General features: G+C 28.4%; 112 protein-coding genes (2 of these 112 running past the window's edge). 62 read left to right on the top strand and 50 right to left on the bottom strand.

Annotated elements, in window-relative coordinates; genetic code table 11:
- A protein-coding gene (locus KI686_RS01725) for an NAD(P)H-dependent glycerol-3-phosphate dehydrogenase (RefSeq protein ID WP_237587517.1) crosses the window boundary here: on the bottom strand, window positions 1-648 show its 5' portion. Its footprint begins 348 nt before the window's first position; 648 of the gene's 996 nt are visible here — the first part of the coding sequence; its start codon is at window positions 646-648; its stop codon lies beyond the left edge, outside the window.
- A 98-nt stretch (window positions 649-746) separates the two neighbouring features.
- On the opposite strand from KI686_RS01725, the gene dut reads away from it, so the two are divergent.
- From dut to KI686_RS01710, 3 genes are read left to right on the top strand one after another with little or no spacing between them, the layout of a single operon-like run.
- Entirely contained in the window at window positions 747-1,178 is a 432-nt protein-coding gene (gene dut, locus KI686_RS01720; RefSeq protein WP_237587516.1) for a dUTP diphosphatase, read from the top strand.
- Window positions 1,179-1,183: 5 nt separating this feature from the next.
- Window positions 1,184-1,798, top strand: a complete 615-nt coding sequence (locus KI686_RS01715) for a hypothetical protein (RefSeq protein ID WP_237587515.1) — start codon at window positions 1,184-1,186, stop codon at window positions 1,796-1,798.
- An 18-nt stretch (window positions 1,799-1,816) separates the two neighbouring features.
- Window positions 1,817-1,969, top strand: a complete 153-nt coding sequence (locus KI686_RS01710) for a PspC domain-containing protein (protein WP_237587514.1) — start codon at window positions 1,817-1,819, stop codon at window positions 1,967-1,969.
- Between the two features lie 4 nt (window positions 1,970-1,973).
- Here KI686_RS01710 and KI686_RS01705 read toward each other — a convergent pair whose 3' ends face one another.
- Together KI686_RS01705 and recA are read right to left on the bottom strand one after the other, a co-directional pair.
- Window positions 1,974-2,513 (bottom strand): GNAT family N-acetyltransferase, encoded by a 540-nt coding sequence (locus tag KI686_RS01705; protein ID WP_237587513.1) that lies wholly within the window; start codon window positions 2,511-2,513, stop codon window positions 1,974-1,976.
- Between the two features lie 73 nt (window positions 2,514-2,586).
- The gene (gene recA, locus KI686_RS01700) at window positions 2,587-3,594 is read right to left on the bottom strand and encodes a recombinase RecA (RefSeq protein WP_237587512.1); all 1,008 of its coding nucleotides are present in this window, start codon (window positions 3,592-3,594) and stop codon (window positions 2,587-2,589) included.
- Between the two features lie 114 nt (window positions 3,595-3,708).
- Here recA and KI686_RS01695 point away from each other — a divergent pair, with 114 nt between their 5' ends.
- Both KI686_RS01695 and KI686_RS01690 read left to right on the top strand, forming a co-directional pair.
- Window positions 3,709-4,500 carry an aldose 1-epimerase gene (locus tag KI686_RS01695; protein WP_237587511.1) on the top strand — a complete coding sequence of 264 codons (792 nt, stop codon included), beginning with the start codon at window positions 3,709-3,711 and terminating at the stop codon, window positions 4,498-4,500.
- 25 nt (window positions 4,501-4,525) lie between these two features.
- On the top strand, window positions 4,526-5,071 hold the full coding sequence (locus tag KI686_RS01690; protein ID WP_368735866.1) for a pseudouridine synthase: 546 nt from the start codon (window positions 4,526-4,528) through the stop codon (window positions 5,069-5,071).
- Between the two features lie 155 nt (window positions 5,072-5,226).
- Here the strand turns inward: KI686_RS01690 and KI686_RS01685 are convergent, their stop codons facing one another.
- From KI686_RS01685 to KI686_RS01665, 5 genes are all read right to left on the bottom strand, one after another.
- The gene (locus KI686_RS01685; RefSeq protein ID WP_237587510.1) at window positions 5,227-5,403 is read right to left on the bottom strand and encodes a hypothetical protein; all 177 of its coding nucleotides are present in this window, start codon (window positions 5,401-5,403) and stop codon (window positions 5,227-5,229) included.
- 31 nt (window positions 5,404-5,434) lie between these two features.
- Window positions 5,435-6,457, bottom strand: a complete 1,023-nt coding sequence (locus KI686_RS01680; protein WP_237587509.1) for a zinc-binding metallopeptidase family protein — start codon at window positions 6,455-6,457, stop codon at window positions 5,435-5,437.
- 14 nt (window positions 6,458-6,471) lie between these two features.
- Window positions 6,472-6,912, bottom strand: a complete 441-nt coding sequence (locus KI686_RS01675) for a GNAT family N-acetyltransferase (RefSeq protein WP_237587508.1) — start codon at window positions 6,910-6,912, stop codon at window positions 6,472-6,474.
- Between the two features lie 27 nt (window positions 6,913-6,939).
- Window positions 6,940-7,374, bottom strand: coding sequence for a ribose 5-phosphate isomerase B (gene rpiB / locus KI686_RS01670; RefSeq protein ID WP_237587507.1), 435 nt, complete (start codon window positions 7,372-7,374; stop codon window positions 6,940-6,942).
- Window positions 7,375-7,981: 607 nt separating this feature from the next.
- A complete protein-coding gene (locus KI686_RS01665; protein WP_237587506.1) occupies window positions 7,982-8,155 on the bottom strand; it encodes a hypothetical protein in 174 nt (57 codons plus the stop codon).
- Between the two features lie 478 nt (window positions 8,156-8,633).
- Here KI686_RS01665 and rnr point away from each other — a divergent pair, with 478 nt between their 5' ends.
- The 3 genes from rnr (at window position 8,634) to KI686_RS01650 (ending at window position 11,879) form a co-directional block, all read left to right on the top strand.
- Window positions 8,634-10,853, top strand: a complete 2,220-nt coding sequence (rnr, locus tag KI686_RS01660) for a ribonuclease R (protein WP_237587505.1) — start codon at window positions 8,634-8,636, stop codon at window positions 10,851-10,853.
- A gap of 89 nt (window positions 10,854-10,942) precedes the next feature.
- Window positions 10,943-11,632: a head GIN domain-containing protein gene (locus KI686_RS01655; RefSeq protein WP_237587504.1), complete on the top strand. Its 690-nt coding sequence runs from the start codon at window positions 10,943-10,945 to the stop codon at window positions 11,630-11,632.
- Window positions 11,633-11,693: 61 nt separating this feature from the next.
- The gene (locus KI686_RS01650; protein ID WP_237587503.1) at window positions 11,694-11,879 is read left to right on the top strand and encodes a Sec-independent protein translocase subunit TatA/TatB; all 186 of its coding nucleotides are present in this window, start codon (window positions 11,694-11,696) and stop codon (window positions 11,877-11,879) included.
- 186 nt (window positions 11,880-12,065) lie between these two features.
- Here KI686_RS01650 and KI686_RS01645 read toward each other — a convergent pair whose 3' ends face one another.
- From KI686_RS01645 to KI686_RS01615, 7 genes are all read right to left on the bottom strand, one after another.
- Window positions 12,066-12,947, bottom strand: coding sequence for a LytTR family DNA-binding domain-containing protein (locus tag KI686_RS01645; RefSeq protein ID WP_237587502.1), 882 nt, complete (start codon window positions 12,945-12,947; stop codon window positions 12,066-12,068).
- A gap of 10 nt (window positions 12,948-12,957) precedes the next feature.
- A complete protein-coding gene (locus tag KI686_RS01640) occupies window positions 12,958-13,839 on the bottom strand; it encodes a LytR/AlgR family response regulator transcription factor (RefSeq protein WP_237587501.1) in 882 nt (293 codons plus the stop codon).
- A gap of 26 nt (window positions 13,840-13,865) precedes the next feature.
- Window positions 13,866-14,183: a heavy metal-binding domain-containing protein gene (locus KI686_RS01635; RefSeq protein WP_237587500.1), complete on the bottom strand. Its 318-nt coding sequence runs from the start codon at window positions 14,181-14,183 to the stop codon at window positions 13,866-13,868.
- A 2-nt stretch (window positions 14,184-14,185) separates the two neighbouring features.
- Complete coding sequence (locus KI686_RS01630; protein ID WP_237587499.1) at window positions 14,186-15,109, bottom strand: SPFH domain-containing protein; 924 nt, start codon at window positions 15,107-15,109, stop codon at window positions 14,186-14,188.
- Between the two features lie 137 nt (window positions 15,110-15,246).
- Window positions 15,247-15,792, bottom strand: coding sequence for a hypothetical protein (locus tag KI686_RS01625; protein ID WP_237587498.1), 546 nt, complete (start codon window positions 15,790-15,792; stop codon window positions 15,247-15,249).
- 2 nt (window positions 15,793-15,794) lie between these two features.
- The gene (gene gltX / locus KI686_RS01620) at window positions 15,795-17,315 is read right to left on the bottom strand and encodes a glutamate--tRNA ligase (protein WP_237587497.1); all 1,521 of its coding nucleotides are present in this window, start codon (window positions 17,313-17,315) and stop codon (window positions 15,795-15,797) included.
- Window positions 17,316-17,436: 121 nt separating this feature from the next.
- Window positions 17,437-18,291 carry a hypothetical protein gene (locus tag KI686_RS01615; RefSeq protein WP_237587496.1) on the bottom strand — a complete coding sequence of 285 codons (855 nt, stop codon included), beginning with the start codon at window positions 18,289-18,291 and terminating at the stop codon, window positions 17,437-17,439.
- 113 nt (window positions 18,292-18,404) lie between these two features.
- Between KI686_RS01615 and KI686_RS01610 the strand changes: the two genes are divergently transcribed.
- The 4 genes from KI686_RS01610 (at window position 18,405) to KI686_RS01595 (ending at window position 25,061) form a co-directional block, all read left to right on the top strand.
- Complete coding sequence (locus KI686_RS01610; protein ID WP_237587495.1) at window positions 18,405-21,752, top strand: DUF4175 family protein; 3,348 nt, start codon at window positions 18,405-18,407, stop codon at window positions 21,750-21,752.
- Window positions 21,753-21,754: 2 nt separating this feature from the next.
- A complete protein-coding gene (gene ybeY, locus KI686_RS01605; protein WP_237587494.1) occupies window positions 21,755-22,168 on the top strand; it encodes an rRNA maturation RNase YbeY in 414 nt (137 codons plus the stop codon).
- 45 nt (window positions 22,169-22,213) lie between these two features.
- On the top strand, window positions 22,214-24,091 hold the full coding sequence (mnmG, locus tag KI686_RS01600; RefSeq protein ID WP_237587491.1) for a tRNA uridine-5-carboxymethylaminomethyl(34) synthesis enzyme MnmG: 1,878 nt from the start codon (window positions 22,214-22,216) through the stop codon (window positions 24,089-24,091).
- A gap of 112 nt (window positions 24,092-24,203) precedes the next feature.
- On the top strand, window positions 24,204-25,061 hold the full coding sequence (locus tag KI686_RS01595; RefSeq protein WP_237587489.1) for a class I SAM-dependent methyltransferase: 858 nt from the start codon (window positions 24,204-24,206) through the stop codon (window positions 25,059-25,061).
- Between the two features lie 571 nt (window positions 25,062-25,632).
- Here KI686_RS01595 and KI686_RS01590 read toward each other — a convergent pair.
- The 6 genes from KI686_RS01590 to panB are packed head-to-tail and all read right to left on the bottom strand — an operon-like array spanning window position 25,633 to window position 28,904.
- Window positions 25,633-26,031: a DoxX family protein gene (locus tag KI686_RS01590; RefSeq protein ID WP_237587488.1), complete on the bottom strand. Its 399-nt coding sequence runs from the start codon at window positions 26,029-26,031 to the stop codon at window positions 25,633-25,635.
- Window positions 26,032-26,079: 48 nt separating this feature from the next.
- Complete coding sequence (locus KI686_RS01585) at window positions 26,080-26,226, bottom strand: hypothetical protein (RefSeq protein ID WP_237587487.1); 147 nt, start codon at window positions 26,224-26,226, stop codon at window positions 26,080-26,082.
- 26 nt (window positions 26,227-26,252) lie between these two features.
- The gene (locus KI686_RS01580; protein WP_237587486.1) at window positions 26,253-26,642 is read right to left on the bottom strand and encodes a VOC family protein; all 390 of its coding nucleotides are present in this window, start codon (window positions 26,640-26,642) and stop codon (window positions 26,253-26,255) included.
- A 2-nt stretch (window positions 26,643-26,644) separates the two neighbouring features.
- A complete protein-coding gene (locus tag KI686_RS01575) occupies window positions 26,645-27,103 on the bottom strand; it encodes a DUF1801 domain-containing protein (RefSeq protein WP_237587484.1) in 459 nt (152 codons plus the stop codon).
- Window positions 27,104-27,128: 25 nt separating this feature from the next.
- The gene (locus tag KI686_RS01570) at window positions 27,129-28,085 is read right to left on the bottom strand and encodes a 2-hydroxyacid dehydrogenase (protein ID WP_237587483.1); all 957 of its coding nucleotides are present in this window, start codon (window positions 28,083-28,085) and stop codon (window positions 27,129-27,131) included.
- Window positions 28,086-28,904 carry a 3-methyl-2-oxobutanoate hydroxymethyltransferase gene (gene panB / locus KI686_RS01565; protein ID WP_237587482.1) on the bottom strand — a complete coding sequence of 273 codons (819 nt, stop codon included), beginning with the start codon at window positions 28,902-28,904 and terminating at the stop codon, window positions 28,086-28,088.
- Window positions 28,905-29,159: 255 nt separating this feature from the next.
- Between panB and KI686_RS01560 the strand changes: the two genes are divergently transcribed.
- The 3 genes from KI686_RS01560 (at window position 29,160) to KI686_RS01550 (ending at window position 30,813) form a co-directional block, all read left to right on the top strand.
- Window positions 29,160-29,726, top strand: coding sequence for a sigma-70 family RNA polymerase sigma factor (locus tag KI686_RS01560; RefSeq protein WP_237587479.1), 567 nt, complete (start codon window positions 29,160-29,162; stop codon window positions 29,724-29,726).
- Between the two features lie 3 nt (window positions 29,727-29,729).
- Window positions 29,730-29,993 (top strand): hypothetical protein, encoded by a 264-nt coding sequence (locus KI686_RS01555; protein ID WP_237587477.1) that lies wholly within the window; start codon window positions 29,730-29,732, stop codon window positions 29,991-29,993.
- Window positions 29,994-30,171: 178 nt separating this feature from the next.
- A complete protein-coding gene (locus tag KI686_RS01550; protein WP_237587476.1) occupies window positions 30,172-30,813 on the top strand; it encodes an O-methyltransferase in 642 nt (213 codons plus the stop codon).
- Between the two features lie 2 nt (window positions 30,814-30,815).
- Here KI686_RS01550 and KI686_RS01545 read toward each other — a convergent pair whose 3' ends face one another.
- Window positions 30,816-31,097 carry a Sec-independent protein translocase subunit TatA/TatB gene (locus tag KI686_RS01545; RefSeq protein ID WP_237587474.1) on the bottom strand — a complete coding sequence of 94 codons (282 nt, stop codon included), beginning with the start codon at window positions 31,095-31,097 and terminating at the stop codon, window positions 30,816-30,818.
- A gap of 93 nt (window positions 31,098-31,190) precedes the next feature.
- Here KI686_RS01545 and KI686_RS01540 point away from each other — a divergent pair, with 93 nt between their 5' ends.
- The 3 genes from KI686_RS01540 to KI686_RS01530 all read left to right on the top strand — a co-directional run bounded on the left by KI686_RS01540 (window position 31,191) and on the right by KI686_RS01530 (window position 33,049).
- Complete coding sequence (locus KI686_RS01540; RefSeq protein ID WP_237587473.1) at window positions 31,191-32,456, top strand: D-alanyl-D-alanine carboxypeptidase/D-alanyl-D-alanine-endopeptidase; 1,266 nt, start codon at window positions 31,191-31,193, stop codon at window positions 32,454-32,456.
- Window positions 32,457-32,486: 30 nt separating this feature from the next.
- Entirely contained in the window at window positions 32,487-32,690 is a 204-nt protein-coding gene (locus tag KI686_RS01535; RefSeq protein ID WP_237587470.1) for a hypothetical protein, read from the top strand.
- Window positions 32,691-32,815: 125 nt separating this feature from the next.
- Window positions 32,816-33,049 carry a hypothetical protein gene (locus KI686_RS01530; protein WP_237587469.1) on the top strand — a complete coding sequence of 78 codons (234 nt, stop codon included), beginning with the start codon at window positions 32,816-32,818 and terminating at the stop codon, window positions 33,047-33,049.
- On the opposite strand, the gene KI686_RS01525 is transcribed toward KI686_RS01530, so the two are convergent.
- On the bottom strand, window positions 33,039-33,494 hold the full coding sequence (locus tag KI686_RS01525) for an RNA methyltransferase (protein WP_237587468.1): 456 nt from the start codon (window positions 33,492-33,494) through the stop codon (window positions 33,039-33,041). The two genes, KI686_RS01530 and KI686_RS01525, sit on opposite strands and share 11 nt — an antisense overlap.
- Window positions 33,494-36,067, bottom strand: a complete 2,574-nt coding sequence (mutS, locus tag KI686_RS01520; protein ID WP_438617001.1) for a DNA mismatch repair protein MutS — start codon at window positions 36,065-36,067, stop codon at window positions 33,494-33,496. Before mutS ends, KI686_RS01525 begins: the two co-directional genes overlap by 1 nt.
- A 153-nt stretch (window positions 36,068-36,220) precedes the next feature.
- Here mutS and KI686_RS01515 point away from each other — a divergent pair, with 153 nt between their 5' ends.
- Genes KI686_RS01515 through KI686_RS01505 form a run of 3 tightly spaced genes read left to right on the top strand, consistent with a single transcriptional unit; the run spans window position 36,221 to window position 39,491 of the window.
- Window positions 36,221-36,754, top strand: a complete 534-nt coding sequence (locus KI686_RS01515; RefSeq protein ID WP_237587465.1) for an RNA methyltransferase — start codon at window positions 36,221-36,223, stop codon at window positions 36,752-36,754.
- A gap of 54 nt (window positions 36,755-36,808) precedes the next feature.
- Entirely contained in the window at window positions 36,809-38,824 is a 2,016-nt protein-coding gene (locus KI686_RS01510) for a tetratricopeptide repeat-containing sensor histidine kinase (RefSeq protein ID WP_237587462.1), read from the top strand.
- The gene (locus KI686_RS01505; protein ID WP_237587460.1) at window positions 38,814-39,491 is read left to right on the top strand and encodes a response regulator transcription factor; all 678 of its coding nucleotides are present in this window, start codon (window positions 38,814-38,816) and stop codon (window positions 39,489-39,491) included. Before KI686_RS01510 ends, KI686_RS01505 begins: the two co-directional genes overlap by 11 nt.
- Window positions 39,492-39,884: 393 nt before the next feature.
- Here the strand turns inward: KI686_RS01505 and mgtE are convergent, their stop codons facing one another.
- The 5 genes from mgtE to KI686_RS01480 form a co-directional block, all read right to left on the bottom strand.
- Complete coding sequence (gene mgtE / locus KI686_RS01500) at window positions 39,885-41,237, bottom strand: magnesium transporter (protein ID WP_237587459.1); 1,353 nt, start codon at window positions 41,235-41,237, stop codon at window positions 39,885-39,887.
- Window position 41,238: 1 nt separating this feature from the next.
- Complete coding sequence (gene rsmA / locus KI686_RS01495) at window positions 41,239-42,030, bottom strand: 16S rRNA (adenine(1518)-N(6)/adenine(1519)-N(6))-dimethyltransferase RsmA (RefSeq protein WP_237587458.1); 792 nt, start codon at window positions 42,028-42,030, stop codon at window positions 41,239-41,241.
- A 119-nt stretch (window positions 42,031-42,149) separates the two neighbouring features.
- A complete protein-coding gene (locus KI686_RS01490) occupies window positions 42,150-42,344 on the bottom strand; it encodes a hypothetical protein (protein WP_237587457.1) in 195 nt (64 codons plus the stop codon).
- A 5-nt stretch (window positions 42,345-42,349) separates the two neighbouring features.
- Window positions 42,350-42,679 carry a DUF4286 family protein gene (locus KI686_RS01485; protein WP_237587456.1) on the bottom strand — a complete coding sequence of 110 codons (330 nt, stop codon included), beginning with the start codon at window positions 42,677-42,679 and terminating at the stop codon, window positions 42,350-42,352.
- Window positions 42,680-42,749: 70 nt separating this feature from the next.
- Window positions 42,750-44,525, bottom strand: coding sequence for a tetratricopeptide repeat protein (locus tag KI686_RS01480; RefSeq protein WP_237587455.1), 1,776 nt, complete (start codon window positions 44,523-44,525; stop codon window positions 42,750-42,752).
- 124 nt (window positions 44,526-44,649) lie between these two features.
- Between KI686_RS01480 and KI686_RS01475 the strand changes: the two genes are divergently transcribed.
- On the top strand, window positions 44,650-44,793 hold the full coding sequence (locus KI686_RS01475; RefSeq protein ID WP_237587454.1) for a hypothetical protein: 144 nt from the start codon (window positions 44,650-44,652) through the stop codon (window positions 44,791-44,793).
- Between the two features lie 88 nt (window positions 44,794-44,881).
- Here KI686_RS01475 and serS read toward each other — a convergent pair whose 3' ends face one another.
- Entirely contained in the window at window positions 44,882-46,156 is a 1,275-nt protein-coding gene (gene serS / locus KI686_RS01470) for a serine--tRNA ligase (RefSeq protein ID WP_237587453.1), read from the bottom strand.
- 59 nt (window positions 46,157-46,215) lie between these two features.
- Window positions 46,216-47,148, bottom strand: a complete 933-nt coding sequence (locus KI686_RS01465; RefSeq protein ID WP_237587452.1) for a bifunctional riboflavin kinase/FAD synthetase — start codon at window positions 47,146-47,148, stop codon at window positions 46,216-46,218.
- 194 nt (window positions 47,149-47,342) lie between these two features.
- On the opposite strand from KI686_RS01465, the gene KI686_RS01460 reads away from it, so the two are divergent.
- Together KI686_RS01460 and KI686_RS01455 are read left to right on the top strand one after the other, a co-directional pair.
- Window positions 47,343-50,159, top strand: a complete 2,817-nt coding sequence (locus KI686_RS01460) for a TonB-dependent receptor (RefSeq protein ID WP_237587451.1) — start codon at window positions 47,343-47,345, stop codon at window positions 50,157-50,159.
- A 12-nt stretch (window positions 50,160-50,171) separates the two neighbouring features.
- The gene (locus tag KI686_RS01455) at window positions 50,172-51,812 is read left to right on the top strand and encodes an SGNH/GDSL hydrolase family protein (protein WP_237587450.1); all 1,641 of its coding nucleotides are present in this window, start codon (window positions 50,172-50,174) and stop codon (window positions 51,810-51,812) included.
- Between the two features lie 72 nt (window positions 51,813-51,884).
- Here KI686_RS01455 and KI686_RS01450 read toward each other — a convergent pair whose 3' ends face one another.
- Window positions 51,885-53,099 carry an aminotransferase class V-fold PLP-dependent enzyme gene (locus tag KI686_RS01450; protein WP_262913952.1) on the bottom strand — a complete coding sequence of 405 codons (1,215 nt, stop codon included), beginning with the start codon at window positions 53,097-53,099 and terminating at the stop codon, window positions 51,885-51,887.
- Between the two features lie 100 nt (window positions 53,100-53,199).
- Between KI686_RS01450 and KI686_RS01445 the strand changes: the two genes are divergently transcribed.
- The 5 genes from KI686_RS01445 to KI686_RS01425 all read left to right on the top strand — a co-directional run bounded on the left by KI686_RS01445 (window position 53,200) and on the right by KI686_RS01425 (window position 59,471).
- The gene (locus tag KI686_RS01445) at window positions 53,200-54,522 is read left to right on the top strand and encodes a serine hydrolase domain-containing protein (RefSeq protein WP_237587449.1); all 1,323 of its coding nucleotides are present in this window, start codon (window positions 53,200-53,202) and stop codon (window positions 54,520-54,522) included.
- 785 nt (window positions 54,523-55,307) lie between these two features.
- Entirely contained in the window at window positions 55,308-56,651 is a 1,344-nt protein-coding gene (locus tag KI686_RS01440; RefSeq protein ID WP_237587448.1) for a PcfJ domain-containing protein, read from the top strand.
- Between the two features lie 67 nt (window positions 56,652-56,718).
- A complete protein-coding gene (gene prfH / locus KI686_RS01435; protein ID WP_237587447.1) occupies window positions 56,719-57,411 on the top strand; it encodes a peptide chain release factor H in 693 nt (230 codons plus the stop codon).
- Window positions 57,412-57,556: 145 nt separating this feature from the next.
- A complete protein-coding gene (locus KI686_RS01430) occupies window positions 57,557-58,081 on the top strand; it encodes a tetratricopeptide repeat protein (protein ID WP_237587446.1) in 525 nt (174 codons plus the stop codon).
- The gene (locus tag KI686_RS01425; protein ID WP_237587445.1) at window positions 58,071-59,471 is read left to right on the top strand and encodes an RtcB family protein; all 1,401 of its coding nucleotides are present in this window, start codon (window positions 58,071-58,073) and stop codon (window positions 59,469-59,471) included. Before KI686_RS01430 ends, KI686_RS01425 begins: the two co-directional genes overlap by 11 nt.
- 55 nt (window positions 59,472-59,526) lie before the next feature.
- Here KI686_RS01425 and KI686_RS01420 read toward each other — a convergent pair whose 3' ends face one another.
- From KI686_RS01420 to KI686_RS01375, 10 genes are all read right to left on the bottom strand, one after another.
- A complete protein-coding gene (locus tag KI686_RS01420; protein ID WP_237587444.1) occupies window positions 59,527-60,768 on the bottom strand; it encodes a Ca2+-dependent phosphoinositide-specific phospholipase C in 1,242 nt (413 codons plus the stop codon).
- Window positions 60,769-60,770: 2 nt separating this feature from the next.
- The gene (locus KI686_RS01415) at window positions 60,771-61,988 is read right to left on the bottom strand and encodes a Ca2+-dependent phosphoinositide-specific phospholipase C (RefSeq protein WP_237587443.1); all 1,218 of its coding nucleotides are present in this window, start codon (window positions 61,986-61,988) and stop codon (window positions 60,771-60,773) included.
- An 11-nt stretch (window positions 61,989-61,999) separates the two neighbouring features.
- On the bottom strand, window positions 62,000-64,858 hold the full coding sequence (locus KI686_RS01410) for a TonB-dependent receptor (protein WP_237587442.1): 2,859 nt from the start codon (window positions 64,856-64,858) through the stop codon (window positions 62,000-62,002).
- Between the two features lie 213 nt (window positions 64,859-65,071).
- On the bottom strand, window positions 65,072-66,118 hold the full coding sequence (locus KI686_RS01405) for a helix-turn-helix domain-containing protein (RefSeq protein ID WP_237587441.1): 1,047 nt from the start codon (window positions 66,116-66,118) through the stop codon (window positions 65,072-65,074).
- A 160-nt stretch (window positions 66,119-66,278) separates the two neighbouring features.
- A complete protein-coding gene (sufD, locus tag KI686_RS01400) occupies window positions 66,279-67,592 on the bottom strand; it encodes a Fe-S cluster assembly protein SufD (RefSeq protein WP_237587440.1) in 1,314 nt (437 codons plus the stop codon).
- Between the two features lie 101 nt (window positions 67,593-67,693).
- Window positions 67,694-68,443 (bottom strand): Fe-S cluster assembly ATPase SufC, encoded by a 750-nt coding sequence (sufC, locus tag KI686_RS01395; RefSeq protein WP_237587439.1) that lies wholly within the window; start codon window positions 68,441-68,443, stop codon window positions 67,694-67,696.
- Between the two features lie 19 nt (window positions 68,444-68,462).
- Window positions 68,463-69,314 carry an N-acyl homoserine lactonase family protein gene (locus KI686_RS01390; protein ID WP_237587438.1) on the bottom strand — a complete coding sequence of 284 codons (852 nt, stop codon included), beginning with the start codon at window positions 69,312-69,314 and terminating at the stop codon, window positions 68,463-68,465.
- 11 nt (window positions 69,315-69,325) lie between these two features.
- A complete protein-coding gene (gene sufB, locus KI686_RS01385) occupies window positions 69,326-70,774 on the bottom strand; it encodes a Fe-S cluster assembly protein SufB (protein WP_237587437.1) in 1,449 nt (482 codons plus the stop codon).
- Window positions 70,775-70,788: 14 nt separating this feature from the next.
- Complete coding sequence (locus tag KI686_RS01380) at window positions 70,789-71,118, bottom strand: HesB/IscA family protein (protein WP_237587436.1); 330 nt, start codon at window positions 71,116-71,118, stop codon at window positions 70,789-70,791.
- 131 nt (window positions 71,119-71,249) lie between these two features.
- A complete protein-coding gene (locus KI686_RS01375) occupies window positions 71,250-73,163 on the bottom strand; it encodes a M1 family metallopeptidase (protein ID WP_237587435.1) in 1,914 nt (637 codons plus the stop codon).
- Window positions 73,164-73,212: 49 nt separating this feature from the next.
- On the opposite strand from KI686_RS01375, the gene thiL reads away from it, so the two are divergent.
- Window positions 73,213-74,262, top strand: coding sequence for a thiamine-phosphate kinase (gene thiL / locus KI686_RS01370; protein WP_237587434.1), 1,050 nt, complete (start codon window positions 73,213-73,215; stop codon window positions 74,260-74,262).
- A 71-nt stretch (window positions 74,263-74,333) separates the two neighbouring features.
- Here thiL and KI686_RS01365 read toward each other — a convergent pair whose 3' ends face one another.
- Together KI686_RS01365 and KI686_RS01360 are read right to left on the bottom strand one after the other, a co-directional pair.
- A complete protein-coding gene (locus KI686_RS01365) occupies window positions 74,334-74,582 on the bottom strand; it encodes a hypothetical protein (RefSeq protein ID WP_237587433.1) in 249 nt (82 codons plus the stop codon).
- 22 nt (window positions 74,583-74,604) lie between these two features.
- A complete protein-coding gene (locus tag KI686_RS01360) occupies window positions 74,605-75,384 on the bottom strand; it encodes an alpha/beta fold hydrolase (RefSeq protein ID WP_237587837.1) in 780 nt (259 codons plus the stop codon).
- Between the two features lie 92 nt (window positions 75,385-75,476).
- Here KI686_RS01360 and KI686_RS01355 point away from each other — a divergent pair, with 92 nt between their 5' ends.
- Window positions 75,477-77,027 (top strand): serine hydrolase, encoded by a 1,551-nt coding sequence (locus KI686_RS01355; protein WP_237587432.1) that lies wholly within the window; start codon window positions 75,477-75,479, stop codon window positions 77,025-77,027.
- 1 nt (window position 77,028) lies between these two features.
- Window positions 77,029-78,294, top strand: a complete 1,266-nt coding sequence (gene brnQ, locus KI686_RS01350) for a branched-chain amino acid transport system II carrier protein (protein WP_237587431.1) — start codon at window positions 77,029-77,031, stop codon at window positions 78,292-78,294.
- Between the two features lie 93 nt (window positions 78,295-78,387).
- On the opposite strand, the gene KI686_RS01345 is transcribed toward brnQ, so the two are convergent.
- Window positions 78,388-79,914 (bottom strand): TlpA family protein disulfide reductase, encoded by a 1,527-nt coding sequence (locus tag KI686_RS01345; protein WP_237587430.1) that lies wholly within the window; start codon window positions 79,912-79,914, stop codon window positions 78,388-78,390.
- A gap of 197 nt (window positions 79,915-80,111) precedes the next feature.
- Between KI686_RS01345 and KI686_RS01340 the strand changes: the two genes are divergently transcribed.
- From KI686_RS01340 to KI686_RS01320, 5 genes are all read left to right on the top strand, one after another.
- Window positions 80,112-80,951 (top strand): helix-turn-helix domain-containing protein, encoded by an 840-nt coding sequence (locus KI686_RS01340; protein WP_237587429.1) that lies wholly within the window; start codon window positions 80,112-80,114, stop codon window positions 80,949-80,951.
- A 289-nt stretch (window positions 80,952-81,240) separates the two neighbouring features.
- The gene (gene trxA / locus KI686_RS01335) at window positions 81,241-81,555 is read left to right on the top strand and encodes a thioredoxin (RefSeq protein ID WP_237587428.1); all 315 of its coding nucleotides are present in this window, start codon (window positions 81,241-81,243) and stop codon (window positions 81,553-81,555) included.
- 257 nt (window positions 81,556-81,812) lie between these two features.
- Entirely contained in the window at window positions 81,813-82,169 is a 357-nt protein-coding gene (locus KI686_RS01330; protein WP_237587427.1) for a cupredoxin domain-containing protein, read from the top strand.
- Window positions 82,170-82,304: 135 nt separating this feature from the next.
- Window positions 82,305-83,084, top strand: a complete 780-nt coding sequence (locus KI686_RS01325) for an alpha/beta fold hydrolase (protein ID WP_237587426.1) — start codon at window positions 82,305-82,307, stop codon at window positions 83,082-83,084.
- A gap of 79 nt (window positions 83,085-83,163) precedes the next feature.
- Entirely contained in the window at window positions 83,164-84,168 is a 1,005-nt protein-coding gene (locus KI686_RS01320) for a sugar kinase (RefSeq protein ID WP_237587425.1), read from the top strand.
- Window positions 84,169-84,241: 73 nt separating this feature from the next.
- On the opposite strand, the gene KI686_RS01315 is transcribed toward KI686_RS01320, so the two are convergent.
- Together KI686_RS01315 and KI686_RS01310 are read right to left on the bottom strand one after the other, a co-directional pair.
- Entirely contained in the window at window positions 84,242-85,534 is a 1,293-nt protein-coding gene (locus KI686_RS01315; RefSeq protein ID WP_237587424.1) for an aminopeptidase P family protein, read from the bottom strand.
- A gap of 229 nt (window positions 85,535-85,763) precedes the next feature.
- Window positions 85,764-87,083, bottom strand: coding sequence for a DEAD/DEAH box helicase (locus KI686_RS01310; RefSeq protein WP_237587423.1), 1,320 nt, complete (start codon window positions 87,081-87,083; stop codon window positions 85,764-85,766).
- 165 nt (window positions 87,084-87,248) lie between these two features.
- On the opposite strand from KI686_RS01310, the gene KI686_RS01305 reads away from it, so the two are divergent.
- Window positions 87,249-90,077 (top strand): VPS10 domain-containing protein, encoded by a 2,829-nt coding sequence (locus KI686_RS01305; protein ID WP_237587422.1) that lies wholly within the window; start codon window positions 87,249-87,251, stop codon window positions 90,075-90,077.
- A gap of 71 nt (window positions 90,078-90,148) precedes the next feature.
- Here KI686_RS01305 and KI686_RS01300 read toward each other — a convergent pair whose 3' ends face one another.
- Both KI686_RS01300 and KI686_RS01295 read right to left on the bottom strand, forming a co-directional pair.
- The gene (locus KI686_RS01300; RefSeq protein WP_237587421.1) at window positions 90,149-91,072 is read right to left on the bottom strand and encodes an ABC transporter ATP-binding protein; all 924 of its coding nucleotides are present in this window, start codon (window positions 91,070-91,072) and stop codon (window positions 90,149-90,151) included.
- A gap of 281 nt (window positions 91,073-91,353) precedes the next feature.
- Window positions 91,354-93,429, bottom strand: a complete 2,076-nt coding sequence (locus KI686_RS01295) for a M13 family metallopeptidase (protein WP_237587420.1) — start codon at window positions 93,427-93,429, stop codon at window positions 91,354-91,356.
- Window positions 93,430-93,671: 242 nt separating this feature from the next.
- Here KI686_RS01295 and KI686_RS01290 point away from each other — a divergent pair, with 242 nt between their 5' ends.
- Window positions 93,672-94,727 carry a flavin-containing monooxygenase gene (locus tag KI686_RS01290; protein WP_237587419.1) on the top strand — a complete coding sequence of 352 codons (1,056 nt, stop codon included), beginning with the start codon at window positions 93,672-93,674 and terminating at the stop codon, window positions 94,725-94,727.
- A 36-nt stretch (window positions 94,728-94,763) separates the two neighbouring features.
- Here the strand turns inward: KI686_RS01290 and KI686_RS01285 are convergent, their stop codons facing one another.
- Window positions 94,764-96,923, bottom strand: coding sequence for a prolyl oligopeptidase family serine peptidase (locus tag KI686_RS01285; protein WP_237587418.1), 2,160 nt, complete (start codon window positions 96,921-96,923; stop codon window positions 94,764-94,766).
- Between the two features lie 201 nt (window positions 96,924-97,124).
- On the opposite strand from KI686_RS01285, the gene trxA (KI686_RS01280) reads away from it, so the two are divergent.
- The 23 genes from trxA (KI686_RS01280) to KI686_RS01170 form a co-directional block, all read left to right on the top strand.
- Window positions 97,125-97,484, top strand: coding sequence for a thioredoxin (gene trxA / locus KI686_RS01280; protein WP_237587417.1), 360 nt, complete (start codon window positions 97,125-97,127; stop codon window positions 97,482-97,484).
- A 272-nt stretch (window positions 97,485-97,756) separates the two neighbouring features.
- The gene (locus KI686_RS01275; protein ID WP_165731545.1) at window positions 97,757-98,095 is read left to right on the top strand and encodes a PadR family transcriptional regulator; all 339 of its coding nucleotides are present in this window, start codon (window positions 97,757-97,759) and stop codon (window positions 98,093-98,095) included.
- A 13-nt stretch (window positions 98,096-98,108) separates the two neighbouring features.
- Entirely contained in the window at window positions 98,109-98,762 is a 654-nt protein-coding gene (locus tag KI686_RS01270; RefSeq protein ID WP_237587416.1) for a hypothetical protein, read from the top strand.
- 3 nt (window positions 98,763-98,765) lie between these two features.
- Window positions 98,766-99,443 (top strand): hypothetical protein, encoded by a 678-nt coding sequence (locus tag KI686_RS01265; protein ID WP_237587415.1) that lies wholly within the window; start codon window positions 98,766-98,768, stop codon window positions 99,441-99,443.
- Window positions 99,444-99,446: 3 nt separating this feature from the next.
- Window positions 99,447-100,154 carry a hypothetical protein gene (locus KI686_RS01260; protein WP_237587414.1) on the top strand — a complete coding sequence of 236 codons (708 nt, stop codon included), beginning with the start codon at window positions 99,447-99,449 and terminating at the stop codon, window positions 100,152-100,154.
- Between the two features lie 50 nt (window positions 100,155-100,204).
- Window positions 100,205-101,671 carry a DUF5687 family protein gene (locus KI686_RS01255; protein ID WP_237587413.1) on the top strand — a complete coding sequence of 489 codons (1,467 nt, stop codon included), beginning with the start codon at window positions 100,205-100,207 and terminating at the stop codon, window positions 101,669-101,671.
- A gap of 6 nt (window positions 101,672-101,677) precedes the next feature.
- Complete coding sequence (locus KI686_RS01250) at window positions 101,678-102,373, top strand: ABC transporter ATP-binding protein (protein ID WP_237587412.1); 696 nt, start codon at window positions 101,678-101,680, stop codon at window positions 102,371-102,373.
- A gap of 122 nt (window positions 102,374-102,495) precedes the next feature.
- The gene (porW, locus tag KI686_RS01245) at window positions 102,496-104,733 is read left to right on the top strand and encodes a type IX secretion system periplasmic lipoprotein PorW/SprE (RefSeq protein WP_237587411.1); all 2,238 of its coding nucleotides are present in this window, start codon (window positions 102,496-102,498) and stop codon (window positions 104,731-104,733) included.
- Window positions 104,734-104,777: 44 nt separating this feature from the next.
- Complete coding sequence (locus KI686_RS01240; protein ID WP_237587410.1) at window positions 104,778-105,155, top strand: bactofilin family protein; 378 nt, start codon at window positions 104,778-104,780, stop codon at window positions 105,153-105,155.
- Window positions 105,121-105,339: an AtpZ/AtpI family protein gene (locus KI686_RS01235; protein ID WP_237587409.1), complete on the top strand. Its 219-nt coding sequence runs from the start codon at window positions 105,121-105,123 to the stop codon at window positions 105,337-105,339. Before KI686_RS01240 ends, KI686_RS01235 begins: the two co-directional genes overlap by 35 nt.
- On the top strand, window positions 105,332-105,718 hold the full coding sequence (locus KI686_RS01230; RefSeq protein WP_237587408.1) for a DUF6168 family protein: 387 nt from the start codon (window positions 105,332-105,334) through the stop codon (window positions 105,716-105,718). Before KI686_RS01235 ends, KI686_RS01230 begins: the two co-directional genes overlap by 8 nt.
- 82 nt (window positions 105,719-105,800) lie before the next feature.
- Complete coding sequence (gene atpB, locus KI686_RS01225) at window positions 105,801-106,946, top strand: F0F1 ATP synthase subunit A (RefSeq protein WP_237587407.1); 1,146 nt, start codon at window positions 105,801-105,803, stop codon at window positions 106,944-106,946.
- Between the two features lie 77 nt (window positions 106,947-107,023).
- On the top strand, window positions 107,024-107,212 hold the full coding sequence (atpE, locus tag KI686_RS01220) for an ATP synthase F0 subunit C (RefSeq protein ID WP_004569351.1): 189 nt from the start codon (window positions 107,024-107,026) through the stop codon (window positions 107,210-107,212).
- A 93-nt stretch (window positions 107,213-107,305) separates the two neighbouring features.
- Complete coding sequence (locus KI686_RS01215) at window positions 107,306-107,806, top strand: F0F1 ATP synthase subunit B (RefSeq protein ID WP_237587406.1); 501 nt, start codon at window positions 107,306-107,308, stop codon at window positions 107,804-107,806.
- Window positions 107,807-107,813: 7 nt separating this feature from the next.
- A complete protein-coding gene (gene atpH, locus KI686_RS01210) occupies window positions 107,814-108,371 on the top strand; it encodes an ATP synthase F1 subunit delta (RefSeq protein WP_237587405.1) in 558 nt (185 codons plus the stop codon).
- A 21-nt stretch (window positions 108,372-108,392) separates the two neighbouring features.
- On the top strand, window positions 108,393-109,970 hold the full coding sequence (atpA, locus tag KI686_RS01205; protein WP_237587404.1) for a F0F1 ATP synthase subunit alpha: 1,578 nt from the start codon (window positions 108,393-108,395) through the stop codon (window positions 109,968-109,970).
- A 49-nt stretch (window positions 109,971-110,019) separates the two neighbouring features.
- Window positions 110,020-110,886 carry an ATP synthase F1 subunit gamma gene (gene atpG / locus KI686_RS01200; protein WP_237587403.1) on the top strand — a complete coding sequence of 289 codons (867 nt, stop codon included), beginning with the start codon at window positions 110,020-110,022 and terminating at the stop codon, window positions 110,884-110,886.
- Between the two features lie 95 nt (window positions 110,887-110,981).
- Window positions 110,982-111,428: a hypothetical protein gene (locus KI686_RS01195; protein WP_237587402.1), complete on the top strand. Its 447-nt coding sequence runs from the start codon at window positions 110,982-110,984 to the stop codon at window positions 111,426-111,428.
- Between the two features lie 88 nt (window positions 111,429-111,516).
- Window positions 111,517-112,440 (top strand): hypothetical protein, encoded by a 924-nt coding sequence (locus tag KI686_RS01190; protein ID WP_237587401.1) that lies wholly within the window; start codon window positions 111,517-111,519, stop codon window positions 112,438-112,440.
- A 189-nt stretch (window positions 112,441-112,629) separates the two neighbouring features.
- The gene (locus KI686_RS01185; RefSeq protein ID WP_237587400.1) at window positions 112,630-113,118 is read left to right on the top strand and encodes a phosphoribosylaminoimidazolesuccinocarboxamide synthase; all 489 of its coding nucleotides are present in this window, start codon (window positions 112,630-112,632) and stop codon (window positions 113,116-113,118) included.
- A gap of 31 nt (window positions 113,119-113,149) precedes the next feature.
- On the top strand, window positions 113,150-113,902 hold the full coding sequence (locus KI686_RS01180) for an SDR family NAD(P)-dependent oxidoreductase (RefSeq protein WP_237587399.1): 753 nt from the start codon (window positions 113,150-113,152) through the stop codon (window positions 113,900-113,902).
- 1 nt (window position 113,903) lies between these two features.
- On the top strand, window positions 113,904-115,043 hold the full coding sequence (locus KI686_RS01175) for an ATP-binding protein (RefSeq protein ID WP_237587398.1): 1,140 nt from the start codon (window positions 113,904-113,906) through the stop codon (window positions 115,041-115,043).
- Window positions 115,044-115,113: 70 nt separating this feature from the next.
- Window positions 115,114-115,343: the 5' end (the start) of an isoaspartyl peptidase/L-asparaginase family protein gene (locus KI686_RS01170; RefSeq protein WP_237587397.1), read on the top strand. It continues 832 nt past the right edge of the window; the window shows 230 of its 1,062 coding nt (coding positions 1-230); the start codon lies at window positions 115,114-115,116; its stop codon lies off the right edge, out of view.

Below are 115,343 nucleotides of genomic sequence, written 5' to 3'. Positions count from 1 at the left end.
AACTGCCTGAAAATTATCTCCATAACCTAAACCATGTGCAATACCCGCTGCAACTGCATAAATATTTTTTAACATAGCAGCGTATTCTGTACCTATAATATCATCAGAAATTTTTGTTTTAATGTACCAACTTTGTAAGGCATTTTTCATGCACTTGGCTTTTATTTCGTTTGTACATGCTATTGTTAAATAAGATAAACGCTCCATAGCTACTTCTTCTGCATGACAAGGACCTGTAATAACACCAATATTATCTAAAGGAATATTAAACTCTCTATTAAAATGCTCGCCAACAATTAAACCTGTTTCTGGTACAATACCTTTAATAGCAGAAAAAATAGTTTTATTTTGTAGAGATTCTGTTAATTTATTTAGCTCGCTTGTTAAAAAAGCAGATGGAATGGCAAAAATTAAAATATCGTAATTTTTAACCATATAATTTATATCATCTGATAAATCTAAACGATTTGCATCTAATTCTGCAGAACTTAAATATCTAGGATTATGGTCGTTTTCTTTAATATGCTCTATTGCAAGCGTATTTCTCATATACCAACCAACAGTTTCTAAGTTTTCTATCAACATTTTAACAATTGCAGTTGCCCAACTTCCACCACCTAAAACCGCTATTTTTTTTTGTTCACTCATTAAAATTAGTTTAATGCATCAAAAGTAATAAAACTATTAAGTTATAAAGAATCCATAGTTGATTTATTATATTTGTTAACAATCTATTTATATTAAAAATGAACGTACAAATAATTAATAAATCTAAACACGCAACACCAGCATACGAAACAGAAGGTGCAGCAGGTATGGATTTAAGAGCAAATATAGAAGAATCAATAACTTTAAAACCTTTAGAAAGAGCTATTGTAAAAACGGGTTTATTTATTGCTTTACCTGTTGGTTTTGAAGCACAAGTTAGACCAAGAAGTGGTTTGGCTGCTAAAAAAGGAATTACTGTTTTAAATTCTCCTGGAACTATAGATGCAGATTATCGTGGAGAAATTGGGGTAATTTTAGTAAACTTATCTAATGAGGATTTTATTATAAATGATGGTGAAAGAATTGCGCAATTAGTTATTGCAAAACACGAAAGAGCTGTTTGGAAAGAAGTAGAAGTTTTAAGCGAAACAGAACGTGGTGCTGGTGGTTTTGGTAGTACAGGAATTTAATTTTAATGGCTATTTATAAAGAATATCAACCATTAAGAATTTCTAGTGATTGGAAAATTGAATGGAACTGTTTTTTTGAAATTGATCCGTCTGAAGAAACAATGACCTATTTTGCTGAAAATTTATTGTTTTTATATTCTGAAAACCGAAATAGATCGATAGAATTACAATGGCAACCAGAAGATGATGTAAATGGTGAGTATGTTTTAAAAGTTATAAATTTACAAGAAGAATTTAATAAAGTAAATAACACTTTTTTAATGGCTGGAAATTGGGGAAATCCGCATTTAATTTATAAATCAAAAAAAAGGTTAGAAATTGTAAATAAAATTGAAGAGTTGTGCTATTTTTTAGAGGAATTTAAAGATGAACGCATCTTAAAAAGTAGAGGAATTGTAGACGAGAAATTAGAAGCTTTAAGGTTAACATTTTTAGAAAAAGGATATACTAGTAAAATAGCTAAAATGTTGATTGACTCTAAAAATTCAATTTTACAAAACCTTTTATTAAATACTAAAGAAATAGATAAACAAAGTGTACTTTTTTTATCAAAAAATGGAGCTAAGAAAAGTATTAAAAATAAAGCAAAACATATTTTAAAAAGTAAAAAGTTTAATTAATAATTTAAAAATAAAAGTATGATTTTAGGTGTATGTGAATGGCTAAGTACTAAAACCCAATTTTCTGCAAAAAATATAAGAATACTATTAGTTTTATTAGTTTTATTTGCAGGTTTAGGCGTTGGTGCTTATTTAATTTTATGGTTGGTAAAAATATTATCTAAAGAATAATTTATTAGTCTAATATTTTAAAAATCTGACTCATTTTTCTTACTTTATCGTAAAGTAAATCAAAAGGTAAAAAAGTATGAGAATGGTATTTATACCCTTGTTTCTTATAAAAATTAAAAGCTTGTGGCTGTTCATCCATAGCATCTAACCAAATAATTTTATATCCTTTTTCTTTAGATTTATTTTCTAACCAAAGAAGTATTTTTTTTCCAATTCCGTTACCTTGTGTTTTTTTATGAAGATAAATTCTATGTAATTTAACTTGTTTTTTTTCTGATATACCTTCTAATTTTTCATCCCAAATAATTCTAAAATTACCCACAATTTCATTATTAAAAACTATAAAATAATAATCGGCATTTTTAACAGATAATTCTTTTAAAATATTTTCTTTTGAGTATTGAGAGTTTACATACCAAACCCCTTTATCTTTCCAAAAATGACTGTAAGCTAAAGGGTAAACTTCTTCCATCAATTTAAAAAGAGTAGATGACTCTGAACTTAAAATAGACTTTAATTGTAAATTATCTGATAAATAAATCATATTAAAAAAAATAAAAAACTGCCATAGAATTCTTAATCTATAGCAGTTTTAATAATATAAAAAGTTTTAAAAATTACTCTTGATTTTCAATAGCAACTTTAATTTTTCCTTCTAGTTCTTCTGCTAATTCTGGGTTGTCTTTTATCAATCCTTTTACAGAGTCTCTTCCTTGTCCTAATTTTGTTTCTCCGTAGCTAAACCAAGAACCACTTTTCTTTACAATACCTAATTCTACAGCAATGTCTAAAATTTCTCCTACTTTAGAAATTCCTTCTCCGTACATAATATCAAATTCTGCAATTTGAAATGGTGGTGCTACTTTATTTTTTACAATTTTAACTTTTGTACTGTTACCAATAACTCTGTCTCCATCTTTAATTTGCGTTCTTCTTCTAATATCTAAACGTACAGAAGCATAAAATTTTAATGCGTTACCACCAGTTGTTGTTTCTGGATTACCAAACATTACACCAATTTTTTCACGTAATTGGTTAATAAAGATTACTGTACAGTTTGTTTTAGAAATTGTACCTGTTAATTTACGTAATGCTTGAGACATTAAACGTGCATGAAGACCCATTTTAGAATCTCCCATTTCTCCTTCAATCTCAGATTTTGGTGTTAATGCAGCAACAGAATCTATAACAACAATATCTATTGCACCAGATCTAATTAAATTATCTGCAATTTCTAATGCTTGCTCTCCGTGATCTGGCTGAGAAATAATTAAATTTTCTACATCAACTCCTAAATTTTCTGCATAAAATTTATCAAATGCATGTTCTGCATCAATAAATGCTGCAATTCCGCCAGCTTTTTGGGCTTCTGCAATTGCATGAATAGTTAATGTTGTTTTACCAGAAGATTCTGGCCCATAAATTTCTATAATTCTACCTCTTGGATAACCACCAACGCCTAATGCTAAATCTAAACCTAAAGAACCAGATGAAATTGCATCTACATCTTCTTTAACAACATCTCCTAATTTCATTACAGAACCTTTTCCGTAAGTCTTATCTAGTTTATCTAAAGTAAGTTGAAGCGCTTTAAGTTTTGCTGCTTTTTCTTTATCTACTGCCATAAATCGAACTCTATTTTTAATTTTAAAAAGTGAGACAAGTTACAAAAATATAAATTTATTTTTCCTAAAAAATAAACTACATTTTATACTATTTTTACCTAAAAAATTTAAACAATGAGTTCAAAAATATTTTTACAAAATAAGAATAGCAACATTGTAATTGAAAAAGGAGAATTAATAAGTTTTACAAAAGATAAAAAAGAATACATTCATCAAAAAGGAAATAAAGGTTGGCGTAATTCTGATGATGAAATGTTTCCGGTAATTGGCCCAACTGCCAAAAATAATTTTAGAGTACACACTAAAAACGGAGATGCTATTTTAGACCAACATGGTTTGTTACGAGAATTAGAATATTCTTTAGTTTCTTCGGATGAAAATTCTGCAAAATTTATTAAAAAATATACTAAAAATACACTTGTTAACAACAGTAAATTTCCTGTAAAATCTACCGAAGAAAATCTTTCTTGGCCTTTCAATTTTACTTTTGAAAAAGTTTTTACATTAAAAAATGATATTTTAACAATTGAATTTATCATTAGTTCTGATGAAGGAATGCCTTTTATGTTAGGTTATCATCCTGCATTTATGTTATCTGATACTGGTAACGAAATTTTAGAAGCTGGTACAGAAAAAATTACTTTAAAAGATGTTTACAAAGCTGGTTCTAACGCTTTTCCTGTTTTAGGAACTGATAAAATAATCTTAAAAAATATTGATAAAAACGATTTAGAAATATCAACCGAAGGTTTTAATAACTTTATGCTTTGGACAGAAGTTGACAACATGCTATGTATTGAGCCAATTACGCAATATACTTCTTACACAGATCAAAAATTTTCTGAAGAAAATATGTCTTTATCAACAGGAAAAAACACTTTTTCTGTAAACATAAAAGTGCTATAATTTGGCAGAAAAGCATCGTCATTTTATAATTCATAAACCCTGGGGAATGATTTCTCAGTTTGTAAATCCCGCAAAGCGGAAAAAAAAATTGTTAGGAGATTTATATGATTTTCCAGAAGGAACGATGGCAATTGGGCGTTTAGATGTTCCGTCTGAAGGTTTACTTTTATTAACAACCGATGGTAAAGTATCTGCAGAAATTAGATCTAATAAATACGAAAAAGAGTATTACGTACAAGTTGATGGTATTGTTACCGAAAAAGAAATAAAACAGTTAAAAAATGGTGTAGAAATTGGTTTTAATGGTAAAAAATACACTACAAAACCTGGTAAAGCTTTTATAATTGATGATCCTAAATTTCCTTTAAGAAGTCAGAAAATTAGAGACGAAAGACACGGACCTACAAGTTGGGTTTCTATTATTATAAGAGAAGGAAAATTTAGACAAGTACGTAAAATGACGGCTGCTGTTGGTTTGCCAACTTTACGTTTAATTCGTGTTAGAATTGGTGATATAAAATTAGACAATTTAGAAGTTGGTAATATTTTAGAAGTTGATAAGTTAATGTAACATTTATCACAAAAAAATTATAATCAACTTTATAATTTTGTGTTATGAACAATTCTAACACAACTTTATACATTGTAGCGGCAATAATTATTTTACACTTTTTAGTAGGTTTTGGTTATCTAATTTATAAGATGACTAAAAAGAAAGATACATAATTATTTATTCGATTTTTTTTGATGTTTATCAAAATACAAAGCACCTAATAACCCAAATCCTACAATTATACCGCCTAAACCATCAAAAAAAACATGAGTTTTAAAAATAGTATAGATTGATAAAAAAATTGATGCAATACTAATTGCTATTATAAAATACTGAAGCGGTTTACTCATAATTATTTTATTTACAATGTTTTATAAAAAATTAAGTCAATTTTACATTTGCATTAAACAACAAGTTATGTATAAATTCTAACTTTTTATAAACAGGTTTTGGTATTACAAAAGGATAAATATCTGGTAAACCCATAGCTCTATTTAAACTATTTGCTGCGGATGTTAAAGAGATACTTGCTTTAAATATTTGCTTAAAATTTTTAATTTTATATGGATTTTTAAATTTTAAAACTCTGTTGTTTAAAACTTCATTATTTTTATTTTTTATAGAAAAACCTATGTAATTTGCAGTTTCTAAAGTATCCATTATATGTAAATAATGCGCCCAAGTTTCTGCCCAATCTTCCCAAGGATGAGAAGCTGCATAACTACTTATAAACTCTGAATTCCAATTTGGTTTAATACCATTTTTATAATGATTTTCTAATGCTAAACCATAATCTAAACGCTCATCACCAAACAAAGATCTAAACTTATTAACATTTTTTTCTTTAAAAAGTAAAGGCCAATAATAATGACCAATTTCATGCCTAAAATGCCCTAATAATGTTCTATAAGGCTCGTTCATTTGTTTTCTTAATTGTTCTCTATGTACAGAATCTGCTTCTTTTAATATTATTGTAACAACTCCGTTTGCATGACCTGTTCTTTTATTTTCTTTATTATTTTCTGATAAAAAATCAAAAGCCAAACCTTCTATATGTAATATTTTAGACTTTAACGGTAATTTTAGTTGTAATAATTGGTAAACTAAACGATGTTTAGCTAACTCTAACCTTTTATATTTATCAAAAGCATCAATATTTGCTTTGTTTGGTATTTTTCTATTTAGATTACAAGCAACACAGAATTTATTTTTAGAAGAAGCATCTATTAACCAATTACAACTATTATGTTTATGATTAAAACAATAAGTAAGGTTTGATGTAATATTAGGTATAGAAAAATTATTAATTAAATAATTATAACCTAATGTACTCTTACATTTTTCGCAACTTTCGTTTTCGAAAAATATAATATGATTACACTTTGGGCAATTAAATAGCTTCATCTTTTTTTAATAATTTATTTTCTATCCATTCTAATATGTGGAATTCCGTCTTCTAAATATTCTTCTCCAACTTGAATAAATTGATGAGATTCGTAGAATTTTTTTAAATATTTTTGTGCGGAAATTGTAATTTTATCAACTTTAAAATGCTCTTTTACAGCTTTTATAGAAGCTTTCATTAAATCGTGTCCGTAACCATACTTACGTTCTTCTGCTACCACAACTACTCTACCAATACTGGCAAATTCAAAATAATCTCCTGGTTTAAAAATACGTGTGTAAGCTATAAGTTTATCCTCTTTTTTACCTAAAATGTGTAAAGATTTTTGATCTTTAAAATCTATATCTTGATATACACAATCTTGTTCTACCACAAAAACTTCTGATCGTAGTTGTAATATTTTATACAATTCTGTAGTAGATAATTCAGAAAAAGATTTCGTAATAAATTTCATAAAAAAATTTATAAGCTTTTTAACTAATTAACCAGCACAAGAAATTTTACCAACTCTGTTTTGATGTCTTCCACCTTCAAATTCTGTATTTAAAAAAATATCTACAAAACCTAAAGCTTGTTGTAAAGACACAAAACGTGCAGGTATTGTTAAAATATTTGCATTATTGTGTTGTCTTGTTAATGCTACCAACTCGTTATTCCAACAAAGAGCAGCTCTAATACCTTGGTGTTTATTTGCTGTCATTTGTGCACCATTACCAGAACCACATAAAATAATTCCCATTTCTGCTTTACCAGATTCTACAGCATCTGCAGTTGGATGTATTGCGTCTGGATAATCCATAGAATCGTTTGTATCGGTTCCAAAATTTAACACTTCATATCCTTTTTCTTCTAAATGTTTTATAATTTCGAACTTATATGCTGTTCCTGCGTGGTCATTACCAATGGCAATTGTCATAATAAATTGATTTTAATAGTGTTGTAAGCAACAAAAGTAAAGAAACTAAGGGTTATCAACAGTTATAAACAATCAAAATTTTATCTTTTTTAATAAACAATTAATTTTTAAGATGTTATCTATATTAAGCAAATGTTAAGAAGTATCAGTAAACTCTTAAAACTTTTTTTGGTAGATTAAAATATAATTACAATACAAGCAAGCTTTAGATATATGCAAATTTTTTTATAAGTTTTTGATAAAAGTTTATCAACATAAAATTTACATTTTGTTTACATAGATTTAGTTGTTAACTATTAAGATTTTTACGTTAACTACTGTTTATAACTATTGTTAATAACTCTATATTTTAATTGATTTTAAACATTTTAAACTACTAATAAGTTGTTCTTATTTTTTAATAAGTGATATATTAAAAGAAAAAAAGAAAAATTTATAGTAGCTATTAACACACTATTATAAACATAATTGTTTTTTAAAAATTTATAAAAGAAAAATAAATATAATATAGAATGTTTATAACTGTTTAAATCTAAAAAAAGAAAAGTAAGTTTTATTGTACTTAAAAAGTATGATATTTTTTTTAAAAGAAAAAAGGTAATAAAAACTAAACAGTTTTCTTTTCTACTCTTAAAGGGTAAAGTGAGTCTTTTTGTATTTCTACTGTTTGGTTTGTAGTTTCATCTTTATTTAAAGAAGTTTTTATGGTTACTACAGTAGCATAAATGCCTGCAATAAAGATAAAAAGGAATAAAGCTATAATTTTACGTAGATTTTTCATTTTAATAAGGGGAACTTCTTATTATATAGACGTTGTAAAAATTAAAATGTTACACAAAATTTAAGATTTTTTTAACTTTTTAAAGTAAAATTAAAAGAATACAAGTTCTTCTCTATTAAGTTTTATAGTAACTGTAAAAGTTTTTGTATACATTTGTGGCGTTGTTTTGTTATTTACATTGATAAATGTAACTTCTTCACTAATTAAAACAATGTTTCTAAATACGATGTAATAATTTAATTACGTGTATTTAGATGTAAATTATATAAGAGCCTGATATTTTATTGTATATAAATTGTAGATTTTTATTTTAATAATAAAGAAAAGCATCTCTATTTTAAAAATTTAAATTAATCAGTTAATAAATAGGCTTAAAAACAAATAACTAAATGCATTTTTTTATTGATAACTGTTTTTTAATACAAATTCAGGTTTAATAATTGTATTTTAGTATCAAACTAAACAGAAGTAAGAATAAATGAGTAGAAAGAAAAAAAGAATATTTAAAAAAAAAGGAAAAGTAATTAAAGACTTAACTAGAAATATTTTTAGAATTTTAAATGAAGACAGCGATAAATATTATAATTATAAACAAATTGCTGCAAAATTAAGTGTTACAGATACTGATGGTAAAAATCAGATTATAAAAAAACTTGCAGAGCTAACTGCAAACAAAAAAATAAAAGAAATTGATAGAGGAAAATTTCAAATAAATGCAGATAGAAAATACTCTGTAGGTGTTTTAGATATTACCTCTAACGGAAACGGATATTTTGTAACAGATGATTACGAAGAAGATATTTTTATCCCAAATGTAAATCTTGGTAAAGGTTTACATAACGATACCGTTAAAGCTTACGTATATAAAAAACGAAGCGGAAAAAAATTAGAAGCAGATGTTGTAGAAATTGTAGAAAGAGCAAAAACAGAATTTGTAGGAGTTTTACAAAAAAATAAAAATTTTGGTTTTGTAATACCAGATAGCAACAAAATGTATGCAGATATTTTTATATCGCAAAATAAATTAAATGGAGCAGAAGACGGAGATAAAGTACAAGCTACAATAACAGATTGGCCACAAAACTCTAAAAATCCTTTTGGTAAAATTACTAAAGTTTTAGGTAAACCAGGAGATCATAATACAGAAATGCATTCTATTTTATTAGAATATGATTTACCTTATGAATTTGAACCAGAAGTAGAAAAAGAGGCAGAAAATTTACCGATAGAAATTACTAAAGAAGAAATTGCTAAACGTAGAGATATGAGAGGCGATTTAACTTTTACTATAGACCCAAAAGATGCAAAAGATTTTGATGATGCATTGTCTTTTACAAAATTAGAAAATGGTAATTATGAAGTAGGAATCCATATTGCAGATGTATCGCATTATTTAGAACCAAACACTATTTTAGATGATGAAGCTTATAGCAGAGCAACATCTGTTTATTTGGTAGATAGAGTAGTACCAATGTTGCCAGAAATGTTAAGTAATGGTGTTTGTTCTTTAAGACCAAATGAAGAAAAACTAACATTTTCTGCAGTTTTTGAAATCAATAAAAAAGCCCAAGTAGTAGGCGAGTGGTTTGGTAGAACTGTAACCTATTCAGACCAACGTTTTGCGTATGAAGAAGCACAATCTATTATAGAAAATTGTAAATTATCTGATGACATTAAGCCATATACAATGCCTTTAGAAACTTCTATAATAGATAAAGAATACCAAGTTACCCCAGAAATTGTAGAAGCTACTTTGCAATTAGATAAATTAGCAAAAATTCTTCGTAAAAAAAGAATGCAACAAGGTGCTATTTCTTTTGATAGAGTAGAGGTAAAGTTTAATTTAGATGAAGAAGCAAATCCGGTTGGTGTTTATTTTAAAAAATCTAAAGATGCTAATAAATTAATTGAAGAATTTATGTTGTTAGCAAATAGAAAAGTAGCAGAATTTATTGGTTTTAATAAAGGAAAAGCAACTAATAAAACATTTGTGTATAGAGTACATGATGAGCCAGATGTAGAAAAATTGGCATCTTTACAAAACATCATAAGTAAATTTGGATATAAAATAAACACAGATACTAAAGAATCTACCTCAGAGTCTTTAAATCAGCTATTAAATGATGTAGAAGGTAAAGCAGAATCTAATATGATAGAAACTTTAACCATTCGTTCTATGTCTAAAGCTGTTTATACAACACAAAATATAGGTCATTATGGGTTGGCATTTGATTATTATAGTCATTTTACATCACCTATTAGACGATATCCAGATGTAATGACACATAGATTACTACAACACTATTTAGAGGGCGGAAAATCGCCAAAAGCAGATTCATACGAAGAAAAATGTAAACATTCTTCTAAACGAGAAGAATTGGCATCTAAAGCAGAAAGATCTTCTATAAAATACATGCAAGTTAAATACATGCAAGATCATAAAGATGAAATTTTTGATGGTGTAATTACTGGTGTTACAGAATGGGGAATTTATGTAGAAATATCTTCTAATAAATGTGAAGGTATGGTAAGAATTAGAGATATAAAAAGTGATTATTATATTTTTGATGAAAAACAATACGCAATAGTTGGGCAATCTACAAAACACATTTATCAATTAGGAGATGATGTTAAAGTTAGAGTTAAACATACAGATTTAGAAAGAAAACATTTAGATTTTTCTTTAATTGAAGATTAAATTTTATAATTTATTTGTAATAATATACCAATTATATGGTTTTATATATTGGTATAATTATTGATTTAAAAACCATAAATTTAAAAATGATGAAAAAAATAATTTATATATGTGTTTTATTATTAAGTTTTAATTTACAAGCACAATCTACGGTAACAAAAGTTTTAGGAGATTATAATATTTTAAAAGTTTATAATGGAATAGAAGTAGAGTTAATAAAATCTTCTGATCAAAAACTAGAAATTACAGGAGAAAAATCTGAAATGGTAAAAATTAAGACAGTAGATAATACTTTAAAACTGTCTTTGCCTTTTTCTTTAAAACCAGAAAATAACTCTGCAGATGGTAAAGTTTCTGTAAAACTATATTATAATAAAGATATTGCTGTTATAGATGCAAACGAAGGTTCTACTATTACAAGTAAAAATTTTATTCAAAATAAATTAGAAGTAAATGCACAAGAAAGAGCTTTTATAGATTTATCTGCAACAATTAAATATCTTAAGGTAAGAACTTCTTCTGGTGGTATTATTAAGTTAATTGGTAGTGCAGATAACCAAGAAGTAGATGTAGATTTATATGGTATTTATAATGGTTATGACATGAAAATTTCTGGAAATTCTAATGTAAAAGCTGGTACAGGAGCAAAAGCAGAAATTTTGGCAGGAGAAACTTTAAATGCAAAAGTAGGTTTTGGAGGGTCTATCTTTTACAAAGGTAACCCAGAGGTTATTAAAGATAAAAAAGTAATAGGAGGTACAATTCAAAAAAGGAATTAGGCTTTAAATAAGTTGCTATAATAACCTTTTTTGTATCTTTGTTTTTATAAAATAAAATAAAATGAACAGTTTAGCTATATATTTTGGATTTGTTAGTGGTCCTCAGATTGCAATAATAGTTGTAGTAATCTTATTATTATTTGGAGGTAAAAAAATACCAGAATTAATGAAAGGATTAGGTGGTGGTATTAAAGAATTTAAAAAAGCTGCTAAAGAAGAATCAGACGATAAATTAGAAGAAAAATAAAGATTATTTAGTATTTCTTTTAAAGAATAAAAAGCTCAATTTGTATACAAATTGAGCTTTTATTTTTTAAATTAAAAATTCCCCCAAATTTTTAATTCAATATTTAAGCGCTGCAAATATAGTTTGTAAAACTTATATTTTAATAAAATTTGTTGTAAACAGGAAGGTTTGGGATAAATGGGAACCTTATTTTATTAAATTTTCTAAAGAATTTTTAGAAAAACTTCTAGAAACCGGAATATCGAATGAAATGATATTAGATTTTAACAAGTAACCTCTTGCATTACCTTTTATATCTTTTATATAATTAGCATTTATAATATAAGATTTATGACAACGAATTATATTTTTATAGGTTTCTAGTTCATTATTTATTTTAGATAAAGTTACTCTTAGTATTTTTTCTTTTAAGTTTTTTTTATTGTCTGTTAAAATAAAAAAACTAGCATAATTACCTTCGGAAGTTATATAAACTAAGTCTGTAATTTTAAAACTTATTTTCTCTTTTTTGTTATCAGAATATATTGTTACAAACTCTTCTAAAACTACCTTGTTTTCTTTTTGTTTATTTTTAAGTGTATTAATAGTTTTTTCTGCTTTTTTCTTTCTTTTTTCTCTTAATTTTTTTTCATTAAAAAAGACAAAAAATACAATAGGTAACGTACCTACTAAGTAAGAGTAAGATAAATATCTAAAATAATTTATACTTCTAAAAGAATGAAAATTTTTAAAAAGGTTGCCTAAATACCAAAGACTACTACCAATTATAAAAACACCTATTATTATTAAAAATAAACTTCTACCAATAGTCCAATTATCTTCATGAAAATATTTTTTTAAAAAAATAGGAGGAATAAAAAGAATAAAAAAGATGCCTAAAAAAGTAATAAAACCTATAAAAGCTGTGTATTCTAATACTAATTCTGTGAATGAAGAAAGATAAAAAGGCCTAAAAAAGTATAAGAATAAGAAAATAAATATTCCCATAGATATACTAACCTTAAATTTAAATTTAATTGAAGGATTAAAATAATAAGGTGTAGAAAGCCAATAAAATAACTTCTTCATAAAGATTAAATTAATGAATTAGTTTTTCTAATTCTTCTTTTTTAAAATTTCTAGAAACGGGTATTTCTATTAAAATTTTATTAGATTTTAAGAAATATCCTCTTGCGTTTCCAGAAATAGAGTTAATAAAATATGTATTTACAATATAAGATCTGTGGCAACGTATAACATTGTTATAACTTTCTAATATTTCATTTATTTTTGTTAAAGTTATTCTTAGTATAATTTCTTTTAAATCTTTTTTATATTCAGTTAAAAGAAAAAAACTAGCATAATTACCTTGCGAAGTAACATAAACTAAGTCTTGAATTTTAAAACTAATATTTTCTTTTTTATTTTCAGAATATATAATAATAGATTCTTCTGTAACTATTTTTTCTTCTTTTACTTGATACTTTTTTAAAGTATTAATTTTTTCTGCTCTTTTTTTTCTTTTATCTCTAACATTTCTTTCATTAAAAAAAGTGAATAAAATAACAGGAAATGTACCTAAAAGGTAGACAAAAAATAAATATCTAAAATAGCCAATACTACCAAAACCATAATAACTTCTATATAAGTTACCTAAATACCAAAGAGAACTACCATTAATAAATAATCCAATTTTTATTAAAAATAAATTTCTACCAATAGTCCAATTATCTTCATTAAAATAATCTTTAAATAATAGGGGAGGTATAGTAAGTACAAATAATACTGCTAAAAATGTAATAATACCTATAAATGCAGTATATTCTAGTTCTAATCCAACAAATAAGGATATATAAAAAGGTCTAAAAAGGTATAAAAAGAGGAAAACAAATGCCCCCATAAATATACTTACTTGAAACTTAAACTTTAAAGAGGGATTAAAATAATAAGGTATTGATAGCCAATAAAATATTTTTTTCATAAAAAACTCGTGGTCAATCTTCTATACTATATTTTTACTGCTGTACCAGACGCTGTAACCATTAACATTCCTCCGTTAGGACCAACAGTTTCGTAATCTAAATCTACACCAACAATGGCATTTGCACCTAATGATAGTGCTATTTCTTGCATTTCTTTAAGAGCAGAATCTTTAGCTTCTCTTAAAACTTTTTCATAAGAACCAGATCTACCACCAACAATATCTCTAATTCCTGCAAAAAAATCTTTAAAAATATTAGCACCAATAATGGTTTCTCCAGTTATTATTCCTAAATATTTGGTAACAGGTTTATTTTCTATAGTTGGTGTTGTTGTAATTATCATGATTAATCATTTTTTTCTTTAAGTTTTGCATTTTTCATGGCTTCACCAATTTGATTACTTGCCGTAAAACTTGCAACCATATCATTTAACATTTGGCTACCTGCTTGTGGTGAATTTGGTAACAATATTAAATTACTATTTGTTTCTTGCCCTATAGATTGTAAAGTATCATAATGTTGAGTAACAACAATTAAAGCCGAAGCTTCTTGAGAGTTAATACCAACTTTATTTAACACTTCTACAGATTCCTCTAATCCACGTGCAATTTCTCTTCTTTGGTCTGCAATACCTTGTCCTTGTAAACGTTTACTTTCTGCTTCTGCTTTAGCACGTTCTACAATTAATATACGTTGTGCATCTCCTTCATATTGTGCAGCAGTTTTTTCTCTTTCTGCAGCATTAATTCTGTTCATAGCTTCTTTTACTTGTGCATCAGGATCTATATCTGTAACTAATGTTTTAATTATATCATAACCATAAGTCATCATAGCATCATTTAATTCTGATTTTACAGCTATGGCAATATCATCTTTTTTTACAAAAACGTCATCTAATTTCATTTTTGGAACTTCTGCTCTTACAACATCAAAAACATAAGAAGTAATTTGATCATGCGGATAATCTAATTTATAAAAAGCATCATAAACCTTATCTTTTATTACTTTATATTGTACAGAAACTTTTAATTTTACAAAAACATCATCTAAAGTTTTAGTTTCTATAATTACATCTAACTGTTGTATTTTTAAACTTAATCTACCTGCAATTCTTTGTACACCAGGTACTTTTAAATGAAAACCAGATTGACGGATGCTTGTAAATTTTCCAAAAGTTTCTATTATTGCAGCGGTTTGTTGTTTTACAATAAAGTAAGAAGCAAAAAGTATTAACCCGATAAGAATTATAATAATAAATGGAATTGTCATAAAATTAGAATTTAAAAAGAAAAATGTATGTAAATATAGTAATTTTAAGTAGTGTATTATTATTAGTTTTTTTATTTAAATGTTACATTTTACAAAAAAACCTATTAATATTATTAACAGGTTTTTAAATTTTGTATTTATTCTAATTCTGGTTCAAAAAATTTATAGATTTTTTTGTTGTATTTAATCCACTTATTATATTTTTTTTCTGATAATAAATTTTTCATAGAATTAATTAATTTATCATCTTCTGCTTTAAGTGTTTTAGAAAAAGGTTTTAAATCATCAATCATTTTTTTCTGAACCTTTGCTTGATCTGAATAATCGCCAGTTTTTCTTGCATTTTTTTGGAAATTATCAATCATATCTTTACTACTATTAATTAAGAAACTATTTATTCTAACTATATCTTTAGTATCTTTATTATATTTAGTTAAAATATCAGAAAATTCTTTACCTTCTTTTGATGATAATTTTACACCCGTTTTTTTTGCAGCTTTTTCTATATCATAAGTAACAATACCTAAATATTTTTCTATCGGAAAATCTGGTTCTGGTATTTTTTGTTCTGTTTGTGGTTGCATCATTTGTCTTTGGCGCTGTCTATTATAACCATAACCAGAATATTGTGCTTGTATATTAAAAGCACAAAATAGAACAAAAAGAAGGATTATTTTTTTCATAATTATAGTTTTTCTATTGCGTTTTCTAATCTTATGATAGTTTCTTGTTTACCTATCATTGCAATAATATCAAATAAATGCGGGCCAGCCAATTTACCAACCAAAGATAAACGTAAGGGTTGCATTACTTTACCAAAACCAATTTCTTTGGCAGTAATCCATTCTTTAATTTCTTTTTCTGTATTTTCTGATGAAAAATCTTCAATTTTATTGATAACATCAATTAATTCTTTCATCAATTCTGCTGTACCTTCTTTCCAATTTTTCTTTGATGCTTTTGCATCGTATTCTTTTGGTGTTGAAAAAAAGAAATTAGATAAATCCCAAAAATCATTTACAAAAACAGCTCTTTCTTTTATTGATGAAACTACTTTTAAAACAAATTTTTTGTCTTTTGTAATTCCTTTCTCAGCCAAAATAGGTAAAAACAATTCGGTAAGTTCATCATCAGACTTTGTCTGCATATATTGTTGATTAAACCATTTTGTTTTGTCTGGACTAAATTTTGCTCCAGATTTACTTACTCTTTTTAAATCGAAAGAATGTATTAATTCTTCTAAAGAAAATATTTCTTGTTCTGTTCCAGGATTCCATCCTAAGAAAGCTAACATGTTTATAAAGGCATCAGAAAAATAACCATCTTCTTTATATCCACGAGAAATATCACCAGAAACTTCATTTGTATATTCTAAAGGAAATACCGGGAAACCTAATTTATCTCCGTCTCTTTTACTTAATTTACCTTTACCAACTGGTTTTAAAATTAAAGGTAAATGTGCAAATTTAGGTGCGTCCCAACCAAAAGCCTTGTATAATAAAACATGTAAAGGCATTGATGGTAACCATTCTTCACCACGAATAACGTGCGTAATTTTCATTAAATGATCATCTACAATATTTGCTAAATGATATGTTGGCATTCCGTCTCCTTTAAATAAAATTTTATCATCTAAAGTATTTGTATCAATTTTAATGTTTCCACGTATTTCATCCTCCATAAGTAATGTTTCATCTTGTGGAGATTTAAATCTGATAACGTAATTTTCGCCAGTATTTATTTTTGCTTCTACTTCTTCTTTTGGTAAAACCAAAGAGTTTACCAAATTGCCACCATTTCTATTATGCCAATTGTATATAAAAGTTTTACCTTCTGCTTCGTATCCTTTTCTGTGAGCATCTAATTGTTCTGCTGTATCAAAAGCATAATAAGCCCAACCAGAGTTTATTAAAATATCTGCATACTTTTTGTACAATTCTTTACGTTCTGATTGTCTGTAAGGACCAAATTTTTCGTTAGTATTTGGGCCTTCATCAAATGGAATGTTACACCATTTTAAAGCATCAATTATATATTGTTCTGCATTTGCTACATAACGAGTTTGGTCTGTATCTTCTATACGTAACACAAAAGTTCCGTTATTTTTTTTAGCAAATAAATAATTATATAAAGCTGTTCTTACACCACCAATGTGTAATGGTCCTGTAGGACTTGGTGCAAAACGAACACGAACGTTAGATTCCATTTTGTTTTAATTTTTTGATAGAACAAAGATAGTTTTTAAAAGAGAAAACAGAAATTAGAGAAAAGAAAAATGAGTTTAATTATTTATTGTTATTAATTTTCAATTTTTATAAAACTGATTTTTAAAACTTTTTATAAACACCCACAGATAAAGCAACTTGCTTTGCTACATTATTTCCAAAGAAAGCTGCGGGTAAACTTGCTGTAACTCCAAAATTATCAGAAAATTCTCCAATAGCTTTTATACCAACAACTCCATACTCTTGATTGTTTATATATAAAGAGGTAATTAAATTTTTATCAGACAAAATAATATCTCCGTTATTAAAAGACTTTTCTATATCTAAAAAACCAATTAACCAAAAATTCTTTAAAATTTTGTTACCATATTCTCCACCAAATTTAAAATTAGAACTGTAATTATTTGTTCTGATTTTTGCTCCAATAAAAGTTTGCAAATAAGATTTTTTAAAACTTTTACCAGATAAAAATAGGGGAGTAAAAGTAAAAGCATCGTAACCCGTTCTTATTCCAGAATTTTTATAAAAAGAACTTGTATTTGTTTCTAGAGATAATTGACCAGAAAACAACCAATCTTTTTTATAAAAATTATGTTTTACACCAATTTCTAAATTTCCTAAACTTGTTTTATTATCATTTATATTTTGGCTACAATCTCCTATACAATCAACAGCAGGATCAATGTAATTTAAATTGTTTACAGAAATTAATTTTAAAGGTATGTTTACCAATAAAGTTGTGTTGTTTGTAATTCCGTATTCGTTATAAAGTTGAATTGTGTTGTCAGATATTTTTCCGTTGATAGAATAATCTGGATAACCAAAAAATTCGTTATAATTAGATATTGTTGATAAAGATATTTGTGTGTAGAAATCTCCTTTTTTTTGAGTCCAAGGTCCTTGAGAGAAAACAGAAATACTTAATAATAAAAGTAGAAATTTTGGTAATTTTTTCATTTTAATTGATTTTTATTAATTAGTAACATTTATTGTTAATAACTTACAAAAAATCGTTTTAACAAATATTTGATTGTGTATCAACGTAAAAATACTATTTTTAATAGTTAATTATGGCAGAATTTAAACAAATAGAGGAGAAGTTACACCAGTTTACTAGAAAATATTACACTAGTGAGTTGATAAAAGGAAGTATTTTATTCTTTTCTTTTGGTTTATTGTATTTATTATTCACTTTATTTTTAGAATATTTTTTATGGTTAAAACCTTATGCTAGAACCATATTATTTTGGCTTTTTTTATTGGTAGAATTATTTTTATTAATACGTTTTATTTTTGTTCCAATTTTTAAATTAGTTGGTTTAAGAAAAGGTATTTCTTTTGAAGAATGTTCTAAAATTATTGGAAACCATTTTCCGCAGGTTCAAGATAAATTATTAAACATTTTACAATTACAAAAATCTTTAGAAAAATCTGATTTATTAATAGCTAGTATCAATCAAAAATCACAAGAATTAGTACCAGTTCCGTTTGTAAAAGCTGTAGATTTTAAAAAGAATAAAAAATATCTAAAATATATAATTATACCTATTTTAATATTTATAATTAATTCATTATCAGGTAATAATGGTAAATTAACACAAAGTTTACAACGTGTTGTAAATCATAATATTACATACAATCCGCCAGCTCCTTTCAATTTTATTCTTAAAAATACAGATTTAAAAGTTATACAAGGAAAATCAATTTCTATTTTGTTTGAAACTAACGGAAAAGTATTACCTAAAGAAGCTTATATCCATTTTAATAATGAAAAATATTTATTAGAAAATAATGATTTAGGTTCTTTTTCATATTTATTTTCTGATGTTCAACAACCAATCAATTTTTATATTGAAGCTAACGGAATTCAATCTCAAAATTATACTGTTGATGTAGTTAAAACACCAACAATAAATAATATATCATTAGAACTAAACTATCCAAAATATTTAAATAAGAAAAATGAAGTTATAGAAAATTCTGGTAATATTTCTGTTCCAGAAGGTACAGTTATTACTTGGCAAGTTACTACAAATCAAACAGAATCTTTATCTTTTTTAAACAATGATAAAAGAAAATATTTTGATATTGTTACTAACAATGTTTTTAAATATTCTCAAAAAATTTATAACTCTTTAGATTATCAAATATCGTCTTCAAATAATAATTTAAAAGATTTTGAAAATTTAAATTTTTCTATTGATGTTATAAAAGATGAATTTCCAACAATTTCTGTATCCTCTAATTTTGATGAAACTAAACGTGGAACATCAGAATTTGCTGGTCAAATTTCAGACGATTATGGTTTAAATAAATTAGAGATTATTTATTACGATGATAACAATTCAGAAAATAAACATTCTATTAATCTTGATATTTCAAAAGAAAACATTCAAACTTTCTTCTACCAATTTCCTGATGGTTTAAATTTAATAGAAGGAATAAATTATGAATTCTTTTTTCAGATTTCTGATAATGATGCTGTAAATGGTTTTAAGAAGTCTAAAAGTAAAGTTTTTAATTTTAAAAAAAGAAGTAGAGAAGAAGTAGAGGAAGAGTTATTGAAGGAACAAAAAAATGCAATTAATAATATTGAGTCTACAGTTAAGGAACAAAAAAAGCAACAAAAATATTTAGATGAAGTAAAGAAAGATTTACAAACAAAAAAGAATATTAGTTGGAATGATAAAAATAAGATTGAAAATTTTGTAAAACGTCAGCAAGATTATAATCAAATGATGAATAAACAAAGTGAAAAATTACAAGATAATCTTGAAGAAATTAACGATGAAAATGAAGCTTTAAAAAATAAAAAAGAAGAATTAAAAAAGAGAATTGAAGAGTTAAAGAAGAACGAGAGACAAAAAAAGCTTTTAGATGAAATAGAAAAAATGGCCGAAAAGCTTAATAAAGAAGATTTAGTTAAAAAGGCTAAAGAATTATCTGAACAGAATAAACAACAAGAAAGAAGTTTAGAACGAATTTTAGAGCTAACAAAAAGATTTTATGTAGAGCAAAAGACGATGCAAATTGCTAATAAAATTCAAAATTTATCAGAGAAACAAAAAGAGTTAATTAATAAAACAGAAAATTCTTTAGAAAATCAAAAACAAATAAATCAAAATTTTAAAGCTATAAAAAAAGAAATTAAAGACCTTAATAAAGATAATGAGAAATTAAAAGAGCCATTAGGCTTACCAGATTTAGACGAAGAACAAAATAATATTGATAAAGATTTAGAAAAATCTGAGGAAAATTTGTCTAAAGATAATAAAGCATCAGCAAAAAAGAATCAAAAAAATGCTTCTCAAAAAATGAAAAATATGAGTAGTAAGATTCAACAATCTATGTTAAAAATGGAAGCTGAATCTATAGAAGAAAATATTGATGATCTAAGAAAAATATTAGAAAATTTACTTAATTTTTCTTTTAAGCAAGAATTATTAATGCACAAGTTTGAAGATATTTCTACAACACATCCAGACTTTGGTAACGACCTAAAAAAGCAAAATGATTTAAAAGTTTATTTTGAGCATATAGATGATAGCCTATATGTATTGTCTATGCGAGTTCCAAAAATATCATCTAAAATTAAAGAAGATTTATCTTCTACGCATTATAATTTAGATCAATCTTTAGATAACTTCTCCGAAAATTATTTTGATCATGGTATTTCTAATCAGCGTTATGTTATGAACTCTGTTAATAGTTTATCAGATTATTTAAGTAACATTTTAAATAATATGCAGAACAGTATGTCATTAAAAAGGGGTGATAAAAATAAAAATAATTCTAAAGAATTTAGTTTACCCGATTTGATAAAAAAACAAAATAAAATTTCTGATGATTTAAAAAAAGGTTCACAAAAAGGCAATAAACCTGATGATAAGGAAGGTGGAGAAAAAGAAGGAAATAAGGGTAAAAATAGTACTAATGGTAATAGTGGTTCTAACGGAAAAAATGGTAAAGAAGGTAATTCAGATATTCCATCATCCGAAGAACTAGATTCGGAGATTTATAAAATTTATAAACAACAAAGTATATTAAGACAAGAACTTCAAAATCAAATTGAAAATAATTCTGGTATTAATCCAGATTTTAAAAATGTTTTAAAATCTATGGAAGAGCTGGAAAATGATATTTTAGAAAAAGGTTTTAATACTGAAGTTCTTAATAATATTGAAAAATTAAATTATCAATTACTAAAGTTAGAAAATGCTAATTTAGAACAAGGTGAGGATAAAAATAGAAATTCTAAAGTGAGTTTAGATGTACAAAAGAAGCGTAATATTAAAGCAATTGAGTTTAAAAAGCAGTTTTATAATCAAACTGAAATTTTAAATAGACAATCATTACCTTTGCAACAAAATTATAAGATTAAAGTTAGAGATTATTTTTCTAATATAAAGGAAGATTAAAGATGATTACATTTAATTACGAAACAGATTTTAAATTATCTAATGAAAATATTATTGAAAATTGGATTGATACTGTTGTAGAAAACAATGAATTTACCATTGGTGAAATCAATTATATTTTTTGTGATGATGAATATTTACATAAACTAAATGTAGAGTTTTTACAACATGATACATTAACAGATGTGATTAGTTTTGATAATACTTTAGGGAATCTTATAAGTGGAGATATTTATATATCTGTAGAAAGAGTAGAAGATAATGCTAAAGATTTTAATGTTTCTTTTAATGAAGAATTACAAAGAGTTATGATTCATGGTGTTTTACATTACATTGGTTATAAAGATAAGTCTACAGAAGATATAAAAGCAATGAGAAAAGCAGAAAATGAAGCTTTATTGCTAATAAATAATTGATATTCAGTTTAATAATATAAAAAGTTTCACGTGGAACGTTAAGTAATGAGTTTATTTACAACAACATATGATGTAATTGTAGTAGGTGGAGGTCATGCCGGTAGCGAGGCAGCTGCAGCTGCAGCAAATATGGGTGCACACACTTTATTAATTACAATGAATTTGCAGAATATAGCTCAAATGAGCTGTAATCCTGCCATGGGAGGAATTGCAAAAGGACAAATAGTTAGAGAGATTGATGCTTTAGGAGGTTATAGTGCTATTGTTACAGATAAGACAGCTATTCAGTTTAAAATGCTAAATAAATCTAAGGGTCCTGCTATGTGGAGTCCTAGAGCTCAATCAGACAGAATGCAATTTGCAGAATGCTGGAGAACAATGTTAGAGCAAACAGAAAATTTAGATTTTTATCAAGATTCTGTTAATGGTTTATTGTTTGATGAAGATAAAATTGTAGGTGTAAAAACAGCTTTAGGTTTAGAGATTAAAGCAAAAACTGTTGTTATTACTGCTGGTACTTTTTTAAATGGATTGATTCATATTGGAGAAAAAACATTTGGTGGAGGTAGAGCAGGTGAAGGAGCTTCTACAGGAATTACTGAAGATTTAGTTGCTATAGGATTTGAATCTGGTAGAATGAAAACAGGTACACCTCCTAGAGTAGATGGTAGATCTTTAGATTATTCTAAAATGATTGAGCAACCAGGTGATGAAATAACTGAGAAGTTTTCTTATTTACCAACAACTATTTCTTTAAAAAAACAAAGATCTTGTTACTTAACTTATACAAATTTAAAAGTACATAATTTGTTAAGAGAAGGTTTTGATAGATCACCAATGTTTAATGGTCGAATTAAATCTACCGGACCAAGATATTGTCCTTCTGTAGAAGATAAAATTAATCGTTTTGCTACTAAAGATAGACATCAAATTTTTGTAGAACCAGAAGGTTGGACAACTTGTGAGATGTATGTAAATGGGTTTTCAACATCATTACCAGAAGATATACAAGATAAGGCTATAAGATCTATAGCTGGTTTTGAGAATGTAAAATTCTTAAGATATGGTTATGCTATAGAGTATGATTATTTTCCGCCAACACAATTGACTCATTCTTTAGAAACAAAACTAGTCAAGAATTTATTTTTTGCTGGTCAGATTAATGGAACTACTGGTTATGAAGAGGCAGCTGCACAAGGTTTAATGGCAGGTGTAAATGCCGCTTTAAAAGTGCAAGAAAAAGAACCTTTTATATTAAAAAGAAATGAAGCTTATATTGGTGTTTTAGTAGATGATTTAATTACTAAAGGTACAGAAGAACCTTATAGAATGTTTACATCAAGAGCAGAATACAGAACTTTGTTAAGGCAAGATAATGCAGATTTAAGATTAACACCAATAGGTTATAAATTAGGTTTAGCGTCTAAAGAAAGATTAGATAGAGTTATTAAAAAGCAAGAAAAAGCAGATTTACTTGTTCGGTTTTTAGAAAAAACTAGTGTTAAGCAAGAAGAGATAAACCCAATTTTAGAAGCAAAAAATTTGGCATTAATTAATCAATCTATGAAGCTTTATAAAATTGCTGCAAGACCACAATTAGAGTTTTCTGATTTTAAAAATCTAGTGAAATTAAATAAGTTTCTACTAGAAAATGATATTGATAAAGAAGTAATAGAGCAAGCAGTTATTCATTTAAAATACTCTGGTTATATTGCAAAAGAAAAAAGTAATGCAGATAAATTAAATAGATTAGAGAATGTAGTTATTCCTTCTTCTTTTGATTATCAAAAAGTAAAATCTTTGTCTTTTGAAGCAAGAGAAAAGTTAAGTAAAATTCAACCAACCACTATCTCTCAAGCAAGTAGAATTAGTGGAGTTTCACCAAGTGATATTTCTGTATTATTGGTTTATATGGGTAGATAGTTTAATTGTAATTTAAAGAATGTTCCTCGTGGAACAAATTAATTTTTATTACAAAAAAATGTATTTTTTAATTCCTGCTTAGGCAGGAATTTCAATTTTAAGATGATTAGAAATGAATAAGAAAATTGATTTTTATAAAGATTTAAATCCTTTTTTAGAGTGTAAAGATTTTACTGTTTCAGGAGAAGTTTATCAGGTTAAAAAGAATAATGAATTTGATATGTTGGTTACAGTTCCTATTCCTAAAAATTTAGGTAATTATTATAAAAGCGAAGATTATATTTCTCATACAGATTCTAAAAAATCTTTGTTAGATAAAGTTTATCAGGCTGTAAAAAATATCACACTAAAAAGAAAATTGAATTTAATTAATTCGTTTAATACAGAATCTAAAAATATTTTAGATGTTGGAGCAGGAACAGGTGATTTTTTAAAGGTGTGTAAAAATAATTTTTGGAATGTTTCTGGAATAGAACCTAGTTTAGATGCTAGAAATATTGCAAAGAAAAAAGATGTTTTTTTACATGAAAATCTTTCTGAATTTAAAAACATAAAGTTTGATGTAATTACACTTTGGCATGTTTTAGAACATGTAGAAAATCTATCAGAATATATTTCTACGTTAAATAGTTTACTTGCTAAAAAAGGAAAATTAATAATTGCTGTACCAAATTTTAAAAGTTACGATGCAAATTTTTATAAACAGTATTGGGCAGCTTTTGATGTTCCTAGACATTTATGGCATTTTTCTCAATCATCAATTTCTAAATTATTTTCTTTAGAAAATATGATAGTAGAAAAAACTTTACCTATGAAATTTGATGCTTATTATGTTTCTCTTTTAAGTGATAAATATATGTCTGGAAAAATGAAACCTTTTAAATCTTTCTATAAAGGTTTCGCTTCTAATTTTAAAGCAAGAAAATGTAAAGAATATTCTTCTTTAATTTATGTTATAAAAAAGAAATAAAATTTGGATTTCTTTGTAATGTTTATCAAGCCTTTAAAATTAATTTTAAGGGCTTTTCTTATAGATAAAATTTTATTGTTCCTCGTGGAACAGTGATACTTTTTTTGTGTTTTTTAATTTTTATTAAAAGATTAAATAATAAAAATTCAGAAATATTTAAACACTAGAGTAGTGGTAACTATTTTTTAGAATGATTTCAATTTTTAAGAAACTATAAATTTTAATAATTATCACAAAAAAATAAAATGAATATATTGTATGAAAACGAAAATCTATTTATAAAGTTTTTGTTTAAGCTAGATTCTTTTTTTAAAACAAAAACATATCTAAATTATAAATGAAGATTAAAAAGTAGGAGAATATTAAAATTGAACTTTAAAATTGATAAAAAGTACATTTAATTAGTTAATGTCTTAAAAAAGCAGCTAAAAATCATTTTAAAAAACGTTATTAAAGTTAAAGTACTTGTATTATAGAAATACCTTAGAAAAAAAAGAAAACCTCTTAAAACGGATATTTTAAGAGGTTTTTTAATAATTTTTACTTATTAAAAAATATTTTATTATTGATTTTAATTATTTAATAAATAAACTCCGAATAAGGTTATCAAAAAATAGACACCTAAAGACATCGCTCCTGGATAATCTTTTGCAAGACGTTGCCCAATGAGCATAAAAATTAAACTAACCGCAGAAAGCTCAATTCCTAATAAAGCGATTTCTTTTATTTCTGAAGTGTAAATTTGATAAACTCCAATTATCATTAAAAGAGAAGCAACAATTTCTACAAGCAAAAGAATGGCTAATAGAAAAGGTACTTTGTTTTTTAAAGGTGATTCTTTAAAGTGCTCTTTTATAAAAAGGATATTTCCTGTCCAATCAGAAATTTTTTCGAATGCTGATATTACAAAAGTGATAATTAAAAACAATAAGATTAATATTTCTGTTGGATGATTAGAAAATAGTTTCATTTATATGTTTTATGTTTCTTATGTAATATAACTTAGCTTTCTAAATTATTAAACTGTTTCTAATACCTTTTCTTTAATTACAGTTTCTTTAACCAAACTTGTTTTTTTAACTAAACTTTCTTTAGCTAATTTTCTAGAAGCTGAAAAAGAATGTGCAGCTTCTCTATCGTATAATAACGTTTTTTTGTACATCATAAGTATTTGTTTTTTTTGTTAATTATTTATTCACTAAAAGCTTGGTCAACTGGTTCCCAAAGCTCTATTTTATTTCCTTCGTTGTCTAAAATCCAACCAAATTTTCCGTAATCGTATTCTTCTATTTCACCTACAATTGTTACACCTTCTTTTTTTAATTCAGCCAATAATTCAACTAAATTTTCAACTCTATAATTAAACATAAAGTCTTTTTTAGAAGGTTCAAAATATTTGGTTTCATTATCAAACGGACTCCATTGAGTGGTGCATTTTTTTCCGTTTTCATCTTTCCACCAAAAAGTACAACCCCAATCGTCTGTATTAAAACCCAAATGGTTTTTATACCATTCTTTAGTTGCTTTAGTATCTTTAGATTTAAAAAATAAACCACCAATTCCTGTAACTCTATTTTTCATCTTTATTTCTTTTTAATGTTTGTTTCGTAAATATCTATCCATTCTTTAACTGTTAATTTTTTACATAATTCTGCAATTAAATCAAACGGAATTTCTTCTATTTTTTTAAATCTGATACAACTTTTACCCATATCTAATTTAAGTTTACAATGCTTTGGGTATTCGTTTACAAACCAATCATGTATTTCTGAAACAGCATAAATACCGCTATGATATAAATTAATAGAATTTTTTTGCGAAGCAAAACTCATAAAAGGTAATGGTTCTTCTGGTTTACAATGATAACCATCAGGATAAATTTCATGTGAAACAAAGTAGCCAATCATACCGTATTGTATACCTTCTGTAAAACCCTTTGGTAGGTTTTCTTTAATTGTTTTTCTAAGTTTATTTAAAGCGTTTTTACGCGCTTCTGGTACTTGATTAATGTAATCTTCTGGAGAAATAGCTTTGTATTGCATAACATCTTATTTTGATATCTACAAGTTAGCAAAAATTTGCTTTAATTTTATTTACAATAGTTTGTGCAAGTCTTGCTTTACTTTCTATTGTCCAACCGGCAACATGCGGACTTAATAAAACATTTTCTGATGCTATTAAATACTTAAAAGCTTCTGGCATCTCTACTGCGCCAGATGTAACATCTTTTTTAAAAAGGTTTTCAAAAGAAGATTTTTCATATTCTAAAACATCTAAACCAGCACCCAAAATTTTACCAGATTTTAAAGCATTTACTAAATCTTTTGTTATTACAGCAGAACCTCTTGCTGTATTTAGTAACCAAAAATTCTTTTTAAAACCATTGATAAATTCTGTATTTATCATGTTTTCTGTTAATTCTGTTTGTGGTGTATGTAAACTTAAAACATCTGCTTTTTCTTGTAATTCTTTTAAAGAAACTTGTTTACAATTTGCATCACCTACATTTTGTTTTATGTCGTAACATAGTACATCAACATCAAAACCACGTAGTTTTTTTGCAAAAGATTTACCCATGTTTCCGTAGCCAATTAAACCAACAGTTTGTCCGTCTAATTCAATTCCACGGTTTTCTTCACGCAACCATTTACCGTTTCTAACCTCGTTATCAGCTTTATTTAATTTATTAAAAAGCGATAAAAGCATTGCTAAAGAATGCTCGCCAACAGCATTTCTATTACCTTCTGGGGCTGCAATTAATTTAATATTTTTTTCTGTAGCATACTCACAATCAATGTTTTCTAACCCAGCACCAACACGGCCAATAAATTTTAAATTTTTGGCTTTATCTAAAAAATTTTTATCTATTTTAAAACGACTTCTAATAATAAAACCATCATACAAATCAATTTTAGCTTCTATTTCTTTTTTAGAAGAAGTGTAATCCTCATCATTTGTAAAACCTAAATCATTTAATTGATTTATTAAAAGAGGATGATTAGAATCTAGATGAAGTATTTTCATTTAATACTGTTCTTTTTCATTAGGGAAATCGCCACTTTTTACATCATCAATATAAGTTTCAAAAGCTCCTGTCATATCCTTATATAAATCTAAATAACGTCTTAAAAATCTTGGATGAAATTCATGTGTCATTCCAATCATATCATGCGTTACTAAAACTTGTCCGTCAACACCATTACCAGCACCAATACCAATAACCGGAATTGAAATTGCTTCTGCTACTTTTTGAGCTAATTTAGCTGGTACTTTTTCTAAAACCAAGGCAAAACAACCTATACGTTCTAACATTAAAGCATCTTCCATTAATTTTTCTGCTTCTTCTTCTTCTTTTGCTCTAACTGTATAAGTACCAAATTTATAAATAGATTGTGGTGTTAAACCTAAATGTCCCATTACAGGGATTCCTGCATGTAAAATACGCTTAATAGATTCTTTAACTTCTTTACCACCTTCTAATTTTATAGAATGTCCGCCAGATTCTTTCATAATTCTAATTGCAGAACGCAAAGCTTCTTTTGGGTCAGATTGATAACTACCAAAAGGCAAATCTACAACTACTAAACATCTATTAATTGCTCTTACAACAGAACTTGCATGATAAATCATTTGATCTAAAGTAATAGGTAATGTAGTTTCATGCCCAGCCATTACGTTAGAAGCAGAATCTCCTACTAAAAGCACATCTATACCAGCACCATCTAAAATTTTTGCCATTGTAAAATCATAAGCAGTAAGCATGGAGATTTTTTCTCCATTTTTTTTCATATCTACAAGAGATTTTACGGTAATTTTTTTATATTCTTTCTTTGCTGCTGACATACTTTTTTTGTGTTTATAAGATAGTGCAAATGTAAGGATTATCGGTAAATATTTAAAGAGGTATTATTTAGTTAATCTTAAATTAAGATTAAAATTTTATTTATTTATAAATTTTTTGTTCTAAAAATTATAAAACCTATAATTATTTAGGAATTTTATGCGCTTAAGAAGAAATGTTTTAAATATTTCTGTTTTCAAATAATAACAAGTAGAAATACAATAAAAATAACATTATATTTGGTGTTTATTTTTAGAATGATGGAGGATCAAATTGTGTTAAATACAGATAAATGGATTGATAATTATGCAGATTATATGTATAATTACGCCATTACTCGTGTAAATAATAGCGATTTAGCCAAAGATTTGGTTCAAGAAACTTTTTTTGCGGGATTAAAATCTGCTAAAAATTTTCAGGGGAAATCTACAGAGAGAACTTGGTTAGTTTCTATTTTAAAAAGAAAAATTATAGATCATTATAGAAAAATAAATTCTAAAAAAGGAAAAGCCGAAGTTAGAATGAATTTTTATGATGAAGGAGAAAATGAAGGTAATTGGTTAGAAGAAAGAGTGCCACAAAGTTGGGATAATCAATCGGAAAAATTAATTGAAAATGAAGAGTTAAAAAATCAATTAGATCTTTGTATAGATAAATTACCAGAAAAATATGCTATGGTTTTTAGAATGAAAACAATACAAGAGTTTGAAACAGAAGAAATTTGTAAGGAGTTAGATATTACAGCGTCAAATTTATGGGTTATCATACACAGAGCAAGAACACAGCTTAGAAAATGTATGGAAGATAACTGGTTTAATATTTAGAAAATGTTTAAGAGCTTAAAACTTACTTGCGACCAAGCCACAACCATATGTGATAAAAATCAATATGGCGAAGCTTCTTTATTAGATAAAGTGAAATTAAATATTCATTTTATAACTTGTAAAATCTGTTTTAAATATACCAAACAAAACATGACGCTTACAAAACTGTATAAAGGTCATGCGAAAAGGTGTAAAGAAATGAAACATTGTTTAAGCGATGAAGAAAAGAATGCCCTAAAAAGAGAACTAGAAAAAATAAATAAATAAAAGATTTTTGGTGATTTAGTAAAATCACATTTTTTTGATTTTTTGTTAGATTGAAACGGAATTTATAGAAATATAGATTCCGTTTTTTTGTACTTTTGATATTCCTTTACTCTCAGGCGCAGTTGAGAGTTCTTATAAAAATTTAAAAAGGTTTTGGCTGCGCACAACCAACTATAAAATGCATTTCTTACCAGAAAATATAGATAATTACGTTGTAAATCACTCTCAACAAGAACCAAAAATTTTACAAGAATTAAGTAGAGAAACTTGGCAAAAAGTTTTGAATCCAAGAATGTTAAGTGGTGCTTTTCAAGGTAGAATTTTATCAATTATTAGTAAATTAATACAACCAAAAACTGTTTTAGAAATTGGTACTTACACAGGGTATTCTGCTTTGTGTTTGGTAGAAGGTTTATCATCCGAAGGAAAAATTATTACTATTGATAAAAATGAAGAATTAGAAACTCTACAAAATAAATATTTTACAAAATCTGGTTATAGAAATCAAATAGAACAATATGTAGGTAATGCATTAGAAATTATTCCTAAAATTGATGCAAAATTTGATCTAGTTTTTATTGATGCAGATAAATCTAACTACATTAATTATTTTCATTTAATTATTGATAAAATGAATTCTGGCGGAATTATTTTGTCTGATAATGTTCTGTGGAGTGGCAAAGTTGTAGAAGAATTAAACCCTAAAGATAAAGACACAAAAGTACTTTTAGAGTATAATAAATTGTTAAATGAAGATAGTAGAATAGAAACTGTTTTGTTACCAATAAGAGATGGATTAACAATAAGTAGGGTAAAATAAATTTACATATTTCGTTTAATAGGCCCTGTAATATCGTCTATACTATCCTTAACTTCAGAAATTTGTTTGTTAATATCTTTAGTAAGATCTGTATCTATACCGTTTTTGGTAGCGCTATCGTTAATTTCTTTTTTAATATCATTTGTAGCATCTTTAATTTGACGCATCCCTTTTCCTAAGCCTCTAGCAATTTCAGGAATTTTATCTGCACCAAATAACATTACCACAATTAACATGATAACCATTATTTCTGGACCACTAATAAATAAAAATACTGTATTCATACAATACAAAGGTAAATATTTATTCAATATATAATCTTTACAAAACAAAATATTTGTAGTTTAGAAAAAAATATATTTTAAAAACAGTTTATAATGTTAAAAAGAGTATTGATAGTTTTTTTTATAACTATCTATTTTACAAGTTGTAAGGTTGTTAAATTAACTAAAAGTATTGATAAAAAAATAACCACTTCTTTTTTTGATAATCAATTTACAGGTATTTATATTTATGATATAGAGGCAGATAAAGTTTTATATAACCATAATGGAAATAAATATTTTACACCTGCAAGTAATGCAAAAATTTTTACCCTTTTTACAGGTTTAGAAATGTTATCAGATTCTGTACCTGCTTTTAAATATGCTATAAATAAAGATACAATTACAATTTTACCAACAGGAGACCCAACACTTTTTCATCCTTATTTTAAAGATAGTACAGCTTTTAAAATGATGAAAAATTATAAAAAAGTAAATTTAATTACCAATAATATTTCTGATAAGAGATACGGACCAGGTTGGGCTTGGGAAGATTTTGATAGCTATTTTAGTCCAGAAAGAAGTGCTTTGCCAATGTATGGAAACGTGCTTACCATCCAAAATAAAGATTCATTAAATATTGCTCCGATTTTTTTAAAAAAACAGTTAAAAATTACAGACAAAGGTTACGGAAGAAAAGAGTTGTCTAACTCTTTTTACTTTGATAAAAATAGGAAGAAAGAAACAGAAATTCCTATGATTATAAACGATTCTTTACTTTTAAATCTTTGGAACGACATTTTGCCTAACAAAGTAAATATTATTAAAAAAACACCATTAAAACCCTCTGTAATTGCATATAGTATACCTACCGATACTTTGTATAAAAGAATGATGGAAGTAAGTGATAATTTTTTGGCCGAACAAATTTTAATTTTGGCATCATCAACTTTGTCAGATACCTTAAGTTCTGCAAATGCTAGAAAACATGTACTAGAAAATCAATTAAAAGATTTGCAACAAAAACCACGTTGGGTAGATGGTTCTGGATTAAGTAGATACAACTTATTTACCCCAAACTCTTTTGTAGAAGTTTTAACTAAAATGTATCAAAAAATGCCTGAAGAAAAGTTGTTTCAATTTTTTCCTGTTGGCGGAAAATCAGGTACTTTAAAAAATTGGTATGCAGGTAACCCAAAACCATATATTTATGCAAAATCTGGTACATTAGGTAACAATTATAATTTGAGTGGCTATTTAATTACAAACTCTGGTAAAGTTTTAATTTTCAGTTATATGAACAATCATTATATGCATTCTAATACCGATGTAAAAAGAAAAATGCAAGCCGTTTTTGAAGAATTAAGAGATAATTATTAATTTAAATTTATTACTTTTATAAAAAAAGTTATGATTCCTTTATTTGTTTCTTCAATACAGATTATTTTATTTTTAATAGTATTACTTGGTTTAGTAATTACTTCTTTAGTATTTGCTTCTAAAAACGAAAATAACATCCGCTTTTTAATTTGGGGAGCAATTATATTATTTGTGCCTTTTGTTGGTGCAGTTGCTTATTTAATTAAACATTATACTTCTAAAAAAATAGCATAATATTATGAAAGAATTAACTAGTAATTTCAATTTTTATATTTTCTTTTGGCAAGTATTACTTGTAATAATTTTAATCTTAATTTTATATTTAAATTATATAGGAGTTTTATCAAAAAATAAATTTGATGAAAGAGCTTTTAGTTAAATATAAGTTTATATTGTTTATCATTTTATTTGTAATTTTTAGCATAGGATTATTCTTTGGAGAATTATTATTAGATACTTTAATTAATGATAAAAGAGATGCATTAAAAACCGAAATTATTGATGCTATTTTTACTGGATTTATTTGTAGTTGTGGTTTTTTGATAGGATCTAAAGTTTCAGATTTTTTTGATTCAATAAGCCTTAAAAACTAAACTTAGCTTGCCTATCATACATAATAATACTGCCAGCAACAGCAACATTTAAGCTTAATTCTGATTTAAACTTTACTAAATAATGCGATTTTTCTATCGCAATTTTAGACATTCCATGATCTTCTGCACCCAATAAATAAACACAACGTTTTGGATGCGTAAAAGTTTCTAATTGAACCGCTTTTTCATCTAATTCTACACCAACCAACATAGCGCCTTTAGGTAAATTATTAAAAAAATCATCAAAAGTTTCGTAATGAAAATAAGGCATTGCACCTACAGCTTTATGCGTATCACAAGCTTGTTTTGCATAACGGTTGCCAATGGTAAAAATAAAACTTGCGCCCATATTTTGGGCAGAACGCCATAAAACACCTAAGTTTTCTGGAGTTTTACCATTCTGAATTCCGATACCAAAAAAACCTTGTTCTAAATTATTTACCATTATTTTTTTACCAACATTCGTTTAATTTCATTCAACTTCATCAACGCTTCAATTGGTGTTAACGTATCAATATTAGTTGCTAAAATTTCTTCTTTAATGTTTTCTAACAAAGGATCATCTAACTGAAAAAAGCTTAATTGCATTTCTTCGTTTTGTTCTTGTTTTAAAACATCTTTTACTTCGGCATTTTTGTTGTTTTTTTCTAGCTGAGCCAAAATTTTATTAGCTCTATGAATCACCATATTTGGCATTCCAGCCAATTTAGCAACATGAATACCAAAGCTATGATTAGAGCCACCAGAAACCAATTTACGTAAGAAAATTATGGTGTTTTCTAACTCTTTTACAGACACATTAAAGTTTTTAATGCGCTCAAAAGTTGTGGTCATTTTATTTAATTCGTGATAATGAGTAGCAAAAAGTGTTTTTGCTCTGGTTGGGTGCTCGTGTAAAAACTCAGAAATTGCCCAAGCAATCGAAATTCCGTCGTAAGTAGAAGTTCCTCTACCAATTTCATCTAACAAAATTAAACTACGCTCAGAAACGTTATTTAAGATAGATGCTGTTTCATTCATTTCTACCATAAAAGTAGATTCTCCCATAGAAATATTATCACTTGCACCAACTCTAGTAAAAATTTTATCTACAATACCAATTTTTGCGTTCTGAGCCGGAACATAACTTCCCATTTGAGCTAACAAAACAATTAATGCGGTTTGACGTAAAATGGCAGATTTACCAGACATATTTGGCCCAGTAATCATAATAATTTGTTGTTGATTTCTGTTTAAAACTACATCATTTGCAATATATTCTTCGCTAATTGGTAATTGCTTTTCAATTACCGGATGACGTCCGTTTTTAATTTCTAAATCGGTGCTTTCATCCATAATTGGTCGCACATAATTGTTATCTATTGCTAAAACAGAAAAAGACAATAAACAGTCTATTTTTGCAATAATTTGTGCATTTTCTTGTACAATTTGTACAAATTGAATGATATATTGTAATAATTTAGAAAAAATTTCTTGTTCTAATTTGGCAATTTTTTCTTCTGCACCTAAAATTTTGGTTTCGTATTCTTTTAATTCTTCGGTAATATATCTTTCGGCAGAAACCAAGGTTTGTTTTCTAATCCATTCTTCTGGAACTTTGTCTTTATGTGTGTTTCTAACTTCTATATAATATCCAAAAACATTATTAAAAGCAATTTTTAAACTTGTAATACCTGTGCGTTCTGTTTCGCGCGCTAACATATCATCTAAAAACTGTTTTCCTGAAGAAGAAATAGCACGTAAATCATCTAATTCTTGATGAATTCCGTTGGCAATAGCATTCCCTTTATTAATGTTTACCGGAGCATCATTAAACAACGTTTCAGAAATCTTATCAACTAAATCTTGGCAAGTATGTAGTTGATTTCCTAATTTTTTTACCGCTGTATTTTTACTACTTTCTGCAGATGTTTTTATAGGAATAATTGCTTTTAAAGAATCTTTTAACAAAACAATTTCTCTTGGCGATGCTTTGCCTGTTGCCACTTTAGAAATTAATCTTTCTATGTCTGAAACTTGTTTTAATTGATAGGTTACTGTCTGAGAAAAATCATCAGAATCTATAAAAAACTTTACCAATTCATGACGGTTTTTAATTTCATCAATATTTTTTAAAGGCAAAGCCAACCAACGTTTTAATAAACGTCCGCCCATTGGCGAAATGGTTTTATCAATAATATCTAAAAGTGTTACAGCATTTATAGAATTAGGGTTGTATAACTCTAAATTTCTAACTGTAAAACGGTCCATCCAAACATAATTATCTTCTGCAATTCTGCTAATATGTTGTATGTGTTTTAGCTGATTGTGTTGCGTTTCTGATAAATAATACAAAACAGCACCGGCAGCAATAATTCCGTTTTTTACATCTTGTATACCAAAACCTTTTAAGTTTTTAACCTCAAAATGATTGTGTAAAGTTTCGTTTGCATACTCTTTTTGAAAAACCCAATCTTCTAAATAAAAAGTATAATATCTGTTTTCAAAAAGTTCTAAAAATTGTTGTTTGTGTTGTTTTTGTACTAAAACCTCACTAGGAACAAAGTTTTGTAATAATTTATCTATGTATTCTGCAGTTCCTTGTGCTACTAAATATTCGCCAGTAGAAACATCAAGAAAAGAGATACCGAGTTGTTTTTTATCAAAATGAACTGCGGCTAAAAAATTATTTTTTTTGGTTTGTAAAACTTCATCGTTTAAAGAAACACCAGGCGTAACCAATTCTGTAACACCACGCTTTACAATGGTTTTGGTCATTTTTGGGTCTTCTAACTGGTCGCAAATAGCAACACGCATTCCTGCTTTTACCAATTTTGGTAAATACGTATTTAAAGAGTGATGCGGAAAACCAGCCAAAGCAGTTTCCGAATCGCTACCAGCACCACGTTTTGTAAGTGTAATACCTAAAATACCAGCCGCTTTTTTAGCGTCTTCACCAAAAGTTTCGTAAAAATCTCCTACTCTAAAAAGCAACATAGCATCAGGATATTTGTTCTTGATAGCGTTGTATTGTTTCATTAAAGGAGTAACCTTTTTAGCTTTAGATTTTGCCAAGTTTTTAGAAATTTTCTGTTAGTTTTGCGAAGATATAAAATATAGTTGTTAGTGTTTAGTTTTTGGTTATTAGTTAAGATACCAACAACAAAAAACCATTAACCAATATCTAAAATTATGAGAAAATTAAAAAATAACGAGTTAGGAAGAATTACAGTTGATGAATTTAAAACGGTACAAAAAACACCGTTAATTGTAGTTTTAGACAATATTAGAAGTTTAAATAATATTGGTTCTGTTTTTAGAACTTCTGATGCTTTTTTAATTGAAAAAATATACTTGTGTGGTATTTGTGCAACACCGCCAAACAAAGACATTCATAAAACGGCTTTAGGTGCAACAGAATCTGTAGATTGGGAATATGTAGAAGATACGTTGTCTCTAGTTGAAGAATTAAAAGCACAAAACATTAAAGTTTTGGCTATAGAACAAGCTGTAAATTCTACAAAATTAGATACTTTTTATCCGAAGAAAGATGAAAAATATGCCATTGTAATGGGTAACGAAGTAAAAGGTGTACAACAAGAGGTTGTTAATGCTTCAGATTTGTGTATAGAAATTCCGCAATTGGGTACCAAACACTCTTTAAACATCTCTGTAACTACCGGTGTTGTACTTTGGGATTTGTTTCAGAAAATAGTTAAATTATAGTTTGTTTTCAATATTTAATTCTATTTTTAGAATTAAAAGTAAAGCACCTATAAAATGATAATTAAAGGTAGTGAAATTAAAGAATGTATAAAAAAAAGTAACTTTTTTAATAAAAATAAAAAAGCAATTCTTTTTTTGTTATTAATTACAAACATTACCCTTACTGCTCAAGATAAAGTTTCTAATAGTGTAAGAGATTCTACACTAACTCTATTAAACGAGTATACAAAAACAAACCAACCAGATTTACCTACAAAAGCATTTTTATTTGCAGAACAAAAAGGAGGAGATACTTTAATAAGAAATACATATATAAACTTTGGTATCAAAAGTTATTTTGCCAAAGATTTATCTAATTTAGTTTTATCAGAAAAAAAACTAAAGCAATTTTATCTTAAGACAAAAGATACAATGGCTCTGGCAAAACATCTTTATTTTAAAGGTCTTTACCATAAACTACAATTTAACCCAGATAGTAGTTTTTATTATTACAATGAATCTAAAAATTTTTCTGTTCAATTAAAAGATTCTTTAGAAGCTACCAGAAGATTACTATCTATGGCAGCACTTCAGTACGATGAAAGAGATTATTTAGGTAGTGAAAACTCAATTATAGAAGGATTACGTTTTGTAGAGCCATTAGGAAATCTCTTTTTTACCGGTCTCTTATACGAAAGATTAGGAAATGTATTATTTATTACCGGAAGAGAAAAAGAAGCAAGAAAAAATTATTTAAAATTTTTTGAATTACAAAAACAAACTCCCGGATTAGTTTTAAAATATGAAGAAGCAAGATTGTATAATCATTTAGGAAATACATACGAAGCAGAAAGAAACAATTTAAAAGCAGTAGAGTATTTTAAAAAAAGTTTAGCAATTGATAGTCTTAAATTTAATTCTGTTTATAGATATGAATCTGCCTTGGCAGGACTTTCTTATAATAATTTTATTTTAGGTGAAAACAAGTTGGCGTTAAAAGGTTTTTTAGAAGTATTAAAATCTAGAAAAGACAGAAATTATAAAAGAGGTTTAGTAATAACTCATTCTAATTTATCAGATTTTTATATAGGAACAAATGATGTTAACAACTCAAAATTACATGCAGAAAAAAGTTTAGAACTCGCTAAAAGTATTAGTTTTAATAGATATATTTTAGAAAACCTTGCCAGGTTGTCTAGTATAACAAAAGGAGAAAAAGGAAGGCTGTTTTTAGAAGAATATAGAGTTTTAAACGATAGTTTAGTAGAAAGAGAAAGATTTTTAAAAAACCAGTTTGCAAAAGTAAGGTACGAAACAGAAAAAAAAGAAGCAGAAAACGTTCATTTAAAAGAAGAAAATTCTAGAAAAGAATTATTGCTAGAAACAGAAAAGCAACATAAAATAATAGGTTGGTTAATTGCAGGTTTTTGTATTTTAATAATATTTTTTGGTATAAGTGTTGTTTTAAGCAGAAGAAAAAAAATGCTTTTTAAAGCCCAATTACTACAAGTAGAAGTTAGAGAAAAAGAACGTCAGCAAATTGCAAAATCTTTGCATGATGAGGTTGCCGGAGATATTAGAATGTTGCATTTAAAATTATCTAAAACAAACCAACTAGAAGAAGCAGAAAAGCTTAATGTAATTAAAGAAAATGTTAGAAATTTATCGCACCAATTAAGTAGCGAAAGTTTTGATAAAGTGTCTTTTAAAGATCAAATAATTAATTTAATTTCAGATTATTTTGATTTTAATTTTAGAATAAAAGCAAAAAATATAGATGATGTAGATTGGACAAAAGTTAACAATGCTATAAAAAGAACTTTATTCTTATCGGTAAGAGAAAGTATACAAAATGCCAAAAAATATGCAGAAGCTACAGAATTAATTTTAAATTTTAGCGAAACAAAAAAAACAGTTCTTTTGGTTATTTCCGATAACGGAAAAGGTTTTGATGTTAAGGCAAGAAAAACAGGTATTGGTTTAAAAAATTTAGAAGAAAGAATACTAGAAATTAATGGTACATTTTCTTTAGAAAGTGATATAGGAAAAGGAACAACAATAAAAATTGAAACTTTTAAAAATGAAAACTAAAACAAGAATTTTAGTTGTTGATGATCATCAATTAGTAATACAAGGAATTTTATGTTCTTTAAAGGAAGTTGGAGATTTTGATGTAGTTACAACAAACAATTGTGATGAAGCTTTTAGTTTGATAAAAAGTAATGTAAAAACTAACCCGTTTCAATTAATATTTACAGACCTAAGTTTTGACAATTTAACAGAAGACACCAATTTAGATGGAGGAGAAGAGTTGATAAAAGCAATTAAAAACAACGATTTTGATATTAAAATAGCCGTTATTACTGGTCATACAGAAACAAATAGAGTTTTTAATGTTATTAATAATTTAAAGCCTAATGCATATTTATTAAAAAGTAAGTGCGATGGTACAGAAATAGGATTTGCTATAAAAAAAATGATGACAAATGATTATTATTATACTCATGAAATTCATCAGAAAATAATGCGTAGAAACATCATTCAAATACAAATGGATGAAGTAGCAATACATATATTAAAAGAGCTTCCTAATCATCCAAAAATAGCAAATTTAGAAGGTATTATTAAAAAAGTAGACGGAACGTTTTTAAAATTAAGATCTATAGAAACAAAATTGAGTAATTTAAGGATAGATTTAAATGCAAATAATAATACAGATTTAGTACTAAAAGCAAAAGAATTAGGAATTATTGATTGATAATTTTTTACGGAAATCTACATTTTATAATGTGGTTTATTACAAAGTAAAGATTTTATATATTTTAAATTTGCATTGTATTATATCCCCCCATTAATAAATAATACAGACAAAATTTAATTATAGATGTTTAAGTCTAGAGATTAATTTAAGGGCCTTTTTGAGTTTTCAGAAAGGCTTTTTTTTTAAAAGAATATTTTATTTTGCGGAAACCTGCATTTAAAAATGTGGTTTTTTACAAAATAAAAATACTTAACTTTTTACTTTTGATGTATATTATTCTTTAGGGGAATATATAAAAAAAAGGGATTAATTGCGGATATAAATTAGGGGTTTATATCCAAAATTAAAAGAAAAAGAAAAAAGCCTTTCTGAAAACTCAGAAAGGCTTTTTTAAAAACCTAAAACTAGTTTTGCTATACTAAAATATATTATAATCCCTAATATATCATTACTTGTAGTAATAAAAGGCCCAGTTGCCAAAGCAGGATCTATACCTCTTTTATCTAAAATAATAGGAATAAAAGTACCTATAATAGAAGCTATAATTATTACAGAAATTAAAGAGATTGCTACTGTAATACCTAATTTAAAAGGAAATCCTAAAAATAACATTCCGGCAGACATTAATAAAGCAGCTAAAACAACCCCATTTAATAAACCTTGTGCTATTTCTTTTAATAATCGTTTAAATAAAGAGCCTTTAAGACTATCGTTAGCTAAACCTTGCACTATAATTGCAGAAGATTGTACACCAACATTACCAGCCATTGCTGCAATTAATGGCGTAAAGAAAAAAAGTTCTGGAAAACGATCCATAGCTCCATTAAAACTTCCTAAGACAGAAACAGAAATAAAACCTCCAAAAAGAGCTAAAATTAGCCAAGGTAAACGTGCTTTTGTAAGTTCCCAAATAGTATCATTTACCTCTACATCTTGAGAGAAACCAGCTGCCATTTGATAATCTTTATCAGCTTCATCTCTTATTAAATCTACAATATCATCAATAGTAATTCTACCTAATAAAATATGGTTATCATCTACCACAGGTATGGCTTCTAAATCGTATTTAGCCATAATTTTTGCTACTTCTTCATCATGTTCATTTACGTGTACAAAAGTAACTTTAGGTATGTATATTTCGGCAATTTTTTGTTCGTTTTTTGCGGTAATTAAATCTTTTAAAGAAAGACGACCAATTAATTTTTCTTCTTTATCTACAACATAAATAGAGTGTACTCTGGTTACTTCTTTAGCTTGGCCTCTAATTCTACGTAAACAACCTGCAACTGTCCAAGTTTCATAAACTTTTACAAGTTCTTTTGCCATTAAAGAACCGGCAGAATCGTCTTCATAAGAAAGTAGTTCTTTTATATCTGCAGCATACTCAACGTCTTCTAAAGCATTTATAACTCGTTCTTGGCGTTCTTCTGATAGTTCTCCAATAATGTCTGCCGCATCATCGGTATCCATTTCTTTAATTTCTTCTGCAATTTCTTTAGCTGAAAGATTTTCAAGAATTTTTTCACGAATATCTTCATCTAATTCTGTAAGAATTTCAGATGTTTTTTCGCTGTCTAAAAGTTTAATTATATAAATAGCATCATCAAAAGAAAGTTCGTCTAAAACTTCTGCAATATCTGCATAATGGACTTCTTTAAATATCTTTTTAATTTGAGTATCATTACCTAAATTGATAAGAGATTTAAGATCTTCTAAAAATTCTGATGTGATTTCAAATATCATTTTATGCTAGTTTTTTTGTCAGTTCTATAAAATCATTAACAGACAATTGTTCTGGTCTTTTGGTAAAAAAAGGGTCTTCTTTTAAAGCATCAGAAAGTTGAAATGATTTTAAACTAGAACGTAACATTTTTCTTCTTTGATTAAAAGCTGTTTTTACAACTCTAAAAAATAATTTTTCGTCAACTGGTAAAGTGTAATTTTCTTTTCTAATTAATCTAATAACACCAGAATCTACTTTTGGTGGAGGATTAAAAACGGTTGGCGGAACAGTAAATAGATATTCTACATCGTAAAAAGCTTGAGTTAAAACAGAAAGTATTCCGTAAATTTTACTTCCTTTTTTTTCTGCAATTCTCATAGCAACTTCTTTTTGAAACATACCTGCAAATTCTGGAACAAAATCTCTGTTTTCTATTGCTTTAAAAACAATTTGAGAAGAGATGTTGTAAGGAAAGTTACCAATAATTGCTACTTGCTTTTTATTAAAAGTTTCTTGAATATTTTTCTTTAAAAAATCGCCTTCTAAAATGGTAAACTTGTCTTTAGAAGTGTCTATTTTTATGTGCTCTAACCAAAATGTATTTTTAAGATAATCTACAGATTCTCTGTCTAATTCCATAACAGTAACCTTTGGCTTTTTTTGTAATAAATATTTAGTTAAAACACCCATTCCTGGGCCAATTTCTAAAACATTATCATAGCCATTTTCGGTTAAAGCATCAGCAATATCTTTAGCAATAGTTTCATCTGTTAAAAAATGTTGTCCTAAATGTTTTTTTGCTTTTACTGTCACAGTATTGGTTTTTATACTTTTTTTAACAAATGTACAGTAAATTATGCACAATGGTAGGTTAGATTACTGTTTTAAAAACTTAAACAAGGTGTTTAGGTTTTTAATGTAAGAAGTGTTTTTTAAACATCTTTAGTTTTTTTTAAACCAAAAGAAAAAAGAATTAAAGAAGCACCAATTCCACAAAGAAAACCAGCAATAGTTTCTTCTGGTTCTATTCCCCATTTTAAATAAGCTAATAAAGCTCCAAAAAACGTTAACAGAAAACCGATTAGCACTAATTTTTTTCTGTTTTTATAAATTTTTTGGTTTAGCATTTTTTCTAATTATTAACATTTGTAGGATAAAATTCTTTTATCAACTTTAATTCTGTTCTAAAAGATAACATTTTATCACCAAATTTTTTAAGACTTTTTAATTGCAAAGCTTCTGCATGTTCTTTGTAGTATTCATCTAGGTTTTCTCTAGAATTTGCCAAATATTGTACAGAATAAGTTTTACCACCCATTTCTTCATCAACTAAAACTTCTGTAAGTTTTGCAGAGCTAAATTTACCTGTATTTAATACGTTTAATATTTGAGTTTCCATCCAAATTAACCACTCTTTATGCAAAGAATCGTCTATGTTTATTGTTACGTTGTATATGTACATTATATTTTTTTAAGTGTTTACCTAACCTTTTTTTTTGAGTAAATTTTACACATTAAAAGTATTTTGATAATTAAAATTGATTTGTGTCTCCCCTAATTTTTCGATATTTTTTTCTAGCATCTACTAAAAAAATACTCGAAGGATAATCAAAAATAATCTTTTGATAGTATTCTGATGCTTTTTCTGGGTTATTTAGATAATTATTATATAATTCTGCCAATTCAAAATAAGTATCATCAATTAAAATACCATTAGAATTTAGTAAAATTATCTTTTCTAAATTAGAAATTGCTGCTTTGTATTGCTTAAGTTCTATAAAAAGTTTTGCTTGTTTAAATAGAGATTCGTCTTCTATTGGTTGCCCTTTAAAGTTTTTATGTACAATGTTTAAAGTATTTATAGCTTGTTGTGTTTTGTTTTGATAAGCTAACAATTCTGCTTTAGCGTATTGTGTTAATCCCGAAGGAATAGAATCTACAGGTTCGTTATCTGTTATTGTTAAATATAGTTCTAAGGCATCATTAGCAATTAATTGTGTTGTAGAGCTTTTTAAAACTTTTAATTGTGCTTTTGCCCAAGTAAAATCGCCTTTAAAATAACTAGTTCTTGCAACTTTAAAACGGGCTTGTTGTGCTAGTTCATGATTTTTTAATTGTGTCTGAATTTGAGAAAAATAGATTAATGCTTTGTTGTATTTACCTGTAAAAACTAAAATATCTCCTAATTTTAACTTAATTCTTGCTTTATCAAATTTAGAAATAGCTAATTCTAATGCCTCTTCTAAAACTGCTTTGGCTTTGTTTGGGTTATCTTTTTTAAAAGTTAAAAAATCTGCATATTCTACCTGTAATTTTATAGTTGATGTATTTTTGCCGAATTGATTAAAAAATGATGTAAATAATTTTTCTGTTTCGGGGTTATTAGTAGCAACTGCTATTTTTGCAAGATATAAAGAGCTTTCAATTTTTTCTGATGGTAAAGTTTCTTCTTTATTAATAAAGTTAAAACATTCTTTTGCAGTGTTATAATCTTTGTTTTCAAATGCAATTTTACCTAAATCAAAAATTGTATTTAAACTTAAAGGATTTCTTACATATAATGCTTTTTCTTGTACAAATGCTTTATTATAATCTTTTTGTAATGTAAAAAGCCAACTTAATAAAATGTTCCACTCATCTTTTGGATTACTTGCAGATTTTGTTAGCAACGCTTTTCTAAATAAGATATTTGCTTCATTTTCTGCATCATCTGTAATATAACTGCTTGTAAATCTTTTTACTAAATTATAGTTTTCGATATTAATTTCTACTAAATCTAAGTAGGATTCAAACATTTTTTTTAGCTCTCCTTTTTCTCCATAAATTTGTGCTATCCTAAAATTGTAATCTGCTTTTTCATTTTTAGCCATCGTTTTTTTATAAGCTAAAATTGCGTTATCTAACAGGTTATAATCTTTAAAAAGTCTGCCAATAAAACCGCCGTAATAACTGTTCTTATCAATAGAGTTTAAAGCCTTTGTATAATTTTTTTCGGCAAGTTTTGGTAATTGTTGTTTTTGATAATTATAACCTAAATAAACATAAAAAAAAGTTTGATCTGGGTTTTTATCAAGCGCAGCATTTAATATTTCTTCTACTTTGTTAAAAGTATTTGTTTCTTGATAGCAAGAAATTAATCTGCTTAAGTAAGTAGTATTAAAAGGATTTTTAGAATATAAGTTTTTAAAAAGTTGAGTAGCTTTTTCATATTCTCCTTCTCTATAATAATCTTCCGCCAAATAATACTCGTTTTGACAGAAGCTAATACTAGTTATAGTAAGAGAAATAAGTAAAAAAAGTTTTTTCATCAATACCAAAGATAATCAACCTAAATGTTAAAACTTTATTAAACAAGCTATTTTTTAGCGTTATACTGTAACGTTTTGGCACGAAACTTGTCTTTAATGTAAACAACTAATAAAACTAAAAGTTATGAATACATTTTCTAAACAATACGAAATAGCAAAACAAAACTCAATTGAGTTTATGAAAAAAGGACAAATTAGTGCTTATTTTAATGCACTTTTAGAAATGAATAAATATAAAAGATTAATGGTAGCTGTAGTTGCAAACTAAACCTAGTTTGCAGCTAACAGTTGCAGTTATCAGCCTTAATTATTATTAATAATGAACTGAAAACTGCTACTGAATACTGTTTTATAAATTAATTTATAATATCAAAACCACAATAAGGTACTAATACTTCTGGTATTTTAATGCCTTCTGCAGTTTGATAATTTTCTAAAATTCCGGCTAAAACACGTGGTAAAGCTAAAGAACTTCCGTTAAGTGTATGCGCTAACTCGCTTTTACCTTCTTTATTTTTAAAACGAAGTTTTAATCTATTTGCCTGAAAAGTTTCGAAATTAGAAGCAGAACTAATTTCTAACCAACGGTCTTGTGCTGTAGAAAACAATTCAAAATCGAATGTTAATGCAGATGTAAATCCTGTATCTCCACCACATAAACGTAAAATTCTATAAGGTAATTTTAACTCCCTTAAAATATCTTTAATATGCTCTACCATTCCGTTTAAAGCTTGGTAAGAATTATCTGGGTGTTCTATACGTACAATTTCTACTTTATCAAATTGATGTAATCTATTTAAACCACGTACGTGCGCACCATAACTACCAGCTTCTCTTCTAAAACAAGGTGTATAACCTGTAACTGTTATAGGAAAATCTGTTTCTTGTAATAAATTACCTCTAAACATGTTTGTAATAGGTATTTCTGCAGTAGGTATTAAATACAAATCATCTACTGTAGAATGATACATTTGTCCGTCTTTATCTGGCAATTGCCCTGTTGCTGTAGCAGAATCTGTATTTACCAAATGTGGCACTTGTACTTCTGTATAACCAGCATTTGTATTCTTATCTAAAAAATAGTTGATTAAAGCACGTTGTAATCTTGCTCCTTTACCTTTATAAACAGGAAAACCAGCACCTGTAATTTTAGTACCTAATTCAAAATCTATAATATCATATTTTTTGGCTAGCTCCCAATGTGGTAATGCATTTTCTCCTAAATCAGGTATTGTACCTTCACTAAAAATATTTTCATTGTCCTCTTCAGATTTACCTGCTTTTACAGAGGTATGAGGTACGTTTGGTATTTGATATAAAAGCGTTTGTAGTTCATCAGAAAAACCATTTAAAGCTTCAGATAATTCTTTAGATTTATCTTTAAGCAAACTTGTTTTTTCTTTTAAAATGTTAGCTTTTTGTATTTCACCAGATTTAAAAAGGCCACCAATTTCTTTGGATAATTTATTAGATTCTGCTAAAACATCGTCTAGAGAAACTTGTGTTGCTCTTCTCTTTTCATCAGCACTTAAAACTTGCTCAATAATTGTTTCTGCATTTGCAAAATTACGTTTTGCCAAACCTTGTAAAACGGTTTCTTTGTTGTCTCTAATAAATTGTACTTGTAACATTCTTTGTTATGTTTTAAAGCACAAATATACAGTAAGCTTAAGACTTTGGCAATGCAGAATTAGAGATTGTTTTGTATATAATCTCTAGCAATATTTTCGTCTTTTTTTAATTGTTTAATCAAAGATTCTAGAGAGCTAAATTTTTCTTCATCACGTAAAAAATAAAGCAATTCTATAGTAATGTTTTTATCGTATAAATTTTTATTAAAATCAAAAAAATGCACTTCTATAGTTTGGTGTTTTCCATCTACAGTAGGTCTGTTTCCAATATTCATCATACCAAAAACAGTTTTATCATCAATGTTAGATTTTACTACATAAACACCTGTTTTAGGTATTAGTTTGTAAGTTTCTTTAACATCTATATTTGCAGTTGGGAAACCAATTTTACCACCTAATTTTTTACCGTTTACAACATTACCATTTAGCATAAAATTATATCCTAAATAATCATTTGCCGTTTTTAAATTACCTGTTGCTAAAGCACGTCTAATTTTTGTAGAACTTACAGAAACATCATCTATATCTTGTGCCGGAATTTCTTCTACAACAAAATCATATAAATGGCTATATTCTGTTAACTGAACAATATTACCCTCTCTGTTTTTACCAAAATGATGATCGTAACCAATAATTAATTTTGATATATTAAGTTGATTTACCAGAATATTACGTACAAATTCTAAAGCCGTCATTCTGGAAAATTCTTTACTAAAAGGATGAATAATTAAATAATCTAACCCTGTTTTTTCTAAAAGCTCGGCACGTTCTTCTATGGTGTTAATTAGTTCTAAAGAATTGTCTTTTTGTAGTACCATTCTTGGGTGTGGAAAAAAAGTTAAAAGAACAGATTTTCTGTTTGCCTTTTTTGCTTCTTTAACTAATTTTTCAATAATTTTTTGATGACCAAAATGTACTCCATCAAAAGTACCAATAGTAACAAATGTTTTTTCTTTAGTAGAAAACTTAGCAATATTTTGAATTGTATTCAAGAAAAATAAAATTAATTTCCTTACAAATGTACAATAAGTAATTGTTTAATTTTAGGTATAAAAGTAGAGTTTTTAAGGTTTTAAAATAGTAATATTAAGCTGTTTTTTTATTAAAATGATAAAAAAATAGGTGTATAATTATATAATTGAAAAAAAATTGTATTTTGCATAATGATTAACAAATAATTTACATTATGATAAAAAAGATTTTACTTATAGTGTTTATAGCTTTTAGCGGTTTAACAATGGTTGCACAAACCACAGTTACCGGTACAGTTAAAGACGCAAAAACAGGAGAATTACTTCCTGGAGCAAATATTAAAATTTCAAGAAAAGCGGTGGGTACAACCACAGATTTTGATGGGAATTTTATTTTAAAAACAGAAGAAAATCCACCATTTACATTAGAAATTTCTGTGTTGGGTTTTCATATAGAAAAAGTTGAAATAACTAAAAAAAACCAAAAACTAGAAATAAATTTAATTGAGAATGAAACATCATTAGATGAAATTGTGGTTTCTGCTTCTAGAACACCAGAACGTATTATGGAGTCTCCTGTTACTATAGAAAGAATGGACTCTAGAGAAATTAAAAATACTTCTGCCCCAAGCTTTTACGATGGTTTAGAAAATTTAAAAGGAGTAGATGTTAATACAAATAGTTTAACATTTAAATCTGTAAATACACGTGGTTTTGCTACTTTTTCTAATACACGATTTATGCAATTGGTAGATGGTATGGATAACTCATCACCAGCCTTAAATTTTGCATTGGGTAATTTGTTAGGGATGTCTGAGTTAGATGTAAAAACGGTAGAATTATTGCCTGGAGCATCATCTGCATTATATGGTGCAAATGCTTTTAACGGAATTATGTTTATGACAAGTAAAAGCCCTTTTGAAGATCAAGGGATAAGCGTGTCTTTAAAAGGTGGTATTACAAGCCAAGAAGCCGCAGGGAATAATGAATTTTATGATTTAAATATAAGAATGGCGCATGCTTTTTCTAATAAATTAGCAGTAAAAGCTACTATTGCATATTTAAAAGGAGAAGAGTGGCACGCAACAGATTATAGAAATACATTAAACGGAGAATATACCTCTGGTGATAGAGATTCTGATAGAAATTATGATGGATTAAATGTCTATGGAGATGAGGTTTCTACAAATTTAAAAGGTGTTGCAGAAACATTAGAAGGTTTAGGTGTTTTACCAACAGGAGCATCTGCATTAGTACCTAGCGAAAGTGTAAGTAGAACAGGGTATAATGAGAGAGATTTAATGTCTTACGAAGCAAAAAGCTTAAAGTTTGTTGGCGCAGTAAATTATCGTCCTTTTGGAGACGATCGTTTAGAAATTATATGGAACTCTAAAGTTGGTATTGGTAACACAATTTATCAAGGAACAAATAGATATAACATAAAAGACTTTTTAATGGAGCAGCATAAACTAGAAGCAAGAGGGAAAAACTTTTTTGTTAGAGGATATATGACAAGTGAAGATGCAGGTAATTCTTATGATACTCGTTTTGCAGCTATTAATGTAAATAGATTATGGAAAGATGATAATACTTGGTTTGGAGAATATACAGGTGCTTATGTACAAGGTACTCTTGCCGGTTTAACTTCAGATGAAGCACATGCGTTGGCAAGACAAACAGCAGAAACGGGTAGATTTTTACCTGGTTCAGATGAATTTAAAGAGGCTTTTAATAAAGTTATTGCAGACCCAGATTTAACTACCGGAGCTAAGTTTCAAGATAACACCAAGTTATATCATGCAGATGCTAATTATAATTTACAAGATTATATTAAATGGGCAGAAATTCAAATCGGAGGATCTTACAGATTGTATTCTTTAAACTCAAACGGAAGTATTTTTACAGACTATGATGGACCAATAGATTATGATGAATACGGTTTTTATATTCAGTCTCAAAGAAAATTTTTAGATGAAGAACGCTTAAAAGTAACTACTTCTATTCGTTATGATAAAGCACAAAATTTTGATGGTAATTTTTCACCAAGAGTATCATTTGCTTATGCAGCCGGAGAAAATAAAAACCAAAACTTTAGAGCATCTTTTCAAACAGGTTTTAGAAACCCTACAACTCAAGACCAATATATTGGTTTAAATGCAGGTAGAGGCTTTTTAGTAGGTTCTGCGCCAGATAATCTAGATAGATATTTTACACCAGAATTAACAGTAAGTGGTTCTGGACAAGCTTTTACAGGATCAAGTACAATATCTTTAAGTGGTAGATCTGCTTATGAAAATGCCTTTTCTCAAACTTCTGTAGAAGCATTTGCCGTAGACCAAACTGATTTACCAACAAATGCTAATATATCTGTAGTTAAGCCAGAAAAAGTAACTGCTTTCGAAGTTGGATATAGAGGTATTGTAGAAGCGTCAGAATCTAATATAGCAATAGATTTAAGCGTGTATTATAATCAATATGAAGATTTTATAGCTAATAAAAATGTGGTAGTTCCTTTTTATGGGGTAGTAGGTGATAACTCTTTATCATTGCTAGCACTTGGTAATGGCGATTATACAGGTTTTCAGACCTATACAAATTCTGCAGCAGATATAAGTTCTTATGGAGCAACAATAGGTTTAAATACAAGGTTATTTGATGGCTATAATTTAGGCTTAAATTATACTTATGCAAAATTTGATTTTGACCAATTATCAGATCCAGATTTTGAAGCTGGTTTTAATACACCAGAACATAAGGTTAAATTACAATTTGGTAAAGCAGAATTATTTAAAAATTTTGGATTTAATATTAATGCAAGGTGGCAAGATAAATATAGATGGGAGTCTACTTTTTTAGATGCAACTATAGCTGCTAGAACTGTTTTAGATGCACAAGTAAATTACAGTGTTCCATCAATAAAATCTGTATTTAAATTAGGAGGCGCTAATTTAACAGGTAAAGAATATTTAAGTGCACCAGGTGTTGGTGCAGTAGGGTCTCAATATTATCTATCTTGGACAATTAATAATTAAAAATAAAACTTCATGAAAAAATATAAATATATAGGGTTGTTTCTTTTGTCATTAAGCATTGCTTCTTGTGATGTAAACAATGAATTAGATACTATTGAAGCAGAAGAAGAAACACAAGTAGAATTAAATACAAATGGGTTAGATTTTTCTAATTATGTTTCTATTGGAGCTTCATTTACTGCTGGTTTTACAGATAATGCTTTATTTATAGCAGCTCAAGAAAATTCTTTTCCTAATATTTTGGCAAGTAAATTTGGTTCAGAATTTAATCAACCTTTAATGAATGATAATATTGGAGGATTACTTTATGCAGGTGCACTTGCTCAACCACCAAGATTATATTTTGATGGTTCTGCACCAGTAACATTAGAAGCAACGCCAACTACAGAAATTACAACTTATATAAGCGGTAGTTTAAATAATTTTGGTATTCCAGGAGCAAAAAGTTATCATTTTTTAGCAGAAGGATACGGAAGCGTAGTTGGTGTTGCTTTGGGTTTAGCAAATCCATATTATGCAAGATTTGCTTCTAGCTCAACAGCAACAGTGTTAGGAGATGTCTTAGCTAAAAATCCAACATTTTTTACATTATCAGAAATAGGAGGAAATGATGTTTTAGGATACGCCCTTTCTGGTGGTACAGGTGTTGATCAAACAGGTAATTTTGATCCAACAACTTATGGTTCATCAGATATTACAGATCCAAATGTATTTGCAAATGTTTTTAGTAATATGGTTACTAATTTAACAACTAATGGGGCAAAAGGTGTTATAGCAAATGTACCTTACATTACAACTTTAGCACATTTTACAACTGTACCTTACAATCCTTTAGATCCAGGTAATGTAGAGTTTGCTGCTCAAATACCAACATTAAATATTGTTTACGGAGCATTAAATCAAGTATTTAATGCGTTAGGAGAAACAGATAGAATAATAGAGTTTTCAACAACAAGTGCTAATGCTGTTGTAATTAAAGATGAAGCGTTAACAGATTTATCAACAACAATTACTACTATTTTAGCAGACACTTCTAATACAGCTTTTATAGGGTTTGTAGAATCTATGGGTTTACCAGCACAAGCAGCACCATTAGTAGCTCAATTATTAGGTGAGCAATATGGACAAGTTAGGCAAGCTACAGAAAATGATTTATTAGTATTACCAAGTAGTAGTGTAATAGGAGAGGTAAACGTGAGTTTTATGGAGAGTTTAATGTCTATAAATCCGCTTATAACACAAGTTCTAGCAGGTCAATTCTCTGTAGAAGGGATAACATTACCATTAGAAGATAAATGGGTAATTACACCAGAAGAACAAGAATTGATAAATACGGCAACAGATGCTTATAATACAACTATTGAAACCGTTGCAGCAGCAAATGCTAATGTTGTTATGGTAGATTTTAAAGGAATTTTACAAGAAGCTACTACAGGGATTGTTTTTGATGATTATACAATGACTACAAATTTGGTTACTGGTGGTTTAATTAGTTTAGATGGTGTGCATTTAACAGCAAGAGGATATGCTTTAATGGCAAATGAAATTTTAGCAGCTATGGATACAGAATTTGGTACTAACTTTACATTAGCTACAGGTGGTTTAGCAAAAGCGGGAGATTATCCTACAAATTATTCTCCTGCGTTGAGGTAATTTTTAAGAGATAAGGTAGATACAAATAAAAAAGGTTGAGAATTTCTCAACCTTTTTTATTTATAATTTATTTTAAGACAACATCATAGCGGCTCTTTTAACACCGGCAACTAAAATGTCTATTTCTTCTTTTGTATTGTAAAAAGAAAAAGAAGCTCTAATTGTACCAGGTATTTTGTAGAAATCCATAATTGGTTGTGCACAATGATGCCCTGTTCTTACCGCAATTCCTAATTTATCTAAAATAGAACCAATATCATACGGGTGAATTTTATCAATATTAAAAGAAATTACCGCAGTTTTTTCTTTAGATGTTCCGTAGATTTTTAGACCGTCTATTTTTAATAACTCTTGCGTTCCGTATTCTAAAAGCTCATTTTCGTATTCAGCAATTTCATCAAAACCTATAGAGTTTAGATAATCAATAGCAGTACCAAAAGCAATTCCGCCACAAATATTTGGTGTTCCTGCTTCAAATTTATGAGGTAAACCTGCATAAGTAGTTTTTTCAAAAGTTACTGTTGCAATCATTTCTCCACCACCTTGGTAAGGCGGTAATTTTTCTAACCATTCTTGCTTTCCGTACAACAATCCAACACCAGTTGGCCCACATAATTTATGAGCAGAAGCTACATAAAAATCAACATTTAAAGCTTGTACATCTGGTTTTATATGAGGTGTTGCTTGGGCTCCGTCAATTAAAACGGCAGCATTTACTTTGTGTGCTGCATCAATAATTTTTTTAATTGGGTTTACAGTTCCTAAGGCATTAGAAACATGATTACAAAACACCAATTTTGTGTTTTTATTCAGTAAATTATAGTAAACATCTATTTGTAAAGAACCGTCTTCATGCATCGGAATTACCTTTAAAATTGCGCCTGTTTTTTCGCATAACATTTGCCAAGGCACAATGTTAGAATGGTGTTCTAAAGCAGAAACAATAATTTCATCGCCTTTGTTTAAAAGAGATGCAAAGCCAGAAGCAATCATATTTATGCTATCTGTTGTACCCGAAGTTAAAATAATTTCATAAGCTTCTTTAGCATTAAAATGTTTTTGAATTTTAATACGCGCTTCTTCATATTTATCTGTTGCTTCTTGGCTTAACGTATGTACACCTCTATGAATATTTGCATTGTAATTGCTATAATAATCTACAATTGCATCAATAACAACTTGTGGTGTTTGCGAAGTTGCTGCATTATCAAAATACACCAATGGTTTTCCGTGAACGGTTCTTTTTAGAATTGGAAAATCTGCTCTAATTTTATCAACATTTATCATACAAAGGTATTTTAAAACACAAAGATAAAGGTTGATTTTTTAAACTTGTAAGAAAGACAATATGAATTTCTTATTTTTACATAACTAAACACTTTTTTTGATGAAAGCAATTAAACGAATTTTACTTTTAGTATTAATTTTTATTTTAATAGCAGTTATTTATAATTATCCAAAGCTAAATCTTTTGGCAGGTTATTCTGCTAAAAACATGGCTTCTTCTGTTTTTGTGGCCGATAGAACTTTAGAATATACAGATCAAAATGATAATAATTTTTCTCCGGTTAATTTAGCTTCAGATGAGGTAGATATAACAAATAAATTTGCAACATCTTCTGCGTTTGGTTTGTTAACAAGAAAGGCAATAATTAGAAAAGGTTTGGGTGCTGTTTTAACACTGACAGATGCAGATGAAACGGCCGATTATTTAGCTCCGAAAAGAACAAAAATTGATAATTCTGCCACTTATCCTTACGGAGATTCGCCACAAAAAGATACCGTTTTTGCTAATTTAAATTATAATAAAATTAATGAATCTGTTGAGTTTTTGTTTGATTCTATTAACAAAACAAGAGCTGTTTTAGTACTTTATAAAGACCAAATTATTGTAGAAAAATATGCAGATAATTTTACAAAAGAATCTAAATTTTTAGGATGGTCTATGACTAAAAGTTTGTTAAGTACAGTTTTTGGAGTGATGCAACACCAAGGTAAATTAAATGTAGAAGAAAAAGCACCAATTGCTTCTTGGCAAAATGACGAACGAAAAAATATTACCATTAATAACCTATTACAAATGAATTCTGGTTTAGAGTGGGATGAAAATTACACAACAATTTCTGATGCTACTAAAATGCTTTTTTTAGATAGAGATATGACCAAGAGGCAAGAAAATAAACCTTTGGTTGGTGAGCCTAACAAAAGTTGGAATTACTCTTCTGGAACCAGTAATTTGTTATCTGGTATTTTAAGAAATCAGTTTAAAACACATCAAGAATATTTAGATTTTTGGTATACAGATTTTATAGATAAAATTGGCATGAACTCAATGGTTTTAGAAGCCGATTTAAGTGGTAATTACGTGGCTTCTTCATATTCTTGGGCAACAACTAGAGACTGGGCAAAATTTGGCCTTTTATACTTGCATAATGGTAATTGGAACGGAACACAACTTTTTACAAAAGATTGGGTAAATTACATAACTACGCCAACAGCTACTTCTAACGGAACTTACGGAGCTCAATTTTGGTTAAATGCTAAAAATGAGTTTAAAGATGTACCAAAAAACATGTATTTTGCAGATGGTTATCAAGGTCAGCGAGTATATGTTTTACCAGATCAAGAAATGGTAATTGTACGTTTTGGATTAAAAAATTTTGATGAAAACACCTTTTTAAAAGGTGTTTTAGAAAGCCTTCAAAAATAATTCCATTATTTTTTGCATATTTGCAATACAAATTAATAAGAAACAGATAATTTTTAATCTATGAATATATTTAATCAACATAAAAACGGACGCTTTTTGCGACTATTTAAAGGTATATTCTAGATAGAAATTTTAAATAAAATAGTAAAAACGTCCGAAATTCATTTTTTGGACGTTTTTTTTTGAAATTAATTTAGATGCAAATAAAAAGTGTAAGTCGTAACTACATAACACAACTTCAAAGAGTTATCTAAACTCACTATTTCTGATTAAATTCGGACAAGAATTTTACTGCTTAAACCTTAGTTAAAAAACTGGTAATCAATAAATTAAATTGAATTTTTATTTGTGTAATTCAGAAAGTCATTATAAGTTTGCATCGCAATAAAGCAACAAAATAATATTGAAATGTCACCTTGAGCGTAGTCGAAAGGTCTTTCAAATAAAAACGAAGTACAATGTTTAATTATTTACATTACAAAAGCATACAAACAGAACTAGGTTCTTTTTATAGCTTACTTCGCGACTTTCACAAATACAAATAGAAATTATCTATTATATATGAAAAGTCCGAAGCAAATTTAAAGTTTCGGATTTTTTTTATGCCTTACCAAAAAGTTTAAGCAAAAGTTCGAAACTCAAAAAAATAGATAAATAAGCTGATTAAGCTGCATTTATCAACAGAATATTCTAGCAATACAAATTGTTATGAGTTTTCTGAAAGAAAGAGTATTTGCCAAATTAAGTGGCTTTACTGAGTTAATCATCTCGTAAAGAACTTTAAAATGAAAACGAATTGGAACACAAAAAATATAAATATCCGTGAAAATAGTTTTTTAAAACTTGTTGAGAAAATAGATAAATCAAATAACAAGCCAACACGTTATAAAGGAACTATAGAAACGATGCTTCTTGAGTTTTTTGGAAAAACAAGTAAGAAGAAGTACATCTGGAAAAGAGCAACTTTTAAAAGATTATTAATTCATACATATAATCAAAAATGTTATGGTTTGCTTAGAGATTACAAAAGTGTTGAGGTGCTACTTCATATAAGTACTTTTGGTAATCGAATGGTTAACAATATAGAAAATTGGGAGCGTAAAGGTTTTGATAAAGAAGAGCAATTAAGATCTTTAATCAAACACAGTTTTGCTGTTTATGAAACACCAATATTCTTAGAAAACGCTTTTTTTGGAGTTGATAAAAAATTTATGCTTTGGTTTATACAATTAGGTAAAGGTAAAAGTGTAAAAGAATTGACTCAAATACCAATTCGTTTAACTAGTAAAATGGCTCACGAATTTAAGAATGCTCCTGATATTTTTGAACCCAATCAAGCATTGCGTTTTGCGCAAGCTTTAGGTTTTGGAGCCTCTTTAAAAACGGCTAAAGTTATCGGTTTTTCTAAGTTATCTAATATCAATGAAAGTGAAGAAAAGTTCTGGGTAACAGTGGTTCAGTTTTTTGCAAAAGAAACAACTTTAAAAGCTACTGAATTAAACCAAATGTTAGATTTTTTGGCTTATAAATTTCGAGAAAACCCTTCGTTTTCTATGAAAAGTAGAACACAAAAAGCTTTGCTGTTTCAGACTAATGAGTGGCAGAAAAGAGTTTATAGAGATGAGATTGGTAATGTTTTAAATTGGCAAGCTTCTGGAATAAAACCATTGTATTTAGAAGAATTTGAAAATGGAAAACCAGTGGTTTATATAACAGTAGAACTATTAAATTCTATTTCGCTGTTTGATGAAGGTAATGTAATGCATCACTGTGTTGCAGCATATGATGAAGATTGTAAGTATAATGACATAGCCATATTTTCTTTACAAAAAGAAACTATAGGTAAATCAATAACTCGTTTGGCAACCATAGAAATTGGTCTTAAACAAAGACAAATTTTTGAAGCAAAAGCAAAATATAATGATGAGCCAAGTGTAAAATCTTTGGAATTGATTGATTTATGGGTTAAAAGCTCTAAAATTAAGCCAATGGAAGAGGAGGTTTATCTACCAGATTACAATGCTATAGTTGATAATGGGGTTTATGTTGCAGACAAAAATTATGATACAGTAACTGTACTAAAAGTAGTCTTTTGGATTCTATATTTTATCTTAAAAGCATTATTGTAAAGTAAATAAAAGAGAAGATGGTTCCAATAAATATCATCTTCTCTTTAATAGAAAATTAATTAAAAAAATGGAAACAAAAACAATACAAATATCTGCAGGAAAAGGACCTGCAGAATGTGAATACGTAGTTGCAAAAGTGCTTAGAATATTCTTGTTAGAATTGATAAACAATAAGATTGACTATACAATTCTTAATAGAGAAACAGGCATAGAAAATGGTACTATACAATCTGTAAGTATTCAATTAAATGGAAACCAACTTGCTGAATTTTTGCAACACTGGTTTGGTACAATTCAATGGATAGGAACCTCAACATTTAGAAAGTTTCACAAACGTAAAAACTGGTTTATTGGTTGTTTCGAGGTTGATATTTCATCAGCAATCAGCATAAAAGAAAATGAAATTCAGTTTCAAGCCATTAGAAGTTCAGGGGCAGGAGGTCAACACGTAAATAAAGTAAATTCTGCAATTAGAGCAAAACATATACAAACAGGTTTACAAGTTTTGGTAATGGATAGCAGATCTCAACATCAAAATAAAAAAATAGCTATTAAAAGATTACATGAAAAAGTGGCGAGTTTTAATTTAGATCAGGCAAATGAACAGCTTAAAAATCAGTGGGAAAATCATCAAGAATTAGAAAGGGGAAATCCTATTAGAGTTTTTACAGGAATTGATTTTAAACAAATTAAAAAAAGTAAATCATTTAAGACTAAAAGAAATCAGTTGAAGAATGATTTACGAAAACAATTAGAATAAAGAGTATTGTCAGTTCGAGTGATTTTGAAGAATGAAAAATTGTATCGAGAACAGGAGTTTTCAAAAACTTCTCGATACTAAATTATTTTCCTCTACGGTGCAAATAATTTCACTCGGAGTGACAATTTAATAAACAATTACAAAAATGGGAACATTAGTAAACAATTATGTGTTTAAAGCATTAGAAAATTATCCATACGATTTAGAAGAAGTTATGGAAGCTTTAAATTATGCTTTATCATATGATGAAAAAAACACAATGGCTCTAACTTTAATGGGTAGAGTTTATGCAGAAAAGTTATATAAATACGATGAAGCAATTGTTTATTTTAAAGAAGCTTTAGCCGAAAATATTAATGCTTTTGAGGTTTACGCTCCATATATTAATACACTTTTATGGAATGAAGATGTTAAAGAAGCAGAAGAATTTATAGATTTTGCATTAACTGTAAAAGGTTCAGATAAGGCTGTTTTGTATTTAAAAAAAGCCATTTTAAACGAACAATTAAAAGAGTATACAAAGGCGTTAGTTTATATAAAAAAAGCAAAAGAGTATGCTTACAACTCTGATTTTATATCAGATATAGATACAGAAAAAGATCGTATTAAAGGGAAAATGCCAAAGAGAAAGAAAGTAAAGAAGATTAAAAAAGCAAAAAATGAAAAATAAAGTGAAAATCACAGGAAAAGAAATTATAGCATTAGGATTTAAATCAGGAAAATGGTTTCCAGAAGCTATAGCACATATAAATGCAAATGAATTATCAGAAACTGATATGATTGCTTATTTAGAACAATTTAAAGTTGTAGAAATTGATTTATTAGAAAATCCAGCAGATTTTAAAATCAATATAAAAGCAGAGAATGAACTAGAAGAAAGTAATGTAAATGCTGTAGTTAAATCTATGGAAGTTTTAATGAAAACTCCTACAATAGTAGATGGTGCAATTATGCCAGATGCTTGCCCTACAGGATCATCTGGTACAATTCCTGTTGGTGGGGTAGTGGTGGTAAAAAATGCAATTCATCCAGGTATGCATAGTGCAGATATTTGTTGCTCTGTAATGTTAACAGATTTTGGTAATGCAAAACCTAAAGACGTTTTAGATGCAGCACATGCTGTAACTCATTTTGGACCTGGAGGAAGAGATAGAAATGAGCAATTCAGATTTCCATCAGATTTATTAGCAGAAATTGAAGCCAATCCTTTTTTAAACAACCAAAAATGTATTTCTGCGGCAAGAGCACATTTAGGAACTCAAGGAGATGGAAATCATTTTTTGTTTGTTGGTACCTCTAAAAACACAGGAAATACCATGTTAATTACACATCATGGATCTAGAGGTTTTGGTGCAAACTTATATAGTAGAGGAATGAAAATTGCAGAACGTTTTAGACAAGAATTGTCTCCTAAAACTTTAAAGCAAAATGCGTGGATTCCTTTTGATACAGAAGAAGGAAAAGCATATTGGGAAGCTTTGCAAATTGTAAGAAAATGGACAAAGAAAAACCATGAAGTTTTACACGATGCAACCTTGCATAAATTGGGTAAACAGCCAGAAAACAGATTTTGGAACGAACATAACTTTGTGTTTAAAGACGGCGATTTGTTTTATCATGCAAAAGGAGCAACCCCTTTAGATAAAAAGTTTATGCCAGATATTACAGGGCCAAGATTAATACCTTTAAATATGGCAGAACCTGTTTTAATTGTTGATGGAAAAACGACTAATAACAATTTAGGTTTTGCACCTCATGGAGCAGGTAGAAATGTGAGTAGAACACAACATAGAAAAAGTAAAAAAGGTACAGTAAAGGATATTTTTAGAGAAGAAACCAAAGGTTTAGACATCCGATTTTTTTCGAATGAAATTGATATTACTGAATTGCCTTCTGCTTACAAAAATGCAGCAACTGTAAGAAATCAAATGAAAGAATTTGGTTTAGGAGAAGTTATAGATGAGGTACAGCCTTATGGTTGTATTATGGCTGGTGATTGGCAAAAAAACGCACCTTGGAAAAATAAAAGAAGACAATATAAGAGAAGAAATAAATCTTAAAATTGCAAAAACCACGCAATTTGCGTGGTTTTTACATTTAATATAAACAAAACTACTACTTAATTGAAATGTTTGAGTTTTTTATAACAGGTTTGTTATTTGGCATTTGTACTCTGTAAGTTGTGCCATAATTATTTTCTTTTTGATAATAATCTGTAGAAATTACTTGAGCACCACTAGAAAAAGCAGCATTTGCTCTGGTCATATCATTTACTTTAGCTTCATAAGTTTCAATATCAGAACGAGTTCTAACCATATATCCTTTTGCTACAGCTTCTTTAATATCATTTTGTCTCATAATAGCATTGTCTAACAATAAAAATCCTGAATGTGGTTCTCCTGCATTTGCCTTAACAAACATTGTTCTTCCTTTAAGAGATGGATGATTTTTAATGTAAGCTCCTTCGGTTGTTAAACCAGCACCTCCTGGTAATAATAAAAAGATAAATTTACCTAAAGAAGATTTTAAAGTTGGCCAATTTTTAGCTAAAACAGCTTCGTTTAAAGTAGCATATTCTTGTCTTACATCATCTGGAGTAATAATTTTATCACGACCTAAAATGTTTATTAATTGCGCATCTAACTTATCATATACATCAGAAGTAAAAGGTACAATTTCTGCCGAGTTAGGAAAAACTGCCATTCCTTTATCTTTAGCCTCTATCATAATAAATATAGGAGTATGAGTAGGGTTTTTGTCAGACCAAGATTTTAAATCTGTTAAAGCACTCTCAAAAGTGTTGTAATGCGATAAAAAATCGATATCTGGTATGTGCATTACTTTAAAACCAGGAGTTTCTAAACCAGTTGCATCAAAAGGTTGAAAGTTGGTAATTCCTTTGGCTTTTAAAACATCATAAACGGCAGGTTTGCTAAATTTTCCTCCTTCAGGATCATAAACAATATCAATTGCTAATGAACGCATACCAGCATCTAATTGTGTAGGAAAATCTGGAAAACTATAAGAGATCATTTCTTTAAAAGACATTTCGTTTGGGTGAAATTCTTTCCATTGTTCTTTTTGTATTTCAGGCATTTTATCTTGTAATCCTTTTAGCATTTTGCTAAACATTGGATCTAGAAAGTTCATAATAACAGCATCTCTTTTTTTAGCGTAGCTGTTATGTGTTCCTATTACCTGAATTTCATTTATTTTAATATTATTAGGAAGATTTACGGTTCCGTTTTCTATTAAAATTTCTTTTTCTGTATTTTTTGTTGCTTCTTTTTTACAAGCATTTATTGTTAAAATAATTGCTAAAGCAGCAACTGTTTTTGTTATGTTTAAATATTTCATAATTAATTTTTTGTGTTTATTGGGTTTGTTCTCATTGGTTTTCCGTTAGGAATTTTTACCCAATAATCTGTATTATAGTTGTTTCCAGGTCTAAAAAAATCAGTAGAAATAACTTGAGCGCCACTTGTAAAAGCAGCATTTGCTCTTGTCATATCATTTGTTTTAGCTTCGTATGTTTCTATGTCTGATCTTGTACGAACTAAATATCCTTTTTTTACAGCTTCTTGTATTTCTGTTTGACGTACAATTGCATTGTCTAACAATAGAAAAGCAGCATGTTTTTGTCCTATTTCTGATTGTACAAACATTACTCTGTTTTCTAATACGGGATGATTTTTTACATAATCGCTTTTAGAAGCCAAACCACCACCAGAAGGCAATAATAAAAAGATAAATTTTCCTTTAGATTCTTTTAATAAAGGCCAGTTTTTGGCTAAAACAGCTTCTTCTAAAGTTGCATAACCTCCACGAACATCATCTGGAGTAATAAGTTTATCTCTTCCTAATGTGTTTTTTACTAAGGCATCCATTTCATCAAAAGCTTGTTCTGTAAAAGGTAAAACTTTAGCAGAGTTAGGAAAAATAGGAAACCCAGAATCTTTAGCTTCTATCATTATAAAAATAGGTGCGTGTGTTGGGTTGTTGTTAGACCATTTTTTTAGTGCTTTTAATCCGCCTTTAAAAGTTGGGTAATGCGTTCTAAAATCTATATCTGCCATGTGTAATAGCTTAAAACCAGGTTTACTTAAACCAACAGTATCAAAAGGAGCTAAATTTGTAATTCCTTGTTGTTTTAAGATTTCGTAAGTAGCTGGTTTGTTAAAACGGTTTCCTGTAGGGTCGTAATAAATATCTAATTCTAAAGAACGTAAACCTGCGTCTAATTGTGTTTTAAAATCTGGATGATTATAATTAAGCATTTCGTTTAAAGGCATTTCATTTGGATGATATTCCTTCATTTTTGCTTTTTGTTCATCTGTCATATTTGCATTGTATTGGCCCATTAATTTTTTAAAAATAGGATTCATCAATGTAAATACTTTTTCATCTACAGGTTTTGCGTAACTATTGTGTGTACCTAAAACTTGTATTTGATTTATTTTTAAAGTTTCATCAATTTTAATAGTATTATTTTCTAAAGAAAATTGAGAGCTTTCTTTTTTACAAGAGCATACTAAAAGTATGCTCCCGATAAAAAGAGATGTTATTAATTTTTTCATTTTTAAATAAACTATCTAATATTAAAACTTAAACCTATTTGACCTCTAATACCAGACCATCCAGCTATTTCTGGTCTGTCTGAGTTTCCGTGGTAATATCTGTTTTGAGCATTTGTAATATTGCTTATTTCCGCAAAAACTCTTAGTCTGTCGTTAATTGAATACGACGAAGAAAAGTCTACAGTAAAATTATCATCAAACCATTGGTAATGGTCCGGACCAGCTGCACTTCTAATAGAGCTTACATATTTACCTTTTAAATTACCAGCAATACGTGCTAAAAATTTATTGTTTTCATAAAATAAGATTACATTTCCAATGTGTTTTGCTTGTCCTGGTAAAGTAGTTTTATAACTTCCTGTTTGCACACCATTGGTATAAGTTGGTATTTCTACTTCAGAATTTATGTAAGAATAGTTTAGTTCAACCCCAATATTTTTTAAGAAATTATCCATTTTATCAAAACGTTTTACCAAACCTAATTCTATACCATATAACCAAGCATTATCTAAGTTTTCTGGTCTAGATCTAATGTAATTTTGTCCGTTTAAGTTTACAATGCTTTGATCATCATAAATATAATCTGTTAAACTTTTGTAGTAAGCACCTGCAGAAAGTAAGCCTAAACCTTCTGGATAAAACTCGAACATAGCATCAAAATTATTAGAAAAAGTTGGGTTTAATGCTGTATTACCTTCTGTTATAGTTAAAGCTATTTCGCTAATTTGTGTACCTGGGTTTAATCTGTTAAAAGTAGGTCTTGCATAAGTTCTTGTATATGCAGTTCTTAAAATTGCTTTTTCAGAAAGGTTAATTTTAGCATGTAACATTGGTAAAAATGCGTTGTACTTTTTTGTCTCTTTTATTTCTTCTACCGTTGCACCATTTGCATCTGTACTTACTTTAGAACCAATAAACTCTAAATGATTAGATTCGTTTCTAATACCACCAATTAATTCTAATTTATCTGATAATTTATAATTACCCATTACATAACTAGAATATACTTTTTCTTTTGCAGTATAAGAACTTGGTGCATTAGATGGTGCATCTTTTGTTAAAACGGTTAATAAACCATGTTGAGAAGCAAACTCATCTGTATACATTTTATCAATTTGATTATTTGTAATTGATTCTATTTTTACATTATTGTAAGTATTACCTAATTCATTTAAAAAAGAGCCATCATAAGGTGTGTTTTCTCTTTCTAAATCAGATAAATATAATATTGGTGCACTGTCTGGTATACCTAATAAAGCAGATTGTAATTTAACTACAAGAGAAGAGTTATAATCTCTTTTTTTATGAGCTAGTTTTCCTCCAAATTTTAAATCTAATTTATTGTTAGCGTTGTAAGTAAAATCTAAATTACCTGTATAATCTGTTTCTTTTTTATCTAAAATTGATAATAAAATTTGATTTAAACGAGCTTTTGACGGATCTAAAGCAGTTTCATTATTAGGTAAAATATTATCTATTTTACTACCAACATTGTTAGGAGAATCTTGTAACATATACACTAAACCGTCTGAAGCACGACCACCATAAGTCATAGATTGTACAAAATTTACAATTGGGTATCCTCTCTCACTTTCTGGTAAGTTGTCTGGCGAGTCTAATTTAAATTTTGATGAAGCTGTTTGTATTGCAGCATCTAAACTTAAACGATCTGTTAAGTTAAACTCTCCACCTAATTTTAAAGAATATAAATCTGTAACATAATCTGCGTGACGAGCTTGATATTGTACATTATTTTGATGGAAATTAAAGTAAGTTTCTCTTACGTTTTGTTGGTCTAAATAGTTAGAATATAGTCCTTTAAAATAGATTTTGCTATTTGGTGTTATTTTGTAATCCATAGCTAAATTGTAACCAGTAGTTACACGTCTTGCCAAATAATCTCTTAATTGTAAAGTATTAATTCCGTAAGCTTGTTGTGCATCTGTATTAGAAAAATCATAATCAACTCTGTATTGATTAATACCAGCTCTTCTATCCCAAATTACAGCAGAAGCTATAAAACCAAACTTATCATTTATTCTATCTCCATAAACAAAAGAAGCATTATAAGAAGGGTCATCTGCTCTAGTATTGTAACCACCTGCAACTGTTGCGCTAATTGTTTGTTTATTTGGTGAAGATTTTGTGATAAAATTCATAGAACCTCCAATAGCATCACCATCTATATCTGGTGTTAAAGCCTTGCTTAATTGTACATATTGAATTAATTCTGTAGGAAAAACATCTAATTGAGTATAACGCTCATCACTTGCACCACCGGCACTTGGTAATCTATTTCCGTTTAAAACTGTAGAAGTCCAATGTGTTGGTGCACCACGTACAATAACACGTCTTCCTTCTCCCATATCTCTTTCTATAGAAACCCCTTGCATACGTTGTACAGCTTCTGCAGCATTACGGTCTGGTAATTTACCAATTGCATCGGCAGCAATAACTTCTGTAATTGCTAAGCTTTTCTTTTTCATGTTTAAAGCTTTAACCTGAGTTGGAAAATAATTTCCTTTTACAATAATTTCATCAAGAGCATTTTCTGTTCCTAGAATTTTAATTGTTCCTAAATTAAGGTTTTCTCCATCTTTAAGGGTGATAACAATCTCTTTAGTTTTATAACCTATGTAAGAAATAATTAAAGTTTGTTTACCTGTAGTTGTGGTATAAAAATTAAATTCTCCAGAAAAATCTGTAGTTGTACCTAAAGTAGTACCTTTTAAATAAACAGATGCACCTGGTAATACATCTATTTCATCTGCTATGGTTCCACTTATTTTTAATCCTTGAGCAAAGGAAAAATAAGATATTAACAGAAAAGAAACTGTTAATAAAAACTGATGTTTTGTACTTTGTTTCATTTTTTTTGATTGTAGTTTTTTATTTTGGTTTAACTGATGCGGCAAATAAAAAAATAAATCTCAAGATAAAAGTTCAATGTGTTTGGTCTGAACATGAAAGAGTTTAAACTAAACGGAACGTTCTTTTATTTTGTTTAAAATCAGTAAGTTATGTGTTATTAAGCTAATGTTATGAAAGTGTAAATAAAAAAACACCTTGTTTTTTTATTGTAATTATTTTATGTTTTTACGGTATTCGGAAGGAGTAACACCTGTAATTTCTTTAAAATATTTTATAAAAGTTGTTTTAGATTTAAAACCAGAAAAATGAGCTATTAAATTTAGATTTTCGTTATCGAAAGTTTTCATTCTTTTTTTAGCTTCTTCTACACGATACTCATTTATAAAAAGGAAAAATTTTTTATTTAAATTCTGATTTAAAACTTCTGTAATATTATGTTTAGAGGTTTTTAATTCTTCTGCTAATTTTGTTAAGGATAAATCGTGTTTTAAATATGGTTTTTTAGTAACCATATATTCTTTTAAAGTTTTTAAAATTTCTATTTTTTGATCTTCCTTTAAGGTAGACTTTTCATACTTAGGGCTGTTAACTTTGACCGTTTTTTCAGATAGAACAATAGCTTCATTTAGTTTATCTTGATATCTTTTTTTTAGAAAAATAATTAAGAAAATTATAAAGCCCAATAAATTTGTAACTAAAAAAACTGTAATTAATTTTGGTATAATACCTATTTTACCAGAGTATAAAATTAAAATACTTAAAAGCCACAAAATAATAGGGTACTTTAACCAAGAAAGGTTGTTGTTTTTACTTTTATAAATTAGATACAAACAGGTACTAAAATATAATACTACAATTGTAAAATAACAGATGTCATACACTTTCTTATAAGGCATTATCCAGCTATAATCTTTGTTAAAAACAATATTACAACCAACAATTATAAAGTAAATTGTAAATAATATACTGGGTAAATAATGTGGTATTTGTTTGTTTTTAGGCATTATTTTACCTGATAGAACACTTTTTATGTAAACGTACAATAATGGAGGAGAAACCATTGTAATAGAAGGAGAATACGATTTAAAAAGTACATTTTCCTCAAAAATTAGAAAACCAAATTTTAAAATTAGTATACATGCAGAATTTATGAGTAAAAACCAGAGAATCTTTTCGGTATTTTTCTGAACTAAATCATCTTTAAAAAGAAAAATAGCGATTAATGTTTGAGATAAAACAGCAACAAATAAATATTCCATAATTTACAAAGAGCAAATTACTGCATTTTAAATTCCATTTTTCTATCAAAAAGTAACAATTAACTTAAAAATAGAATAGAAGTAACATTAGATTTACATTTAAAAACAAAAAAACCACGCAATTTGCGTGGTTTATATTTTTATAAAAGAGATGATTTATCTACAAATCAAAACCAATATTAACACCTAATTTTTTGGCAATTAATTTTGTAATTCTAGATTTTACCTCTGGTATTTTAACGCTTTCTAAAACTGTATTAGCAAACGCATACATTAATAATGCTTTACCTTCTTTTTGCGGAATACCACGTTGTTGCATGTAAAATAAAGCATCATCATCTAACTGACCAATTGTACAACCGTGAGAACATTTTACATCATCAGCAAAAATTTCTAGTTGAGGTTTAGCATTTATTGTTGCTTTATCACTTACTAAAACATTGTTGTTTTGTTGGTAAGCATTTGTTTTTTGTGCTTCTTTTTCTACAATTACTTTTCCGTTAAAAACTGCTGTAGAACGCTCATCATAAATACCTTTGTAATCTTGGTGAGACTCACAATTTGGCTCTATATGATGTACTAAAGTATGATGATCTACATGTTGTTTTCCTTCAATAATTGTAACTCCTTTTAAAATAGAATCAATGTGTTCTCCATTTTGATAGAAGTTTAAGTTGTTTCTTGTAATATTTCCTCCAAAAGAAAAAGTATGTACAGAAACTACACTGTTAGATTTTTGATCTACATACGTATTATCTACCAAAGAAGCGTTAATATCATCATTCTGAATCTTATAAACATCTACAGTAGCACTTTTTTCTGCAAAAATTTCTGTAACTACGTTAGATAAAACTGCGTTTGATGTTAAACTTTGATGACGTTCTATAATTTGCACATGTGCATTTTCTTCTACAACAATTAAATTTCTTGGTTGTACCATTGTAGAAACATCTGCACAAGTAGAAAAGTTAATAATTTGTATTGGCTTTTGTACTTCTGTATTTTTAGGAATATGAATGTATGCTCCTTCTTTTGCAAAAGCAGTATTTAAAGATGTTAAATTGTCTTGTTTTGCAACTTTGTTAAAATACTTTTTTATTACAGGTTGGTATTTTGGTTTTGCAAAAGCTGCAGACATTAAGCAAACATCTATCTTATCGTGTGTTGTTTCAGATAAAAACGGACTGTATTTTCCATCAATAAAAATTACTTTGTAAGTATCAATATCATGAATAAAATACTTTTTTACGTCTGCTAATTCTACAGAAGTACATTTGTTAGGAAACATGCTGTAATCTTCTTTTAAAACAGAGTTTAAAGAAGTATACTTCCAAGCTTCTAACCTTTTTGTTGGAAAACCTAATTTTTCAAAATTTTCTAAAGCTTCTGTTCTAATTTCATGTACATCAGAATTGATGTCTACTTCATTTTCAAAAGCTACATATGATGATAATATTTTGTCTTTTAATTCCATTGTTTTTTAGTTTGAAAGTTAAAAGCTGAAAAGTTTTAAAAGTTAATTATTAACTCTTATAAACTTTAAGAACTTTGTAAACTTTAGGAACTTTTGTACTTTTAAACTAATTCCTGTTTAATCCAATCGTATCCTTTTGCTTCTAATTCTAAAGCTAAAGATGCATCACCCGTTTTTACAATTTTTCCATCGTGTAAAACGTGTACAAAATCTGGTACTATATAATCTAATAAACGTTGGTAGTGTGTAATTACAATTACTGCGTTGTCTTTAGATTTTAATTTGTTTACACCGTTTGCAACAATACGTAAAGCATCAATATCTAAACCAGAATCCGTTTCATCTAAGATGGCTAATTTTGGCTCTAACATTGCCATTTGAAAGATTTCATTACGTTTTTTTTCTCCTCCAGAAAATCCTTCGTTTAAAGAACGCGATAAAAATTTACGGTCTATTTCTAATAATTCAGATTTTTCACGAATCATTTTTAACATGTCTTTTGCAGGCATGTCTTCTAAACCTTTTGCTTTTCTAGTTTCGTTAATAGCAGTTTTAATAAAGTTGGTTACAGAAACTCCAGGAATTTCTACCGGATATTGAAACGATAAAAACACACCATTATGTGCTCTTTCTTCTGGTGCTAATTCACTAATATCTTCACCATTTAATTCTATTGTTCCACCTGTAACTTCATATTCTTCTTTACCTGCAATTACAGAAGCCATGGTACTTTTTCCAGCTCCGTTTGGTCCCATTATTGCGTGTACTTCACCTGCTTTAACCTCTAAATTCAATCCTTTTAAAATTGATTTATCTTCTATATTTGCGTGTAAATTGTTAATTTTTAACATCTTTTTTATGCTATTTGCTTTAAGCTTTTGGCTTTAAACTGTTTAATAATTCTTCTAATTTTTTGTATGCTATTGGAGAGTGCTGAATAATTACTTCTGCATTTTTTTCTTTAGCAAAAGCTTCAAAAGTCTCCATACTTTTTAACGTTGTTTCTGCATCATAATTAAATGATGGAACGCCGTTTGTTGCTCTATTTTCTTCAAAGTGATATAAATCTCCTGTTAATAAAACTGGTTTTTCTAAACCAGCAACTTCAACATATAAAGATTGATGCCCAATTGTATGGCCTGGTGTGTATTTTATAACCACAGTTCCATCACCAAAAACATCATAATCACCATTTATTTTTTGTACATTTTTTAATGCTGCTAACGCAGGATTTTTTGCTCTTAATGTATCGCTTAAGTTAAAATTATACTCATTTTCTTGTACAATCCATTTTGCGTCTTTCATATAATTTGCATGACCTGTATGATCAAAATGCGAATGAGACATGGCAAAGTATTTAAAATCTTCAATTTTAAAACCAATCGTTTTTAGTTGATTTACTAAAGAATCTGGTCTTTGTATTCTAAAAACACCACTTGGTTCATCAAAAGGTGTTGGTTGTACTAATTGTTCTGGCAAACCAGCATCCCACATTAAGTTTCCTTTTGGATGAGAAATTACATAATATGTATCTGTAAACTGTTTTGTTTGCCCAGTGTATGTTGTATCTTGAGAAAAAACTTCTAATTTTTTTACAAAAATAGACCCACCCACCAATTGATATAATTTTACATCTGCTTTGGCTGTTTCTTCTACTTTTTTCTCGGTTTTTTTACAACTTACAATTGCTAAACCTAAAAATAAAATGATTAATTTTTTCATGATTTTTTATTTTATCCAACAGAACCTTCTAAAGAAATTTCCAATAATTTTTGAGCCTCTACAGCAAATTCCATTGGTAATTTGTTTAATACTTCTTTACTAAAACCGTTTACAATTAAAGCAATTGCTTTTTCTGTATCTATACCACGTTGGTTACAGTAAAATAATTGGTCTTCACCAATTTTACTTGTAGTTGCTTCGTGTTCTATTTGTGCCGATTTATTTTTAGCTTCTATGTAAGGAAAAGTGTGTGCACCACATTCGTTACCCATTAATAAAGAATCACACTGAGAGAAATTACGTGCATTTTCTGCTCTAGAATTTATTTGTACCAAACCTCTGTATGAGTTTTGAGATTTTCCTGCAGAAATACCTTTAGAAATAATGGTAGATTTTGTGTTTTTACCTAAGTGAATCATCTTTGTACCTGTATCTGCTTGCTGATAATGATTAGTTACAGCAATAGAATAGAATTCACCAACAGAATTGTTTCCTTTTAAAACGCATGAAGGATATTTCCATGTTACAGCAGAACCTGTTTCTACTTGTGTCCAAGAAATTTTGGCATTTGTTTCGCACAAACCTCTTTTGGTTACAAAGTTAAAAACTCCACCTTTTCCGTTTTCATCACCAGGAAACCAGTTCTGAACTGTAGAATATTTAATTTCAGCATCGTCCATTGCAATTAACTCTACAACAGCGGCGTGTAATTGGTTTTCATCTCTTTGTGGCGCAGTACATCCTTCTAAATAAGAAACATAACTACCTTTATCTGCAACAACTAATGTTCTTTCAAATTGTCCTGTTCCTCCTTCATTAATTCTAAAGTAAGTAGACAATTCCATAGGACATTTTACACCTTTTGGGATGTAACAGAAAGATCCATCAGAAAAAACTGCCGAATTTAATGCTGCATAAAAGTTATCTGTTGTTGGTACAACAGTTCCTAAATATTTTTTTACCAATTCTGGATGTTCTTGAATTGCTTCTGAAATTGGCATAAAAATAATTCCTTTTTCGCCCAATGTTTTCTTAAAAGTAGTAGCTACAGAAACAGAATCCATTACAATATCTACGGCAACGTTTGCAAGTTTCTTTTGCTCATCTATAGAAATTCCTAATTTCTTAAAAGTTTCTAATAAATCTGGATCTACTTCGTCTAAAGAATTTAATTTTGGTTTCTTTTTTGGTGCAGAATAGTAAGCAATTTCTTGAAAATTTGGTTTTGGGTAATTTACATTTGCCCAATCTGGTTCTTCCATTTTTTCCCAAACTCTAAAAGCTTCAATACGCCAATCAGTCATCCATTGTGGCTCATTTTTCTTTTTAGAAATAGCACGTACCACATCTTCATTTAATCCTTTTGCAAAGGTTTCACTTTCTATATCTGTATAAAAACCGTATTCGTATTCTTTGGTTTTTAATTCTTGCTCTAACTGTTCCTCAGTATATTTTGACATTTTTTTCTTAAGTTTTAAAGTGAAAATGATTCTCCGCAACCACAAGTTCTATTTGCGTTTGGGTTGTTAAAAACAAATCCTTTTCCGTTTAATCCACCAGAATATTCTAGTGTGGTTCCTACTAAGTATAAAAAACTTTTTTTATCTACAATGATTTTGACATCATTTTCTTCAAAAACTTTGTCGTTTTCTTGTTGATTTTTATCAAAAGTTAGATCGTAAGATAAACCTGAACAACCACCACTTTTTACACCAACTCTCACAAAATCTGTTGTTGCGTCAAAGCCATCATCTGTCATTAGCTCTATGACTTTCTTTTTTGCTGTGTCTGAAACTTTTATCATAATTTTATAGTAGATTAAATCTAAATTGTTTGCAAATATACGATATAAGTCGCATAATAAAAGAAAACTTGCATTATGATACTTAATACATTAATTGGTTTTATTGATAACCTTTTCTTTTTGATGAAATATTAATTCTTAATGATTTTTTTTTGAAAAATTCCTGAGGAAGTTTCTATGGAAATAATATAAATTCCTTTTTTTAATTCTGATAAATTTACTTGATTTTTTGTAGACTCAAATACTTTTTGGCTTAACAAATTGTAAACTTTTATCTTATTAAAAGTTGTATTATTTATGATGTTAATAGAAAGAATATCTTTAACAGGGTTTGGTGAGGTTGTTAAAATGTCTGAATTAATATTTTGATATATAGTGCTTAAAGTAGAACTGTTGTTTTTAGAGATTAAATGATAATCAGGATCAAAATTAACAGAACTAACAATAAAAGGCACGTCTTTTATAAAAGTTTCATTGTTGTTTTCATTTTTTAGAACGATGTCTAAAATTTCACCATTAACTCCATTTATACGAATAGGAACATTCGCTTCAAAAAAGGAAACTGAGGTGTGACTTTGTGTTTGATTTAAGTTAATATTAATGCTATTTGTATTGGGTTGAAACCACTCTAAGTTATAAGTTGGATAACCTTCGTTGTAAACCCAGTCGTTAAAAAACTCGGTTAAATCTAAGCCGCTTTCTGTTTCTAAATGAGTAATTAAATCTGGTGTTTTTGCATAATTATAAGCTAAATTTGTGTCAGAAAGATAATTTTTTAGTGCGTTAAAAAAAGTAGTGTCACCCAATTCTTTACGCAACATGTGTAAAACCATAGAACCTTTATTGTAACTTAACCTGCCATTAAAAATTCTGTTTACACTTGTTGTATCTGTGTCAGATAAGTATACAGCGCCATCAGAGGCAGAGGTTATATAATTTATACTAGAATTTCTCCAGTTTTTAAAAGCATCATTTCCATCTAAATGTTCTACTGTTAAACCAGAAAGATAGGTTGCAAAACCTTCGTTTAACCAAATATCTTTCCAACTACCACAAGTAACTTTGTTACCAAACCATTGGTGTGCTAATTCGTGTGCAATTAAGTTTCTATCAAAACTTCCCATAAAAGAAACGGTTGTGTGTTCCATACCTCCGTTCCAACCAAATTGAGCATGACCGTATTTTTCGTTTTCAAACGGATAATTACCAAACAAATCAATAAAATGATTCATAATATCAACAGTGATTTCTGTACTACTTTTTGCAAGAGATTCACTTTCTGGATACACATAATTTATAATCGGAAAAGGATTATCATTATTAGCAACTGTATGAGAATAGGTCTCGTAATTGGTAACTGCAATAGCAATTAAATAAGCCGGAATTGGGTATTGATGTTTAAAATGTGTTGTTTTTTCTCCGTTGTTAATTGTTGTGCTCTGTTCTAAACCGTTAGAAACGGCAACATATTGTTCTGGAGCAGTGATGTATACATCAATTTCATCAATTTTATCATTTAAATCTTGTTTGCAAGGCCACCAACCTAAAGCACCATAAGGTTCAGAAAGTGTCCAAAGAACAGGTGTTCCGTTGTGTGTATTTATTTCAAAAGAACTAAAACTATTATTTGTTGGGTTTCCGCTGTAAGTAATTGTAACAGATGTAGAGTTGCTAGAGTTTAATGTGTTTTGTAGGGTGATGATTAATTCATCATCAGAATTTTGAGTGAATTGTAAATTGTTATTGTTTTGAGTAACATTACTTACTGTCATATTATCATCTAAATCAAAAATAACAGTATTCATGTTTTCTAAAGCGGTAAATGTTGTGGTTACTTTACCAGAGATGGACGCAATTGCCGGATTTACAGAGAATTCTAATTTGTGATACGTAATATCGTAATTAGAAGTGTTAGAATTTACCTTAAAAGCTAATTTTTTAGCGGCAGATTTTGCCTCAGCTTCAGAAATATTTATACTTTCTTGGGCAGATGTTTTACAGGTTGCAATGAAAATAAAGAAGGATACTGCAATTAATCGAACCATAACTACTACTTTTGTATCCTTAAAAATACTTCTTTTTATTTTTTTAATTATGCTAGAAGACAAAAATCAACAAAAAACATCGTTAGCCGAACTTGGTGAGTTTGGTTTAATTAACCATATTACACAATATTTTAAAATCAATAAAGCATCAACAATAAGAGGTGTTGGTGATGATGCTGCGGTTTTAGACGCATCAGAAAAACAAACTTTAGTTACTACAGATTTGTTAGTAGAAGGTGTACATTTCGATTTAAGTTATATGCCATTAAAACATTTAGGTTATAAATCTATAATGGTTAATTTATCGGATGTGTATGCAATGGGTGGTGAAGCAGAGCAAGTTACGGTTTCTATTGCGGTTTCTAACCGTTTTCCTTTAGAAGCCATTGAGGAATTATATGCTGGAATTCAGTTAGCTTGTGATACTTATAATGTAGATTTGATTGGTGGAGACACAACTTCATCAACCAAAGGAATTTTAATTTCTGTAACCGCAATTGGTAAAGTTGATAAAGGCGAGGCTGTTTATAGAAATACGGCAAAAGAAACAGATTTAATTGTAGTTTCTGGAGATTTAGGCGCTGCCTATTTAGGTTTACAAGTTTTAGAAAGAGAAAAACAAGTTTTTAAAGTAGATCCAAATAATCAGCCAGATTTAGATAATTATACTTATTTAATAGAGCGTCAATTAAAACCAGAAGCACGTAAAGATGTTGTTGGTTTGCTTAAAGATTTAGAGGTGAAACCAACTTCTATGATTGATATTTCTGATGGACTTTCTTCTGAACTTTTTCATATTTGTACACAGAGTAAAGTGGGTTGTAAAATTTATGAGGATAAATTACCTTTAGATCCACAAGTAATTTCTACTTGCGAAGAATTTGAATTAGATTCTACGATGGTTGCTTTAAGTGGAGGAGAAGATTACGAACTTTTATTTACAGTGCCAATTGCAGATTTTGATAAAATAAAAGGAAATCCTAATTTTTCTATTATTGGGCATGTTACTGCAGAAAATCAAGGACTGCAATTAATAACAAGAGCGGGCCAAGAAATAGAATTAAAAGCACAAGGTTGGAATGCTTTAAATAAAGAATAATAAAATTAATAATTAATATAAAAAAAGCGCAAATTTTAAATTTGCGCTTTTTGTTTTTTATAAAACAGTTGTTATTTTCTTTCTTCTGGTTTTCTTGTTAATACAAAATACAAAACATAAAGCCAGCTAAATATACCGTGTATAAATGCTAATAAGACCGATTTGTTTCTTTCCCAAGAAACAACAACAGCAAGTACACTTCCTAAGCCAATTCCGCTTTTTATTGCAGAATTTTTTATTTCACTATTTCCTGTTTGTTGGCTGTAACATTCAATAGAAGTTAAAATAATGAATGTTAAAAATAAAAAGGTCTTTTTCATGGAGTTTGGTTTTAGGCCTAATTTAGCATTTTTTTACAAAATCTTTTAAGATAGCAATTAGTTCGTCTTTGTTTTCTATATGCGTCATGTGTCCAGATGGTAAAACCACGTATTCAGAATTTGTGAATTTAGCTTCTTCAATAGAATTTTCGGCATTTAAAACCGGATCTTTTTCTCCAATAATTATCAACTTTTTAAAAGTTACTTCTTTTAAAAATTGATTAGAATTTGGTCGAATTTTCATGCCTTCTTGTGCCGCAATATAACCTTGTAGAGAAGTTTGTAATGCTTCTGTTTTTACTTGATTAATTTCGTCTTTAAATTTTAATGCATTTTCTTGAAAAAATAAATTTGAAACAGACATTTTTATCATATTTTCAAAATTATTTGTAACTAATTTATTTGCTCTATTTCTTATTTTTTTTCGTTCTTCAGAATCTTCATAAGAAGTAGAGTTTAATAAGCACAAACCCTTTATATTATTAGGATTCATTTTGGAAAAAGCTAAAGAAATATATCCTCCTAAAGAATGGCCTACCAAAATATATTTCCTAATTTTTAATTGCTTTAATACAAAATTTATTACTTCTGCAAATAAATCCATAGAATGGATGTAACCCAAACAATCAGACTGTCCATGACCTAGTAAATCTAAAGTAATAACTCTGTTTCTTTTGGTTAATTCTGGGGTAATTTTATCCCACATTGTGGCATTTTCTAAAAACCCATGAATTAGAACAATTGCAGTTCCTTTTCCTTCGTCAGTATAAAAAATATTAGCGTTTTTATAATTTAAAATCATAGCCACAAAGATACTGTTTGATTCGTTTTTCGAAATCTAAATTATGATAAAGTATTTACTATATTTGGTGTAAATTCAATTCAAAAAATCTTATGTTTTTCAAAAAAGCAACGCTTCTTGCCCTTTTCGTTATTTCATCAACCTTACAAGCACAAATATCAGAAAAGAAATTAGACAACTTAGTAAAAGAAACTTTATCAACTTTTGATGTTCCTGGTATTTCTGTAGGTATTTTAAAAGATGGTAAAATTGTACATGCAAAAGGCTACGGCGTTCGTTCTTTAACCAATAAAAAAGACATGAACGAAAATACTTTGGTTGGTGTTGCTTCTAACAGTAAGGGTTTTACGTGTTTTGCTTTAGCAATGATGGTAGATGCTGGTAAATTAAATTGGGATGATAAAGTAAGAAAACACATTCCAGAATTTCAAATGCACGATGCTTGGGTTACAGAAAATTTTACAGTTAGAGATTTGGTTACACATAGAAGTGGTTTGGGTTTAGGTTCTGGAGATTTAATGTTTTTACCAGAAGGAAATGATTTTACAGTAAAAGATGTTATTAATAATGTAAAATATTTAGCTCCTCAAAGTAAATTTAGAACCGATTTTAAATACAATAATAACATGTTTATTATTGCTGGTGAAGTTTTAAAACGTGTTAGCGGACTTACTTGGGAAGAGTTTATTGAAACTAAAATTATGAAACCTGTTGGTATGACAAGTAGTAAAGCATCTTACAACAGAGTTACTAATAAAACAAATATTATAGATGCTCATACAAGAGCAGACGGAAAAGTAATTCAGATTCCGCATGATTGGAGCGAAACTGCAAATGCTGCTGGTGGAATTATGAGTAACGTAAACGACATGCTTACTTGGGCAAATTTTTTAATGAATGATGCCGTTACTAAAAACGGAACACGTTTGTTAAGTGAAGCTCAGTTTCATGAACTTTGGCAATTACAAACTCCTTTAAAAGTGGCGAAAAACGATGCTTATGATTCTAATTTTAGAGGTTATGGTTTAGGTTGGTTTGTAACAGATGTAAAAGGCGGACATAAACAAGTATATCATACCGGAGGTTTAATTGGTACAGTTACTCAGTTTACTATGATTCCTGATTTAGATTTAGGAATTATTGTATTAACAAATCAAATGAATGGTAATGCTTTTAATACTATTACAAATACAATTAAAGATGCTTATTTAGGTTATAAAAATAGAGATTGGTTAAAAGACTACGGAACAAAAAATGCTAATTATTTAAAATATAACGATAGTATAAAAGCAAGTGTTTATAGCAAAGTTGCATTGGCAAAAGCAGATAAAAACTTACCAAAACCAAGTGCAATTGTAGGTACTTATAAAGATGATTGGTTTGGCAATATTATTATTTCTCATAACGGAACAAAATATAGTATAAAATGCGAACGCTCTTCTACATTGTTTGGAGAATTGTTGCCTTACAACCAAACAACTTATGTTGCAAAATGGAATAATAGAAGTTATGATGCTGATGTTTTTGTACAGTTTTCTTTTGATGAAACAGGAAATGCAACTGGTGCAAAAATGAAATTTATTGCACCGATAACAGATTTTAGTTTCGATTTTCATGATTTAAACCTTAAAAAAGTAAACTAATTTGAACAAAACAAAAGAAATTTGGATTGCAGGTTTTGCACTTTTCTCACTATTTTTTGGTGCAGGAAATTTAATTTTACCACCAACTTTAGGACTTAAATCTGGTGCAGATTGGTGGATTGTTGTTTTAGGTTTTATTTTAACGGCAATTATAATTCCTATTTTAGCCATTTTTGCACATGCAAGGTTACAAGGAACTTTGTACGATTTTGGTAAAAAAGTTTCTCCTGTTTTTAGTACTATCTTTTGTTTTTTAATTTACATAATTGCAGCAGCAATTCCGGGTCCTAGAACAGCTGCTGTTACACATGAAATGGCAATTCAGCCTTTTTTTGATTCGCCACCCATTTTAACAAGTATTATCTACTTTGTTTTGGTGTTTATTTTTGCCGTAAATCGCTCTAAAATAATTAGTTTAATCGGTAAATTTTTAACACCTATTATTGTTTTAATTTTATTACTAATTATAACAATTGCTACATTTACAGCAACAGGAACCATAAAACCATCAACATTTAAAAATCCTTTTATAGATGGTATTTTAGAAGGATATCAAACTTTTGATGCCATTGCGGGTGTTGTAGTTGGTGCAGTAATTATCATCTCTTTAAACTTGCGAGGACATACTACTTTTGATGCAAAAAAAGAGTTGGTTACCAAAGCAGGAATTATATCTGGAGTTGGTTTATTATTAATTTACGGAGGTTTAATTTTTAGCGGATCTTTATTCTCATCAACTTTTACAGAAAATGCGTCTAGAACAGAAGTTTTATCTAGTTTAAGTACACAAACTTTAGGAAGTTTAGGAACTACTTTTTTAAGTGTTTTGGTGGCTTTAGCTTGTTTTACAACAGCAGTTGGTATTGTTACCGGAACTGCAGATTATATAAAAGGAATTTGTAACGATTCTAAAACTGCTTTTATAATTACGGCTGCAATTGCTTCAATTATTGGGATTATTGTGGGGAGTTACAATGTTGGTTTTATTATTGATGTTGCCGTGCCTGCGTTAATGTTTGTATATCCAATAACCATTGTGTTAATCTTATTAAATGTTGTGCCCAATAAATATGCATCTACATTGGTTTTTAGAGGTGTTGTAATCGTGACTTTTATTTTTAGTATTCCAGATTTTTTAGGCTTTATAATTCCTAGAGAAAACTTAACCGGAATTAAAAGTATGATTCCGTTAGCAGAACATAGTTTGGGTTGGGTAATTCCTGCTTTATTGGTTTTTGTTGGGTTGAATTTGAAGAGGGTTCGTTAATGGTTTGTGTAAGCTTTTTTTATATAGTTTAAGTAATGAATTTCTTAAGCGAGTAAAACTACAATAAATTTTATACGTTGTTATAGCAGTTTTTTAATTGGTTTCAATATCATTTAGAGCTCCTATAAAACTATTATACTCTGTAGGTTTTGGAGCTTTATCATTTACTAAATATCCATTTTTATCAAAAATAATATACCTTGGAATAGAATTAAGTTCAAATTTCCTTTTTAGTTGTGAGTTTATTGGATTTAGCAAAAGGTATTGATTATTTAAAGTTCCAAATTCTTTTAATTCTAAAGCTTTTTGTTTCCATTTTTCTGAATCTGTGTCTATTGATATATACACCCAATCTAGAAAGTAGTTCTTAGCAAACAATCCTTTATTTTTTCCTCCATTTTTAATATCATATATGCAAGGGCCACACCAACTTGCCCAGAAATCTATAACTTTAATTTTCTTACCAGTTTTTGCAAGCATATCGCTAAATGTTATAGTATCTCCACTTATAGTAATTAATTTTTCCTCAAGAACCCCCTTAGGAGGCAACTTATTTAACAATTCAATATTTTTTGCTGCCTCATCTATTTTTATTAAATAATTTGAATTTGGGAATAGAACTTTAAACTCTTTAATTGCTTCTTTAATGTTACTGCTATTTCTAAAAGGGCTTACCTCTATGTATTTAAGAATAGTATTGGCAAGTCCTCCTTCTTGTGCTTTGTTGCTAAATTCATTTAAATATATTTCTTTTTCTATTAAAAATTGGGATGGTGAATAAGAGTCAGTTAAATTTTGGTTTAAGTGCACATAACTTCTAAGAATACCCAAATAGTTTTTACTCTTCAATACCTTTGGATTATTCAAGAACTGAAAAGAAAGATTTCTGAAATATGATTCGGAAAATTTTAAAGAAGTTTCTATTCCATATCTTTTAGATACTTGTTCAAAATGACTTGCATCAAGTTCTTTTGCTCGTCCAGATTTATCAATTGTTAAATGAAGGATTCTAGAATAATATTCAAATAGAATTCTAGTACGGGTTTTTTCAATAAAATCTTTACTAACTTCAGGGTTTTTTAATATGAAGTCTCCAAATAAACTATCTCTTTTTTGAAAAACTTCCCAACATTTATTTTTGTATTGAAATAAGTCATTTCTAAATATTGGATACTCATTTAGAGATATATCTTTGTAGAACTTATAATGATTTTTATTCGTTCCATCTACAGATATATTTCCGTTTTTTATGATAATATTTATACTGTCTTCAGGACTAATAAAAATAGGAAGTTCATAGACTTTTTTTGTTCCAAACGCAAGTATTTCAATGTATTGTGATTCTAATAAGTCTTCGGTTTTTAAAAAAATAGAATCTGGATGATTGAGTACTTTAAAATTTTCTGATTTTAAGTTTTTTTTAGGTATATCTAAATAAAAGAAATTTAAATATTTAAATGCTTTTAGGTCATCTGATTTACCGGTAATTATAGTTTCTATTTGTTGAAGAGAATCTTTTTCTTGTAGAATTAACTTAGTTGTTTTTTTGCTTTCTTTTTTACAGCTGACTATAAATAATATTATAAAAAGATTAATTATAAGAGGAATTGAATTTTTCATAATGTTTAATTTTTAGTCTACCTATTTCAGAAAAGAACAGAGTCATAATTTACTATAACGTTAACACTAATATACAACGTTTTAATATTTTATATTCGTAGCTATGAAGTTCGAGTTTAATTCTTTTAGAATTAAACTATCTTGTTAAGATAAGTTTCCACAACTTTTTACGACCAACAAACCAAACGAATCTATATATGGCAGTTCAAGACATTGTAAAATATTCTTTTAAAGAAACCTTTTCAGTAAGTACAGTTGCTTTTGAAAAAGCGTGTACCATAGATCATTCTGTGCAACAAAATGCCTATTCTATTTATTGGATTCAAGAAGGAAAAGGAACTTATAATATCGATTTTGAACAATATCAATTTACAGATAATGTGCTATTTTTCTTATCGCCAGGACAAGTTTTTACCGTAGAATCCGAGCAGATAAAAACTGCTTATAAACTCACCTTTGTACGAGATTTTTATTGCATACAAACCCATGACCAAGAAGTAGCTTGTAACGGAATTTTATTCAACAATATTTACGAAACTCCTTTTGTAAAACCTTGTAAAAAAGACACTCAAAAACTGCAATTTATTTTAGAGAGTTTAATAGACGAATTTCAGCAAAATGAAACCGCACAATATGATATGTTACAATCGTATTTAAAGCAATTTATTATTTCTGCAGTTCGTGTAAAAAAAGAAAATCACATAATAAAAGAAGACACAGAAACACGTCTTTTTAAAGATTTTAGCTTATTGGTAGAGCAGAATTACAAAACCATGCATTCCGTAACAGATTATGCAAATAGATTAGGTCTTTCGCCAAAATCTATTACCAAACACTTTCAGAAATTAGGCGCAAAAACACCATCAGACTTTATTAAAAACCGTATTTTATTAGAAGCAAAACGTTTGCTAATTTATACAGATAAAACCGTAAAAGAAATTGCATTTGAACTCGGTTTTAACGATCCGGCCTATTTTACACGCTTTTTTACCAAGGCAATTTCAAAATCTCCACTTCAGTTTAAAAAGGAGTATTAAATTATTTTCTGTATCATATTTAGCGTAGTCAAAAATATGGGCGTGCCCTTTCAGGTCAGGCTTTCCGTTATATCTTTTTATTTGACAACTTCTCGACTTCGCTCGAAGAGACAAATAAAAAGGATGCCACTTCAATCCTTCACGCGTGCATTTTTGCCAACTATTTTTCTCTGTCCAAACAGTAAGAACTTTTGTCCATTTTTAAACCTCTATGTTGGTTGCATCTTTGCAGTGTGTAACAACAACAAGTAATTTATCCTGCGTTAGCAGCAATTAAAAAAAGAAAAAAATGGAAGTACAATTAAAAGAAACAGACTTTACAAATGTCTTAGAAAATAACAATAATGTTTTATTAGATTTTTATGCAGATTGGTGTGGACCTTGCCAAACTTTATTACCAACAATACACAAATTAGCAGAAGAATTAAAAGACGATGTTATTATTAAAAAAGTAAATGTGGATGAAAATCCTGCGTTAGCAGCAAAATTTAATATAAGAAATATACCAACATTACTTTTTTTTAAAGACGGAGAACCTAAAGACAGACATACAGGTTTAATTACAGAAAGAAATTTAAGAGATAAAATTAACAGATTAAAATAAGTAAAGAAAACACTGCCAAAAACAACTTTTTAAAAGTGTCCAAACCAAAGGAACTTTTGTCCATTTTTAAAGGTTAATGTTGGTTGCATCTTTGCAGTATAATTAAAAACAAAGCAATTATGAAAACATTAGAAAACACACATTGCCCAAATTGCTGGGGTTACCAAACCTATGACGAGCAAAACCCAGAACAACAAGTTTGCGAGTGTAAATAAGAAATAAAAAAGTAATAAATAATAAATTAAACAATAGAAATTATGAGAAAATTAGTAGCAATAGTAGTACTAGTATTAGGTTTTGCATTTAATACAAATGCACAAGAAGTAAAAACAGTTTCTTTAGAGCAAACAAAAGGAGAGTTTACGCAAAAGCAAATTACATTATCTGAAGGAACCTATATTTTTGAGGTTGCCAACACCAATGTTGGTCATAATGTAGGTTTTGTTTTAGCACCAAAATCAGACGTAAATGCACATATTAAAAATGCCTATGTTACTGCACAAGTAAAAAATAATACTAAAGAAACTTCTAAAGAAGTAACGCTTAAAAAAGGAGAATACGTGTATTTCTGTCCTTTAAATCCAACGCCACAATATACTTTAATAGTAGAATAATTTTATTAATTCAAATAGTGATTGGCGAGCAGAAATGCTCGCTTTTTTTGTTTTAAATCAATTAATTATTGATGGTAGAAATTTACATCAAAAAAAATATCTTATTTTAGCAGTTCTAATTTTTATACAAAACATTTGTTAAACTATTTTTTATACCCACATGCAAGCTCTACAGAATGGGTTACATTTGTTCATGGAGCAGGAGGTAGCAGTTCTATTTGGTATAAACAGGTAAGAGATTTTAAAAAACATTTTAATGTTTTAATTCTAGATTTACGAGGTCATGGAAATAGTAAACCAAAATTAAAAGATACCTTTAAAACTAAATATACTTTTGATTCTATTACCAATGATATTGTTGAAGTTGTAGATCATTTAAAAATAAAAAAATCACACTTTATTGGTATTTCTTTAGGTACAATTTTAATTAGAAATTTAGCAGAAAAAAGAGCAGATTTAGTAGAAAGTATGATAATGGGAGGCGCAATTATAAAAATGAATTTTCGCTCTCAGGTGTTAATGAAAGTGGGTAATATTTTTAAATCGGTAGTACCTTATATGTTACTTTATAGGCTTTTTGCTTTTATAATAATGCCAAAGAAAAACCATAAAAAATCTAGATCTTTATTTGTAAACGAAGCAAAAAAATTATATCAAAAAGAATTTTTGCGTTGGTTTAAGCTAACTTCAGAAATAAACCCTTTATTAAGATTTTTTAGAACAAAAGATATTAAAATACCAACGTTATACATTATGGGGTCTGAAGATCATTTGTTTTTACCTTCTATACAAAGCATTGTTTCTAAGCATGTTACTTCTTCTTTGTTTGTTATAGATAATTGCGGACACGTAGTAAATGTAGAACAACCAGAGATTTTTAATAACAGAACAATCAATTTTATTACATCTTTATAATTTTATATAAATTTTTACCAATAAAACATTTATTTAATGGATTTTTATGAAGTATATTTGTTTTATAAAATAACTTAATATGAATCAGATAATTACTTTTGGCGAAGTTTTAATGAGGATTTCTCCACGTGGTAACAAAAAATTTATCCAATCTAACAACGTTGAATTTTATTTTGGAGGTACAGAATTAAATGTAGGAATTTCTATAGCAAATTTTGGAGGTGATGTTAAACATATATCAGTTATTTCTGATGATTTTATAGGTGATACTGCTATTTCTTATTTAAGAAAATTTGATGTAAGTACTTCTGCAATTGTACGTTCTAAAAGACCTTTAGGGGTTTACTTTTTAGAAGTAGGTGCTGTTATGAGACCAAGTTCTATTTCTTATAACAGATCTCATTCTTCTTTTTCTGAAATTCAACCAGAAATGGTAAATTGGGAAAAAGCTTTAAAAAAAGGGAAATGGTTTCATTGGACGGGTATAACACCAGCACTTTGTAAAGGAGGTTATGAAACTTTAAAAGAAGGATTAATCCTTGCTCAAAAAAAAGGAATGCAAATTTCTGCAGATCCAACTTATAGAAGTGGTTTATGGAAATGGGGAGGAAATCCAAAAGAAATTTTATCTGAACTAGTTAGTCTTTCTACTATTTTTATTGGTGGTGTAAATGAAATGAATGAGCTTTTAGGTACAAATTATTCGTTTTCTAATGAAGATTTTATTGAAGCAAGTAAAGAATTGATGGAGAAATTTCCATCAATAGAAAAAGTATTTGATAAAATAAGAACTTCTATTAACTCTTCTTGGCATAAAATTAGAGCAAGAATGTGGAATGGAACAGAGTTTAAAGAAACTCAAGATTTAGACATTACACATGTTATTGATAGAATTGGTACAGGTGATGCTTTTGCTGCAGGAATAATACATGGACTGCAACATTTTGATGATTATAAAACAATGGAATTTGGTAGTGCCGCGTGTGCTATTAAACATACTTATATGGGTGATGTAAATTACGCTAATGAAAAAGATGTTATTAGTATTTTAGAAGGCAACACTACTGGTAGGTTAAATAGATAATCTTTTTATAGATAGATATAAAAAAAGCGAGTTTTTTAAAAACTCGCTTTTTTTTACACTATAAATTTATAGTTTAAGATTGCATTAAATCTTCTATTTCATCTGCTTCTATTGGTATGTTTTGCATTAAATTAAAAGGTTCTCCTTTTTCTTGTATAACAACATCATCTTCTAAACGAATACCAAAACCTTCATCTGGAATGTAAATTCCTGGTTCTACAGTAAACACCATATTTGCCTGCATAGGTTCATGTAGCAAACCATAATCATGAGTATCTAAACCAATGTTATGGCTAGTTCCGTGCATAAAGTATTTTTTATAAGCAGGCCAATTTTTATCTTCATTTTGTACATCTGCTTTGTTTAATAAACCTAAACCTAACAATTCAGAAGTCATAATTTTACCAACTTCTTTATGATATTCTTTCCAAATAGTTCCTGGGAGTAACATTTTTGTAGCTTCTTTTTTAACGTTATTTACAGCATTGTAAACAGCTTTTTGCCTGTCAGAAAATTTACCAGAAACAGGTATTGTTCTAGATAAATCACTTTTATAATTTGCGTATTCTGCAGCGATATCAAACAAAATTAAATCGCCACTTTTACATTGTTGGTTATTTTCTATATAATGTAAAACATTGGCATTATTTCCGCTTGCAATAATTGGTGTATAAGCAAAACCTTTAGATCTATTTCTTACAAACTCATGTAATAATTCTGCTTCTATTTCATATTCCCAAACACCAGGTTTTACAAAACCTAAAATTCTACGAAAGCCTTTTTCTGTAATATTACAAGCATGTTGCATTAAGTCTAATTCTATTTGGTCTTTTACAGAACGCAAACGCTGTAAAATAGGATTACTTTTTGCAACAGAATGTGCAGGGTATTTTGCTAATAACCATTTTGTAAAACGATCTTCTCTTGTTTCTGTCTCTACACTTGCTCTGTAATGTTCGTTGGTATTAATATAAAAAGTATCTGCGTACGTAGACATTTCAAACAATACTTTTTCTAAATCTTGTAGCCAATAAACTGTCTTTATTCCAGATGTGTTAAAAGCCGCTTCTTTGGTTAATTTTTCGCCTTCCCAAACTGCAATATGCTCGTTAGTTTCTCTTACAAATAAAACTTCTCGTAAATCTTCATTAGGGCAATCTGGAAACAAAAACAAGACACTTTCTTCTTGGTCTACACCGCTTAAGAAAAAAATATCTCTATGTTGCTCAAATGGCATTGTACTATCTGCACTTATTGGATAAATATCGTTAGAATTAAAAACCGCAATACTGTTTGGCTTCATTGCCGAAGCAAAATTTTTACGGTTTTTTATAAATAATTTTGAGTCTATTTTATCGTATTTCATACTGTAAAATTTATGTTGAAACACAAAGGTAGCAATATTTTTGCAGCAATTATTTTAATTACAAAACTTGTTTTTTTGGGTGTTTAAGCAGGTTTTTCTATTATATTTTTTTGTAAAAAGGCTAAAAAAGATGTTCTTATAAATGTTAAGGGTTTAAGATTATAACAAAAAAAATCCTGCAAGGATTGTTAATCTTGCAGGACAATTATAAATTAAATATTTTGTTTTTTTAAAAACGTTTCTTTTTTGGTGCTCCAGTTCTTCCTCTTCCAGAAGTAGAACCTGCAGGTTTATTTCCTTTAAAATGAGGTTTTCTTTTTGGTTTATTTCCTTGAGAAGAACTAGTGTTTGTAGTTTTTTTCTTTTTACCAAAAGAACTTTTGCTTTGAGTTGCAGCTCTTTTAGGTGGTGTTGTATCTGTAGGTTCAAAACCGTCTAAAACAGTAGATTTTAATTTTTCTTTTAATAGTTTTTCAATCTCGTTTTGGTATTCTGTTTCTTCGCTACAAACTAAAGAAATTGCTTCTCCAGCAGCACCAGCTCTACCGGTTCTACCAATTCTGTGTACATAATCTTCTGGTACGTTTGGTAACTCGTAATTAATAACATAAGGTAGTAACGGAATGTCTAAACCACGTGCAGCAATATCTGTAGCTACCAAAACTTTAATGGTATTATCTTTAAAGTTTTTTAATGCTTTTGTTCTTGCTCCTTGGCTTTTATTACCATGAATTGCAGCTGCAGAAATACCGTCTTTTATTAGTTTTTGTGTTAGTTTATTGGCACCATGTTTTGTTCTTGTAAAAACTAAAACTTGTTCCCAATTACCGTCTTTTATTAACTTAATTAACAACGTAGTTTTTTTGCCTTTATCAACCTTAAAAACTTTATGAGTTACTTTTTTTGCAGTAGAATTTTGTGGTGCTGTTTCTACAGAAACAGGGTTTTTTAAAATTCCTTCTGCTAATTTTTTAATGTCTTTAGAAAAAGTAGCCGAAAACATCAAATTTTGACGTTCTACAGGCATAAAGCTTATTAATTTATTTAGATCTCTAGCAAAACCCATGTCTAGCATTCGGTCTGCTTCATCTAAAATTAGAATATCAATTCTCTTAAATGAAACTGCTTTTTGATCATGTAAATCTAATAATCTACCTGGTGTTGCAACTAAGATGTCTACACCCCTTTTTAAAGTAGCTATTTGGCTAGCAGCTTTTACTCCTCCGAAAACTACACTAGACCTAATGTTTACATATTTACTGTATTCTCTAACATTATCATGCACTTGTGCAGCTAACTCCCTAGTAGGTGTTAAAACTAAAGCACGTAAAGGTCTGTATTTTGGGTGTTTTGTGTCTGTTAAATATTGTAAAACAGGTAATGTAAATCCTGCTGTTTTTCCTGTACCTGTCTGCGCAGAAGCTAAAATGTCTTTACCTTCTAAAATATGTGGAATTGCTTTTTCTTGTATTGGGGATGGTTTGGTATATCCTTTCTCTTCAACTGCTTTTACTATTGCCGGAGATAAACCTAAATCTGAAAATGTCATAAAAATTATTTTTGAAACCAACTTTATGTAGTTGTTTCAGCCTACAAAGATACATTGTTTAAAATTGGCGTAGACTTTTTATTAACATTCCTTTTTATGTTAATTTTTTTGATATTGATGTTACAAGTAGTAATTTCAGCTTTTCAAACCAAATTCAAACTTTTTATGAAATCTATTTTTACTCTTTTATCGCTCTGTTTTTCAGTAGCTTTAGTTGCGCAGTCGCCAACAAAACCAGATGTTATTAAACAATCTTTAGAAAAGAAAACTCAAATAACAAATTCTTCTTTAGTAAAGAATGTTGCATTTACAAATATTGGACCAACGGTAATGAGTGGTCGTGTGGTAGATATAGATGTAAACCCAGAAAACCCTACCGAATTTTATGTAGGTTACGCTTCTGGTGGTTTGTTTTATACAAACAATAACGGTACAACATTAACCCCAATTTTAGACAATGCAGCAACTTTAAATGTAGGTGATATTGCTGTAGATTGGCAAACCGGAACACTTTGGGTTGGTACAGGAGAAAATAATTCTTCTCGTTCTTCTTATGCCGGAATCGGAATTTTAAAATCTACAGATAAAGGACAAACTTGGATAAATGTTGGTTTGCCAGATTCTCACCACATTGGTAGAATTTTAATTAATCCTAATAATGCTGATGAGGTTATTATTGGTGCAATTGGTCATTTATACTCTCCAAATGCAGAAAGAGGAATTTTTAAAACTACAGATGGAGGAAAAACGTGGTCTAAAACTTTATTTATAAATGAAAACACAGGAGTTATAGATATAGCTTTTGCACCAGAAAATTTTAATGTAATGTACGCTGCCTCTTGGGAAAGAGAACGTAAAGCATGGGATTTTGATGGAGACGGAGAAAATTCTGCTATTTATAAAAGTACAGACGCTGGTAATACTTGGACCAAAATTGCTGATAAAAGTGGTTTTCCTACAGGAAGCGGTGTTGGTAGAATTGGTTTAGCTGTTTTTAATGAAAACACAGTGTATGCTTTACATGACAGTCAGTACAGAAGAAAACCAAAAGATGATAAAAAAGTTTCTTATAACTTAACAAAAGAACAATTTAACAAATTAACTTCTGCAGAAGTATTAGCTCTTAGAAACGAAACCTTAAATACGTATTTAAAAGAATATGGTTTTAGAGAAAAGTTTAGAGCAGAAGGTGTAAAACAGTTGTTAAGCCCTGGCGGGATGAAACCAAAAGAATTAATGACTTTTTTAGATGATGAAATGGCTGTAGCTTTTGAAGAGCCAGTAATTGGTGCAGAAGTTTTTAAAACAACTAACGGAGGTAAAACTTGGAAAAAAACACACACTAATTATTTAGACGGAATTTATAGTTCTTACGGATATTATTTTGGAGAAATAAGAGTGGATTTACAAGATGAAAACGGAATTTATATTTTAGGTGTTGGTATTATAAAATCTAAAGATGGTGGTAAAACATTTACTTCTATTAGTAAAGAAAACGTGCATTCAGACCATCAAGCACTTTGGGTAAATCCTAAAAAATCGGGGCATTTAGTAGAAGGTAACGATGGTGGTTTAAATATTTCTTATGATGATGGAGAAAACTGGATTAAGCTAAATAATATTCCAGTTGGCCAGTTTTATTCGGTAAATGTAGATAATGAAAAAAACTACAATGTTTACGGAGGTTTACAAGATAATGGTGTTTGGTTTGGACCAAATAATGCAAGAGTTAATAAGAGTTGGAAACAATCTGGTCAAAACCCATTTAAGTCTATAATGGGCGGAGACGGAATGCAAGTTCAAATTGATAACAGAAACTCAAATATTGTGTACACAGGTTCTCAATTTGGTAGTTATTTTAGATTAGATTTAGAGTCTGGAAGTAGAAAATACATTCAGCCAAAACCAGCTAAAAAAGCAAAACCTTACCGTTTTAATTGGCAAACTCCAATTCTTTTATCACCACACAATCAAGATATTTTATATTTAGGAAGCAACAAGTTACACCGCTCTTTAAATAAAGGAGATGATTGGGAAGAAATTTCTGATGATTTAACTCAAGGAGGAAAAAAAGGAAATGTAGCATACGGAACATTAACTACAATTTCTGAAAGTCCGTTTAAATTTGGATTGATTTACACAGGTTCTGATGATGGAGTTATTAGTTTAACAACAAACGGAGGAGGAAGTTGGACAAAAGTTTCTAATGATTTTCCGCAAGATTTATGGGTTTCTAGAGTAATTGCATCAAAATTTAAAAAAGAACGTGTTTACGCTACTTTAAACGGGTATCGTTATGATGATTTTACGCCATATGTTTACATGTCTGATGATTTTGGAAAAACATGGAAAAATATTGGTAAATCTATTCCAACATCTGCAGTAAACGTAATAAAAGAAGATACAGAAAACGAAAACATTTTATATGTTGGTACAGATAATGGTTTGTATATTTCTTTTGATAAAGGAACTTCTTGGCAAGCTTTTAGTAAAAATTTACCAAATGTTGCTGTACACGATTTAGTAATTCAGCCAACGGCAAAAGATTTAATTGTTGGTACACATGGGCGTAGTTTGTACAAAACAAACATTGCAGCTTTGCAAGAGATTACACCAGAAGTTTTAGCCAAATCTATAGCTATTTTTAAGATAGAAGATATTAGACAAAATAGACGTTGGGGTGTTACTAGAAGCCCTTGGAGACAAGCAAGTACGCCAGAAGTTACAATTCCTTTTTACACAAATGCTAATAAAAAAGTAACTGTTAATGTTTTTGCTGGCGATGTAAAAATAAACACTATGGTTGTAGATGCAGATAAAGGATATAACGAAACAATTTACGATGTTTCTTTTTCTAAAAGCGGATTAAAAGCTTACCAAAAAGAAAATAAGAAAGCAAAACTTAAGAAATCTGATAATGGTTTTTATTATTTACCAAAAGGAAAATATACTGTTACAATTGGTGATGCAAAAAGTACTTTTGAAGTAAAGTAAAATTATTTTAAAAACTTTATATAAAGCAGCAATCTATACTTAGGTTGCTGTTTTTTTATAAAATGGAAATTTTATAAAAATTGAAGGTTAATTATGGTGTCTTTATCCAAAATAGAAGTGTGGTTTAAAAAGATAGTTTGCTTATTAAATTTTGCTTCTATTAACCAATAAGAACCTTTAAAATAAGAATTTAAAACCGTAGCTTTTTCTTCGGATTTATCAATAACTTGTATTTGATGTGGGTATAATAAAACGGTTTTATTTTGGATAATAATTTCGTTAACATCATCAAATAATGCAGCAATGTATTTTTCTTTTGGATGGTTATAAACTTCTTTTGGAGAATTGTTTTCTAAAATTTTATTGTCTTTTATAATAATAAGTTTGTCTGCAAAAGAAAGTGCATCATTTTTATCGTGTGTTGCAATTATACAAGCAATATTTTTTTTCTTTAAATAATTAAATAACCTTCTACGTAAAGAGTTCTTTTTAAAATTGTCTATTTGGCCAAAAGGTTCATCTAATAACAATAATTCTGGTTCTTTTGCCAAAGCTCTTGCAATGGCAACACGTTGTTTTTGGCCACCACTTAAGTTTTTTACTTTTACATTTGCAAAAGCTTTCATTTCTATAACATCGAGTAATTCTTGCGTTCTAAGTTCGCTTTCTTCTGGATAAAAACGCGACAAGAATTTTTTAATGTTTTCTGATACAGAAATATATGGCATTAAATCAAAATCTTGTGCTACATATTTAAAGTTTTTAAAACCAGGAACAAGAAAATGTTCTGGACCTAAAATCTGTGTGTCTTTCCAAAATATTTTACCTTTATTTAAATCGATTAAACCATAAATAACTTTTAAAAGTGTCGATTTTCCGCAACCACTTTCTCCCATTATACAAAGGTGTTCTCCTTGTTGTAATGTAAAGTTAAAATCGTTTAAAACGGGTTTGTTTTTATGGTAAGAAAAAGAGATAGATTCGATTTTTAGCATTTTACAAAAATAAGATTTCTATTTGATTTGATGTTGCTAAAAGCAGATAAGTATGTTGCGTTAACGATTGTAGCATTTGTTTGAGCTCTTTTTTTAATATTGGATTTCATAAAAATGTATTTTTATGAAGTGCAATTAGCGTAGCGAAAAAAAAAGCGAGTGCGGAAAGCGTGACCCTTGTGGTAACGCCCAAAGAAAAAACCGATACTTTCGCATCGGTTTTAATTTTAAGATATAATTTTTACAAAGAGAATTAAATTATACTAAAAAGGTTTGCAACCTTACCAGATTCTAACTCTATCTTCTGGCGCTAAATACATTTTGTCTCCTTCTTTAACATCAAAAGCTTCGTAAAAAGCATCTACGTTTTTAAGCGGCATATACGCTCTGTACATTCCTGGAGAGTGTGTGTTTGTCATGATTAAGTTTTTAAGAGCTTCATCACGCATTTTTGTTCTCCAAATAGTTCCCCAAGAAAGGAAGAAACGTTGTTCTGGCGTGTAACCATCAATATCTGCTGGTCTTCCGTTTTTCTTTAAGAAAATTTGCAAGCCTTCGTAAGCAGCTTGTACACCACCTAAATCTCCTATATTTTCTCCTAAAGTATATTTACCGTTTAAATGCATACTATCTATAGCAACAATATCGCTGTATTGTTTTACTAATTTATCGCCAACAACAGCAAATTTTTCTGAGTCTTCTTCTGTCCACCAGTTTTTAAGGTTTCCATCACCATCAAAACGAGCACCAGAATCATCAAAACTATGCGAAATTTCGTGACCGATAACAGCTCCGATTCCACCATAATTTACAGCTTCATCAGCTTTATAATCGTAAAAAGGAGGTTGTAAAATTGCTGCAGGAAAAACAATCTCATTATTTAGAGGATTAAAGTAAGCGTTTACAGTTTGTGGAGACATTCCCCATTCTGTTCTATCTACTTCTTTACCTAGTTTTGCAATGTTTTTGTTGTAGTTCCATTTTCTAAGGTTGATGTTGTTTTCAAAATAAGAACCATCTTCTTCTATACCTTTAATCTCTAAAGCAGAATAATCTTTCCAAACATCTGGATATGCAATTTTAACCGTTAATTTGTGTAATTTTTCTAAAGCTTTTTCTTTAGTAATTTCACTCATCCAAGGTAATTGAGCAATTCTTGCCTCGAAACCAAGCATTACATTATCAATCATTTCCTTAGCTTTTACTTTAGCTTCTGGCGGAAACATTTTTTCTACATAAAGTTTTCCTAAAGCTTCACCAACAGCACGATTTACGCCACCTAAAGCACGTTCATCTCTTGCGCGTTGTTTTTTTGCACCACGCATTTCTTTGCTATAAAACTCCCAACTTGCTGTTTCTAAATCTGTAGATAGAGAAGATAAAGCACCGTTAATAGTGTTCCAACGTAATAACAACTTAATATCTGCAACTGGTGTTTTTGTAAAAATAGTACTAAAAGCTTTAAAGTAACCAGGATCTGTTACAATTATAGTTTCTAAATCTGTTACTCCAATACCGTTTAAATGATTTTGCCAATCAATTGCCGGAGCCAATTTTTGCAACTCAGCCACAGACATTGGGTTGTAAATTTTACGAGTATCTCTGCGCTCTTCTTTAGACATCATTGGTGTAGCTAAACTAGTTTCTAAAGCAACAATTGTAGCAGCACTATTTTTTGCTGTAGTTGCATCATCACCAAATTCTTGTAACATTTTAGAAACAAACTCTTGGTATTTTTCTAATTTGTCTTTTACTTTAGCATCAATATAATAATCTCTAGACAAACCTAAAGAACCAGCCCCCATATAACCTGCGTATTGACTACTGTTTTTTAAATCATTACCAACTCTAAATCCGTAAAAACCACCACCACCGTAAGGTGCCATATTTGTTAAGTAGTTTTCTATGTCTTTTTTAGTTTTAATTTCATCAATTTTTGCTAAATATGGCATTACAGGTGCTTTGCCTTGTGTATTTCTAGCAACAGTATCCATTATTGTTTGGTAATAATTTACTGCTTTTTCTTGATCTGAATCTATTTCATTTCCATTAGCATCTTTTACTTTCGGAAAATCTTTTTCTTCAATTGCTTGGTTTAAAATAGCCAAAACATCTGCATCTGTTTTTTTACGAAGCTCATTAAAACCACCCCAAGAAGTTTGGTCGTCTGGAATTTCTGTTTTGTCTACCCAAGTTCCGTTTACGTGTCTAAAAAAATCATCTGTTGGTTTTACAGAAGTATCCATATTTTCTAAAGCAATACCAGGAGTTTTTTCTGCTGGTTTATCTTGTTTACAAGCTACCATGGTTAAAGAAGCAATGGCGGAAACAAAAAATACTTTTTTAATTGTTTTCATTATTATTTTTGATTTGAGTTAATTTTAAGTTGCTTAATTAGTCCTTAAAATTGCAAATTGTTACAGTTAAGACAATTTAATTTATCTTAATTTTTAAAGATTGATTAAGCTATGTATCAAAGATAAAGAAATTTTAAATTACAACTATTTGTAAATCAATTGGCAAATAATAATTAAAACTATTTAGATAATTTTGTTGTCAGTTTTTTAATTATACTAGCTTTGTGTAGAGAAAACTGTTTATGAAGGATTATATAATTATAGGAGCTGGCCAATCTGGGCTTGCAATTGCATATCATTTAACCAAACAAAAGGCTAATTTTTTAATTGTTGATGCCAATAAAGAAACGGGTGCACCTTGGTTAAAAAGATGGGATTCTTTAAAATTATTTACGCCTTCGGAATTTAATAGTTTACCCGGAATGAAATTTCCGTACAAAAAAGGGCATTATGCAAACAAGTTTGAAGTTGCAGATTATTTAAAAGCCTATGTTTTTAAATTTAAGATTCCTATAGAATTTAACCAACGAGTTAGTTCTTTAAAAAAAGAAAATGGAGTTTTTATTTTAAAAAGTAAAACCAAAACCTTTAAAGCAAAAAATGTAATTATTGCCACAGGGCCTTTTCACAAACCATTTACACCGAGTTGTGATAAAAAAATATCAAAAGACATTTTTCAAATACATAGTGAACATTATAAAAGTCCTGATCAATTGCAAGAAGGTGCAACTTTAGTAGTTGGTGCCGGAGACTCTGGTGTACAAATTTTAAAAGAAATTTCTGAAATTAAGAAAAAAGTTTACTTTTCTGGCAACACAAATATAGCTTCTTTACCACAAGAATTTTTAGGTAAAACATTGTGGTGGTGGTTTAGTAAAGTTGGTTTTTTATCAGCAAATAAATATTCTTTTATCGGAAAAAAATTAAGTAATAGTGGGCAACCTGTAATTGGTACAGATGTAAAAACCTTGTTTAAAAAAGAAAATATAATTTGTGTTGGTAGAACTTTAGATGCTAATGAAGAAAGTATCTTTTTTGAAAAACAAAAAGTAAACGATATTAAAAATATTGTTTGGGCAACAGGTTTTAAACCAAATTTTAATTGGATTGAAAATATTGAGTTAGACAAAGACCAATACCCAAAAAATTACAGAGGTGTAAGCAATTTAGAAGGTTTGTATTTTATTGGTTTGCCTTGGTTATACACAAGAGGTTCTGCTACTTTAGGTGGTGTTAAAAAAGATGCAAAATACTTATGCAACCATCTTGCTAAAAAAGAAAAAGATAGCCATAAATAACAGCTATCTTTTTTATCTATCTAGTTCTTTTATAAACTACAATTTAAGTGTCGCCTTTGGCGGATTTGGTAATTGTTGAAATCCCATATTAAATAACGTAAAACTAAAAGTATCTCCAATTTCATCAATAATTTTAGAAATTGGTTTTCCTGCTCCATGACCTGCATTGGTTTCTATTCTTATTAAAGTAGGATTATCTCCACTTTGTTTTTCTTGCAATTCTGCTGCAAATTTAAAACTATGTGCAGGTACTACTCTATCATCATGATCGCTAGTGGTTACTAATGTTGCAGGGTATTGCACTCCCTTTTTTACATTATGTACTGGCGAATACCCTTTTAAATACTCAAACATTTCTTTACTATCATCTGCAGTACCATAATCATACGCCCATCCTGCGCCAGCAGTAAAAGTATGATAACGCAACATGTCTAAAACGCCAACTGCGGGTAAAGCCACTTTTGCTAAATCGGGTCTTAGTGTCATTGTTGCACCTACTAGTAAACCTCCATTAGAGCCTCCACTAATGGCTAAAAAATTAGAAGAGGTATAATTGTTTTTAATTAAATATTCTCCTGCAGCAATAAAATCGTCAAATACATTTTGTTTTTGCATTTTTGTACCAGCAATGTGCCATTTTTTTCCATACTCACCTCCACCACGTAAATTTGGTATTGCATATATTCCTCCTTGTTCCATCCAAACAGCCATAGCACTACTAAATCTTGGTGTTAGGCTAACATCAAATCCTCCATAACCGTATAAAATAGTTGGATTTTTTCCATTTAATTCTAATCCTTTTTTGTGTGTAATAATCATCGGAATTTTTGTACCATCTTTTGATGTGTAAAAAATCTGATTGCTTAAATATTCATCAGAATTAAAATCTAGAGCAGGTTTCCAATATGTTGTATATGTACCGTTTTTTGGATTTAATTGAAATGAAGAACTAGGTGTTTTATAATTGGTAAAAGAAAAATAGACTTCTTTGTCTGCGGTTTTTCCTACAAAACCACTAGCAGTTCCTAAGCCAGGTAGTTTTATTTCGCGAATTATGTTTCCATCAAAGTCATATTGTAATATTTTTGATACAGCATCTACCATATAGCTTGCAAAAAAATATCCAGCAGCTGTAGAAGGCGTCAACACATTTTCTGTTTCAGGTATAAAATCTTTCCAGTTTTCTGAGGTGGGATTATTTACATCAAGAACAACCACTTTTTTATTTGGAGCATTTAAATTGGTTACCAAATACAATATGTTATCTCTACTATCAATAAGATAAGTATCACTTTTGGTATGATCTAAAACCGTAATTAATTTACTGTTGGGTTTTGATAAATCTTTAATAAATAACTTATTACCAGAGGTTGAAACAGCTGCGTAAATCAACAAATATTTGTTGTCTTCTGTTATATTACTAAAAACATACCTGTGTTTTTCTTCGGAAGTTGCTCCAAAAATAACCTTATCTTCTTTTTGTGATGTTCCTATTTTATGATAATATAGTTTATGTTGATCAGTTTTAGCAGACAATTCACTTCCTTTAGGTTTATCGTAACTTGAGTAATAAAATCCTTCATTTTTATACCAATCAATTCCAGTAAATTTTACATCAACCAAAGTATCTTCTTTTATGGTTTTAGATGCTACATCTAGTACTATAATTTTTCTCCAATCAGACCCCGCTTCAGAAATAGCATATGCAGCTGTTTTTCCATCCTTAGAAAAGCTTAAAGTACCTAAAGAAGTTGTTCCATCTTCAGAAAAAGTATTCGGATCTAAGAAAATTTCTGATTCAGAATTTCCTTTTTTTCTGTAAATTACGTTTTGGTTTTGCAAACCATCATTTTTAGAAAAATAGGTGTATTCGCCTTCTGTATAAGGAGTTTCAATTCTTTCGTAGTTTACCATTTCTGATAAACGAGATTTTAATTGAGTTCTGTAAGGTATTTTGTTTAAATAATCGAAAGTAACAGCGTTTTGTGCTTTTACCCACGCTTCAGTTTGATTGCTTTTATCGTCTTCTAACCATCTATAATTGTCGGTTATAGCTGTGTTAAAAATAGTATCTACAACTGGTTTTTTTACAGTCTCTGGATAATTCACTTGTATAGTTTTTTGTTTTATGTCTTTGGTACAAGAAGCTAAAGTAATACTTGCTAAAATAATGTGTGGAATAATTTTGATTTTCATATATTTTTTTACTTTAAAAATAGAAGTTATTTTAAAGATATTCAAATAGTTATCCTTTTTTAACATTTTGATAATTTACAAAATTAGGATTTGTAATCATCCGCCCAAAAAAACGACTACTTTTGTGAAAACAGATTTCTGCTATGGCAGGAATGACAAGTGTGTAAAATTTCGACTTTGTCGAAAAAAATATTTTAAATTATGACAGAAAATTTAACAAAAGCAACTTTTTTAGAAAAGGTGTTTAATTTTGAAGAAAATAAAGAATGGAAATTTGAAGGAGATAAACCAGCATTAATCGATTTTTATGCAGATTGGTGTGGACCATGTAAAATGTTAGCTCCTATTTTAGAAACTTTATCAGAAGAATATGCAGGTAAAATAGACATTTATAAAATTGATACAGAAGCAGAGCAAGAATTATCGGCAGCTTTTGGTATTAGAAGTATACCGTCTATGTTGTTTTGCCCAGCAGAAGGAGAACCACAAATGGCAAATGGAGCTTTACCAAAAGCAGATTTAGAACGTATTATTGCAGAGGTTTTAAAGGTAGAAAAGTAAAAAAAATACTTTTAAAAGTATATAAATTAAATCCTGAGTTTTTTAAACTTAGGGTTTTTTTTCGTCAAAAAAACAATACATAAGAATCTAATGTATAAGAAAATTATGTATATTTGGTGAGAGCAATGTCTTCTCGAGCGCAGTCGAGAGGTTTTATAGGTTCTCGACTGCGCTCGAACTGACAAATTTTGAGTAAGTTTTTTGAATAATAAAAAATCGAAATCACTCGAAGTGACATTTCAAATAAAAAATTAAACGATTACACATTAAGAATGGGAAATCAGAAATTATATAAAGGTTCTTTACAAACCATCATTTTAAAATTATTAGAAACTAACGATAAAATGTATGGTTATGAAATTACCCAAAAAGTAAAAGAATTAACCAAAGGCGAACTTAAAATTACCGAAGGTGCTTTGTACCCTGCGTTACACAAATTAGAAGCCGATGGTTTGCTAGATGTTGAGGTTGCAAAAGTAGGTAACAGATTACGTAAATATTACAAATTAACAGAATCTGGCACCAAAGAAACAGCCAACAAGTTGGATGAAATGCAAGAGTTTTTAAGAACGATGCAGCAATTGGTGAATCCTAAATTAAGTTTGGAATAAATATTTTTTGCTTATGGAATTAACAAAAGAACAAATACAATTAGTAGAAAATTATCTTTATAATAAAAATTTCGAATTTATAGATTTAAAAGTAGAAATTTTAGATCATATAATTTCTGATATTGAAAGCTATTTAAACAAAGAGTATTCTTTTGAAAATGCTTTTAAAATAACGGTTTTAAAATGGGATAAACATTTTAAAGATACTTCTAGTTTCTTTTTTGGTTTTCAATATTCAGAATCTAAAATTGTGGTAAAAAATGCAGTAAAAATATTTAAGCCTTTTTATTTTTTATACTTAACAGCTTATTTTTTACCAGTGTTATTTTTTACGAAAGTTCCTATTGTTTTTTCTGAAAACGTGTTAGATTTTATCAACGGATTTTTAAACGCATTAAACATCAGTTTTTTTGTTTATATGATTTTTATAATTGTAAAAGTGATAAAATCTAAAGTAAAAACTACCTATAGTTTTATTTTAAAAACCCAATATTTAAGTATTGTATTTTTATTAATTCCATTGCTTACAGGTAATTATTTTAATGATGATAGAAGTTTTATCCCATTTTTAATTAGTTTTCAAAGTGCAGGTTTTGCAGTTACTTATATCTGCAGTTACTTCTACAAAAAACACCAAGAAGCAATCCAAAAATATAAAATTCTATAAGCTATGGAATTATCAAAAGAGCAACTTTTACAAATAGACAATTACATTTTTTCTTACGGAATAAAATATTACGATGTTAGAACAGAAGTTGTAGATCATTTTGCCAATATTTTAGAGACTAAATTAGATAAGAACCCTGATTTAAATTTAAAAAGGGAAATTGAAAATATTCATAGGAATTTTAGCGATAGAGGTTTTAGCAAGTTACTAGAAGAAAAAACAAAAGCTGTTCAATCAAAGTTTTATAAAAACTCTTTAAAACACTTAATTACGTTTTTTAAGTTGCCTAAAATTATTGTTACAGTAACGTTGTTTTATGTGTTATTTTTATTGATGAATTTGTTTGACGATAAAGAAAACTTTTTTGTTTCTTTATATGCTGTTTTGCTATTTATTATTGTTCGAATTTTTTATCAATATAGAAAAACAAAAAATAATCAAAAAGAATCCTTTTTAGTTTTAAATAAAACAAATAACTTTTTACAAATGTTAAACTTTATTTTCATTTGTTTTAATTCGATAACTAATTTTAGAGTTGAAGAAAGTTTTTTAAATCCAATACATAACAATATTCATTTGGGCATTTTTGTGTTGTTATTATTATTTTATTGGTCTGGAGAATCTGTTTTTCATCAAAATAAAAAATTGGTAAAAAAACAATATCCTAATGTAATTGTGTAAACGATGAAACTTACAGAAAATCAAATAGAAGAACTTTACAAGTTTACTAGAAAACATTATGTATATCATTATGACGTACAAAGTGAATTGGTAGATCATTTAGCCAATGATATTGAAGAAATTTGGGTGGCGCAGCCACTTTTAACTTTTGAACAAGCAAGAGATTTATCCTTTAAAAAATTTGGTGTTTTTGGTTTTATGGATGTTGTAGAAGAAAAGCAAAAACAAATGAATAAACGGTATTGGAAAATACTTTTACGCTTTGCAAAAGAATGGTTTACTGTGCCAAAAATTATACTAACTTTTGTAATTTTCTTGTCTTTCTTTATGTTGCTTCAAATACAGTTTTCAGAGTATTTTTTCTTAGGTCTGCTTTTAATCTTAATCACTTATGAGATGATTGCCGGATATAAAATAAGAAAAGAACATAAAGTAAAAGAAAAGAAAGAAGAGAAAATATTTTTGTTAGAAGCCATGTTGGGCACAACAAAAAACAGCTATACCGGTTTTGCTTTTGTAAATTTATTTAACCTTGTAAATTTAACTAGGTTAGATTTTAGCAACTTAAATATTTATTGGGTTTTTATCATTTCTATTGTGCTAACCTTATTGTGTATTTTGTTTTACGTGTCTAATTATGTAATTCCGCAAAAAGCAGAAGAATTATTGCAAGAAACATACCCAGAATATAAAATTGTTAAAAATTTGTAACAAAATATGGTTTTTAACTACTTATTGTCAATCAAACTAAAAACCAACTTATGATTTCTCGTTTTTTAAAGTTAGAATGGAAACAGTTTTTCCGATCTGCTTCTTTCGGAAAAAGTATTTTTCTAAATATACTTTTGGTATTTTTTGCGCTCTATTTTATTGTTTCTTTTTCAATACTAGGTGTTGGCGGTTTTTACATTCTAAAAGAACAATTTCCAGATAAAGATCCTTTAGTTTTGGTAAATTCTTACTTGTTATTTGCTATTGTAGCCGATTTAATTTTTAGATACATCATGCAAAAGTTACCGGTAATGAATATAAAACCATTTCTTATTTTACCAATAAAAAGAAATAAAATTGTACATTTTATTTTAGCAAAATCATCTGCTTCTCTTTTTAATGTTATGGGTTTGTTTTTCTACATTCCGTTTGCAATAGTTTTAATAAGAGAAGGTTACAGTGTGTTGGGTGTGTTAGGTTGGTTAGCAAGTATGATTTTAATTATTCAATGTACTAATTTTTTAAATTTTTTAATCAATAAAAATAATATCGCCTTAGGCGGATTAATAACTTTACTAGTTGGTGGTTATTTAGTAGAATATTTTCAGCTTTTTAATTTAGCAAGTTTTGTAGGTAAAGGATTCGATTTTATTTATCTAAATCCAATTGTTTCTGTTGTCTTTTTAATACTCTTAATTGTGCTTTATATTGCAAATTATAAGCAGTTAAAAAACGAAGTTTATTTAGATGCTTTAATATCAGAAAAAGTAGAACAAGCAAACGCATCAGATTTATCTTTTGCAGATAAGTTGGGTGATGTAGCCCCTTTTATAAAAAACGATTTGCGTTTAATGTGGCGTAATAAACGTACAAAATCTTCTATTTGGATGGTTTTAGTTGGTTTGTTGTACGGATTGTTTTTTTATCCAAACCCTTTATATGCAGACAAAGATTTTATGTTTGTGTTGGTAGGTATTTTTTCTACAGGAACTTTTCTAATCAATTTTGGTCAATTTATTCCTGCTTGGGATAGTAGTTATTACAAAATGTTAATGAGTCAGAATTTTAAATACGAACGCTATTTAAAATCAAAATTTACTATTATGAGTATTAGTGTGGTTGGCCTTTTTGTGCTGGGTATACCTTATGTTTATTTTGGATGGAAGATTTTATTAGTACATTTTGCGGCCATGATTTATAACGTTGGTGTAAATACGCATGTAATTTTATATGGAGGAACTTTTAATCGAAAAAAAATAAATTTAGATGAAAAAGCAGCTTTTAACTTTCAAGGTACAGGTGCTGTACAATGGTTAATAGGTTTGCCTTTAATGATTTTACCAATGATTATTTTTGGTTTAATTAATTGGCTTGTTAATTTTGAAATAGCCACATTAACAATTGCTATTTTAGGTTTTGTAGGGATTGCTTTACATAAAAAATTAATGGCTTTTATTACAAAAAAATACATTGCAAATAAATATGTAATGATTCATGCATTTAATCAAGAAAATTAAAAAAAGATGATACAAACTACACAACTTTCTAAAAAATACGGAAAAACAGAGGTTTTAAATATAGATGCTTTACAGATTCCTACTGGTCAAAGTTTTGGTTTGGTTGGTAATAACGGAGCCGGAAAAACAACCTATTTTAATATTTTGTTAGATTTGGTTAGGCCGTCTTCAGGTGCAATTACTAATAATGATATTGTTGTAAACCAAAGCGAAGATTGGAAAAATTTTACAGGTTCTTTTATTGATGAATCTTTTTTAATTGGTTATTTAACTCCAGATGAGTATTTCGATTTTATTGGGGATTTAAGAGGTATGAACAAGGCTGATATTAAAAGCTTTTTAACTCAGTTTGATGAGTTTTTTAATGATGAAATTATCGGCAAGAAAAAATACTTAAGAGATTTAAGTAAAGGAAATCAGAAAAAAGCAGGTATTGTTGCCGCAATGATGGGAAACCCAAAAGTGGTAATTTTAGACGAACCTTTTGCAAACTTAGATCCAACAACACAAATTAGGTTAAAAAACATCATAAAAGAATTAACAGAAAATAAAGAAATTACTGTTTTAATTTCTAGTCACGATTTAACACACGTAACCGAAGTTTGCGAGCGCATTGTGGTTTTAGATAAAGGTAATGTTGTAAAAGATATAGAAACATCAGAAGAAACTTTAAAAGAATTAGAAAGCTATTTTTCTGTATAAGCCTTCTATTCTTATTTTATTACTATTTTTACACTCTTATTTATACTATTTTCATTAGAAATTAGTTGTAAATAAGAGTTTTTAGTTTAAAAAAAACAAATTTTTAATTTAGATTTATCTGAGTGAAAAGCACCCATAAAATAGTTTTAGTAATTACCATCTTTACAGTGCTACTTTCTTGTAGTACAAAAAAAGATACTTTAATTAATAGAAATTGGCATTCTTTAAACACAAAATTTAACGTATTGTTTAATGGTAAAGAAGCTTTTAAAGAAGGTGTAAATAGTATAAATGAAAATTATAAAGAAGATTGGTTTCAACAACTACAAATAGAGCCAATTAAGTTTGAAGAAGATAAAATTTCAATACCTACATTTAATTCAAAAGTAAAATCGGGTGTTAGTTTTGGTAAAAATAAAACAGCAGATACCGAAGAAGAAAAAGCAACAACACCGTTTGGTATTGCAGAAGAAAAAGCAATAAAAGCAATCCAAAAACATGGAATGAATATTGATGGAATGGAGCGAAATAGCCAGATTGATGACGCTTATCTTTTATTAGGGAAAGCACGTTATTACGATCAGCGTTTTATACCAGCAATAGAGGCTTTTAATTATGTGATTGCTAATTATCCTTATGCTAATTTAATAAATGAAACTAAAATTTGGAGAGCAAAAGCAAATATTAGAATAGATAATGAAGAGTTTGCAATAGAATCTTTAAAATTACTTTTGCACACAAAAGATACGGTAGAAGCAGATTTACCAGAAGAAATTAAAGAGCAAGGTTATACCGCTTTAGCAATGGCTTATTTAAAAACAGATAGTTTGCAGAAAGCTAAAAAATATCTTGCAAAATCTACAGAAACTTTAAATAACAAAACACAGGGAGCAAGAAATTTATTTGTTTTAGGGCAGATTTACAGTTCAGAAAATAAAAAAGATTCAGCTTCTATCACCTTTAATAAAATCATCAACTTTAAAAAAGCACCTTATAAATACAAAATGCATGCTAATATAGAATTAGCAAAAAATGTAGCAACAGATTCTTCTTCTGCAGTTGTTTTAGAAAAAATGCAAAAACTAATTAAAGAGAGAGAAAATAGAGCGTATTTAGATGAGCTATATTACCAAACAGGTATTTTGTATGAAAAACAAGACAGTATTGGTTTAGCAGTTAATTATTATAATCAATCTTTAAGGTCTCTTTCTAGCAGTGTAAAACAGAAAACTTTTACCTATGAAAGATTAGGAAATATTAATTTTGATAATTCTAACTATTTAGATGCAAGTGCCTATTATGATAGTATTTTAAGTATTTCTAAAGATACCTTAGATTTAAGATTTAGAAGGATTAGAAGAAAGCATAGAAACTTAGCATCTTTAATTCGTTTTGAAAAAAAAGTGATAGAAAATGATAGTATTTTAAGAATTGCATCGCTTTCTACAGAAGATCAAGAAAAGTTTTTTCAAAATTATATAGATAATTTAAAGAAGAAAGATGAAGAGGCTGCTCAGCTAAAATTAAATCAGCAAGCATTTGGCAGTTCTTTTGGTGGTAGTTCTTTGCAATCTAATAATAAAGGAAAATGGTATTTTTATAATTCTCAGTCTTTAAGTTTTGGAAAAACTGAGTTTCAGAAAATTTGGGGAAATAGAAAGAAGGAAGATGATTGGAGATGGTCTTCTAAAGCTGATACAGGTTTAACAAGTAACGATTCTTTACAGATAAGTAAAAAAAGTTCTCGTTATGATTTGGCAAGTTATCTAGAAACAATTCCTAAAGAAAAAGCTAAAATAGATACTTTAAAGCTAGAAAGAAATAAAGCTTTATATGAGTTAGGGATAATTTATAAAGAACAATTTAAAGACACAAAATTAGCTATAGAAAGATTAGAAAGAGTTGCTAGTTTAAACACTTTAGAAGAGTTGAGGTTGCCTATAAATTGGCATTTATATCAAATTTATACCGGTTTAGGGCAAAATATATTGGCACTTAAATATAAAGATGTAATACTTACAGATTACGCTAAAACTAAATTTGCACAAATTATAAGAAATCCTGATGAGCCAATTGTAGAAGAGGTTTCTGTTGATGAGCTAGAAGTTTTATATAAAGAAATTTACTATTTATATAAAGAAGATAAATTTGAAGAAACAGTATTAAAAATTGATGAACAATTACCATTAATTAAAAATTCGAAATTAATTCCTAAATTTGAGTTGTTAAAAGCTTATGCTATAGGTAAATATAAAGATAAAGAAACTTACAAAATTGCAATGGATTTTGTAGCTGTTAGCTATGCAAATACAGAAGAAGGAAAAAAAGCAAAAGAAATCGTTAATCAATTAAGTAAGTAGAAATGTTTGGGGGAAAAAACAAAGAAACAGCAAAAAAAACAGTTATGGAAAGAAATGTTATAGCCAAAAACACAGTAGTTGTCGGAGATATTAAATCTGAAGGAGATTTTAGAATTGACGGAACTTTAGAAGGTACACTAAAAACCAATGGTCGTGTAATTATTGGTGTAAATGGTAAAATAAAAGGTAAAGTAGAAGCAGAATATGCAGATATAGAAGGTGTCTTTTTAGGAGAGTTGTTGGTTTTAAATACACTAACAGTTAAAGCGTCTGCTAATATCTCTGGAAATGTAATTATAGAAAAGCTTGTTGTAGAAGCGGGAGCTTCATTTAATGCTTCTTGCGCAATGAAAGGTGTTGGAGCAGTAAAAGAATTAAATTCTAGTAATGAGCAAGAAAGACGTTCAGAAAAAATCGCTTAATAAGGCTCTAAGACTCTCAGGTGCAGGTTTGCAAATGGGTTTAACTATTTATTTAGGTTTTTTGTTAGGAGAGTGGTTAGATGCTAAGTTTAAAACTTCTTTTTTAACAGAAACAGTTGCATTACTATCTGTTTTTATCGCTACATATTCTTTAATAAAACAAGCTAATAAGATAAATGATTAAAAATTTTATCATAAAAGCTATTTTGTTTGTTGTTCTTTCATTTTTATGTTTTTTTCTTCATAATTTTATTTTAGAATATTATCAAATAGTTTTACCCTTTTCATTAAAAAAAGTATACTTTTTTCATGTTAGTTTTTCTTTGTTGATTTTGGTAAATTTTTTACTGCTTTTAACTGTTGATAAAATTTCTGAAAGATTAGGTTTTATATATCTAGGTTTAATTTTTTTTAAATTGATGCTGTTTACTGCAGCCTTTAATAAATCGCTACTTTCAGAAGAAAGTCTGTTGTTTTCATCTAAAATTTCTCTGTTATTACCTACTATTATTTTTTTATTAACAGAAGCTGTTTTTGTTATTAAAATACTTAAGAGAAAATAATATTAAAAAATACCTAAAAAAAGGTTAATATTTTTTAATAATTGCATACCTTTGCGCCGAATTTAGAAAGCGTATTTTAACAATGAAGGTTGCCAAAAAAACAATCAAATTTCTTGCAATAGCAGTAATAGCTCTTATTACAACTACAAGTTTCGCATCTATATCTGGTAATGCTGATCAGAATCATAATGTTCAGAACCACGATGGCGGGCAAGTAAATACTCAAAAAGAAGTGACTGATTATATTCAGCATCACTTAAAAGATTCTCACGATTTTACATTTTTTTCTTACACATCAGAAGAGGGAGAAAGAAAGCATTTTGGTTTTTCTTTACCTGTAATTTTATGGTCTAGTGAAGGTTTGGTAACTTTTATGTCTTCAGAATTTCATCACAATGATGATGGGCACGTTATTGTAGAAAAAAATGGATTAAAATTTGCAAAGATTCATTCTAAAATTTACGAGTTAAATAGTGATGCTGCAACAGTATCTTTCGATGAAACTCATCACGCAACAAACGCTCATAAAGTATTAGATTTTTCTATTACAAAATCTGTTGTAGGTATTTTGTTGGCAAGTCTTTTAATGTTTTTAGGTTTTTCTGCTTTAGCAAAACAATATAAAACAAGAGAAATTCCTAAAGGATTAGGTAGAGCTTTAGAGCCTTTAGTAATTTACGTTAGAGATGAAATAGCAAGACCAAATATTGGGGAGAAAAAGTATAAAAAGTTTATGGGCTTTTTGTTAACTGTATTTTTCTTTATTTGGATTTTAAATTTATTAGGATTAACTCCATTAGGGTTTAACGTAACTGGGCAAATTGCAGTTACATTAGCATTAGCATTATTTACGTTAGTAATTTACATTTTTAATGGAAGTAAAGATTTTTGGGCGCATACATTATGGATGCCAGGTGTGCCTTATATTTTAAGACCAATATTAGCTATTATTGAGTTAACAGGTTTTATTTTAATTAAACCATTTTCATTATTAGTACGTTTATTCGCAAACATAACGGCGGGTCACTTTGTGGTAATGAGTTTAATAGCATTAATGGTTACAATGAAAGAAGCTTTTGGCCCTGTAGCATCTACAGGAATGTCTTTGGTATTAGCGTTGTTTATTATGGTTATAGAAGTTTTAGTAGCCTTTTTACAAGCATTTATATTTACGATGTTATCATCATTGTTTATCGGGATGGCGGTAGAAGAACACGAGCATCATTAGTAAAAATCTTGATGTAAAAAATCAAGTATAAAAGAGAATTAGAATTTGTTTAATTAATATATTTAAAATCAATTAGTATGTACAATTTAATTGGAGCAGGATTAATCGTTATCGGAGGTGGTATTGGATTAGGTCAAATCGGTGGTAAAGCAATGGAAGGTATTGCTCGTCAACCTGAAGCAGCTGGTAAAATTCAAACTGCAATGATCATCATTGGTGCCTTATTAGAAGGTTTAGCATTTGGTGCATTAATCTTAGGGAAATAATTTTCTCAAAAAAAACAAAAACACAAGTCTGTAACGGTTGGTTACAGAATGTGTTTTTAAATTAAACAAAAAACAATATAATTAGTTAATAGAATGGAAACTTTATTAAACGATTTTTCGCCAGGCTTATTTGCAATGCAAATAGTAATCTTAATAATTTTATTATTTTTGATGAAGAAGTTTGCTTGGAAACCAATTTTAAACTCTTTAGAAGAAAGAGAAACTGGTATTGAAGATGCATTACTTGCAGCAGAAAACGCAAAAAAAGAAATGCAAAACTTACAAGCAGATAATGAAAGATTGATAAAAGAGGCAAGAGCAGAAAGAGATGCAATGATGAAAGAAGCAAGAGATATTAGAGATAATATGATTGCAGAAGCAAAAGAAGATGCAAAAGAAGTTACAGCATCTTTAATAGAAAAAGCACAAGCTTCTATTGCTCAAGAAAAACAAGCTGCTTTAGCAGAATTAAAAAAGAATGTTGCAGAGTTATCTATTGGTATAGCAGAATCAGTAATTAAAAAAGAATTATCTTCTAAACAAGATCAATTAGATTTAGTAGAAGGAATTTTAAAAGATGTTACTTTAAACTAAGCTAAGTATGAAAGACGCAAGAGCAGCATTACGTTACGCAAAAGCAATTTTAAATCTTGCTAAAGATTCTAATGAAGAAACTGTAGTAAATGATGATATGTTATTTATTGCTACTACAATTTCAGATAGTAATGAACTTGAAGTAATGTTAACAAGTCCTATTGTTAAGGCTTCAGACAAGATAAAAGTTTTAAACGCTTTATTTAACGGTAAAGTAAATAACATTACTCTTGGTTTATTTCATTTATTAGAAGACAATAAAAGAATTGCAATGCTTCAATCAATAGCACAACAATATGCTATAATTTACGATTTTGATAAGCATTTACAAGAAGCAAAGGTAACAACTGCGGTTCCTTTAACAAAAGAAGTAGAGCAAGCAGTTTTAGATAAAATAGTTGCTTTAACAGGAGAGAAAGCAAATTTAGTAAACGAAGTAAATCCAAATATATTAGGAGGATTTATTTTGCGTGTAGGAGATGTGCAATACGATGCAAGTATCTCTAATTATTTAAACGAATTGAAAAAGGAATTTGACAATAGTCATTTCATTCCAAAAATTTAATAATACATCAAATTATAGCAGATGGCAAGTATTAAACCAGCTGAAGTATCAGCAATTTTAAAGCAACAGTTAACAAATTTCGAAGCTAAAGCTACTTTAAATGAAGTTGGAACTGTTTTACAGGTAGGAGATGGAATTGCTCGTGTTTACGGTCTTTCTAACGTTCAATATGGTGAGTTGGTAGAATTCGATAACGGATTAGAAGGTATCGTATTAAACTTAGAAGAAGATAATGCAGGTGTTGTATTATTAGGTGCTTCTACATCAGTAAAAGAAGGTTCTACAGTAAAACGTACAGAACGTATTGCTTCTTTACAAGCAGGTGAAGGAGTTGTTGGGCGTGTGTTAGATACTTTAGGAAACCCAATTGATGGTAAAGGACCTATTGTTGGTATAACTTATCAAATGCCTTTAGAGCGTAGAGCTCCTGGGGTTATTTTTAGAGAGCCAGTAACAGAACCATTACAAACAGGTATTAAATCTATTGATGCAATGATTCCTGTTGGTAGAGGTCAACGTGAGTTGATTATTGGAGACCGTCAGACTGGTAAATCTACAGTTGCTTTAGATACCATCTTAAATCAAAAAGAATTTTATGATGCTGGTGAGCCAGTATATTGTATTTATGTAGCTATTGGTCAAAAAGCTTCTACAGTTGCAGCAATTGCAAACATGTTAGAAGAAAAAGGAGCTTTAGCTTATACAACAATTATTGCTGCAAATGCATCAGACCCTGCTGCAATGCAAGTTTATGCACCATTTGCAGGAGCTGCAATTGGAGAGTATTTTAGAGATTCTGGTAGACCAGCTTTAATTATTTATGATGATTTATCTAAACAAGCAGTTGCTTATCGTGAAATTTCTTTATTATTAAGAAGACCACCGGGACGTGAGGCTTATCCAGGAGATGTATTTTACTTACACTCAAGATTATTAGAACGTGCTGCAAAAGTTATTAATGATGATAAAATTGCAAGTGAAATGAACGATTTACCAGATTCTATTAAAGGAATCGTAAAAGGTGGAGGTTCTTTAACTGCATTACCAATTATTGAAACTCAAGCTGGTGACGTTTCTGCATATATTCCAACAAACGTAATTTCTATTACAGATGGACAGATTTTCTTAGATGGAGATTTATTTAACTCTGGTGTACGTCCAGCAATTAACGTAGGTATTTCTGTATCTCGTGTTGGTGGTAACGCACAGATTAAATCTATGAAAAAAGTATCTGGTACTTTAAAATTAGATCAAGCTCAGTTTAGAGAATTAGAAGCATTTGCTAAATTTGGTTCAGATTTAGATGCAGCTACTTTAAGTGTAATTTCTAAAGGACAACGTAATGTTGAAATTTTAAAGCAAGCACAAAACGACCCTTTCTCTGTAGAAGATCAAATAGCAATTATTTATGCAGGTTCTAAGAACTTGTTAAAAGATGTGCCTGTAGATCAAGTAAAGAAATTTGAGAAGGATTATATAGATTATTTAAACGCAAAGCATAGAGATACTTTAGATGTACTAAAATCTGGTAAATTAACACCAGAAGCTACAGCAGTTTTAGAAGCTGCAGCTAAAGAAATTTCTACTCATTTCGAATAAAAAATAGTTGTCATTCCCGAGAAATCGGGAATTTCAAAATTTCAATAGAATGGCAAACTTAAAAGAAATACGTAATAGAATAACCTCTATTAAATCAACAATGCAGATTACATCTGCCATGAAAATGGTATCTGCTGCAAAGTTGAAGAAAGCACAAGATGCAATTACGGCAATGCGTCCTTATTCATCTAAACTAACTGAATTGTTGCAAAATTTAAGCGCAACTTTAGATAGTAATGCTGGTGGAGTATATTCAACTCAAAGAGAAGTTTCTAAAGTTTTATTAGTTGTAGTAACTTCTAATAGAGGTTTGTGTGGTGGTTTTAATTCATCTATCACAAAAGAAGTACTTAAAACTGTAAAAGAAAAATATAGTAATGTAGATGTAGATTTATTTGCTATTGGTAAAAAAGGTGCAGATACTTTAGAGAAGCAATTCAATATTATTGAAAATAATAATGAAATTTATGATGATTTAACTTTTGATAATGTAGCAATACTTGCAGAAAAGTTAATGTCTTTATATGTTGATGGAACTTACGATAAAATTGAGCTTTTATATAATCAGTTTAAAAATGCAGCAACGCAAATTCCTCAGGTAGAGCAATTTTTGCCAATTAAACCTATTGAAGGAGCAGATGCATCTGAAGTAAATTCTGATTATATTTTTGAACCATCTAAAGAAGAAATTATTGAGGCTTTAATACCAAAATCATTAAAAACTCAATTATATAAAGCTATTAGAGATAGTTTTGCTTCAGAACATGGTGCACGTATGACTGCAATGCATAAAGCAACAGACAACGCAACAGAATTAAGAGATGAGTTATTATTAACTTATAATAAAGCACGTCAAGCTGCAATTACTAATGAAATTTTAGAAATTGTAGGAGGAGCAGAAGCTTTAAATAATTAATAATAATTTTTATAGGATATAAAAGCGAACCAATAAGGTTCGCTTTTTTTGTTTATTGGTATAAAATTTGAACTAATTTATTTAAAATAATAAACATGAAAAACACTAAACTTATTTTAATATTATTTATTTCTGTTTTGTTTATAGATTGTGCAAGTGTAGGTTTTGTAAAAGAACCTCCTTTTACAATAGAATCGGCCATTTATTATCCTTCAAAATTTAATAATAAATCTAAAGTGTATATTAGATATACTCCTTTTGAAAAAGTAGTATTTGATAGCTTATTTTTAAAAAATAAAAAGGCCAAAACTTTAATAAAAACAAAAGGAGATTTAAAATATATTTTTGTAGAGTTCGATAAAACATTAAACAATAAAGATTTAATCTTAGATAATAATCGTACAAAAGAATCTATAAATCAATTACCATCATACCAAAACAGTTCTTTTAAATTAAATAGAAACGAGGTTGTTATTAGTTATCTATTGAATAATAAGACCTACTATTACAAGGTTAAAAACCTTAAAGAAGTAAGTTATTAATAAGTATATAAATCACTCTAGAAAGAGTAATTTTATTTTTTGGCATGCATTTTGAATTTACATAAGCGTAACCATAAAATAAATGCTTATGAAATCAGTAAAACTACTTTTAACAATTATTATTACAAGTGTAGTATTTAGTTCTTGTTCTACTATTTACTATGAAGAGTACCAACCAACTTTAGAAGAAGTTGTATCAGAATATGATTTATGGTATGTAGATTATCATAGAACTACAGGTAATGGAGATATTCCTTACGTTTCTAGAGCATTTACCTTATCGTTTGTAAACGGAATTTTATATGCCAATAACAACATTGTAGATATTGGTAGAACAGGTAATGGTTTTGGTATTGATGTTGGTACTTACAATACTTATAATGGATTTTTAGAAACTAACCATGATATTGATGGCTTTAATGATTTTGAAGTTACAGTTATTTCCAACAATGAAATTAGATTATATAATTATACAGAAAATGTAAATTATTATTTAATCGGATATCACATAAATAACTTTGATTACGATAAGTTATTTTATGAAAATATAGAATACTTTTTACAAGAATACATTGCTTGGGAAAAAGTATCAACCAAAGATGGAGTACCTAATTCTTTTGATTATGAAAATTATTTAGCCTTTACTCCAGAAAATATAACAACATTTTATAGTTCTCAAGACAATTTTGGCACAGATATTGATTCTATTAATTGGAACTATGTAGGAGGTTATGAAGTTTATGATGTAGCTGGTTATGACAATTTAAAGATTTTAACACTTAATTATGATGGCGGATATATTGAAGAATTTGAGTTAAGCGTTATTAATGATGGAAAGATAAGTTTATATCATATAAATTCTAATACAACTTACAGTTTTAAGGGAAGAGGTTTTGTACAGTATTTAAAATCGGATAGTGCAAAAAAAGAAACAAAAGAAATTGTAAGGAATGATAATAGAAAACGTACTAAAGTAGAAAGAAAGATAAAGAATAGAAGAAATTTAAAATAAAGTTTGGTTAGTTGATTTTTAATTGATTATTTAGGAGTTAATCAATTAAAGTAAAAACCGCTCTGCAAAGAGCGGTTTTTTTGTTGATAATTTTTAAGTAAATTTTACTTGCAACAAAAAATAAGACAGTTTCTTTTTGATATTTTTATGTTGAATTTATAAATGCTTTTAAATAGCGATTAGTATATAATGCAATTAGAGAAAAGGTTTAAAACTAAAACTGGATTTTGCCATGTTTTAATTGATAAAATTGTTATTTCTAGAGATGGAATAATTGGCAATGTTGCAAGTGTTAGTGTTGGTAATAGTATTACTAAAATATTATTAATCTATGCAGCACTTTCTTTATTCTTATTATACTCTGCATTTATTAGTTTTCAAAAAGAAGAAATTTCTTCATCAGTATTTTTTAGTGTATTTGGCTTGTACTTAATATTCGGAATATTTAGAAGCTTAAACAACTCAGCTACTTCTGTAATTGATAAGAATAAAATTAAAAAGATAAAGTTTAAAAAAGCAATTTTAGGTTTAACATGCTCTAGATTTATAATCTATTTTGAAGATGAAAATGGGAGTATTAAAAGAAGATTAATAATGCTACCAGGTTTGTTAAAAGACGGACAAAACGAAACTGAAAAAGCAAAGAAAATAATGCAAGAAGAATTTACTATTAAATAAAATTTATCATAGTAATTATAATTTTAAAAAGATGAGAAGAACAGCATTTATAACAGGAGCTACTTCTGGAATAGGAAAAGCAACAGCAGAAATTTTTGCAAAAAATAATATTAGATTAATTCTTTGCGGTAGAAGAGCCGAGAGGTTAGCAGAACTTAAAGAAACATTAAGCAAGTTTACAGAAGTAACTACATTGCAGTTTGATGTGTCTAAAAAAGAAGATGTTATAAAGGCAATTAAATCTTTACCAGAAAATTTTAAAGACATTGATTTTTTAATAAATAATGCAGGTAACGCTCATGGTTTGTCTGCTATACAAGATGGTAATTTAGATGATTGGGATGCTATGTTAGATATTAATGTAAAAGGTCTGTTATATGTTTCTAAAGCAATAATTCCAAAAATGACACAACAAAATAGTGGTTTTATTGTAAATATTGGCTCTATAGCAGGAAAAGACGTGTATCCTAACGGAAATGTTTATTGTGCAACAAAACACGCTGTAAATGCTTTAAATAAAGCGATGAGAATAGACTTAAACAAATATAATATTCGTGTTTCTGCTATTCATCCAGGTGCTGTAGAAACCGAGTTTTCAGATGTTCGGTTTAAAGGAGATAAAGAAAAGGCAAAATCTGTTTATGCAGGTTACAAAGCTTTACAGGCAGAAGATATTGCAGATATTATCCATTTTGTAATAACTAGACCGTATCATGTAAATATAGAAGATTTAGTTGTTTACCCAACAGCACAAGCAACACCAACTTTGCTAAATAAAGATTAAGATGATTAACAAACGCTTACTTATCAAAAACCTACTTTCTCATAACGATGAGAATAGTTTTTATGATAAAAAGCAAAAGTTATCCTTAAATACTAAAGACGGAAAGGCAAAGTTTTTAAAACATATCTGTGCACTTTCTAATTCTAATCCAGAAAACAATTCTTATTTAGTAATTGGTGTTGAAGATGAAGCTAATAAAATAGTTGGTGTAGACTTTTTTGATGATAGTAAGATTCAAAATTTGGTAAATGCATACTTAAAAAATCCACCAAAAATAGAATATGTAAATGTTCCTTTTCCAAGATTACCACGTCATAAAGTTATTGGTTTGGTTACTATTTATCCTAATAATAAAATTACATCACTCTTAAAAAATGTTTGGAAATATAATAAAGAAACAATTTTTTATAGAAGAGGCAGTAATTCTATTCCTGTAAACAGAAACTTCGAATTAAGAAATACAAACAAAGATATTGTTGATGCAATAGAAAAAAATGCAAGAAATAATATTGAATTAACTTTAGATGGTGTTTTCTATTTTATAAATAATCATAAAATAGAATATAATCCACAATATAAGGTTTTTAGCGAGCAATTTGTATTATGTTGGGCAGGAGAAAAGAAAGTTATAAAAGGTGAAGATTTTTTTTCTAGAGTAGATATAGAGTTAATTAATGAGCAAGTAAAAATATTTTTTTCTTCTTTAGATGATGTTCAAATAACTTATAATAAAGACTCTTTTATAGTAACAGAATACCTTTATTTAGGTTTAGAAAAGCAAGAAGAATTATATCCTTTAGAAAAAACAATCATCAACTTTAAAGAAAACGGAAAGCATTCTATTGTAAAAGAATTTTTATTTGTTCCGCCAAAATTTGATGAAAATATTGTAAGAATTATTTACAACACATGTAATAACCTTGTTGCTAAAACAGAAAGAAAAGAAATTCTTTCAGATATAGAAAAAGCCGAAATTTTACGTCTACCTACAAATTACTTAATTTGTTATTTACATGGTTTTTTAGAAGTATCTATACAGTTAAAAAAAGCAAAAAACTATATTAGAAATTTAGATGATAAAACAACTTACATTAAATACAAAGAAGCAATGCGAATTATTAGAAAAGTAAAATATAGTTAAAGTTGTAATTAAAAATACGATTGTTTTGTGATTTTAAGATTGTTTTTTAAATTCGACAAAACTATAAATTATGATAAAGCAACTTTTTACAATTATTTTTTTAACATTATTAGTTGGATGCCAACCAGCTTCTAATAAACAAAAAAATATTTTACAAACAACAGAAGAGAAAAAGAACGAATTTGCAATTATAATTCATGGTGGAGCAGGCACAATTTTAAAGAAAAATATGTCTGATGAAAAAGAAGTAGAGTACAAAGCTAAGTTAACAGAAGCAATAAAAATTGGTTATACAATTTT

Origin of the sequence: Polaribacter sargassicola (assembly GCF_021991835.1) — a bacterium.
GTDB lineage: Bacteria > Bacteroidota > Bacteroidia > Flavobacteriales > Flavobacteriaceae > Polaribacter > Polaribacter sargassicola.
This window is presented reverse-complemented; position numbering and strand designations above follow the sequence as displayed.

Bases quoted from the DNA above. Each gene is read 5' to 3' on its own strand.
- sufB (WP_237587437.1), bottom strand. From the start codon at position 70,774: ATGTCAAAATATACTGAGGAACAGTTAGAGCAAGAATTAAAAACCAAA.
- KI686_RS01440 (WP_237587448.1), top strand. From the start codon at position 55,308: ATGAAAACGAATTGGAACACAAAAAATATAAATATCCGTGAAAATAGT.
- KI686_RS01585 (WP_237587487.1), bottom strand. From the start codon at position 26,226: ATGATGTACAAAAAAACGTTATTATACGATAGAGAAGCTGCACATTCT.
- KI686_RS01665 (WP_237587506.1), bottom strand. From the start codon at position 8,155: ATGAAAAATCTACGTAAAATTATAGCTTTATTCCTTTTTATCTTTATT.
- KI686_RS01715 (WP_237587515.1), top strand. From the start codon at position 1,184: ATGGCTATTTATAAAGAATATCAACCATTAAGAATTTCTAGTGATTGG.
- KI686_RS01250 (WP_237587412.1), top strand. From the start codon at position 101,678: ATGATACAAACTACACAACTTTCTAAAAAATACGGAAAAACAGAGGTT.
- panB (WP_237587482.1), bottom strand. From the start codon at position 28,904: ATGTCAGCAGCAAAGAAAGAATATAAAAAAATTACCGTAAAATCTCTT.
- KI686_RS01530 (WP_237587469.1), top strand. From the start codon at position 32,816: ATGAAAGAGCTTTTAGTTAAATATAAGTTTATATTGTTTATCATTTTA.
- KI686_RS01710 (WP_237587514.1), top strand. From the start codon at position 1,817: ATGATTTTAGGTGTATGTGAATGGCTAAGTACTAAAACCCAATTTTCT.
- KI686_RS01560 (WP_237587479.1), top strand. From the start codon at position 29,160: ATGATGGAGGATCAAATTGTGTTAAATACAGATAAATGGATTGATAAT.
- rpiB (WP_237587507.1), bottom strand. From the start codon at position 7,374: ATGACAATTGCCATTGGTAATGACCACGCAGGAACAGCATATAAGTTC.
- KI686_RS01260 (WP_237587414.1), top strand. From the start codon at position 99,447: ATGAAACTTACAGAAAATCAAATAGAAGAACTTTACAAGTTTACTAGA.
- atpB (WP_237587407.1), top strand. From the start codon at position 105,801: ATGAAGGTTGCCAAAAAAACAATCAAATTTCTTGCAATAGCAGTAATA.
- atpA (WP_237587404.1), top strand. From the start codon at position 108,393: ATGGCAAGTATTAAACCAGCTGAAGTATCAGCAATTTTAAAGCAACAG.
- KI686_RS01230 (WP_237587408.1), top strand. From the start codon at position 105,332: ATGATTAAAAATTTTATCATAAAAGCTATTTTGTTTGTTGTTCTTTCA.
- atpE (WP_004569351.1), top strand. From the start codon at position 107,024: ATGTACAATTTAATTGGAGCAGGATTAATCGTTATCGGAGGTGGTATT.
- mgtE (WP_237587459.1), bottom strand. From the start codon at position 41,237: ATGATATTTGAAATCACATCAGAATTTTTAGAAGATCTTAAATCTCTT.
- dut (WP_237587516.1), top strand. From the start codon at position 747: ATGAACGTACAAATAATTAATAAATCTAAACACGCAACACCAGCATAC.
- KI686_RS01510 (WP_237587462.1), top strand. From the start codon at position 36,809: ATGATAATTAAAGGTAGTGAAATTAAAGAATGTATAAAAAAAAGTAAC.
- KI686_RS01375 (WP_237587435.1), bottom strand. From the start codon at position 73,163: ATGGTTCGATTAATTGCAGTATCCTTCTTTATTTTCATTGCAACCTGT.
- KI686_RS01420 (WP_237587444.1), bottom strand. From the start codon at position 60,768: ATGAAATATTTAAACATAACAAAAACAGTTGCTGCTTTAGCAATTATT.
- KI686_RS01215 (WP_237587406.1), top strand. From the start codon at position 107,306: ATGGAAACTTTATTAAACGATTTTTCGCCAGGCTTATTTGCAATGCAA.
- KI686_RS01645 (WP_237587502.1), bottom strand. From the start codon at position 12,947: ATGAAGAAGTTATTTTATTGGCTTTCTACACCTTATTATTTTAATCCT.
- KI686_RS01380 (WP_237587436.1), bottom strand. From the start codon at position 71,118: ATGATAAAAGTTTCAGACACAGCAAAAAAGAAAGTCATAGAGCTAATG.
- serS (WP_237587453.1), bottom strand. From the start codon at position 46,156: ATGTTACAAGTACAATTTATTAGAGACAACAAAGAAACCGTTTTACAA.
- KI686_RS01185 (WP_237587400.1), top strand. From the start codon at position 112,630: ATGCAATTAGAGAAAAGGTTTAAAACTAAAACTGGATTTTGCCATGTT.
- KI686_RS01300 (WP_237587421.1), bottom strand. From the start codon at position 91,072: ATGCTAAAAATCGAATCTATCTCTTTTTCTTACCATAAAAACAAACCC.
- KI686_RS01355 (WP_237587432.1), top strand. From the start codon at position 75,477: ATGTTTTTCAAAAAAGCAACGCTTCTTGCCCTTTTCGTTATTTCATCA.
- KI686_RS01275 (WP_165731545.1), top strand. From the start codon at position 97,757: ATGGGAAATCAGAAATTATATAAAGGTTCTTTACAAACCATCATTTTA.
- KI686_RS01310 (WP_237587423.1), bottom strand. From the start codon at position 87,083: ATGACATTTTCAGATTTAGGTTTATCTCCGGCAATAGTAAAAGCAGTT.
- KI686_RS01270 (WP_237587416.1), top strand. From the start codon at position 98,109: ATGGAATTAACAAAAGAACAAATACAATTAGTAGAAAATTATCTTTAT.
- rnr (WP_237587505.1), top strand. From the start codon at position 8,634: ATGAGTAGAAAGAAAAAAAGAATATTTAAAAAAAAAGGAAAAGTAATT.
- sufD (WP_237587440.1), bottom strand. From the start codon at position 67,592: ATGGAATTAAAAGACAAAATATTATCATCATATGTAGCTTTTGAAAAT.
- KI686_RS01695 (WP_237587511.1), top strand. From the start codon at position 3,709: ATGAGTTCAAAAATATTTTTACAAAATAAGAATAGCAACATTGTAATT.
- KI686_RS01175 (WP_237587398.1), top strand. From the start codon at position 113,904: ATGATTAACAAACGCTTACTTATCAAAAACCTACTTTCTCATAACGAT.
- KI686_RS01235 (WP_237587409.1), top strand. From the start codon at position 105,121: ATGAGCAAGAAAGACGTTCAGAAAAAATCGCTTAATAAGGCTCTAAGA.
- ybeY (WP_237587494.1), top strand. From the start codon at position 21,755: ATGATTACATTTAATTACGAAACAGATTTTAAATTATCTAATGAAAAT.
- KI686_RS01320 (WP_237587425.1), top strand. From the start codon at position 83,164: ATGAATCAGATAATTACTTTTGGCGAAGTTTTAATGAGGATTTCTCCA.
- KI686_RS01640 (WP_237587501.1), bottom strand. From the start codon at position 13,839: ATGAAAAAAATATTTTATTGGCTATCAATACCTTATTATTTTAATCCC.
- KI686_RS01525 (WP_237587468.1), bottom strand. From the start codon at position 33,494: ATGGTAAATAATTTAGAACAAGGTTTTTTTGGTATCGGAATTCAGAAT.
- KI686_RS01575 (WP_237587484.1), bottom strand. From the start codon at position 27,103: ATGCAATACAAAGCTATTTCTCCAGAAGATTACATTAATCAAGTACCA.
- trxA (WP_237587417.1), top strand. From the start codon at position 97,125: ATGACAGAAAATTTAACAAAAGCAACTTTTTTAGAAAAGGTGTTTAAT.
- KI686_RS01515 (WP_237587465.1), top strand. From the start codon at position 36,221: ATGAGAAAATTAAAAAATAACGAGTTAGGAAGAATTACAGTTGATGAA.
- KI686_RS01485 (WP_237587456.1), bottom strand. From the start codon at position 42,679: ATGTACATATACAACGTAACAATAAACATAGACGATTCTTTGCATAAA.
- KI686_RS01190 (WP_237587401.1), top strand. From the start codon at position 111,517: ATGAAATCAGTAAAACTACTTTTAACAATTATTATTACAAGTGTAGTA.
- KI686_RS01595 (WP_237587489.1), top strand. From the start codon at position 24,204: ATGAATAAGAAAATTGATTTTTATAAAGATTTAAATCCTTTTTTAGAG.
- KI686_RS01630 (WP_237587499.1), bottom strand. From the start codon at position 15,109: ATGACAATTCCATTTATTATTATAATTCTTATCGGGTTAATACTTTTT.
- KI686_RS01405 (WP_237587441.1), bottom strand. From the start codon at position 66,118: ATGGAATATTTATTTGTTGCTGTTTTATCTCAAACATTAATCGCTATT.
- KI686_RS01615 (WP_237587496.1), bottom strand. From the start codon at position 18,291: ATGAAAAAATTACCAAAATTTCTACTTTTATTATTAAGTATTTCTGTT.
- KI686_RS01540 (WP_237587473.1), top strand. From the start codon at position 31,191: ATGTTAAAAAGAGTATTGATAGTTTTTTTTATAACTATCTATTTTACA.
- KI686_RS01475 (WP_237587454.1), top strand. From the start codon at position 44,650: ATGAATACATTTTCTAAACAATACGAAATAGCAAAACAAAACTCAATT.
- KI686_RS01345 (WP_237587430.1), bottom strand. From the start codon at position 79,914: ATGAAAAATTCAATTCCTCTTATAATTAATCTTTTTATAATATTATTT.
- KI686_RS01305 (WP_237587422.1), top strand. From the start codon at position 87,249: ATGAAATCTATTTTTACTCTTTTATCGCTCTGTTTTTCAGTAGCTTTA.
- KI686_RS01545 (WP_237587474.1), bottom strand. From the start codon at position 31,097: ATGAATACAGTATTTTTATTTATTAGTGGTCCAGAAATAATGGTTATC.
- KI686_RS01635 (WP_237587500.1), bottom strand. From the start codon at position 14,183: ATGATAATTACAACAACACCAACTATAGAAAATAAACCTGTTACCAAA.
- KI686_RS01625 (WP_237587498.1), bottom strand. From the start codon at position 15,792: ATGAAAAAAATAATCCTTCTTTTTGTTCTATTTTGTGCTTTTAATATA.
- KI686_RS01570 (WP_237587483.1), bottom strand. From the start codon at position 28,085: ATGAAAATACTTCATCTAGATTCTAATCATCCTCTTTTAATAAATCAA.
- KI686_RS01610 (WP_237587495.1), top strand. From the start codon at position 18,405: ATGGCAGAATTTAAACAAATAGAGGAGAAGTTACACCAGTTTACTAGA.
- KI686_RS01255 (WP_237587413.1), top strand. From the start codon at position 100,205: ATGATTTCTCGTTTTTTAAAGTTAGAATGGAAACAGTTTTTCCGATCT.
- KI686_RS01550 (WP_237587476.1), top strand. From the start codon at position 30,172: ATGCATTTCTTACCAGAAAATATAGATAATTACGTTGTAAATCACTCT.
- KI686_RS01680 (WP_237587509.1), bottom strand. From the start codon at position 6,457: ATGAAGCTATTTAATTGCCCAAAGTGTAATCATATTATATTTTTCGAA.
- thiL (WP_237587434.1), top strand. From the start codon at position 73,213: ATGCTAGAAGACAAAAATCAACAAAAAACATCGTTAGCCGAACTTGGT.
- KI686_RS01490 (WP_237587457.1), bottom strand. From the start codon at position 42,344: ATGCTAAACCAAAAAATTTATAAAAACAGAAAAAAATTAGTGCTAATC.
- KI686_RS01360 (WP_237587837.1), bottom strand. From the start codon at position 75,384: ATGATTTTAAATTATAAAAACGCTAATATTTTTTATACTGACGAAGGA.
- mnmG (WP_237587491.1), top strand. From the start codon at position 22,214: ATGAGTTTATTTACAACAACATATGATGTAATTGTAGTAGGTGGAGGT.
- KI686_RS01480 (WP_237587455.1), bottom strand. From the start codon at position 44,525: ATGAAAAAACTTTTTTTACTTATTTCTCTTACTATAACTAGTATTAGC.
- KI686_RS01590 (WP_237587488.1), bottom strand. From the start codon at position 26,031: ATGAAACTATTTTCTAATCATCCAACAGAAATATTAATCTTATTGTTT.
- KI686_RS01655 (WP_237587504.1), top strand. From the start codon at position 10,943: ATGAAAAAAATAATTTATATATGTGTTTTATTATTAAGTTTTAATTTA.
- KI686_RS01425 (WP_237587445.1), top strand. From the start codon at position 58,071: ATGAAAAATAAAGTGAAAATCACAGGAAAAGAAATTATAGCATTAGGA.
- recA (WP_237587512.1), bottom strand. From the start codon at position 3,594: ATGGCAGTAGATAAAGAAAAAGCAGCAAAACTTAAAGCGCTTCAACTT.
- prfH (WP_237587447.1), top strand. From the start codon at position 56,719: ATGGAAACAAAAACAATACAAATATCTGCAGGAAAAGGACCTGCAGAA.
- KI686_RS01580 (WP_237587486.1), bottom strand. From the start codon at position 26,642: ATGAAAAATAGAGTTACAGGAATTGGTGGTTTATTTTTTAAATCTAAA.
- KI686_RS01410 (WP_237587442.1), bottom strand. From the start codon at position 64,858: ATGAAACAAAGTACAAAACATCAGTTTTTATTAACAGTTTCTTTTCTG.
- KI686_RS01285 (WP_237587418.1), bottom strand. From the start codon at position 96,923: ATGAAAATCAAAATTATTCCACACATTATTTTAGCAAGTATTACTTTA.
- KI686_RS01505 (WP_237587460.1), top strand. From the start codon at position 38,814: ATGAAAACTAAAACAAGAATTTTAGTTGTTGATGATCATCAATTAGTA.
- KI686_RS01685 (WP_237587510.1), bottom strand. From the start codon at position 5,403: ATGAGTAAACCGCTTCAGTATTTTATAATAGCAATTAGTATTGCATCA.
- KI686_RS01705 (WP_237587513.1), bottom strand. From the start codon at position 2,513: ATGATTTATTTATCAGATAATTTACAATTAAAGTCTATTTTAAGTTCA.
- KI686_RS01445 (WP_237587449.1), top strand. From the start codon at position 53,200: ATGAAAGCAATTAAACGAATTTTACTTTTAGTATTAATTTTTATTTTA.
- KI686_RS01180 (WP_237587399.1), top strand. From the start codon at position 113,150: ATGAGAAGAACAGCATTTATAACAGGAGCTACTTCTGGAATAGGAAAA.
- KI686_RS01455 (WP_237587450.1), top strand. From the start codon at position 50,172: ATGAAAAAATATAAATATATAGGGTTGTTTCTTTTGTCATTAAGCATT.
- KI686_RS01430 (WP_237587446.1), top strand. From the start codon at position 57,557: ATGGGAACATTAGTAAACAATTATGTGTTTAAAGCATTAGAAAATTAT.
- KI686_RS01195 (WP_237587402.1), top strand. From the start codon at position 110,982: ATGAAAAACACTAAACTTATTTTAATATTATTTATTTCTGTTTTGTTT.
- KI686_RS01390 (WP_237587438.1), bottom strand. From the start codon at position 69,314: ATGAAAAAATTAATCATTTTATTTTTAGGTTTAGCAATTGTAAGTTGT.
- KI686_RS01650 (WP_237587503.1), top strand. From the start codon at position 11,694: ATGAACAGTTTAGCTATATATTTTGGATTTGTTAGTGGTCCTCAGATT.
- gltX (WP_237587497.1), bottom strand. From the start codon at position 17,315: ATGGAATCTAACGTTCGTGTTCGTTTTGCACCAAGTCCTACAGGACCA.
- KI686_RS01340 (WP_237587429.1), top strand. From the start codon at position 80,112: ATGGCAGTTCAAGACATTGTAAAATATTCTTTTAAAGAAACCTTTTCA.
- atpH (WP_237587405.1), top strand. From the start codon at position 107,814: ATGAAAGACGCAAGAGCAGCATTACGTTACGCAAAAGCAATTTTAAAT.
- KI686_RS01365 (WP_237587433.1), bottom strand. From the start codon at position 74,582: ATGAAAAAGACCTTTTTATTTTTAACATTCATTATTTTAACTTCTATT.
- KI686_RS01290 (WP_237587419.1), top strand. From the start codon at position 93,672: ATGAAGGATTATATAATTATAGGAGCTGGCCAATCTGGGCTTGCAATT.
- KI686_RS01330 (WP_237587427.1), top strand. From the start codon at position 81,813: ATGAGAAAATTAGTAGCAATAGTAGTACTAGTATTAGGTTTTGCATTT.
- KI686_RS01450 (WP_262913952.1), bottom strand. From the start codon at position 53,099: ATGATAAATGTTGATAAAATTAGAGCAGATTTTCCAATTCTAAAAAGA.
- trxA (WP_237587428.1), top strand. From the start codon at position 81,241: ATGGAAGTACAATTAAAAGAAACAGACTTTACAAATGTCTTAGAAAAT.
- atpG (WP_237587403.1), top strand. From the start codon at position 110,020: ATGGCAAACTTAAAAGAAATACGTAATAGAATAACCTCTATTAAATCA.
- KI686_RS01675 (WP_237587508.1), bottom strand. From the start codon at position 6,912: ATGAAATTTATTACGAAATCTTTTTCTGAATTATCTACTACAGAATTG.
- KI686_RS01240 (WP_237587410.1), top strand. From the start codon at position 104,778: ATGGAAAGAAATGTTATAGCCAAAAACACAGTAGTTGTCGGAGATATT.
- KI686_RS01535 (WP_237587470.1), top strand. From the start codon at position 32,487: ATGATTCCTTTATTTGTTTCTTCAATACAGATTATTTTATTTTTAATA.
- KI686_RS01315 (WP_237587424.1), bottom strand. From the start codon at position 85,534: ATGAAATACGATAAAATAGACTCAAAATTATTTATAAAAAACCGTAAA.
- KI686_RS01460 (WP_237587451.1), top strand. From the start codon at position 47,343: ATGATAAAAAAGATTTTACTTATAGTGTTTATAGCTTTTAGCGGTTTA.
- KI686_RS01265 (WP_237587415.1), top strand. From the start codon at position 98,766: ATGGAATTATCAAAAGAGCAACTTTTACAAATAGACAATTACATTTTT.
- sufC (WP_237587439.1), bottom strand. From the start codon at position 68,443: ATGTTAAAAATTAACAATTTACACGCAAATATAGAAGATAAATCAATT.
- KI686_RS01295 (WP_237587420.1), bottom strand. From the start codon at position 93,429: ATGAAAACAATTAAAAAAGTATTTTTTGTTTCCGCCATTGCTTCTTTA.
- KI686_RS01555 (WP_237587477.1), top strand. From the start codon at position 29,730: ATGTTTAAGAGCTTAAAACTTACTTGCGACCAAGCCACAACCATATGT.
- mutS (WP_438617001.1), bottom strand. From the start codon at position 36,067: ATGAAACAATACAACGCTATCAAGAACAAATATCCTGATGCTATGTTG.
- KI686_RS01415 (WP_237587443.1), bottom strand. From the start codon at position 61,988: ATGAAAAAATTAATAACATCTCTTTTTATCGGGAGCATACTTTTAGTA.